This is a genomic window from Nocardia sp. NPDC050630 (genome assembly GCF_044457245.1).
Taxonomy (GTDB): Bacteria; Actinomycetota; Actinomycetes; order Mycobacteriales; family Mycobacteriaceae; genus Nocardia.
The window spans coordinates 223231-334685 of record NZ_JBITGN010000007.1 but is presented as its reverse complement, the minus strand read 5'-3'; the positions used below and the strand labels follow the sequence as shown (position 1 = coordinate 334685).

Annotated in this window: 106 protein-coding genes and 6 pseudogenes (2 of these 112 only partly in view); 63 read left to right on the top strand and 49 right to left on the bottom strand. The window is 65.0% G+C overall.

What is annotated here, in order from left to right:
* Nucleotides 1-238, top strand: a pseudogene (locus ACIBG0_RS20820) (cupin domain-containing protein); its annotated part reaches 2 nt to the left of the window's first position; the annotation flags it as partial.
* Nucleotides 239-460: 222 nt separating this feature from the next.
* Here the strand turns inward: ACIBG0_RS20820 and ACIBG0_RS20815 are convergent.
* Nucleotides 461-1015, bottom strand: a complete 555-nt coding sequence (locus ACIBG0_RS20815; RefSeq protein WP_397034645.1) for a hypothetical protein — start codon at nt 1013-1015, stop codon at nt 461-463.
* 467 nt (nt 1016-1482) lie between these two features.
* Between ACIBG0_RS20815 and ACIBG0_RS20810 the strand changes: the two genes are divergently transcribed.
* The gene (locus ACIBG0_RS20810; protein WP_397034581.1) at nt 1483-2823 is read left to right on the top strand and encodes a lipase family protein; all 1341 of its coding nucleotides are present in this window, start codon (nt 1483-1485) and stop codon (nt 2821-2823) included.
* A 343-nt stretch (nt 2824-3166) separates the two neighbouring features.
* Nucleotides 3167-4147, top strand: a complete 981-nt coding sequence (locus ACIBG0_RS20805) for a hypothetical protein (RefSeq protein WP_397034580.1) — start codon at nt 3167-3169, stop codon at nt 4145-4147.
* A 145-nt stretch (nt 4148-4292) separates the two neighbouring features.
* On the opposite strand, the pseudogene ACIBG0_RS20800 reads toward ACIBG0_RS20805, so the two are convergent.
* Nucleotides 4293-4625 (bottom strand): annotated as a pseudogene (locus ACIBG0_RS20800) (ATP-binding protein); the annotation flags it as partial.
* On the opposite strand from ACIBG0_RS20800, the gene ACIBG0_RS20795 reads away from it, so the two are divergent.
* Nucleotides 4591-5265 carry a M14 family zinc carboxypeptidase gene (locus ACIBG0_RS20795; protein WP_397034643.1) on the top strand — a complete coding sequence of 225 codons (675 nt, stop codon included), beginning with the start codon at nt 4591-4593 and terminating at the stop codon, nt 5263-5265. The pseudogene ACIBG0_RS20800 and the gene ACIBG0_RS20795 overlap by 35 nt on opposite strands.
* Here the strand turns inward: ACIBG0_RS20795 and ACIBG0_RS20790 are convergent.
* Entirely contained in the window at nt 5219-5797 is a 579-nt protein-coding gene (locus ACIBG0_RS20790; RefSeq protein ID WP_397034579.1) for a TetR/AcrR family transcriptional regulator, read from the bottom strand. The genes ACIBG0_RS20795 and ACIBG0_RS20790 overlap by 47 nt on opposite strands.
* A gap of 247 nt (nt 5798-6044) precedes the next feature.
* On the opposite strand from ACIBG0_RS20790, the gene ACIBG0_RS20785 reads away from it, so the two are divergent.
* From ACIBG0_RS20785 to ACIBG0_RS20770, 4 genes are read left to right on the top strand one after another with little or no spacing between them, the layout of a single operon-like run.
* Nucleotides 6045-6788 (top strand): hypothetical protein, encoded by a 744-nt coding sequence (locus ACIBG0_RS20785; protein ID WP_397034578.1) that lies wholly within the window; start codon nt 6045-6047, stop codon nt 6786-6788.
* Between the two features lie 5 nt (nt 6789-6793).
* Nucleotides 6794-7555 (top strand): hypothetical protein, encoded by a 762-nt coding sequence (locus tag ACIBG0_RS20780; RefSeq protein WP_397034642.1) that lies wholly within the window; start codon nt 6794-6796, stop codon nt 7553-7555.
* Nucleotides 7552-8160 (top strand): cytochrome c oxidase subunit 3, encoded by a 609-nt coding sequence (locus ACIBG0_RS20775; RefSeq protein WP_397034577.1) that lies wholly within the window; start codon nt 7552-7554, stop codon nt 8158-8160. Before ACIBG0_RS20780 ends, ACIBG0_RS20775 begins: the two co-directional genes overlap by 4 nt.
* Before the next feature lie 4 nt (nt 8161-8164).
* On the top strand, nt 8165-8467 hold the full coding sequence (locus ACIBG0_RS20770) for a cytochrome C oxidase subunit IV family protein (protein WP_397034576.1): 303 nt from the start codon (nt 8165-8167) through the stop codon (nt 8465-8467).
* A 106-nt stretch (nt 8468-8573) separates the two neighbouring features.
* On the opposite strand, the gene ACIBG0_RS20765 is transcribed toward ACIBG0_RS20770, so the two are convergent.
* Entirely contained in the window at nt 8574-9188 is a 615-nt protein-coding gene (locus tag ACIBG0_RS20765) for a TetR family transcriptional regulator (protein ID WP_397034575.1), read from the bottom strand.
* A gap of 97 nt (nt 9189-9285) precedes the next feature.
* On the opposite strand from ACIBG0_RS20765, the gene ACIBG0_RS20760 reads away from it, so the two are divergent.
* The 4 genes from ACIBG0_RS20760 (at nt 9286) to ACIBG0_RS20745 (ending at nt 12369) form a co-directional block, all read left to right on the top strand.
* Nucleotides 9286-10107 carry an SDR family NAD(P)-dependent oxidoreductase gene (locus ACIBG0_RS20760; protein ID WP_397034574.1) on the top strand — a complete coding sequence of 274 codons (822 nt, stop codon included), beginning with the start codon at nt 9286-9288 and terminating at the stop codon, nt 10105-10107.
* 250 nt (nt 10108-10357) lie between these two features.
* Complete coding sequence (locus ACIBG0_RS20755; RefSeq protein WP_397034573.1) at nt 10358-11074, top strand: NADPH-dependent F420 reductase; 717 nt, start codon at nt 10358-10360, stop codon at nt 11072-11074.
* A 360-nt stretch (nt 11075-11434) separates the two neighbouring features.
* A complete protein-coding gene (locus ACIBG0_RS20750; RefSeq protein ID WP_397034572.1) occupies nt 11435-11725 on the top strand; it encodes a CocE/NonD family hydrolase in 291 nt (96 codons plus the stop codon).
* On the top strand, nt 11701-12369 hold the full coding sequence (locus tag ACIBG0_RS20745) for a CocE/NonD family hydrolase (protein ID WP_397034571.1): 669 nt from the start codon (nt 11701-11703) through the stop codon (nt 12367-12369). Before ACIBG0_RS20750 ends, ACIBG0_RS20745 begins: the two co-directional genes overlap by 25 nt.
* 186 nt (nt 12370-12555) lie before the next feature.
* Here the strand turns inward: ACIBG0_RS20745 and ACIBG0_RS20740 are convergent, their stop codons facing one another.
* The gene (locus ACIBG0_RS20740; protein ID WP_397034570.1) at nt 12556-13182 is read right to left on the bottom strand and encodes a TetR/AcrR family transcriptional regulator; all 627 of its coding nucleotides are present in this window, start codon (nt 13180-13182) and stop codon (nt 12556-12558) included.
* A 121-nt stretch (nt 13183-13303) separates the two neighbouring features.
* On the opposite strand from ACIBG0_RS20740, the gene ACIBG0_RS20735 reads away from it, so the two are divergent.
* The 3 genes from ACIBG0_RS20735 to ACIBG0_RS20725 are packed head-to-tail and all read left to right on the top strand — an operon-like array spanning nt 13304 to nt 16489.
* Nucleotides 13304-14923, top strand: coding sequence for an AMP-binding protein (locus ACIBG0_RS20735; protein ID WP_397034569.1), 1620 nt, complete (start codon nt 13304-13306; stop codon nt 14921-14923).
* Complete coding sequence (locus ACIBG0_RS20730; RefSeq protein ID WP_397034568.1) at nt 14920-15693, top strand: enoyl-CoA hydratase/isomerase family protein; 774 nt, start codon at nt 14920-14922, stop codon at nt 15691-15693. Before ACIBG0_RS20735 ends, ACIBG0_RS20730 begins: the two co-directional genes overlap by 4 nt.
* Before the next feature lie 37 nt (nt 15694-15730).
* Nucleotides 15731-16489: an SDR family NAD(P)-dependent oxidoreductase gene (locus ACIBG0_RS20725; RefSeq protein WP_397034567.1), complete on the top strand. Its 759-nt coding sequence runs from the start codon at nt 15731-15733 to the stop codon at nt 16487-16489.
* A gap of 180 nt (nt 16490-16669) precedes the next feature.
* Here ACIBG0_RS20725 and ACIBG0_RS20720 read toward each other — a convergent pair whose 3' ends face one another.
* Nucleotides 16670-17272, bottom strand: coding sequence for a TetR/AcrR family transcriptional regulator (locus ACIBG0_RS20720; protein WP_397034566.1), 603 nt, complete (start codon nt 17270-17272; stop codon nt 16670-16672).
* 213 nt (nt 17273-17485) lie between these two features.
* Between ACIBG0_RS20720 and ACIBG0_RS20715 the strand changes: the two genes are divergently transcribed.
* The 3 genes from ACIBG0_RS20715 to ACIBG0_RS20705 are packed head-to-tail and all read left to right on the top strand — an operon-like array spanning nt 17486 to nt 21169.
* Nucleotides 17486-18658 carry a spirocyclase AveC family protein gene (locus tag ACIBG0_RS20715; protein ID WP_397034641.1) on the top strand — a complete coding sequence of 391 codons (1173 nt, stop codon included), beginning with the start codon at nt 17486-17488 and terminating at the stop codon, nt 18656-18658.
* Nucleotide 18659: 1 nt separating this feature from the next.
* The gene (locus ACIBG0_RS20710; RefSeq protein ID WP_397034565.1) at nt 18660-19478 is read left to right on the top strand and encodes an AAA family ATPase; all 819 of its coding nucleotides are present in this window, start codon (nt 18660-18662) and stop codon (nt 19476-19478) included.
* Nucleotides 19475-21169, top strand: coding sequence for a nitric oxide reductase activation protein NorD (locus ACIBG0_RS20705; protein ID WP_397034564.1), 1695 nt, complete (start codon nt 19475-19477; stop codon nt 21167-21169). Before ACIBG0_RS20710 ends, ACIBG0_RS20705 begins: the two co-directional genes overlap by 4 nt.
* A 190-nt stretch (nt 21170-21359) precedes the next feature.
* On the opposite strand, the gene ACIBG0_RS20700 is transcribed toward ACIBG0_RS20705, so the two are convergent.
* A complete protein-coding gene (locus ACIBG0_RS20700; RefSeq protein ID WP_397034563.1) occupies nt 21360-21962 on the bottom strand; it encodes a TetR/AcrR family transcriptional regulator in 603 nt (200 codons plus the stop codon).
* Nucleotides 21963-22568: 606 nt separating this feature from the next.
* Here ACIBG0_RS20700 and ACIBG0_RS20695 point away from each other — a divergent pair.
* The 11 genes from ACIBG0_RS20695 (at nt 22569) to ACIBG0_RS20645 (ending at nt 32096) form a co-directional block, all read left to right on the top strand.
* Complete coding sequence (locus ACIBG0_RS20695; protein WP_397034562.1) at nt 22569-23369, top strand: SDR family NAD(P)-dependent oxidoreductase; 801 nt, start codon at nt 22569-22571, stop codon at nt 23367-23369.
* The gene (locus ACIBG0_RS20690; RefSeq protein WP_327097623.1) at nt 23366-23986 is read left to right on the top strand and encodes a carboxymuconolactone decarboxylase family protein; all 621 of its coding nucleotides are present in this window, start codon (nt 23366-23368) and stop codon (nt 23984-23986) included. The genes ACIBG0_RS20695 and ACIBG0_RS20690 overlap by 4 nt, the downstream gene beginning before the upstream one ends.
* On the top strand, nt 23983-25278 hold the full coding sequence (locus ACIBG0_RS20685) for an SRPBCC family protein (protein ID WP_397034561.1): 1296 nt from the start codon (nt 23983-23985) through the stop codon (nt 25276-25278). Before ACIBG0_RS20690 ends, ACIBG0_RS20685 begins: the two co-directional genes overlap by 4 nt.
* The gene (locus tag ACIBG0_RS20680) at nt 25275-25610 is read left to right on the top strand and encodes a hypothetical protein (RefSeq protein ID WP_329407074.1); all 336 of its coding nucleotides are present in this window, start codon (nt 25275-25277) and stop codon (nt 25608-25610) included. Before ACIBG0_RS20685 ends, ACIBG0_RS20680 begins: the two co-directional genes overlap by 4 nt.
* Before the next feature lie 59 nt (nt 25611-25669).
* Nucleotides 25670-26512, top strand: coding sequence for a TauD/TfdA dioxygenase family protein (locus ACIBG0_RS20675; RefSeq protein ID WP_397034640.1), 843 nt, complete (start codon nt 25670-25672; stop codon nt 26510-26512).
* 34 nt (nt 26513-26546) lie between these two features.
* The gene (locus tag ACIBG0_RS20670; RefSeq protein WP_397034560.1) at nt 26547-27818 is read left to right on the top strand and encodes an aromatic ring-hydroxylating dioxygenase subunit alpha; all 1272 of its coding nucleotides are present in this window, start codon (nt 26547-26549) and stop codon (nt 27816-27818) included.
* Nucleotides 27815-28150, top strand: coding sequence for a hypothetical protein (locus tag ACIBG0_RS20665; protein ID WP_397034559.1), 336 nt, complete (start codon nt 27815-27817; stop codon nt 28148-28150). Before ACIBG0_RS20670 ends, ACIBG0_RS20665 begins: the two co-directional genes overlap by 4 nt.
* Entirely contained in the window at nt 28147-29391 is a 1245-nt protein-coding gene (locus ACIBG0_RS20660; protein WP_397034558.1) for an amidohydrolase family protein, read from the top strand. Before ACIBG0_RS20665 ends, ACIBG0_RS20660 begins: the two co-directional genes overlap by 4 nt.
* A gap of 27 nt (nt 29392-29418) precedes the next feature.
* Nucleotides 29419-29736, top strand: a complete 318-nt coding sequence (locus ACIBG0_RS20655; RefSeq protein WP_397034557.1) for a hypothetical protein — start codon at nt 29419-29421, stop codon at nt 29734-29736.
* Nucleotides 29737-29768: 32 nt separating this feature from the next.
* The gene (locus tag ACIBG0_RS20650; RefSeq protein ID WP_397034556.1) at nt 29769-31214 is read left to right on the top strand and encodes an aldehyde dehydrogenase; all 1446 of its coding nucleotides are present in this window, start codon (nt 29769-29771) and stop codon (nt 31212-31214) included.
* 444 nt (nt 31215-31658) lie between these two features.
* Entirely contained in the window at nt 31659-32096 is a 438-nt protein-coding gene (locus ACIBG0_RS20645; protein ID WP_397034555.1) for a DoxX family protein, read from the top strand.
* Between the two features lie 160 nt (nt 32097-32256).
* Here ACIBG0_RS20645 and ACIBG0_RS20640 read toward each other — a convergent pair whose 3' ends face one another.
* Complete coding sequence (locus ACIBG0_RS20640; protein WP_397034554.1) at nt 32257-32808, bottom strand: dihydrofolate reductase family protein; 552 nt, start codon at nt 32806-32808, stop codon at nt 32257-32259.
* Between the two features lie 169 nt (nt 32809-32977).
* Nucleotides 32978-33664, bottom strand: coding sequence for a TetR/AcrR family transcriptional regulator (locus ACIBG0_RS20635; RefSeq protein WP_397034553.1), 687 nt, complete (start codon nt 33662-33664; stop codon nt 32978-32980).
* 35 nt (nt 33665-33699) lie between these two features.
* Between ACIBG0_RS20635 and ACIBG0_RS20630 the strand changes: the two genes are divergently transcribed.
* The 5 genes and pseudogenes from ACIBG0_RS20630 to ACIBG0_RS20610 all read left to right on the top strand — a co-directional run bounded on the left by ACIBG0_RS20630 (nt 33700) and on the right by ACIBG0_RS20610 (nt 39237).
* A complete protein-coding gene (locus ACIBG0_RS20630) occupies nt 33700-35085 on the top strand; it encodes an FAD-dependent monooxygenase (protein WP_397034552.1) in 1386 nt (461 codons plus the stop codon).
* A gap of 249 nt (nt 35086-35334) precedes the next feature.
* Nucleotides 35335-35832, top strand: a complete 498-nt coding sequence (locus ACIBG0_RS20625) for a MarR family winged helix-turn-helix transcriptional regulator (protein WP_397034551.1) — start codon at nt 35335-35337, stop codon at nt 35830-35832.
* A gap of 37 nt (nt 35833-35869) precedes the next feature.
* Nucleotides 35870-37381, top strand: a pseudogene (locus ACIBG0_RS20620) (MDR family MFS transporter); the annotation flags it as partial.
* A gap of 48 nt (nt 37382-37429) precedes the next feature.
* Nucleotides 37430-38416, top strand: a complete 987-nt coding sequence (locus ACIBG0_RS20615; RefSeq protein WP_397034639.1) for a collagen binding domain-containing protein — start codon at nt 37430-37432, stop codon at nt 38414-38416.
* Complete coding sequence (locus ACIBG0_RS20610; protein ID WP_397034550.1) at nt 38416-39237, top strand: YceI family protein; 822 nt, start codon at nt 38416-38418, stop codon at nt 39235-39237. The genes ACIBG0_RS20615 and ACIBG0_RS20610 overlap by 1 nt, the downstream gene beginning before the upstream one ends.
* Nucleotides 39238-39270: 33 nt before the next feature.
* Here the strand turns inward: ACIBG0_RS20610 and ACIBG0_RS20605 are convergent, their stop codons facing one another.
* Nucleotides 39271-40221 carry a TIGR03564 family F420-dependent LLM class oxidoreductase gene (locus ACIBG0_RS20605; protein WP_397034549.1) on the bottom strand — a complete coding sequence of 317 codons (951 nt, stop codon included), beginning with the start codon at nt 40219-40221 and terminating at the stop codon, nt 39271-39273.
* A 133-nt stretch (nt 40222-40354) separates the two neighbouring features.
* Between ACIBG0_RS20605 and ACIBG0_RS20600 the strand changes: the two are divergent.
* Nucleotides 40355-40562 (top strand): annotated as a pseudogene (locus ACIBG0_RS20600) (class II aldolase/adducin family protein); the annotation flags it as partial.
* Nucleotides 40563-40598: 36 nt separating this feature from the next.
* On the opposite strand, the pseudogene ACIBG0_RS20595 reads toward ACIBG0_RS20600, so the two are convergent.
* A pseudogene (locus tag ACIBG0_RS20595) lies at nt 40599-40679 on the bottom strand (short-chain dehydrogenase); the annotation flags it as partial.
* An 11-nt stretch (nt 40680-40690) separates the two neighbouring features.
* On the opposite strand from ACIBG0_RS20595, the gene ACIBG0_RS20590 reads away from it, so the two are divergent.
* Together ACIBG0_RS20590 and ACIBG0_RS20585 are read left to right on the top strand one after the other, a co-directional pair.
* Nucleotides 40691-41863 carry a Vms1/Ankzf1 family peptidyl-tRNA hydrolase gene (locus ACIBG0_RS20590; protein ID WP_397034548.1) on the top strand — a complete coding sequence of 391 codons (1173 nt, stop codon included), beginning with the start codon at nt 40691-40693 and terminating at the stop codon, nt 41861-41863.
* Nucleotides 41864-41897: 34 nt separating this feature from the next.
* Complete coding sequence (locus tag ACIBG0_RS20585) at nt 41898-42107, top strand: hypothetical protein (protein WP_397034547.1); 210 nt, start codon at nt 41898-41900, stop codon at nt 42105-42107.
* Between the two features lie 105 nt (nt 42108-42212).
* Here ACIBG0_RS20585 and ACIBG0_RS20580 read toward each other — a convergent pair whose 3' ends face one another.
* Nucleotides 42213-42398, bottom strand: a complete 186-nt coding sequence (locus ACIBG0_RS20580; protein WP_397034546.1) for a DUF2795 domain-containing protein — start codon at nt 42396-42398, stop codon at nt 42213-42215.
* 241 nt (nt 42399-42639) lie between these two features.
* Here ACIBG0_RS20580 and ACIBG0_RS20575 point away from each other — a divergent pair, with 241 nt between their 5' ends.
* Entirely contained in the window at nt 42640-43326 is a 687-nt protein-coding gene (locus ACIBG0_RS20575; RefSeq protein ID WP_397034545.1) for a PAS and ANTAR domain-containing protein, read from the top strand.
* Nucleotides 43327-43328: 2 nt separating this feature from the next.
* On the opposite strand, the gene ACIBG0_RS20570 is transcribed toward ACIBG0_RS20575, so the two are convergent.
* The 17 genes from ACIBG0_RS20570 to ACIBG0_RS20490 all read right to left on the bottom strand — a co-directional run bounded on the left by ACIBG0_RS20570 (nt 43329) and on the right by ACIBG0_RS20490 (nt 67999).
* Nucleotides 43329-44111, bottom strand: coding sequence for a GAF domain-containing protein (locus ACIBG0_RS20570; protein WP_397034544.1), 783 nt, complete (start codon nt 44109-44111; stop codon nt 43329-43331).
* Between the two features lie 4 nt (nt 44112-44115).
* The gene (locus tag ACIBG0_RS20565; protein WP_397034638.1) at nt 44116-44898 is read right to left on the bottom strand and encodes a GAF domain-containing protein; all 783 of its coding nucleotides are present in this window, start codon (nt 44896-44898) and stop codon (nt 44116-44118) included.
* Nucleotides 44899-45145: 247 nt separating this feature from the next.
* Nucleotides 45146-45535 carry a DUF2267 domain-containing protein gene (locus tag ACIBG0_RS20560; RefSeq protein ID WP_397034543.1) on the bottom strand — a complete coding sequence of 130 codons (390 nt, stop codon included), beginning with the start codon at nt 45533-45535 and terminating at the stop codon, nt 45146-45148.
* 617 nt (nt 45536-46152) lie between these two features.
* Entirely contained in the window at nt 46153-46443 is a 291-nt protein-coding gene (locus tag ACIBG0_RS20555; protein WP_397034542.1) for a hypothetical protein, read from the bottom strand.
* A gap of 286 nt (nt 46444-46729) precedes the next feature.
* Nucleotides 46730-47305 (bottom strand): AAA family ATPase, encoded by a 576-nt coding sequence (locus ACIBG0_RS20550; protein WP_397034541.1) that lies wholly within the window; start codon nt 47303-47305, stop codon nt 46730-46732.
* 297 nt (nt 47306-47602) lie between these two features.
* Complete coding sequence (locus tag ACIBG0_RS20545; protein ID WP_397034540.1) at nt 47603-47881, bottom strand: hypothetical protein; 279 nt, start codon at nt 47879-47881, stop codon at nt 47603-47605.
* Nucleotides 47882-48187: 306 nt separating this feature from the next.
* The gene (locus ACIBG0_RS20540) at nt 48188-48421 is read right to left on the bottom strand and encodes a hypothetical protein (protein ID WP_397034539.1); all 234 of its coding nucleotides are present in this window, start codon (nt 48419-48421) and stop codon (nt 48188-48190) included.
* Between the two features lie 515 nt (nt 48422-48936).
* A complete protein-coding gene (locus ACIBG0_RS20535) occupies nt 48937-49167 on the bottom strand; it encodes a hypothetical protein (protein ID WP_397034538.1) in 231 nt (76 codons plus the stop codon).
* Nucleotides 49168-49346: 179 nt separating this feature from the next.
* Nucleotides 49347-50306, bottom strand: coding sequence for a fused (3R)-hydroxyacyl-ACP dehydratase subunits HadA/HadB (locus ACIBG0_RS20530; RefSeq protein WP_397034537.1), 960 nt, complete (start codon nt 50304-50306; stop codon nt 49347-49349).
* A gap of 12 nt (nt 50307-50318) precedes the next feature.
* A complete protein-coding gene (locus ACIBG0_RS20525) occupies nt 50319-51449 on the bottom strand; it encodes a class I SAM-dependent methyltransferase (protein ID WP_397034536.1) in 1131 nt (376 codons plus the stop codon).
* Entirely contained in the window at nt 51446-52849 is a 1404-nt protein-coding gene (locus ACIBG0_RS20520) for an FAD-binding oxidoreductase (protein ID WP_397034535.1), read from the bottom strand. Before ACIBG0_RS20520 ends, ACIBG0_RS20525 begins: the two co-directional genes overlap by 4 nt.
* Nucleotides 52846-54180, bottom strand: a complete 1335-nt coding sequence (locus ACIBG0_RS20515) for a class I SAM-dependent methyltransferase (RefSeq protein ID WP_397034534.1) — start codon at nt 54178-54180, stop codon at nt 52846-52848. Before ACIBG0_RS20515 ends, ACIBG0_RS20520 begins: the two co-directional genes overlap by 4 nt.
* 274 nt (nt 54181-54454) lie before the next feature.
* Nucleotides 54455-55699 carry a 3-hydroxy-9,10-secoandrosta-1,3,5(10)-triene-9,17-dione monooxygenase oxygenase subunit gene (hsaA, locus tag ACIBG0_RS20510; protein WP_397034533.1) on the bottom strand — a complete coding sequence of 415 codons (1245 nt, stop codon included), beginning with the start codon at nt 55697-55699 and terminating at the stop codon, nt 54455-54457.
* Nucleotides 55696-56445 carry a class I SAM-dependent methyltransferase gene (locus tag ACIBG0_RS20505; RefSeq protein WP_397034532.1) on the bottom strand — a complete coding sequence of 250 codons (750 nt, stop codon included), beginning with the start codon at nt 56443-56445 and terminating at the stop codon, nt 55696-55698. Before ACIBG0_RS20505 ends, hsaA begins: the two co-directional genes overlap by 4 nt.
* Nucleotides 56438-63706 (bottom strand): condensation domain-containing protein, encoded by a 7269-nt coding sequence (locus ACIBG0_RS20500; RefSeq protein ID WP_397034531.1) that lies wholly within the window; start codon nt 63704-63706, stop codon nt 56438-56440. Before ACIBG0_RS20500 ends, ACIBG0_RS20505 begins: the two co-directional genes overlap by 8 nt.
* Nucleotides 63706-64200: an OsmC family protein gene (locus tag ACIBG0_RS20495; protein ID WP_397034530.1), complete on the bottom strand. Its 495-nt coding sequence runs from the start codon at nt 64198-64200 to the stop codon at nt 63706-63708. Before ACIBG0_RS20495 ends, ACIBG0_RS20500 begins: the two co-directional genes overlap by 1 nt.
* On the bottom strand, nt 64187-67999 hold the full coding sequence (locus ACIBG0_RS20490; RefSeq protein WP_397034529.1) for an amino acid adenylation domain-containing protein: 3813 nt from the start codon (nt 67997-67999) through the stop codon (nt 64187-64189). The genes ACIBG0_RS20495 and ACIBG0_RS20490 overlap by 14 nt, the downstream gene beginning before the upstream one ends.
* Before the next feature lie 204 nt (nt 68000-68203).
* Here ACIBG0_RS20490 and ACIBG0_RS20485 point away from each other — a divergent pair, with 204 nt between their 5' ends.
* Entirely contained in the window at nt 68204-69271 is a 1068-nt protein-coding gene (locus tag ACIBG0_RS20485; protein WP_397034528.1) for an aldo/keto reductase, read from the top strand.
* Nucleotides 69272-69333: 62 nt separating this feature from the next.
* A complete protein-coding gene (locus ACIBG0_RS20480) occupies nt 69334-69945 on the top strand; it encodes a class I SAM-dependent methyltransferase (RefSeq protein ID WP_397034527.1) in 612 nt (203 codons plus the stop codon).
* 55 nt (nt 69946-70000) lie between these two features.
* Here the strand turns inward: ACIBG0_RS20480 and ACIBG0_RS20475 are convergent.
* Nucleotides 70001-70194: pseudogene (locus ACIBG0_RS20475) on the bottom strand (sodium:proton antiporter); the annotation flags it as partial.
* Nucleotides 70195-70209: 15 nt separating this feature from the next.
* A complete protein-coding gene (locus ACIBG0_RS20470) occupies nt 70210-71109 on the bottom strand; it encodes a formylglycine-generating enzyme family protein (RefSeq protein WP_397034637.1) in 900 nt (299 codons plus the stop codon).
* Between the two features lie 356 nt (nt 71110-71465).
* On the opposite strand from ACIBG0_RS20470, the gene ACIBG0_RS20465 reads away from it, so the two are divergent.
* Nucleotides 71466-72446 (top strand): HAD family hydrolase, encoded by a 981-nt coding sequence (locus ACIBG0_RS20465; protein ID WP_397034526.1) that lies wholly within the window; start codon nt 71466-71468, stop codon nt 72444-72446.
* 149 nt (nt 72447-72595) lie between these two features.
* Complete coding sequence (locus tag ACIBG0_RS20460) at nt 72596-74953, top strand: arylsulfatase (protein WP_397034525.1); 2358 nt, start codon at nt 72596-72598, stop codon at nt 74951-74953.
* Between the two features lie 116 nt (nt 74954-75069).
* On the opposite strand, the gene ACIBG0_RS20455 is transcribed toward ACIBG0_RS20460, so the two are convergent.
* The 3 genes from ACIBG0_RS20455 to ACIBG0_RS20445 all read right to left on the bottom strand — a co-directional run bounded on the left by ACIBG0_RS20455 (nt 75070) and on the right by ACIBG0_RS20445 (nt 77212).
* The gene (locus ACIBG0_RS20455) at nt 75070-75300 is read right to left on the bottom strand and encodes a zinc-binding dehydrogenase (RefSeq protein ID WP_397034524.1); all 231 of its coding nucleotides are present in this window, start codon (nt 75298-75300) and stop codon (nt 75070-75072) included.
* A gap of 72 nt (nt 75301-75372) precedes the next feature.
* Nucleotides 75373-76197, bottom strand: a complete 825-nt coding sequence (locus tag ACIBG0_RS20450; protein ID WP_397034523.1) for an SDR family oxidoreductase — start codon at nt 76195-76197, stop codon at nt 75373-75375.
* A 112-nt stretch (nt 76198-76309) separates the two neighbouring features.
* On the bottom strand, nt 76310-77212 hold the full coding sequence (locus ACIBG0_RS20445; RefSeq protein ID WP_397034522.1) for an alpha/beta fold hydrolase: 903 nt from the start codon (nt 77210-77212) through the stop codon (nt 76310-76312).
* 94 nt (nt 77213-77306) lie between these two features.
* On the opposite strand from ACIBG0_RS20445, the gene ACIBG0_RS20440 reads away from it, so the two are divergent.
* The 4 genes from ACIBG0_RS20440 to ACIBG0_RS20425 all read left to right on the top strand — a co-directional run bounded on the left by ACIBG0_RS20440 (nt 77307) and on the right by ACIBG0_RS20425 (nt 80941).
* Nucleotides 77307-77906 (top strand): TetR/AcrR family transcriptional regulator, encoded by a 600-nt coding sequence (locus tag ACIBG0_RS20440; protein ID WP_397034521.1) that lies wholly within the window; start codon nt 77307-77309, stop codon nt 77904-77906.
* Nucleotides 77907-78238: 332 nt separating this feature from the next.
* Nucleotides 78239-79270 carry a peroxiredoxin family protein gene (locus tag ACIBG0_RS20435; RefSeq protein WP_397034520.1) on the top strand — a complete coding sequence of 344 codons (1032 nt, stop codon included), beginning with the start codon at nt 78239-78241 and terminating at the stop codon, nt 79268-79270.
* A 163-nt stretch (nt 79271-79433) separates the two neighbouring features.
* Entirely contained in the window at nt 79434-79769 is a 336-nt protein-coding gene (locus ACIBG0_RS20430; protein ID WP_397034519.1) for a calmodulin, read from the top strand.
* 221 nt (nt 79770-79990) lie between these two features.
* Nucleotides 79991-80941 carry a DUF5996 family protein gene (locus tag ACIBG0_RS20425; RefSeq protein ID WP_397034518.1) on the top strand — a complete coding sequence of 317 codons (951 nt, stop codon included), beginning with the start codon at nt 79991-79993 and terminating at the stop codon, nt 80939-80941.
* 228 nt (nt 80942-81169) lie between these two features.
* Here the strand turns inward: ACIBG0_RS20425 and ACIBG0_RS20420 are convergent, their stop codons facing one another.
* The 5 genes from ACIBG0_RS20420 to ACIBG0_RS20400 form a co-directional block, all read right to left on the bottom strand.
* Nucleotides 81170-81676: a flavin reductase family protein gene (locus ACIBG0_RS20420; protein WP_397034517.1), complete on the bottom strand. Its 507-nt coding sequence runs from the start codon at nt 81674-81676 to the stop codon at nt 81170-81172.
* Nucleotides 81677-82033: 357 nt separating this feature from the next.
* A complete protein-coding gene (locus ACIBG0_RS20415; protein ID WP_397034516.1) occupies nt 82034-82192 on the bottom strand; it encodes a hypothetical protein in 159 nt (52 codons plus the stop codon).
* 18 nt (nt 82193-82210) lie between these two features.
* Nucleotides 82211-82522: a DUF3467 domain-containing protein gene (locus ACIBG0_RS20410; protein ID WP_397034515.1), complete on the bottom strand. Its 312-nt coding sequence runs from the start codon at nt 82520-82522 to the stop codon at nt 82211-82213.
* 93 nt (nt 82523-82615) lie between these two features.
* Nucleotides 82616-83128: a hypothetical protein gene (locus tag ACIBG0_RS20405; RefSeq protein ID WP_397034514.1), complete on the bottom strand. Its 513-nt coding sequence runs from the start codon at nt 83126-83128 to the stop codon at nt 82616-82618.
* A 445-nt stretch (nt 83129-83573) separates the two neighbouring features.
* Complete coding sequence (locus tag ACIBG0_RS20400; protein ID WP_397034513.1) at nt 83574-85007, bottom strand: aminobutyraldehyde dehydrogenase; 1434 nt, start codon at nt 85005-85007, stop codon at nt 83574-83576.
* 283 nt (nt 85008-85290) lie between these two features.
* Here ACIBG0_RS20400 and ACIBG0_RS20395 point away from each other — a divergent pair, with 283 nt between their 5' ends.
* Entirely contained in the window at nt 85291-85941 is a 651-nt protein-coding gene (locus ACIBG0_RS20395) for a hypothetical protein (protein ID WP_397034512.1), read from the top strand.
* Nucleotides 85942-86241: 300 nt separating this feature from the next.
* Here ACIBG0_RS20395 and ACIBG0_RS20390 read toward each other — a convergent pair whose 3' ends face one another.
* Entirely contained in the window at nt 86242-87060 is an 819-nt protein-coding gene (locus tag ACIBG0_RS20390; RefSeq protein ID WP_397034511.1) for an amidohydrolase family protein, read from the bottom strand.
* The gene (locus ACIBG0_RS20385; RefSeq protein ID WP_397034510.1) at nt 87050-87316 is read right to left on the bottom strand and encodes a hypothetical protein; all 267 of its coding nucleotides are present in this window, start codon (nt 87314-87316) and stop codon (nt 87050-87052) included. Before ACIBG0_RS20385 ends, ACIBG0_RS20390 begins: the two co-directional genes overlap by 11 nt.
* A 25-nt stretch (nt 87317-87341) precedes the next feature.
* Between ACIBG0_RS20385 and ACIBG0_RS20380 the strand changes: the two genes are divergently transcribed.
* From ACIBG0_RS20380 to ACIBG0_RS20365, 4 genes are all read left to right on the top strand, one after another.
* Complete coding sequence (locus tag ACIBG0_RS20380) at nt 87342-87545, top strand: cold-shock protein (RefSeq protein ID WP_397034509.1); 204 nt, start codon at nt 87342-87344, stop codon at nt 87543-87545.
* 303 nt (nt 87546-87848) lie between these two features.
* Nucleotides 87849-88037, top strand: a complete 189-nt coding sequence (locus ACIBG0_RS20375; protein ID WP_397034508.1) for a ferredoxin — start codon at nt 87849-87851, stop codon at nt 88035-88037.
* Between the two features lie 91 nt (nt 88038-88128).
* Entirely contained in the window at nt 88129-88560 is a 432-nt protein-coding gene (locus ACIBG0_RS20370; RefSeq protein WP_397034507.1) for a nuclear transport factor 2 family protein, read from the top strand.
* Nucleotides 88561-88640: 80 nt separating this feature from the next.
* On the top strand, nt 88641-89267 hold the full coding sequence (locus tag ACIBG0_RS20365; protein ID WP_397034506.1) for a TetR/AcrR family transcriptional regulator: 627 nt from the start codon (nt 88641-88643) through the stop codon (nt 89265-89267).
* On the opposite strand, the gene ACIBG0_RS20360 is transcribed toward ACIBG0_RS20365, so the two are convergent.
* Nucleotides 89231-90307, bottom strand: a complete 1077-nt coding sequence (locus tag ACIBG0_RS20360; RefSeq protein WP_397034505.1) for an XdhC family protein — start codon at nt 90305-90307, stop codon at nt 89231-89233. The genes ACIBG0_RS20365 and ACIBG0_RS20360 overlap by 37 nt on opposite strands.
* Nucleotides 90308-90657: 350 nt before the next feature.
* Here ACIBG0_RS20360 and ACIBG0_RS20355 point away from each other — a divergent pair, with 350 nt between their 5' ends.
* The 6 genes from ACIBG0_RS20355 (at nt 90658) to ACIBG0_RS20330 (ending at nt 96860) form a co-directional block, all read left to right on the top strand.
* The gene (locus ACIBG0_RS20355) at nt 90658-93003 is read left to right on the top strand and encodes a xanthine dehydrogenase family protein molybdopterin-binding subunit (protein ID WP_397034504.1); all 2346 of its coding nucleotides are present in this window, start codon (nt 90658-90660) and stop codon (nt 93001-93003) included.
* The gene (locus ACIBG0_RS20350; RefSeq protein ID WP_397034503.1) at nt 93000-93875 is read left to right on the top strand and encodes an FAD binding domain-containing protein; all 876 of its coding nucleotides are present in this window, start codon (nt 93000-93002) and stop codon (nt 93873-93875) included. The genes ACIBG0_RS20355 and ACIBG0_RS20350 overlap by 4 nt, the downstream gene beginning before the upstream one ends.
* Nucleotides 93868-94359, top strand: a complete 492-nt coding sequence (locus ACIBG0_RS20345) for a (2Fe-2S)-binding protein (protein WP_397034502.1) — start codon at nt 93868-93870, stop codon at nt 94357-94359. Before ACIBG0_RS20350 ends, ACIBG0_RS20345 begins: the two co-directional genes overlap by 8 nt.
* Nucleotides 94356-95036, top strand: a complete 681-nt coding sequence (locus tag ACIBG0_RS20340) for an SRPBCC family protein (RefSeq protein WP_397034501.1) — start codon at nt 94356-94358, stop codon at nt 95034-95036. The genes ACIBG0_RS20345 and ACIBG0_RS20340 overlap by 4 nt, the downstream gene beginning before the upstream one ends.
* Nucleotides 95037-95041: 5 nt before the next feature.
* On the top strand, nt 95042-95878 hold the full coding sequence (locus ACIBG0_RS20335) for a mycofactocin-coupled SDR family oxidoreductase (protein ID WP_397034500.1): 837 nt from the start codon (nt 95042-95044) through the stop codon (nt 95876-95878).
* 163 nt (nt 95879-96041) lie between these two features.
* The gene (locus tag ACIBG0_RS20330) at nt 96042-96860 is read left to right on the top strand and encodes an NAD(P)-dependent oxidoreductase (RefSeq protein ID WP_397034499.1); all 819 of its coding nucleotides are present in this window, start codon (nt 96042-96044) and stop codon (nt 96858-96860) included.
* A 65-nt stretch (nt 96861-96925) separates the two neighbouring features.
* Here ACIBG0_RS20330 and ACIBG0_RS20325 read toward each other — a convergent pair whose 3' ends face one another.
* Together ACIBG0_RS20325 and ACIBG0_RS20320 are read right to left on the bottom strand one after the other, a co-directional pair.
* Nucleotides 96926-97408 carry a hypothetical protein gene (locus tag ACIBG0_RS20325; RefSeq protein ID WP_397034636.1) on the bottom strand — a complete coding sequence of 161 codons (483 nt, stop codon included), beginning with the start codon at nt 97406-97408 and terminating at the stop codon, nt 96926-96928.
* A gap of 590 nt (nt 97409-97998) precedes the next feature.
* A complete protein-coding gene (locus tag ACIBG0_RS20320) occupies nt 97999-99885 on the bottom strand; it encodes a hypothetical protein (protein WP_397034498.1) in 1887 nt (628 codons plus the stop codon).
* Nucleotides 99886-100046: 161 nt separating this feature from the next.
* Between ACIBG0_RS20320 and ACIBG0_RS20315 the strand changes: the two genes are divergently transcribed.
* On the top strand, nt 100047-100466 hold the full coding sequence (locus ACIBG0_RS20315; RefSeq protein WP_397034497.1) for a winged helix DNA-binding protein: 420 nt from the start codon (nt 100047-100049) through the stop codon (nt 100464-100466).
* Between the two features lie 212 nt (nt 100467-100678).
* Here the strand turns inward: ACIBG0_RS20315 and ACIBG0_RS20310 are convergent, their stop codons facing one another.
* The 4 genes from ACIBG0_RS20310 to ACIBG0_RS20295 form a co-directional block, all read right to left on the bottom strand.
* Nucleotides 100679-102157: an aldehyde dehydrogenase family protein gene (locus ACIBG0_RS20310; RefSeq protein WP_397034496.1), complete on the bottom strand. Its 1479-nt coding sequence runs from the start codon at nt 102155-102157 to the stop codon at nt 100679-100681.
* Between the two features lie 8 nt (nt 102158-102165).
* On the bottom strand, nt 102166-102996 hold the full coding sequence (locus tag ACIBG0_RS20305; protein WP_397034495.1) for a carboxymuconolactone decarboxylase family protein: 831 nt from the start codon (nt 102994-102996) through the stop codon (nt 102166-102168).
* 70 nt (nt 102997-103066) lie between these two features.
* A complete protein-coding gene (locus ACIBG0_RS20300) occupies nt 103067-103891 on the bottom strand; it encodes a mycofactocin-coupled SDR family oxidoreductase (protein ID WP_397034494.1) in 825 nt (274 codons plus the stop codon).
* An 11-nt stretch (nt 103892-103902) separates the two neighbouring features.
* Nucleotides 103903-104736 carry a mycofactocin-coupled SDR family oxidoreductase gene (locus ACIBG0_RS20295; protein ID WP_397034493.1) on the bottom strand — a complete coding sequence of 278 codons (834 nt, stop codon included), beginning with the start codon at nt 104734-104736 and terminating at the stop codon, nt 103903-103905.
* 163 nt (nt 104737-104899) lie between these two features.
* Between ACIBG0_RS20295 and ACIBG0_RS20290 the strand changes: the two genes are divergently transcribed.
* The 3 genes from ACIBG0_RS20290 (at nt 104900) to ACIBG0_RS20280 (ending at nt 107615) form a co-directional block, all read left to right on the top strand.
* Nucleotides 104900-105502: a TetR family transcriptional regulator gene (locus ACIBG0_RS20290; protein WP_397034635.1), complete on the top strand. Its 603-nt coding sequence runs from the start codon at nt 104900-104902 to the stop codon at nt 105500-105502.
* A gap of 205 nt (nt 105503-105707) precedes the next feature.
* Nucleotides 105708-106784, top strand: coding sequence for a dihydrodipicolinate reductase (locus ACIBG0_RS20285; protein ID WP_397034492.1), 1077 nt, complete (start codon nt 105708-105710; stop codon nt 106782-106784).
* A 21-nt stretch (nt 106785-106805) separates the two neighbouring features.
* Nucleotides 106806-107615, top strand: a complete 810-nt coding sequence (locus ACIBG0_RS20280; RefSeq protein WP_397034491.1) for a sugar phosphate isomerase/epimerase family protein — start codon at nt 106806-106808, stop codon at nt 107613-107615.
* A 92-nt stretch (nt 107616-107707) separates the two neighbouring features.
* Here ACIBG0_RS20280 and ACIBG0_RS20275 read toward each other — a convergent pair whose 3' ends face one another.
* Entirely contained in the window at nt 107708-108649 is a 942-nt protein-coding gene (locus tag ACIBG0_RS20275; RefSeq protein ID WP_397034490.1) for a LysR family transcriptional regulator, read from the bottom strand.
* A 365-nt stretch (nt 108650-109014) separates the two neighbouring features.
* On the opposite strand from ACIBG0_RS20275, the gene ACIBG0_RS20270 reads away from it, so the two are divergent.
* Both ACIBG0_RS20270 and ACIBG0_RS20265 read left to right on the top strand, forming a co-directional pair.
* On the top strand, nt 109015-110667 hold the full coding sequence (locus ACIBG0_RS20270) for an MFS transporter (RefSeq protein WP_397034489.1): 1653 nt from the start codon (nt 109015-109017) through the stop codon (nt 110665-110667).
* 116 nt (nt 110668-110783) lie between these two features.
* Nucleotides 110784-111455, top strand: the 5' portion of a protein-coding gene (locus ACIBG0_RS20265; protein ID WP_397034488.1) for a carboxylesterase/lipase family protein. Its footprint extends 873 nt past the window's final position; only the first 672 of its 1545 coding nucleotides appear in the window; its start codon is at nt 110784-110786; its stop codon lies beyond the right edge, outside the window.

The window sequence follows — 111455 nt, the reverse complement described above, 5'->3', positions numbered from 1 at the left end:
GGAACTCGTCCCCCGCACACCCACCACCCACGGACCAGCGCAGATGTTCACCGGCCAGGTGTGGTTCGACACGCTCTTCCGCGGCGAGAACCCCCGCCGTGCCCGGCTCAATACGGTCCGCTTCGCCCCCTGCGCACGCACCGCATGGCACAGCCACGGTCTCGGCCAAACCCTGCACGTCACCGAAGGCACCGGCTTGGTCGTCACCCGCGACGGACACGCCATCCCCATGCGCCCCGGCGACACGGTCTGGACCCCACCGGGCGAGGAACACTGGCACGGCGCAATCTCCGACACCTTCATGACTCACCTCGCCCTCTGGGAGGGCGACGACGTGCCTGGCTCGAACACGTCACCGACGAGGACTACCTCACCGCTCAACAGCACCGGTAAACAGAGCCCCGTTGCGCTACGGCTCCCACAACCGGCCGCTGACGAACGAAACCGGCCGAATCGGCGGTCAGCAAAAGCCGACCTCGGCGAAGGTGCACCCACCCCGTTCTGCGTGAGAGAGCGCATGTCGAGAAGCGAGTGTCGGGGCCTTTCGGAAGTATTGGTGGTAACCGGTTGCGCGGAACTTCAGATCGAACGCATGACCTTCGATGTGCCAGAGCGGAAGGTCCTCGCGTCGATCGTCGGGTACCAGTCGGTGCAGGTCATCGATCTCCAGGTCCGGGGTCGTGCCCTTGAAATCGAGGTCCCCCTCGAGGTCCCAAACGTCTTCGAAGACGAGCGTGGCCGGGGCCATCCAGAAGGAGAAATATGTCGCCGGTGGGACCGGATGGACCCAGCGGACGATGTAGTCGAGATCGAGGAGAAGCCGCGGCAGGACGCCGTCGGTCGGCTGTACACACAGGCCGTGGATGGTGGCGTCGTGCCAGCCCATCTCCGAGAAGTCGGCGTCGGTCCAGACGCTTTTGGAAAGACCCGATTCCAGGTGGCCGCCGTCCATCCCCGTATCCAACCATTTCAACCAAGGTCGAGCGGGCTGCTCGGTCTCGGCGACGCCGCGCATTCACCGATCGGAATAAGTTTGGCCGCGAGCAGTTTGGTGATCATGCCGGTGCTGTCCTGGGCGCAACGCCGCGCCGGACGCGAACTCGGCTCCGCCTCCGCAGTCGCCGACTCCAAACATCGGGCAGCAACCCGACTGACGCCGCGACCGCTCGGACGCCGCCCAGCAGTGAAACACAGTGCCGGTCACCACCTTGCAGCGATCGGCACCACCAGACAGCGCACTCGACAGTCGATTCCGCGCACGCCGCAATACCTTTGACGCAGAGACCGGTGGCGTAGCCGAACGGCAGCAGTCGGGACGTGTTGGACTACGGCCGCCTCGCCGATCTGGCGTGCTGTGGAGTGTTCGGTAACTATGTTACTGTCCCGTAGCGCGCAGCTGTGGCGGGTCTCATTCCGTCGAGTGTTATGCGGCCTAGGGCACTCTGGCGACGGCGCCAGGGTGGGAGTTGAAGAGGGTTATTGATGCAGCAGCACGGTTGGCGGCGTCCCGCGCTGGGATTGTCTACACACATCGGACGGCTGGCGCTGGTGGCGGCGGTGGTCTGCGGGACTGTGGTGGCAGGGGCGGAAACGAGCGCGCCGCAGGCGGTGGCAGCGCCGGTGAGCGCGTTCTACACTCCGCCCGAGCAGTTCTCGTCGGAGCCGGGCGCGGTGATCAAGACAGAGCCGATGGCCGTGTTCGCGGCTCCTCCCGGTGCTACAGGGTGGCTGGTTCGGGCCCAGCGCGTCATGTACACCACGCGATACCAGGATGGTTCCCCGGCCGCGGTGACCGGCACCTATGTGGAGCCGACCAACCCGTGGCGCGGCTCGGGTCCGCGCCCGACCGTGGTGATCGGTCCCGGGACTGCCGGTCAGGCCGATCACTGCGCGATGTCGGTGGCGTTCTCGACCGGCGTGACCATCACCGCCGATCCGTCGGTGTCGCTGTCGGCGAATCAGGAAGCGCCGTCGGCCGCGGTGTGGAGTTCTCTCGGCGCACGTGTCCTGGTGACCGACTACATCGGACTCGGGACACCGGGTATGCACACGTTCGCCAACCGGATCGAAGGCGCTCACGCCATCCTCGACGGCGCCCGCGCTGCGCAGCACCTGGGCGGTGTCGGACCGGAGACCCCGGTGGTGTTTTGGGGTTACTCCCAGGGCGGGGGCGCGACAGCGGGGGCGGCGGAGATGCAACCGGACTATGCGCCGGAGCTGAACCTCAAGGGCACCTGGGCAGGTGGGCCGGTCGCCGACCTGGCCGCGATCCTGCAGCGCATCGACGGCGCACTTATCGGTGGCGCCATCGGCTTCGCGATCAACGGACTGCTCGCTCGCTATCCCGAACTGCACAAAGCGGTCGACCGAGTGACCAGCCCCGCTGGACGCGCCATGCTCGAGACGCTGAGCACCGAATGCATCGGGGATGTCATCACCGGTCAGCCCTTCCTGAAAACGAGCACGCTGACTATCGATGGCCGTTCGCTGACAGAGCATCTCGACGCGATTCCGGAAGCGGCGCCCGCGTTGGCCGACATGCATGTCGGCAGTCTGACCCCGAGGACGCCGGTTCTGATCACCAGCGGCCTCAATGACGACACGGTGCCGTACGGGCAGGCTCGTCGGCTGGCCGAGGAATGGTGCGCGAAGGGGGCGGCGGTCACCTTCCGCACCAACGATCTGCCGCCGATCTTCTCCGGCGCAACAATCCCCAACCATTTCGGACCCGAGATCATCGACGGATTCGGACCCGATAACGCGATCACGTACCTGCTCGATCGGCTCGCCGACAAACCGGTCGCCGGCTGCACTATCGACTGACTCGGTGTGTGCGTGTGTTCTGACTCGGCGCAGGCGCCGGATCAGAGCACACGCCTTCCGGTGCAGCGGGCATGGCCGGATGCCTCGACACCAGCCCGACTTGGATGCGGCGCTTCGTGTGCGCAGTGGGATCAGTTGCCCGTGGACGTCCAGATCGCCGCTCGCCACGCCGCACCGCCATGCACTACGACCACCCCCGCACCAGCCTGGACCGGCGTCTGAACTTACGTTCTCGTCGCGCGTGGGCAGCCTTCTGAGTGCATGACAACTCGACATGCGCTCATAGCCGATTATCGTGAATTGCCTTGTGCTGGTGTGGCATAGATCCCATATCATCAGATGGGTGAGAGACCCCGCCGACTTCGTGATTGTCGACGGACCTACAGCGACGATGTACTGCGGGTCGCACGCTGCCGGGCATATAGGTCAGATCCTGCTTGTGGGGCCGGACAACACAATTCAGTGGGCTCGGGCAGAGGAGTCGGTCGAGGACTTCGACCCCTGGTGCGAAGCCGTGGTGCTGATCGATGTGCGGCATCGGGTGCTCGCGCTGTACGGGGAGTTGGGCATGTCGTGGTTCGAGGGCGTGCTGACTCCGAGTACATTCGAGCTGCAGTATGCCTACCGCGCCGCATACTATGCGTTGCTTGCACAAGCATGGCCGGGATGGGAGCTCCAATGGGCCTACGAAGGTATGGACGACATTGTGCGGTATCTCGGAGATCGGTACCGCGGTGACAACTACGGTCCAGGGCCAACATTAAGCGAGCCTTGGTACGACAGGTCACCGGTCTACGTCGACCCTGAATCGGACAATCCGGGTGACTCCCTGCTCGTTACGCATGCTGTCGAGCCTGGTGCGCCGTTGCGGGCGTACCACCTGTACAACGACGAAAACTCCGCCTTCGGGATCGGTGCGACGCTGGCGACCGCACTGCCCCCCACCGGTCTGGTGACCGAGCTGCCATATCCACCCACCAGTGGACTGCACTTGGACTTGGGTGCGCGGCATGCGATGGTGTGGACCATTCGCGAACTTGCCGGTCTGCGCTCCGACTGGCCGCGGCTGTGGCCGGGTTGGCAGCTGGAGTTCCACAACGACCGATACGAAACGCAACTCGCCCGCTGCGATGGCCGGCTGTTCATCCTGGAACCCGACATGGCCTCGGCATGGGACCACCTCACCCGATGGGCGACACCCGGCATGACTGCCACGGCGCGCTCGCAAGTGCGCCACACGCCACGCTGGCCAGCCCTGGTGTGCCCGCCTAGACGCGACGGCCGCCGGCGGGCTGCACCGAGACAGCACTCCCGCGATGCTTGACCACCTCCACTCGCGCCTGCCGACCGTCTGTTCATCCGTCACCCCGAGGGCAGACCTGAGCGTCGGACTGCACCGTCGCTCATTGCGGCCTAGCATGCACGCTCATAGCCGCTTATCGAGCGGTCGCAGGCAATTCCGCGCTGCACAGTTCCGCACCGCGCTTGTCGAGTTCCATACAGCCGAGTTCGTCGAGACAGATCAGATCCACCCGCTCATAGCGGGCGATGGTCTTGGACAGCTGTCGGTCGTCGGCGGCTTCGACGAGTTCGTTGACCAGTTTCGATGCCAGGATGTATTTCACCCGGAATCCCTGCATGGCCGCTTCGGTGCCCAGCGCGATCAGCAGATGCGATTTGCCGGTACCGGAGTCGCCGATCAAGCACAGCGGCATCCCTTTGCGGATCCAGTCGCACTTGGCGAGGGTGGAGATCACTGCTGGGTCGATGTTGGTGTTGGCGTCGAAATCGAATCCCGCAACGACTTACAGCCCGGCCTTTTTGGCCACCGGCAAACTCTCCGGGTCGAAGAATCCCGCCGATGTCACGTTTATCGGCAAACCGAAACCTACGCCGGATCAGCATCATCCGCTGAACGAGCCGGAGGTGAAGAACCTGATCTGGCTGCTCGACCACCGGCCGGTCACCTTCAGCGTGGACCTGCACTCAGCCCTACTGAAGATCATGCATCCCTGGGGTATCGAGCGAAGCGGCAGCAACTCCGCCCAGACATTTCAGAAGACGGCGTTCGACGGCAAAGGCGACGGCACCCTGGGTGACACCTACTCCGAGTTCTTCCCCAATACGTCGCCGGCGCGCCTGCTGGGCAAGCATGACCAGATCGCAAAGTCCATGCAGGGCAAAATCGCGGCCGCAACCGGCCGCACCTACGGCGTCGGCGGCATCGCCGCTGCCGTTTACCCGGCGACCGGCTCGTTCACCGACTTCGTGTTCAGCCGACAGTTCACCATTCCCAACTCGCCGCCGCAGCACGCGTTCGCCGCCGTCGCCCGCTGGCATCCGGGGTTACTCCCAAGGCGGTGGAGCGCGCCGCGGCTGCGGAGCTGCAGCCCGGCTATGCGCCCGAGCTCAACACGCGAATGGTGGTGGGGGCCGCCGTGAGCAGGGTGCTGATTTCGGCGGCGAGGGTTTCGGTGAGCGCGGGGTCATCGAAGCCTGCGGCCGCCCAGCAGCGGATACCGTCGGCCACCAGCATCTGCGCGATGCGGGCCGTGCGCACGACATCGACCTCGGCGGCGATGCGGCCATCGCGGTGGGCTTGTCGGAAGGGTTCGAGAAACAGGTAGGCGATGTCGGCCTGGGTGGCGCCCTCGGCGAGGGCCTGTCGTTCGAGTCGGTAGGTTTCCAAGACCGCTTCGAAGACCAACTCTGGAGGGTAGTGGCGGGCACGCTGTTCGAGGGTGCCGATGACCGCGGTGATCACGTCGACCAGTTCGTAAGGGCCCGAGAAGACAGCTTCGGCGGCCAGATGCGCGTCGCGCATGGTGAACACCTCCACTGCGAGGAGTACGTCCTCTCGGCGTGAGAAGTACACGTAAAACAGCGCTTTCGACACACCGGCGGCTTTGCAGATGTCGGTGACCGTGGTCTCGGCGAAACCTTTGGTGCGCCACAACGCCATGGCCGCTTGCATGATCGCTTCCCGGCTGGCATGGGATCGAGCCCGCAGCGGCGTCGCCCTTTTCTGACGATCGTCACTTCTTGGGCTGCGTGAATCTGTCGCCATAGCAAGGATTCTAGCGAACGACAATTATTGACCATAGTCAGAAAACTTGCGATGCTGCTGCCCATGAGCCCCAGCGGCGCAATCGTCGGCCAGCGTCGCCGCACGGTGGCCGGTCCGATCTCGACAACCCATTCATCCGACGGGAGTCAACGACATGCAGACACTCACCGAGGACGAGGAGCAATCGACTGCCACGAATCTGAGAGCCCAACAGGTGATCCTGTGGTCGACCCCGGTGGTCGCCCTGGTGCTGCTCGCGCTGTTCGTCGCGTTTCCCGGCTTTTTCCCACCGATGTCGCCGAACATGACAGCGACGGAGGTAGCGCAGTTCTACGCCGACAACACACCGCTGATCCGATTCAGCATGGTCGGTTTCAACCTGTGCGGGGTCATGATCGTGCCGTTCTTCGTGCTGATCATGGGTCAGATGCTGCGCATGAGGGGCCAGAGCCACATCTTCGCCTTCTCCTACCTCACCGCGATCGTCGCCGGAGTGACCTTGTTCGCGTTGTCGAACATCTTCTTCGCCGTCGCCGCTTTCCGCCCCGACCGGGGCGCGGAACTGGTTCAGGTACTCAACGACCTCGCCTGGATCATCTTCATCGCGCCGATCGGCATGCTGGTCGCCCAGTTCGTATTGCTCGCTCTGGCAGTGTATTTCGATGAACAACCGCAACCGGTCTTCCCGAAATGGGTCTCGCCCTACTCGCTGCTGACAGCGCTTGCCATGGCCCCTTCGGCCGGTGCCGCGGTGTTCCGGGACGGGCCGCTGGCGTGGGACGGCTTCGTGTCGTTCTGGCTCCGCAACGGCGCCTTGGCTCTGTTCGTCGCGGTGATGTTCTTCCTCGTGCGATCCGCGCTCCGACGCCAGAGCCAGCAGGAGGGGATCGCGTCGTGACCGCCGTGACCAACACCGCTGGTGCAGCGAGAAGCGCCACCTCGAAAAGCGGAGCGGGGCTCGATGTCTGGATCACCTACTGGCTGTTCGCCGCCTTCTACACCGCCCTGTCGGTAGGGGTCGTATTCTTCGGCAGGGCAACACCACCACCGCGCCCGGACGTGACCGATCTGCAAGTGGCGCAGTGGTTCGACAAGCATCAGTGGGGAATCCAGGCCGGTTTCGCGGTGCTACTGGTCCTCGCGGGCGGAGCGGCGGTCTCCAACGGCATCATCGGCTACTTCATGAAACGCATGTCCTCGGGATCGCTGCTGGCCTACGCCTACATCGCTGGAATGGGAGTCGGCGCAATCCCTGGGTTCCATGTGCTGCTCATCTGCTGGCTCACCGCGACTTTCCGCCCCGACCGCGATCCCGGGATCCAACACCTGCTCTACGACCTGGGCATGCTGTCCTACAACGGATCCCTGGGCTGCTTCACCGCTGCCTACACCGTGCTGGCGATCGCGATCCTCTACGACCGGAACCACATCTTCCCCAAATGGTTCGCCTACATCTCCATCTGGCAGATCGTCACCGAAGTCCTCGCCACCCAGATGTGGGTCTTCCGCTCCGGGGCGTTCTCCTGGAACGGAATGATCACCTTCTACATCGCGGTAGTCGTCTTCGGACTGTGGGTCGTGTGCCTGCTACCAATCCTGCGCAACGCCACAAAAGCCGAGAGAACACATACTCCACCCCTCTACCCCGTCGAGGCCACGCGATGACCATCTCCGATCGAGGCATCTCCCCGGAGACCGAACCACTCTCGGCCGAAGCCGAACGCGCACGACACATACCGGGCGATATCGACATGTGGGTGATGATCCTGGGCGACCTGTTCTTCTTCGGCTGCTACTTCGTCGTCTACATGGTCTTCCGCGCGAGATCGGCCCAAGAGTTCTCCACCGCCCAGCGACACCTCGACATCGGCATCGGTGTCACCAACACCGTCGTGCTGCTCACCAGCTCCATGTTCGTCGCCCTGGCCGTCATCTCGACCAGACAGGGAGCAATCCGGACAGCACGACGACTTGTATTCGCCGCAGGCGCATGCGGACTGGTATTCATCGCCCTGAAAATCTATGAATGGCACCACGAGCTAACCAACGGCTATACCGTCGCCAACGAATTCTTCAGCTTCTACTACGTCCTCACCGGCATCCACCTCGCACACCTACTACTCGGCATGCTCATCCTCGGAATCGTCGTCCAAGAGCTACGCAACCCCCGCAGACAACGCGTGAGCATCGTCGAACAAGGCGCCCTGTTCTGGCACATGATCGATCTGGTCTGGGTCGTCATCTTCGCCATCATCTACCTCATGAGGTAACCCAATGACGACCCGAACCGCCACCGACAAAACACGAATCCGACACAGCAAACGCATCATCATCTACGCATGGATCGCACTCACCGCGATCACCCTTCTCGCCTGGCAACTCGCCCCCGGCCACGCCGACACCACCAGGCTCGACACCGGACTCATCATCGCTGTCGTTGTCCTCGGACTGATCAAATGCCGCCTGATCATCCGCTACTTCATGGAAATACGACACGCCGCGACCTGGCTGAAAATCGCCACCGACACTTGGCTGGCCGTCATCTGGACAACCATGCTCGCCATATACCTCTACTGAATAGTGGCTGCCCGTCTCGGCGATTCCACGGAACAGCCCACAGCCGCCGTTGGATGAAGCGACAACGCGCCGCATGCGGGTCGGTCAAGGGGGCCTCGCCCTGTGGCTATGCCGTCGGCTCGACCAGTACGCCCATGGCTTGGTCGAGGAGTTCGGACAACGGAGTGGTCCCGTCGGCTGCCTTCCAGGCGTCGGTTGCGGCGTCGAGGCATGAAATCGCCGACGCCACAAGGGCCTGGGCGCGCAGGTCATTCGTGGAATCCGGGTCACCGCCGAGCCGGCGGGAGATTTCCGGCACAAGGAGGCTCTGCCAGCCCTGCGTCTTTTCCCACTGACGGGTCATCAGGCCGCAGGCGTCGTCGAGCAACCGCATCAGGTTCAGAAATGGCTGAGGCTCGTCGGTATTCGACTCGGTGATCACGTCGAACGAGCGGCGCAATGCTTCCCACGACCGCTCGTCGGCGGGCCGGGCGGCGAGCGCGGCGGCCATCTTATGGCCGAACGCACCCATCCTGCCGAGGACGAGCTCCTCCTTGGTGCCGAAGTACCGGAAGAAGGTGGTGCGCGACAAGCCCGCCTCGGCGGCGATCTGTTCGACCGTCGTGTTGTCGAAGCCCTGCTCGGAGAACAGCCGGAACGCGACCTCGCTGACCTCATCGCGCATCGCGGCTCGTGTCCGCTCCCGCAGCGTGGAGGCCATGGTCCTGGATGTCTCAGCCATGCCATGAGTGTAGTACACAGACCCTATATGGTACTCAGTCCCATATTGGTATATGGTCTCTTATGTTGTCTTCGTTTCCCTTTGAGGAGTGCTTTCTATGAGCAAGATCTGGTTCATCACTGGTTCCTCGCGCGGCCTTGGCCGCCGGTTCACCGAGGCCGCGCTATCGCGCGGCGACAAGGTCGCAGCGACCGCCCGCAATACCGACGCACTGGCAGACCTGGTCGCCGCCCATGGCGACGCGATACTGCCGCTGCCCCTGGACGTCACGGACAAAACCGCCGTGACGGAGTCCGTCCAGCGTGCCCACGAGCACTTCGGACGCCTGGACGTCGTCGTCAACAACGCCGGCTACGGGCTGTTCGGCATGGTCGAAGAACTGACCGAGCACGACGTCCGCGCCCAGTTCGAGACGAACCTGTTCGGCACCCTGTGGGTCGTCCAGGCGGCACTGCCCTACCTTCGCGCGCAGGGCAGCGGCCACATCATCAACGTCTCCAGCCTGATCGGCCTCGCCGCCTACCCCACCACGGGCGGCTACAGCGCCACCAAGGCAGCCGTCGAGGTACTCTCCGACTCCCTCGCCCAGGAAGTCGCGGCCTTCGGCATCAAGGTCACTGTCATCGAGCCCGGCCCCTTCGGCACCGAGTTCAACACGTCCTCCGCCTATTCCGCACCGCTGTCCGCCTACGACGACTTCCGGCAGGCGGTCAACGCCAGCTTCGCCACCCTCCCGAATCCCGACCCGGCGGGCGTCGGCCCCGCGCTGCTGAAGGTCGTCGACGCCGACAACCCACCGTCCCGGATCTTCTTCGGCACCTTCCCTCTCCAGGTGGTCCCGCAGCTCTACGCCGACCGGGTCAAGGGCTGGCAGGAGTGGGCCGAGGTGTCCGCCGCGGCCGAGGTCGGCCCAGCCTGACCGGCCTCCGTCCGACGCTTCCGGTGCCGGGCGGGCCGTCCACCTCGAGCACTGCCCGCTAGACCTGCAACTCGACCGGCAGCAAGGACAAAAGGATGATGAAACTCTTAGGCGGTCGACGAGTTCGTCTGCCTTGACGCACCTCACGCGTCAATGACTTGCCCCTGGCAGTGATGTCACGTCTTAGCGTCTGCCCGGTGGCCTATCCGCCCACGAGCGTATGGCTCTGAATGAAGGAAGAGGAAATGCGATGCCGACACTGGGAATCATCGGAAGCGGAAATATTGGGTCCGCGGTCGCGCGGCTGGCGGTCGCGGCGGACATCGATGTCGTGATCGCCAATTCGCGGGGGCCGCAGAGTCTGGCCGATCTCGTCGAGGAACTGGGTTCGCGAGCCACGGCAGGCACCGTGGAGCAGGCTGCCAAAGCCGGGGAGACAATCCTGCTCAGCATCCCGCTGACCGCGTACAGTTCTCTGCCTGCTGAACTACTGCGGGGCAGGACCGTGCTGGATACCGGCAACTACTATCCTCACCGCGACGGTCGGATCGACGAACTCGACGCCGAAAAGATGACCACGGCTGAATTGGCCCAGCAGCTCTTGCCGGGCGCCCTGCTGGTCAAGGCATTCAACAACATCCTGGCCCACCATATCCCGCAGCTCGCCCGCCCAGCCGGGGCGCCGGACCGCAGCGCTCTACCCATCGCGGGCGTGGACCAAGGGGCGAAGACTCGGGCGGCAGAACTGATCGACCGGCTCGGATTCGATACCGTCGACGCCGGAACACCAAGTGAGACTTGGCGTTTCGAGCCCGTGGCCGGTGCGTACACCAGGATCTACCTTGCCGACCCCAGCGTGCCGGTCGATCGCATACTCGAAGCTCCGGCCGCACCGCTGTCGGCCGACGAACTGCGCGCCGCGTTGCAGGCGAGCGAACGGGTGAAGGTAGCCGAGCGCACCTTCTGAAGTTCGCAACGAGCCGTCCGCCGGAGAACCCGACGGAGGAGTGTCACCCCAAACGCGCGATGACCCTCATGTGGACCGGTAGCTGAACCCTCGCACTCGTAGGCTCATGGCGCAATGACCCCCGCTACTCATGATGAGTTGCGTAAGGGTGTGGGTCTGGTCACGATGGGTACTATATCGAATACGCTGGTACCCAGTTAAGTTTCTTTCGGGCTGTCGTGATGGAGCGTCCGAGTGATCAGTGAGGATCCAATGAGTCAAGTGGCTATCGAGTTCGACGTGTCCGTACCCATGCGTGACGGGGTGATTCTGCGGGCCGACGTCTACCGGCCCGTCGGTGCGGGGCCGTGACCGGTTCTCGTGCAGCGCACCCCCTACGACAAGGCTTCGCCGCAGGGGACCGCCCAGCTCGACACGCTCAAAGCTGTTCGGCGCGGTTACATCGTGGTGCAGCAGGACACGCGAGGAAGGTTCGCTTCCGACGGCGAGTGGCTGCCGTGGGCGTATGAGCACCAAGACGGTTACGACACCATCGAGTGGGCCGCTGCGCTGCCCGGTAGCAACGGCAATGTGGGAATGTTCGGTGCAAGCTACACCGGCAACACCCAATGGGCCGCGGCCATCGCGTGGACATCTTCGTCATGGGCCTGAATCAGTGGCGACACGAGCCGCAATGGCCCCGCGCCCGTGCCCGCGACACCGAGTTCTTCCTTCATCCCGGCGGTCATCTGTCGACTTCTGCCCCGGCGGAGAACGAGGCGCCTTCGTCCTACGTCTACGATCCCGCCGACCCTGTGCCGACCACGGGCGGCGCGCTCATCATGGCGAGCGATTTCCGCCCCGGAGCCCTCGACCAGCAGGCAGTGGAGTCCCGTGCGGATGTGCTGGTGTTCACCAGCTACCCGCTCTCCGAGAACCTCGAGATCACCGGCCGGGTCACCGCGACCCTGTTCGCCGCGACCGACGGGCCCGCTACGGACTGGGTCGTGCGGCTGTGCGAGGTCGACGAACGAGGAATCTCGCTCAACATCGTCGACGGCATCACCCGCGTCACCACCGAGCCCGGACGCGCCGACGAGCACGAGATCGACCTGTGGTCGACCAGCATCGTGATCAAGGCAGGGCATCGGCTCCGGGTCCAGGTCACCTCCAGCAACTTCCCGCGCTGGGACCGCAACCTCAACACCGGAGAGGATCCGACCGTGGCCATCGAGCACCGTGTCGCCCGCCAGAAGATCTTCCACGACTCCGCGCGGCCCTCCCGGCTGATCCTGCCGGTGATCCCGGCCACCTAGAATGCCGCCGCGAAGGTCTGCGGTCAGCCCAGACCTTCGCGGCACACGGGACCGAGTCGGCGTGGCTACGGTCTCGTGTTGCGACTCGGCCGCTATCGCGCCCGCTATCGCGCCGCTCACGACCCCGCCAGCGCCGGGGTTGATCGGCGAGAGCACCCACGCCGGCAGACCGTGCACGGCAACGGGTCAGTCAGGGCTGTGGAGTAACCCGTTCAACAGTAGGGACGCCAGTTCGTTGAAGGCGTCCCCGGCCGACAGGCCGGTGCGCTCGAGCAGGACGCCGGACTGGACTCCCTCGATGGCGAGTGCGACGAGTTGGGAGGCGAACCGGCCGTCGGTGGCGCGGAAACGACCTGTCCGTATCCCATCGTCGATCAGTTCATGGACGCGTTCGGCCGCGCGGGCGGTGTTGCGCGCGTAGATCTCGGCGGTGGGAGCGAAAGCGACCATGTCCTGGTAGAAGGCATTCGAGTTGCGTCGCATGGCATTCGCGATACCGCCGAGGTACGCGAGGATCTTGGCCTGCGGGTCGGTCCGGGTGGCCACATGGGCTTCGATGAGTTCGGCCGATTCGCCGAAGAACTGTTTGGTCGCCAGTACCACCAGCTGTTCTTTGGTCGCGGCGACGCTGTAGAGGGTGGCCTTGGAGCAATGCAGGCGCTCGGTGAGCTCGCCGATGGTGATGGTGGTGAAACCCTCGCTGAGAAAGATCTCCTGGACCTGACGCAGCAGGTCGTCACGCCGCGCCACATCAACGCGTCGCTTACGGGGAGTGTTGACCGTCGTTTGACGCGCCGAGGCCGTACGAGGCATGAGATCAAGTGTTTCACACCCATCCTCGGGCAGCTGCGAGCAGCGGGCTTTATCCGTCACCATTCCTACAGTACTCTTTTGGGTACTATTGAACTGCTTAACGTACCCAACTGGAGCGGTAGTGAGTCCTGACTATGCAATACGTGTCGGTGAGTTCCTCGAACAATACGGGACGCCGGATGCGGATGTGGCCTGGTTGCTGTGCGACCGTCATCCGGCATCGGCTCGAGCGCTGATGATCGTCGACGAGCACTTGGCCGCGATCGAATACACCTACGGCGAGCTCGCCGAAGCGTCACGACGAGCGGCCGCGGTTCTGTCCGCGGCCGGTGTGGGGCGCGGGGATCGAGTCGCGACCGTGATGGGCAAGAGCGCCGAATTGGTCGCGGTCGTGCTCGGTATTTGGCGCTTGGGCGCGGTCTACGTGCCGTTGTTCACCGCGTTCGCCGAGGATGCGATCCGGTCGCGCCTCACCGACGCCGAGGTCAGGCTCGTCGTGGTCGATGAGGATCACCGGGCGAAAGTGCCCGCAGGTGACTGGACGCTGATCGTCGCTGGTACCGATTCCCCCGACAGGTTGAGCGCCCGCCTTGTCGCGGCCTCGTGGCAAGGCATCGGCTCAACGCCGGTCGGTGGAGACGGTGCGCTGGTGCACATGTTCACCTCCGGTACCACCGGCAAACCCAAGGGGGTGGTGCATCCGGTGCGCTATGCCGCCGGGTGGCGGAGCTACCTCGAGTTCGGTCTTGGCGTCGGGCCCGACAGCGTGTTCTGGTGCGGCGCCGACCCGGGATGGGCGTATGGGCTCTATACCGCGATCGTGGCTCCCCTGGCGGCCGGTGTGCCGACGCTGCTGCTGCGCGGCGGATTCTCGGCCGCCGACACCTGGACGGTGTTGAAGGATCGCGCGGTCACCGATTATGCCGCTGCGCCCACGGTCTACCGCGGCCTGCGCGCTTCCGGCCTGCCAGTTCCCCAGGGGCTCGCGCTGCGCCGGTTGTCGAGCGCGGGGGAGCCGCTGACCCCGGAGGTCAACGACTGGGCCCGCGACGCGCTCGGGCTCGAGGTGCACGATCACTACGGCCAGACCGAACTCGGCATGCCGATCGGTTTCCCACACCACCCCAGCCTGCGACGGCCGGTGCTGGCCGGTGCGATGGGAACTTCGCTGCCGGGCTGGGAGATCACCGTCCTGGGCGAGGACGACGACGCACCGGTCGAGTCAGGTCAGACCGGGCGGCTGGCGATCGTGGTCGCGGGCAGTCCGTTGATGACCTTCCGCGGCTATGTCGGAGGGCACGGCAGCGACCGATTCCGCGCCGGGGGCGCCTATTTCCTGACCGGTGACATCGCCTCGATCGACGCCGACGGAATCGTCCGGTTCTCCGCGCGCGACGACGACGTCATCATCATGGCCGGCTACCGCATCGACCCGTTCGATATCGAATACACGCTCCTGCGGCACCCCGCTATCAGCGAAGCCGCAGTGGTCGCTGCTCCCGATGAGGTGCGCGGCGAGGTCGTGGAGGCGTTCGTGGTCCTCGCGCCCGGCGCCGCCGTCTCCGACGATCTCGTCCAGCAGCTACAGCAATGGGTCAAGAAGAACTACGCCGCGCATGCCTACCCGCGGCGTATCCATTTCGTGCCGAGCCTGCCCAAGACGCCGAGCGGCAAGATCCAGCGCGCACAGCTGCGGCAGCGGCGCCGCGAGGACGCCGGCCTGGGCGCGGGTGCCCGATGAACCTGCCCGCACCGGTCCTGGTCACCCGTACCGGTTCGATCCGCACCCTGACACTCAACCGCCCCCACCACCGCAACGCATTGGACCCCGAGCTGATCGATGCTCTGGCTGCCGCGGTGACCGAGGCCGAACAAGATCCGCACACCCGGTGCCTTGTCCTCGCCGGAGCGGGCAAGAGCTTCTGCGCTGGCGCCGACCTGCGGTACTTTCTGAGCCTGGCCGATACCCCGGGTGGGCCGACGCAGTTTCTGCGCCGGGTCTCGGCCGTGGTCACTCGGCTCGAGACCAGCCGCCTACCGGTGGTGGCCGCCTTGCACGGCCACGCTGTGGCCGGTGGTCTGGAGCTGGCACTGGCCTGTGACGTGGTCGTCGCCGCCGACACGACACTGATCGGCGACGGGCACATCCGCAACAACCTGCTCCCGGCCGCGGGCTCGAGCGTGCGACTGCCCCGCAAAATCGGCGACTCCACGGCACGGTGGCTGGCCCTGACTGGACAACTGGTCCCCGCCCAGCGGCTTGCCACCACCGGCTGGCTGCACGCGGTGGTGCCCGCCGAGGAAGTGCAGGCCTGCGCACGAGCCGCCGCGATGGAACTGGCCGAAGCCGGCGGCCCGGCCCAAACCGCGTTCAAGGCCCTCCTGCACACCCTGACCACCATGGACGAAAGCCAAGGACTGGCCCGAGAACTCGCCGACTTCGAACAGCACTGGAACACCAACGACGTACCGGCCTCGCTGACCGCATTCCTGCAACGCCGATCGGCCTGAAGGCATGCCGAGCCACTATCACATTCCTGGGAGTGCAATGAACCGCTACACCGATCAAGTCGTCCTCGTGACCGGCGGAGCCCAAGGGCTCGGCGCGGGTATGGCCGAGCGATTCGCGGCCGAAGGGGCGGTCGTAGCCATCGGCGACGTCAACGACGTCGCTGCCCGCGACCTCGCTGACCGCCTGGAAAAGGAATTCGGACGCACCTGCCTGGCCCATCCGGTCGACGTCACCTCCTCGGAAGATGTCAACGCCTGGATCGAAGCCGTCGTCCGTGCGCACGGCCGTATCGATGTCCTGGTCAACAACGCCGGAATCATCCGCGACAACCGGATCGAGGACATCGACGACACCGACTGGCACTCGGTATTGGATGTCTCCCTTTCGGGCGCGTTCTTCTGCGCCCGAGCGGTGTTGCCGCACATGCGATCACGCAACTACGGCCGGATCGTCTCGTTCTCCTCGATGAGCTGGCGCGGCAACTTCGGCCAAGCCAACTACGTCGCCGCCAAGGCGGGCATCGTCGGACTCACCCGCACCCTCGCACTCGAAACCGCCCGCCAGGGCATTACCGCCAATGCCATCGCCCCCGGCCTCATCGAAACACCCATGCTCGCTTCGATGAACACCGCGGCCCGCGAAAAGCTGATCGCCAAAGTGCCCCAACGCAAGACCGGACAGCCCCAAGACATCGCCGAGGCCGCCGCCTACCTGTGCTCACCGGCCGCCGGATACGTCAGCGGAGTAGTACTCGACATCGACGGAGGCTTGGGTATCGGCTCATCGATCCGCTAGCGGAAACCGACCGCAGCGGCGTTTCACACTCCGATTGCCTGGCCGATGATGACCTTCATGACCCGGCTGCTGGCAGACCGGTGGAGCTGCCGCGGCTTCCTGCCGGAACCGGTCTCGCGAGACCATCACGCGGGTTCTCGATCTGGCTCGTCGGTCGCCGTCATGGTGTATGTCGGAGGGTCAGGGCAGTTTGATTGCCGACATGTACATTTCGAGGGTAGGTCTGTAGAGGTCGACGTCATCGAGTTGGGTTCCCAGCGCGACCGAGTCGGTGGTGGCGATGAGCACGCGGGCGAACGTCAGTGGGGGAATCAGCAGGGTCGCGCCGATTCGATCGAGGCCCTCGACGATGAATCGTGCCAGGGCTTCGGCGACCTCGACTCGTTTGGTTGCGACCCGCTCCCGGGCCTCGGGGTTGCGCAACAGGTACAGAGTGAATTCGTAGCCCAGCGCGGCGGACTCGGCACCGCGGTCTTCAGCGAGTTGGCGCCACCGCTGGGCGACTTGGTCGAGTTCGTGCGCTCCCACCTGGCTTGCTGCCGATAGCAGGTCGGTGAATGTATCGAAGTAGCGCTGCCAGTACCGGTCGCTCACCGCTAGGAAGAGTTCTTCCTTCGTGGGGAAGTGCTTGTATATGGCGCCTTTGGTGTAGCCCGCCGCATGAGCGATGTCATCGAGGGTTGCCGCCGTGAACCCTTTTTCGGCAAACACCTCTTGCGCGGCATCCAGCAGGAGCGACCGGGTGCGCTCGAGTCGTCGCTCCCTCGTCCATCGCTCAGCCATGTCAGCGAGTATGCCATGAATCTAAGAAACTATTCCGACGCTTAGATTCTTACTGGTATATTTTCGGACGACAAGCTACTGATGGAGGGCGACGATGACTGCCTCATCGACGACAGACAGATACGCCGACACCGAGGTGATAGCTGAAAGGTGTCCGCTCTTCGAGCGGATCCGCATGGGTTGGACAACGGCGATCCCGAAGGAGGCTGCGCGATGAGGGGGCCGTTGGACAGGAAGAAGGCGGCCACCGTCACCGAGGAGATCGGCGGAGTCGCATCATTGGGTGCCAAAACTCAGTCCACGAGCAAGCCCGTCCAGATCTGGGCGATCGTCGGGGGCTTGATCCTGGCGTTCCAGGTGTATGTGTGGATCCGCTGGGTGTCGGGACCATTTTTCGTCCGGGTGCCCACAGGGCCCAGTGACCCGCCGACGTGGATGAAGACGATCCTCATCACGTGGACGGCCGTGATCCTGGTCGGCTGGCCGATCGGCGTCTACTACTTCATCATCAGGCCCTGGCGGCGTGAGCGGCGGATCACGCTCGACGGCATGCTCCTGGTCGCCTGCGGTCTGCTGTTCTTCCAGGATCCGCTCCTGAACTACTTCAACACGTGGAGTACCTACAACACCTGGATGTTCAATCGGGGGTCGTGGGTGGCCCACATTCCGGGTTGGCGCTCGTATGCCGAACCGGGCCAGATGATGGCCGAACCATTGTTGATGAATGCGGCGGGTTATTCCTACGGAGTTCTGCTGTGCACGATCCTCGGATGTTGGATCATGCGCCGTGCGAAGTCGAAGTGGCCGAATATCAGCAACTTCGGATTGATCGGCGTTCTGATCGTGTGGACGTTCTTCTTCGATCTCGTCATCGAGGGCCTCTTCCTGATGCCGATGGGACTTTTCACCTACCCCGGCGCAATTCGATCCCTGTCGATCAATGCCGGCACCTACTACCAATGGCCGATCTATGAAGGACTCATGTGGGGAGGTGTCCAGGCAGGTCTGTGCGCGCTGCGTTATTACACCGACGATCGTGGCCGGACCTTCGTCGAACGAGGACTGGAACGGATCCAGGGCGGGGCCGTGAAGCAGCAGGCTACGCGTTTCCTGGCCATTTTCGCGGCGTGCAGTCTGTTCTTCTTCGTGTTCTACAACCTGCCCGCGCAGTGGTTCGCCATGCACGCCGATCCCTGGCCCGAGGACGTCCAGAAGCGTTCGTACTTCGACATGGGCATCTGCGGTGAAGGGACAGGGCGGCTCTGTCCTGATCCTGTTCTGCCGATCCCCGGCAAGAACACCGGCTACATCAATCCGGAAGGCCGGCTCGTTCTCCCTGATGGCGCAGAGCTTCCGGAAGTCGTTCCATTCGAGCGAGGAAATTAGTATGTCGACCAGTCAATCCACCGCTGTACTCCCGGTTTTGGAAGCACCGTTCTACCGGCCGGTCGGCGACGAGGTAGCAGTCTTTCGGGCCGCGGCCCGACGCGGTTCGCCAGTACTGTTGAAGGGCCCCACAGGATGCGGGAAGACGCGCTTCGTGGAGGCCATGGCCCACGAACTCGGCCGCGAGCTGATCACCGCCGCGGGCCACGAGGACATGACCTCGGCGGACCTGGTTGGCCGTTTCCTGCTCGAGGGTGGGGAAACGGTCTGGGTGGACGGGCCATTGACCCGGGCCGTGCGCGAGGGCGCCATCTTCTATCTGGACGAGGTGGTCGAGGCGCGTCAGGACACCACCGTGGTCATTCATCCGCTCGCCGATCACCGCCGTGAACTGCCGATCGATCGACTCGGCACGACACTGCGGGCGGCCCCCGATTTCCAGCTGGTCATCTCCTACAATCCCGGCTACCAGAGCGTCCTGAAAAGCCTCAAAGAGTCGACCCGCCAGCGTTTCGTTGCCATCGAACTCGACTTCCCGCCCGCCGAGGTCGAGACCGAAGTGGTCGCCGTCGAAGCCGGGATCGGATCGGAGACCGCGACAGCGCTGGTCGAACTCGGTCACGCCATTCGAAACTTGGATGGCTCACCGCTGCGTGAAGTGGCCTCAACCCGGTTGTTGATCCTCGCGGGCGGTCTGGTCGCTGAAGGGCTGAGCCTGCGCAGTGCGGTGCGGTCGGCCGTTGTCCAAGTGCTCTCGGACGATCAGGATGTCGTCCGTGCCCTCGGCGAACTCATCGACGCCGTCCTGCCGCGACCATGAACGGTTCCAATCCGAACAGCCACGACCGGTTTCGCCTCCTCGCCACCTTCATCGCCGGCCGGGCTGTCGAAGTTGCGGAGGCGCCGGCTGGTCAGCCTGCTCACACCAACGGCCAGATCATCTTCGTCTCAGCGGGCCGCTCGGTCGCCGAGCAGCGCCGCGAGATGCTGCTCCAGACCGCGCTGCTCGGTGCGGGGAGTCTGGATCAGCGATTGGTGAAGGCGCTTCGGGCCCGTCCGGCGGTGGCGCGGCGCTACCTGGCGCTGGAAGGTCGGCGAGTGATCGTCGACCTCGCCGAGCGGATTCCACTCGCAGCTGGGCTCGGTCCGCACGAGCCTGCGGCCACCTCGAGCGCCCAGGAGTCGCTCGAGGTGGCCGCAGGCCGAGTACCGGTGGCCGACCCACCGGAGTGGTTCGGTGCCATCAAGCCCTCCCGATTGCTGGCACGCAGTCCCGCACCGGGCGCGCGGGCCACGAACAAAGAGCTGCGCTTGGAATTCGATCCGATCGACTTACCCGAGGCCGACGACGACGGTGACGATGGAGGTGAGCAGTCCGGAAGGAGCAAGATTCTCGCACTGTTCGAAAATCCGCTGTTCAACTCGCGGGCTCTGTCGGACCAACTCCGCAAGCTGTTCGGCAACTCCCGGGCACCCGGGGACGGCTCCGCTGGTGCGGAGATGCAGGTTCGCGCCGTTCGACGGGTGCACCAGGTGGGAGTCGATGCCCGGCCGCTGCCCACACGGATCCAGTTCACCGATGACGGCAAGCCCGGCGCCGCGCTGGGCGTAGGTGGAGCGCTTTATCCGGAGTGGGATGTCCACAACCACCGGTATCGGCCCGAGTGGTGCCGGGTCATCGACTTCCCGCTGACAGTCGCCGCCGACATCTCCGCGGCCGGTGTCCCGCTGGACGACGTGCTTCGGCGACGCTTGTCGCGAATCGGCCTGGGCCCCAAGGTGCTGCGTGGCCGTCCCGATGGCGACGAGCTCGACATCGAGGCGCTCATCGATATGTTCGTCGATCTGCGTTCGGGCTACTCGTCACCGGAAAACATCTATCTGGAACGCCGCAAACTCGGGCGTAATCTCGGCGTCCTCATCCTGCTCGATGCCTCCGGGTCTGCCACCGATACCGATACCGAAGGCCTTGCTGTACACGACCACCAGCGGCGGGCAGCCGCGACATTGGCCGTTACGCTCGAAGAACTCGGCGACCGCGTCGCGGTCTATGCGTTTCGTTCACAGGGGCGCCACGCTGTTCATCTACCGGCGATCAAGACGTTCGGACAGCGTTTCGGCGCCGTCGGGCGAGCCCGGCTCAACCAGCTCCAACCATCGAATTACACGCGCCTGGGCGCAGGCATCCGCGGTGCGGGCGAAATCCTCAAAACCGAAGCAGGCACCGAAAACCGGCTGCTGGTGGTCCTTTCGGACGGCATTCCCTATGACGATGGCTACGAGGGCCGCTACGCCGAAGCCGATGCCCGCAAGGCGCTCGAAGAACTCCGCGCCGACGGTATTGCCTGCCTGTGCCTTTCGATGGGCGCGAGCACCGGCACCGATGCCCTCGAACGGGTTTTCGGTTCCGCCAGCCATGCCAGCGCCGCGACCCTGAGCGACCTGAGCCCGCGGATGGATGAGTTCTTTCTGTCTTCCCTTCGGGAACTCGCCGCACCGAAACCGCGGTAGCGATGAGAGGAGTTCGAGCCAGAGATTCACCGCGCGAATTCGCAACGGGCGATTGATTATTGACGCACCATATCCGGAAGTGCCACGCGCGGGGCAGGAGTTTGTAAACAACCTTCGAGTGCGGTAGTGGGTGCGGCTCTTGCCTCCGATGCGATGCGGCGTCGACTCGACGCCGTGACGGTTGGCGACCCTACTGCGACGTGGGGTGGCGTCGTTCGCCTTCGACATCACGCAGGAAGGATTCGATCAGCTCGATTGCCTCGTCGTGTGCGGTATCGACGTCGAACGCTTCCTCCATACGCAGGAAGCGCGACACGCTGGACATGAGCAGGACCAGTGCTCCCGGGGTGTAGGTTTCGGCGGCGGGGCCGTAGTCGCCGAGAACCTTGGTGACGGCGTCGAGTTGCATGGCGCGGAAGCGTCGGGAGGAGTTGGCGATCTCGGTGCGGATGGCCTTGCGGTGGTTGGCCAGCGCGACGAATTCCATGGTCAACGCGGTGTGGGATTGGTCGTGGATGGCTTCCCACAAGGCCCACAGTGGCTGAGGTGAGGCCAGTGCCTCGAGTTGGCGTTGGTAGCTGCGGTCGGCTCCGCGGCGGAACAGTTCGATGAACAGATTGTCCATATTGCCGAAGTAGTAGTGATACAGGGCGGAATTCGCGTCCGCGCGTGCGGCCACGCGCCGAGTGCTGACGGCGGCGTAGCCCTCCTCCCGCATGATCTGCTCGGCGGCGTCGAGCAGGGCGCTTCGTGTCGGTGAGTCCTCGGCGTCGGATGCGCGAGCGGGCTTCATGGTGTTGGCCTCCCAGGTGTGTGAGGCACGAAGCCTTCGGTGTCGTTGCGATCGTGTGGTTCGTGGTTGCGCGAATAGAAGGTAACCCGCGCTCTTGCCCGTTCGGTCTCCGGCCGCGATCGAGTCGGCCGATGAGTCGGTGACCGTGCTTTCGCAAGTCGCTTGACAGCGGTGAACCAGGTCACGTATATCTTAATCACCTGATTGAATTAATCAGTCGCTTAAGGCCCCTGATGTGGGTCTTCGCGGTCATTCGATGTCCCCGGCGCAACCTCGATCGCTGTCGGGCCGAACGAAGAACGTGGTGTCGCGCGTGGCATATCTCCCTACTCTCATCTCGGCGGTACGACGGCCTCCGCTGTGGATCCGCACCGCCCGCGCTGGCGCGGGAGATATTCGTGGTGTGCCAGCCGGAGGACTCGGGTACCGCAACTCGATCGGCGAGAGGTGTGAACGAGGCACTGGAGAGATCCGCCTTTCGAGCGCTGTCGTTGCCCGTGCAGAGCTGAGGTGTATCGCGCAGGAAAATGAAAGTCGTTGTGTTGCAGTAATCGACCGCCGTGATCCTTGCGTTCTCGCTGATCCTCGTATCCACGTTGGTGCCCGATGACGGGCACCGTCGCCGATACCGACCGCGAGGGTGTCGAGCGGCATCCGGCGAAGCGCCCCAGGGTCGCGGTGGTGACCGGCGGAGCCTCGGGGATGGGGTTGTCGATCTGTGCGGCGTTCGCTGCCGACGGATATCGGGTCGCGGTTCTCGACATCGATGATGGCGCCGCGCAGCGGGCTGCCGAACAGTTGCGTGCCAGCGGTGGCGCGGCGATCGCCTGTGCGGTCGATGTCACCGATCGCGAGGCGGTCGGTGCGGCGATGCGCAAGGTGCGCGCCGAATTCGGTGCGATCGAAATCCTGGTCACCAGTGCGGGGTTGGTCGGTTTCTCGCCGTTCACCGAGATTTCGCCCGAGGCATGGAACCGGGTCGTCGACGTGAATCTCAACGGCGTCTTCCACTGCGCGCAAGCCGTCATCCCGGATATGGTCGCCGCGGGGTGGGGCAGGATCGTGACCATTTCCTCGTCGAGTGCGCAACGCGGATCGCCAGGGATGGTGCACTACACCGCAGCCAAGGGTGCTGTGGTGGCGATGACCAAGGGCCTTGCGCGCGAGTACGCCGCGAGTGGGATCACCGTCAACACCATCCCGCCGTCGGGAATCGACACGCCCATGCAACGGCAGTCGCAGGCAGCCGGAAACCTGCCGGATAACTCCGTGATGGCAAAAGCAATCCCAGTCGGACATCTGGGCACCGGAGACGATATCGCCGCTGCCTGCCTGTTCTTGTGCTCCGACCAGGCCGGCTACATCACCGGCCAGATACTCGGCGTGAACGGCGGGTCGGTGATATGACCGAAGCCACGGCCCCGCGTCTGGTGCCGCTACCGGTGCACGAATGGGACGAACGCACGATCGCGATGCTGTGCGGGCATGTCGGAGCGGCGGACCGGTATCTGTCGGGCGAACCGGACGCGCCACGGATGCCCAATATTCTGGGGGTTTTCGCACATCACACCGAATTGGCTTCGGCGTGGCTGGCCTTCAACGGTCTGCTGCTCGAGCGTCCCGCGCTGGATCCGTTGGACCGGGAACTGGTGATCCTGCGTGTGGCGTGGCGCAGCGGCTCGGACTACGAGTGGAGCCAGCACGCTCGGATGGCCGCCGGTCTGGGGCTCGACGAGCACCAGATCAGGGCAGTGCGTCACGGCCCGGCCGCACCGGGGTGGTCACCCGTGCAACGGCTGCTGCTGACCACGACCGACGAGCTGTTGGAACGCCACTGCGTCACCGACCGCACCTGGACCGAGCTGGCCCGCCATTTCGATGAACGTCAGCTGATCGAATTGCTGTTCGTCGCCGGCTCGTACCTGTGTCTGGCGATGGTGTTCAACAGCGTTGCCCTGCAACCGGACCCGGAAATCGACCGGCCGCGACCGTCCGAACTCCCGGAAATGGAGGAACAACCGTGAGCGAACTAGCGCCCCAGCGCCTTTGGCCCAAGCCTGCTGAAGGCAGTTGGACTCAGCACTATCCGGAGCTGGGGACCGGCATGATGTCGTTCGAGGACTCGGTCTCGCCCGAATTCTTCGAACTCGAGCGCGAGGCGATCTTCAAACGTGCCTGGCTCAATGTCGGCCGGATCGAGCAATTGCCCCGAACCGGTAGCTATTTCACCAAGGAACTCGATGTCGCCCGCACGTCGATCATCGTCGTGCGCGACCGCGACGGGAGTATCCGTGCGCTGCACAATGTGTGCCGCCATCGCGGCAACAAACTCGTGTGGAACGAATTCCCCTGGGAAGAAACGTCGGGCACGTGTCGGCAGTTCACCTGTAAATATCACGGCTGGCGCTACGGACTCGACGGGTCGCTCGCCTTCGTGCAGCAGGAGGGCGAGTTCTTCGACCTGGACAAGAAGGATCTCGGGCTCGCGCCGGTGCATTGCGAGGTGTGGGCGGGGTTCATCTTCATCAACCTCGATGCCGAACCGCGACAGACGCTGCGGGAATTCCTCGGCCCGATGATCACCGATCTAGATGGTTACCCGTTCGACAAGATGACCGAATGGTACGAATTCAAGGCGGACAATCAGAGTAACTGGAAACTGTTCGCCGACGCGTTCCAGGAGTACTACCACGTTCCCGGCCTGCATTCCCAGCAGGTGCCCAGTGCGGTGCGGACCCCGGGAAAGGGTTTCGAGTGCGCGCATTTCCAAGTCGACGGCCCGCACCGGATGGTGTCGACCGGCGGCGCGCGACGTTGGACGATGCCCGCAGAGTTCATGTATCCGATCGAGCGGGTCACTCGAAGCGGCCTGGTGGGGCCGTGGGAATCCCCCGATCTGGGTCCGATGCCGAAGGGATTGAATCCCGGCCGGATCGATCCGTGGGGTATCGACAACTTTCAGATCTTCCCCAATATCGAGATTCTCATCTACCGCGGCTGGTATCTGCTGTACCGGTATTGGCCGACCTCCTACAACAGCCACCGCTTCGAGGGCGTGCTCTGCTTCCAGCCTGCGCGCACGGTTCGCGAGCGGGTCGAGCACGAGGTCGCCTCGGTGGTGTTCAAGGAATTCGCGCTCCAGGACGCGGGCATGCTCACCGGCACGCAGACAGCTTTGGAATCGGCCTACCGGACCGTGGGGATGACGCATTTCCCCGTCAACGACCAGGAGATCCTGGTGCGCCATTTCCACAAGGCGGTCGCCGACTGGGTCGATGAATACCGCACCGACTTGGCGCAGGTGAGTGCGCGATGACAACCACACTGCTGCCACCGGCCTTCGCCGATCTCGAGCCCTTCGCGCGAACCTGGTGTCTGCCAGTCGAATCCGAACGATACAAGCAGCGTCTGAACACGTCGATGGCCGAGATGCAGGCTTTCTACGACGCGTGTTTTCCCCGCGTGGACGACGCGATCACCTACTGCGACAAATTTCCGCTCGACGACCTGCCCGACGACGCGATCCAACTACTGCGGATGGTGTATTCGCTGGTGACCGTCGCGATGGCGATCGAGATCTTCAAGCAGCCCAAACCCGTCGACAGCGCAGACGCCGAACTCGAACGCGTCGCCGAACCCTGGCCCTGACTCGTTTCTCCAAATCGGCCACACCGCCGCGAGCGGGCAATGGCCGGAAGGAGCACACCATCATGACGATCACTATCGACGAACTCAGCCGCGATGTCGGCGCCGAAGTCCATGGCGTCGATCCCCGGACGTTACTCACCGACCCGTCCCTGCCTGACACAATCCTCAATATCCTGGAGCAGCACGGTGTCCTGGTATTCCGCGACCTGCACCTGGATCCCGAGACGCAGGTGGCGTTCTGCCGCAAACTGGGCGAGGTCGATACCTCACCCGGGCATCATCCGGTCGAGGGCATATACCGGGTCAGCCTCGACACGACAAAGAATTCCTCGGCGAGCTATCTGCGTGCGACCTTCGACTGGCATATCGACGGCTGCACTCCAGAGGACGATGCCTACCCCCAGAAGGCGACCATGCTCACCGCCAAGGCCGTCGCGGCCAGCGGTGGAGAAACCGAATTCGCCAGCACCTACGCGGCTTTCGACAATCTGAGTGCCGCGGAACAGAAGTACCTTGCGCCGTTTCGCGTCCTGCATTCGCTCGAGGCGTCTCAACGGGGTGTGACCGCAGATCCGACACCGGAACAACTCGCCGTGTGGCGACGCCGACCGACCAAGCAACACCCGTTGATCTGGACCCACAGATCCGGACGTCGCTCACTGGTACTCGGGGCGTCGACCGACCACGTCATAGGCTTGCCCCCGCGCGAGAGCCGCGCGTTGCTCGACGGTCTGCTGCGTCGCTGCACCGCACCCGAGCGCGTCTACCGGCACGAGTGGTCGGTCGGTGACACCGTGATCTGGGACAACCGGGGCGTCATCCACCGTGCGGCCCCGTATCCGCAGGACTCACCGCGAGAGATGCTGCGCACCACCGTACTCGGCGAAGAACCGATCGAATAACCCCCTTCCGCAGACCATTTCAGGAGTCAACCCAATGCCTCGTTGGCCCAAGCCCGCCGAGGGCAGCTGGACGCAGCACTATCCCGAGCTCGGCACGGAACCGATGTCCTACGAGGACTCGATCTCGCCGGAGTTCTTCGAACTCGAACGTGAGGCGATCTTCAAACGCGCATGGCTCAATATCGGTCGCGTCGAACAACTTCCGCGCACCGGAAGCTACTTCACCAAGGAGATCCACGCCGCGTACACCTCGGTGATCATCGTGCGCGACCGTGACGGCGGTATCAACGCCTTCCACAACATCTGCCGCCACCGCGGCAACAAACTCGTGTGGAACGAAATCCCGCGCGAGGAAACCTCCGGCACCTGTCGCCAGTTCACCTGCAAATACCACGGCTGGCGCTACGGACTCGACGGCGCACTGACCTTCGTGCAGCAGGAAGAGGAGTTCTTCGACCTCGACAAGGCGAATCTGGGCCTAGCGAAGCTGCACTGCGAGGTCTGGTCGGGATTCATCTTCGTCAACCTCGCCGCCGAGCCGCGTCAGAGTTTGCGAGAATTCCTGGGCCCGATGGTGACCGGTCTGGAAGGCTACCCGTTCGATCGACTCACCGAGCGCTATTCGTACCGATCCGAGGTCGGAGCGAACTGGAAGCTGTACATGGACGCTTTCCAGGAGTTCTATCACGCACCCGTTCTGCACGGAAAGCAGACTCCGGACAACTTCTCTGTCGCCGCGCAGCAGGCCGGATTCGAGGCGCCGCACTACCAACTCGACGGACCGCACCGGCTCGTCAGCACGTCCGGCGTCGTCACCTGGGAACTCGATCCCACCATGCGTAAACCCATGGAGGACATCACCCGCAGCGGTCTATTCGGGCCGTGGGACGTCCCGGATCTGGGTCCAATGCCCGAAGGGCTCAATCCGGCGGGCTGCGACCCGTGGGGCCTGGACTCCTTCCAGCTGTGGCCGAACTTCGTCATTCTCATCTGGTCCGGCGGCTGGTATCTGACTTACCAATACTGGCCGACCTCGTACAACACCCACATTTTCGAAGGCAACCTGTATTTCCCGCCCGCCCGCACCCCACGCGATCGGGTCGCGCACGAAATGGCCGCGGTCACCTTCAAAGAGTATGGGCTGCAAGATTCTTCGACGCTGGAGGCGACGCAGCTGATGCTCGAATCCCGCGCGGTCACCACATTCCAACTCAACGATCAGGAGATCCTGTTGCGGCACCTGCACAAGGTCGCCGCCGACTGGGTCGGCGATTACGAACGCGAGCGTGCGGAGGCCCGGCGATGAGCGAAACACTGTTGCCCGGCGAATTCGCCGACCTGGAATCGTATGCGGCAGTGTGGTGCCTGCCCACCGAAACCGAACGCTACCGCCGCCGCCTGGACAGTTCGATGGACGATATGCAGCGGTTCTACGACGCCATCACCCCGCGCGCCGAGGACGCGCTCGCCTACTGCGACAAATTCACGATCGACGATATACCCGAAGACGCCAAAAATCTGATGTACCTGCTGTATTCGATGATCCAGGTGTCCTTCCCCGTCGAAGTGTGGAGTCAGCCACGCATACCGGACACCGGGTCGGCATCGTTGACCTGTGTGATCGAGCCCGGCCTGTGAACGATCAGGTGATCGTGCTGCGGGCCGGGGCCTGGGTCGACGTCGAGACCGGGCAGCGGCACACCCCGGCGGTGATCGTCGTCGAGGGCAACCGCATCGTCGCGATCGACCCGCCCGAGCTGCCCGCCGGTGCGCAGGTCATCGACCTGGGTGAGCTCACCCTGCTGCCCGGGTTGATGGATATGGAGGTCAACCTGCTCATCGGCGGCCCGGACAATCCCTCGGGGCTGCCGAACCCGATGCACGGCGTGCAGGACGATCCGGTGTATCGCACCTTGCGGGCCACGGTGAACGCAGGCACCACCTTGCGCGCCGGATTCACCACGGTCCGCAACCTCGGTCTGATGGTCAAGACCGGTGGCTACCTGCTCGATGTGGACCTCGGCCGCGCCATCGAACAGGGCTGGATCGAGGGACCGCGCATCGTCGCCGCAGGACACGCGATCACCCCCACCGGAGGTCATCTCGACCCGACCATGTTCCAACGCCTCGCACCGCACATCATGCCGCTCAGTGTCGAGGAGGGGCGCGCCAACGGGGTTCCGCAGGTCCGCGAATCGGTCCGGTACCAGATCAAATACGGTGCGGAGGTCATCAAGATCTCCGCATCCGGCGGGGTGATGTCACACGGCACAGTCGCGGGAGCTCAGCAGTACTCGGACGAGGAACTGGTCGCGATCGTCGACGAAGCCCACCGTGCCGGGGTTCGGGTCGCCGCGCACGCGCACGGTGATGCCGGAATTCGTGCCTGCATCCGCGCCGGAGTCGACTGCATCGAACACGGCTCACTCGCCACCGACGACACCATCGCCATGATGGTCGAACACGGTACGTTCCTCGTACCGACGAGCTACCTGTCCGAAGGTCTCGATGTCTCCAAAGCCGCACCGGCACTGCAGAAGAAAGCCGCCGAGGTCTTCCCCCGCGCTCGCGAAACCCTACGCAGGGCCATCCACGCCGGGGTCAAGATCGCCTGCGGCACGGACGCTCCCGCTATCCCGCACGGCCACAACGCCAAAGAACTGTGGGCGCTGGTCGACCGCGGCATGACACCGGCGCAGGCATTGCGCGCGGCGACGATCACCAGCGCCGAACTCATCGGCGTCGAGGACCGTGGGCGTCTGGCACCAGGGCTGCTGGCCGACATCATCGCGGTACCCGGCGACCCGACCGCCGACATCTCCGTCATCGAAGACGTGCGATTCGTCATGAAAGACGGCCACATCCACAAGAACAGCTGAAACTACCCCTACTCAGGAGGCCAACACATGGTCAAGGGAATCCTCTACGTCGAATCCCGGCCCAACTCCCCTGAAGACGCTGCGGCATTCCACCGTTGGTACGACGAGACCCACATGAAGGAAATGCTGGGACTCGATGGGATCGTCTCCGCTCGACGGTTCGCCCCCGTTACCGAGGGCGCGTTCGTAGCGGTCTACGAGATCGAAGCCGACGACATCGCGGCCGTGCAGGCACGACTTACCGAGACCACCAAAGCAGGAGGCTTCTCGCCGCCCGTCGGTCTGTGTGTCGACCCGCCGCCGATTGTCCGCTTCTACCGCGACATCACCGCACCAACACTGTGAGTAGCCGAGACGATCCAGCACGAGGCATACGCGTGGCCACATACGAGCATTTGTTCATCGGCGGGCGGTGGGTGACGCCGGCCACCGCCGACACGATAGAGGTGATCTCGCCGCATTCGGAGCGGGTGGTCGCCCGTGTTCCCGCCGCGACGGCGGCGGATGTCGATCGGGCGGTATCCGCGGCCCGCACGGCCTTCGACGACGGCCCCTGGCCGCGCACCGATCCGAGCGAGCGGATCGCGCTGGTTCGGCGGCTTGCCGAGCGCTACACCACCCGTGAAGATGAACTCGCCCAGCTGATCACCACCGAGATGGGTGCGCCGATCACCTTCGCCCGATCGGCGCACGCCCGGCTTCCCGGCGTCATGATGCGCGCCTTCGCCGATATCGCCGAAAACTATCCGTGGCAGCAGACGCGATCCGGATTCCTCGGTGGCGATGTCCTCGTCGTCCACGAACCCGTCGGTGTGGTGGCCGCGATCATCCCCTGGAATATGCCGATGTTCCTCATCGTCGCCAAGTTGATCCCCGCCCTGCTCGCAGGCTGCACGATCGTGCTCAAACCCTCGCCGGAAACACCGCTGGACGCCTACCTCATGGCCGAATTACTCGACGAACTCGGGCTGCCACCGGGTGTCGTCAGCATTCTGCCCGGCGACCGGGACACCGGCCGTCACCTCGTAGCGCACCCGGGGGTGGACAAGGTGTCCTTCACCGGCTCCACCGCCGCCGGACGACAGGTGGCCGAAACATGCGGGTCCGCGCTGCGCAGGGTCAGCCTCGAACTCGGCGGCAAATCCGCCGCCGTGGTACTCGACGACGCCGATCCCGACGATGTCGCCGAAGGCATGCTCGTCGCCGGACTGATGAACAGCGGCCAGGCCTGCGTGGCTCAGACCCGGGTACTGCTGCCACGGCACCGCAGCTCCGAATTTCTCGACGCCCTGGTCGACAAGGTTGAAAACCTCACCGTCGGTGACCCTTTCGATCCGGCGACCCGGGTGGGCCCAATGGTCTCGCAACGGCAGCAACACCGTGTCCGCGGCTATATCGAAAACGCACAGCACCAGGGCGCGCGCCTACTCACCGGCGGCACCGCGCTGCCGGATACGGTCGATCGCGGCTGGTATATCCGGCCGACCGTCTTCGCCGATGTCGACAGTTCGATGCGGATCGCCAGGGAGGAAGTCTTCGGACCGGTGCTGAGTGTGCTGACCTACACCGACGACGACCACGCCGTGGAGATCGCCGATGCCACCGAGTACGGGCTGTCCGGCTCCGTGTGGACCGCCGATATCGATCGCGGTTCGGCCGTCGCCCTGCGCATCCGTTCCGGCACCCTTGGCATCAACCAGCCCTACGCCATGGACCCTGCCGCGCCCTTCGGCGGTGTGAAGAACAGCGGCATCGGCCGCGAATTCGGGCCGGAGGGTATCGGCGCCTACCTCGATACGAAGTCCATTTCCGTGCGGGCCTGAACCACAGATCGAAGCCTATTACGCATCTCCCTAGCTTCGCGGAACGAGGTCACCGACGTGATCGCCGTCGTCGTCCCGCCGCGCTTATGGGGAGTGTCTTATGGCGCGCCAGGGCTCAGCTGCGACGTAGCCAGTGCTCCGGCACGAATGAGGACGGGACAACAGTCCCGCCCTCATTCACTTCGCCCGGCCCTCAGCAATTCGGTTCAGAGGTCTCGCAGTGTCAGATGATGTTGGCGGGCGCGACCTTGTAGCGGTGACCACGAACACTGGTCGAAACTCGTTGGGTGACGGACTCGACCCCTCGGGCCAGTACAACGAAACCGGTGGTTCAGCAGCGGTTTGCGAAAAATCTTCGCGGACAGCGATGAGTCCTCGGACGGTGCTCCGTCCTATCTGTTGAACGCGCTACCAACCCGGCGCGACCGACCAGAAGGACCAGAAATGACCACCGCCAACCCCTCCGCCGACTTCTCCAGCGACGTCACCGACCGTCCCGGCAAGATCGGCAACCGCGTCCTGTGGACCCTGCAGATCCTGCTCGGCCTGTTCTTCATCATCGCCTCCGGTGGGCCGAAGCTCGTTATGCCGAACGCCTTGATGGACAACGCCCCCGAGAATCTGACCATCCCCCTCGGGCTGCTCATCTTCATCGGAGTTGCGGAGGTCGCGGGCGGTATCGGCCTGATGGTGCCACGGCTCAGTGCCCTGGCTGCCGCGGGTCTGTCGGTTCTCACCGTGCTCGCCGCCGGGACGCAGGCTTTCATCGCCGACAAGCCGTTGATGGGGATTTTCCCACTGGTGCTCGCCGCGATCTTCGCCTGGATCGCCTACGCGCGCCGCGCCACCATCACCGATCTGCGCAACTCGCTGTCGCGATGACAAATCCATACCTACGACCGGCGATCGGTGGCCGACCCACCGATCGCCGGTCGTGCGTTCTCATCATCGATCGCCCGTCGGGTTGGCGGCGATCGATCCAGCGGCCATCTGGTCCGCGCGGCGGTGCCGTCGCACATGAACGCGTGCGGTTGAAGGGGCGTTAGTCGGCCACGTAGCGCAACATCACCACCTTGTCGAAGTGCTTCGTCTCGACCAGCCGGAGCTGGATTCGCTTGTCCAGCAACGGGAACAGCGGCGTGCCGCCGCCGAGCACCACGGGCGAGACGAACAGCTGGTACTCGTCGATGAGCCCGTGTGGCATCAGCGAGGCCGCGAGGCTCGCGCCACCGACCTCCATCACGCCATCGCCTCCGGCCTTGAGCCTGCGGACCTCCTCGACCGCGTTCTCACTGACCAGGGTGCTGTTCCAATGGACCTCGGTGAGCGTCCGGGAGAAGACCACCTTGGGCTTGTCCGTCCAGAGGCGACCGAACTCACGCTCGATGCGCGGGGCGTCCTCGGGCACGTGCGGCCAGTACTCGGCCATCAGCTCGTACAGGCGACGACCGTGCAGCGAGACTTCGATGTCGCGGTAGCGGTCGTTGTGGAACTGGTGCAGCTCCTCGTCTGGGTTTGTCCAGTCGATGCTGCCGTCGCGGTCGTTGACGTAGCCGTCCAGGGACACGCCGAACGAGTAGAGAAGTTTCCTCATGACTGGGTAGACCTCCCGGACGCGGAGAACTCATCGGACTCGCATAGCATCCACCGGATCCGGTGGTGATGACGCCGGGGGTGCTTCTACACCGCCGACGTCCAGGCCGCGACGATCCCCGAGGGCACCGTCTGCGTCGACGGCACCATACAGCCGACCCACTTCCGCATCACTTTGCCGTCTGCCGAGAGTCCGCGATCCCGGTGAGGATGCGGCGCAACCCGTACGAGAACTGTTCGGCCGGGCTCAGGTCGGCGGATTTGGTCATGCGCGAAACTCGGGGATATGCGCCGCTTTCGATGACCTTGCGCATGTAGGGGGCGACGGCGGCGCGCCACTCGTCCTCGGTCTGACCGGTGCGCCGCTGGGTCTCTTTCTCGGCGAGCTCGCGCATGACCGCGCCGCGCACGTAGTCCCTGATCAGCCCGACGGCCGAGGCCGCGTCGGCGATGTCGGACGTCAGCGGGGCGGCTGCGGTGAGGGCGTGTTCCAGGCCGCGCAGCCAGTTGGGGCCGAGTGATGGCCGGGTGGCCAGCAGCGGGGCGAGCCAGGTGTGCCGTAGCCAGAGCTCGCGCTCGTGGTGGGCGTACGCCTCGAGGTCGGCGCGCCAGTCTCCCGTCAGCGGCACGTGGTCGTCCTGTACCGCATCGGCCATGAGGTCGAGTAGGTCGTCGCGGCTGTCCACGTAGCGGTAGAGCGAGGTCGTGCCGGTCGACAGCTCGGCGGCGACGCGGCGCATCGACAGCGCGTCGAGCCCCTCGGCGTCGGCGATGGCGATGGACGCGTCCACAATGCGCTCCACACTCAGGGCCTGTCTCTTCGACCGGTACGGCTCACGCTCCCAGATAAGTGACATGGACAGGAGTCTACCGAAGTGGATACAGTGTGCCCATGAACGGGCACACTGTATCCACTGATGTTTTGATCGCCGGCGGCGGATCCGTCGGGCTGATGCTCGCGGTGCTGCTGCGCCACCACGGCGTCAAGCCCCTCGTCGTCGAGGAGAAACCGGAGCTGTCGCCCCACCCCAGGGCCACCGGCATCGGGTCGCGGTCGGTGGAGATCCTGCGCGAGGTTGGCCTCGATCAAGCGGTCAACGAGGCCGCGGTCGACCTGCGGGCCGGGAAGATCAGAGGGCGCACGCTCGCAGAAGCCGACTTCACCGAAAGCGAGGGGTGGAAGACGAAAACCGCGGCCGAGCTCACCTACACGCCGGCCCGGATCCGCGGCACCTGCGCACAGAACCGGCTCGACCGCGTGCTGCTCACCAAGGCCGGCGACGTGGAGTTCGGCGTGGCACTCGACTCGTTCGAGCAGGACTCCGACGGCGTCACGGCGACCCTGTCCGACGGACGTGTCGTGCGGTCGCGCTATCTGGTGGCGGCCGACGGGGTGCGCAGCCGGATTCGGCAGATCCTCGGCATCGGCCTCACCGGTCCCGGTGTGATCGGTCAGGAGACGACGAGTGTTCTGTTCGGTGCTGATCTGCGTCCGCGCAAGCCGTTCGCAATGTGCAATATCGAGCATCCGGACGCGACCGGACTGCTGGTGACCGTCGACGGCGAACGCGAGTGGGTGTTCCTCACCCGCCTCGACACGGAGCCGACTCCCGACCTCATCCGCACCGCGCTCGGCGACCCATCGATCGAGGTGGAGATCCGCAGTGTGCTGCGGTTCCGGGGGCGCGGCCAGGTGGCCGATCGGCTCTCCGTCGGGCGGGCCTTCCTGGTGGGCGACGCGGCGCACGCCATCCCTCCACTGGGCGCGTTCGGGCTGAACGCCGGCATCGCCGACGCACACAATCTGGCGTGGAAGCTCGCGCATGCACTGCGCGGTGAGGCCGGACCCGAGCTGCTGGAGACGTATCACGCCGAACGCCATCCGGTGGCCCTCATGACAATGGAGCAGGCGCGCCTGCGGTTCAACGATCCATCACTGCACTGGGGCAAGGACATGGCAGAGGCGCGCAAGGCAGCGGGGGCGATCAACGCGCCGGTGGTGCACATGGGCTACCGATACAGCGGCGCGGAGCTCCCCTCCACCGAGGACGTCGCCCTCGACCTCGACGGATCACCGGGATCCCGCCTGCCACACATGTGGGTGGCCGACGGAGTGTCCACGCTAGATCTCGTCGGATCCCAGTGGTGCGTACTCACGGCCGATCCCGGCGTGGAGGCCGACGTTCCGGTGCACCTCGTGGATGGCTGGCCGTACGGGACGGTGCTGGTCCGCCCTGACGGTTTCGTGAGCCGTTCTTACGGCTCGGGCGCCCCGTAACGCGGCGGGCCGGCGCGCGCCGGTTGAAACTCCGGCAACATCTTCCAGGAACAGCACGCAGCGGACATCGACCTGCCGCGTTTCATGCGTGAGACCAGGCCGGGGATCACGGTGAAGGCGCTGAGCGACCTCATCGGTGGTGCACCCGAGTGGCTGCATCGCTTTACGCCATCAGGGTTAATTGCTTAGCACAAGTAACCTATGTATAGTTGTGTAGTACAAGCAACTAATCTCGTGCTGGGAGTGGGCATGGCAGTGTCACCCGATGCGGCTCAGAGCCTGATAAAGGAGCTCTACTTCATGGGCCGGGCGATCCGCGCTGTCCTGTCGCACCCGGAAGAAGGGCACCTGCTTCCGGGCGGCGTCGGTCTGCTGGGCTGCCTCGAGGTCAGGGGGCGGTGCCGACAGGTTGATCTAGCTGTGGACTTGTGCATCAGCCCTTCGACACTGAGCAGGCAGGTCGCCGAGCTGGTGAGCTCCGGCGATATCGCCCGCGATGCCGATCCCAGCGACGGCCGGGCCACTCTCATCCAGATCACCGACCAAGGACGCGATCTGCTGCGGCGCATCCGGGTCTCGCGGGCGCGGGGATTACAGGCTGCGCTCGCCGATTGGAGCGAGGACGAAGCCGAACAGGCCGCGATGGTTGTTCAGAAACTCAGGAATTCACTGGCCGCGGTTGCCCACCACACGACGGTGGGTGAGTGCGAGCCGGTTTCGATAGAGAGTCAGGAAGTGGATGTCTAATTCAGTCGATGCGGGGACGCGGCGCGATCCGGACGCGATGACCCATCGTCAGGTCCTGGAAGCCCTGACCGGGTTGCTGGCGGCGCTGTTCACGGCGTTGCTCAGCACCACGATCGTCTCGACCGCGCTGCCCACCATCATCGGCGATCTGCAGGGATCGCAGACCGCATACGCCTGGGTCATCACCACGGCGCTGCTGGCCAACGCCGCATCCACCCCGATCTGGGGCAAGTTCGCCGATCTGTTCAATAAGAAGCTGCTGGTCCAATCGGCCATCGTCATCTTCGTCGCCGGCTCGATCATCGCCGGACTCGCCCATAACGTGCCGGTGCTGTTGGTCGCGCGCGTCGTCCAAGGCATCGGCATGGGCGGCCTGACCGCCCTGGTCGTGGCAATCATCGGCTCGATCGTCGCGCCGCGCGAACGCGGTCGGTATTCGGGCTACATGGGCGCGGTAATGGCGGTGTCGATGTCGGGTGGCCCCATCCTCGGCGGCGTCATCGTCGACAGCCCGCTCGGCTGGCGCTGGTGCTTCTACGTGTGCGTGCCCATCGCGGTGATCGCGCTGATGCTGCTGCAGCGGACGCTGCGGCTGCCCACCGAGCGCAAGGCGGACGTGTCGATCGACTGGCTCGGTGCGGCGCTGCTGACCGCCGGTGTTTCGGTGCTGCTGATTTGGGTGTCGTTCGCCGGGAAGGCGAACTACTACGCCTGGCTCTCCACGGAATCGGCGTTCTACGTAGGGGCGGGTGTGCTGCTGCTGATCGCGACCGTGTGGGTCGAGTCCCGCGCCAAGTCGCCGATCATCCCGCTGCCCATCGTCACCGAACGCACCACGGGTTTGGCGATCATCGCCTCGATCGCCGTCGGTGTCGGCATGTTCGGTGCGACCACCTTCCTGGGTCAGTACTTCCAGACCGCGCGCGGCTACTCGCCGACGGTCGCGGGCGTCCTGACCATCCCGCTGGTGGCGGGCATGCTGACCGCTTCGGTCGGCTCCGGCCAGCTGATCACCCGGTTCGGCAAGTGGAAGGGCTTCGTGGTCAGCGGCGGTGCGCTGCTGGTGGTCGGGTTCGGGCTGCTGTCCACGATCGACCACGCGACCAACCTGTGGCTGGTCGGCATCTACATCGCCGTTGTCGGGCTGGGCGTCGGCATGATGATGCAGAACCTGGTGCTGGCTGTGCAGAACACCGTGAGCGTGCACAATATCGGCGCGGCATCCAGCAGCGTCGCCTTCTTCCGCACCTTCGGCGGCGCGATCGGCGTCTCGGTTCTGGGCTCGGTGCTGGCAACCCAGGTCAGCGATCTGTCCAAGCAAGGGTTTGCCAAGCTCGGTATTCAGACCACGTCCTCGGGTAGCGGCAATCTCGATCTCGATGCCCTCCCCGGACCCATCGCCACCATCGTGCGCGCTTCCTACGGCGACGCGACCGGACGGATCTTCCTGATCGCCGCCGCGGCGACGGTCGTCGCCCTCATCGCGACCGCGTTCCTGCCGAACCGCCCACTGCGCCGCACGGTCGACATCAATCCGGGCCTCGACCCGACCACGAAAGAGTCTGCGTCGCAGGACAATACGACCGCCGCGGACGACATGGCGGCACTGGATGCCGAACTGGCCGCCTTCGCGGAGTCGGGCTGGGACGAAAACCAACTCTGGGAGGGCGCCGAGCGGGTGTTGCCCGAGCCTGAACCGGTGCCGGCAGCGTCGGTCAATGGGCATGGGGCGGTAGAACAGAACGGTCGTGTGTACCGGGTCGTCGCATCGTCGCAGACCGGTCTGTCGGCGGACGGGTCGTCCGGGTCGGACTTCGGTGGTGCGGCGTTGGGTGGTCGAGTCCATCGTGAGGACGGTCGTCCGGTGTCGGGTGCGGTGTTGACGTTGATCGACCAGGGTGGCCGTCAGCTCGCGCGGGCGAGCAGTGCCGCTGATGGTGGTTATGCGATCACCGCGCCCCAGACGGGTGGCTATGTGTTGATCGTGTCGGCGATGGGCCACCAGCCGACCGCGGTCACTGTGTCGGTCGGTCAGCGGCCCCAGCGCCTGGACGTGACCTTGGTGGGTTCGGGGGGGTTGTCGGGTGTGGTCCGTACCGCCGGACACGGTGTGCCGTTATCGGGTGCGACCGTCACATTGGCCGACGTGCATGGTGAAGTGGTCGGGGCGGCTGTCACCGGCGACGACGGCACCTACGTGTGCCACGGTGTGGTGTCGGGTGTGTATACCTTGGTCGCGGTCGCGGAGCATATGCGTCCCATTGCGACCACCTTGACGGTGCCCGACAGTGGTGTGTTGCGTCATGACATCGAGTTGGCTGCGATGGCGGTGCTTGCCGGGTCCGCGTTGGCCGACGGCGGCCGTGCGGTGCAGGATGTGCTGGTCAGTGTGCTCGACGCGGCGGGGGAGGTGACCGCGACGGCACGCACCGACGAGAACGGCCGCTATGTCGTGACCGATCTGCGCGAAGGGCAGTACACCGTGGTTGCTCGTGGTTATCCGCCGGTGACCGGCCAGGTCACTGTGTCGGGTGGCGAGGTCGCCTATGACGTGCGACTCGGTTACGAGCTTGGGGGTCGTTGATGAGTGGATTGACCGGTCGTGTTTGCACCGTGCAGGGGTGGCCGGTGCCGGATGCGGTGTTGACGGTGACGGATATGCAGGGCCGCCAGCTCGCCCGTGCGGTCGTCGACGAGACCGGGGCGGTGGGCACCGAAGTGTTGCCTGCGGGTCTGCACACCGCGGTACTCACTGCTGTCGGGTTCGAGCCGGTGGCGCGGACCGTGCAGATCTCCCCGGTGGGGACCGGCGTGCTCGGTGAGGTGGTGTTGGTACCGGTCGAGGGCGCGGTGGCGTCGCCGCCGCCGGGGCCGTGGACGATCGATCCGGTGCATTCGACGGTGATCGCCACTGTGCGTCATCTGGGTATCGCGAGCATCAAGGCCCGATTCGCGGAGGTGAGTGGGCGGCTCGATATCGCCGAGCCGTTCGAGCGGTCCACCGGGCACGCGGAGATCAAGGCCGCGGGTATCGATACCGGTAACTCGATGCGTGACACTCACCTGCGCTCACCGGAATTCCTGGATGTCGACACTTATCCGACGATCATTTTCACTGGAAGGGGGTTGCGTCGTACCAGTGGTGACACGTGGGTGATGCCGGGTGAGCTGACCCTGCACGGGCAGTGTCGCGCGGTCGATCTCGACGTGACCTATGGCGGGTTCGGACCAGACCCGTGGGGTGGTGTGCGTGCCGCGTTCCACGCCGAAACACTCTTGCACCGCAATGATTTCGCGATCGATTACAACGCGGTCGTGCGCGCGGGAGTAGCCGCGGTCGGCACCAGCGTCAAACTCGACCTCGACATCGAAGTCGTACAAGGCGAGCAGCTACCCGCAATCTAGGCGCGCCGGGGCTGAGCTCGCGATCGCGCGATGCTACTTCGCGGGCAGGGCTGAGGCCGCCGAGGAGTCGGCCCGGTCGGCCGCGAGTGCCCCGGCCAGCGCCCAGGTGCGGTGCTGATCGTCTGGACCGGCCAGCTCCGTGGTGGTCAGCACGACCTCGGTGGCGCCTGCGTCGTAGTAGCGCTGGATTCCGGCGGCGATGGTTTCCTCGTCGCCGATGAGTGCCAGTTCCGCTGCCCGCGAGGCACCTTCGAGTTCGATGACCCGGCGATAGGACGGCACCTGCTCGTAGAACGCCAGCTGTTGCACCGCCGTGGCACGGGTGCCTTCGACATCGGCGGTGACGACTGCCGGGACGAAGGCGACGATGCGGGGTGCGGTTTCCGACGTCTTCGTGATCACCGGCACGATGTACTCGCTCAAGGTTTTCGGGCCTGCCAGATACGGCAGGGTGCCGTCGGTGAGTTCGCCGGTGACGCGTAGTGCTTGGGGGCCCATCGCGGCCACCAACACCGGTACGCGTGGTTCTGCCCCGGGAACCGCGGTCGGCAGTGGCGGTGTGACCGTCAGCAGTTCGCCGTGGAAGTCGGCGGTGCCCGTGTCGAGCAATTCCCGCAGCCCGGTGAGGAACTCGCGCAGCCGGGTGATGGGCCGATCGAAGGCTGTGCCGAACGCGCTGGCAGCGAGTGTCGAACCGACGGCCAGACCCAGGTGATAACGCCCGTGCGTCGCGGCTTGGGCGGTCTGCGCCTGAGCGGAAACCAGCAGCGGATGGCGGCCGACCACAGGGATGGCCGAGGTGCCGACCTGTAGGCCCGGCACCTCCCGGCCGACGATGGCGGCCAGGGCGGGGGAGTCGTAATCCATCCGCTGTCCGAACCACACCGACCCGATACCCAGCTCGGCGACCGAGCGGGCCTGCGCCACGATCTGGTCGACGTAGTTGCCCGAATTCGAGGCAGCGAGCGCAATTCCGAGAGTCATGTCATGGGAAACCCGTGTGCGTGCGCGCCTGTTCCCGAACCGCTAGATGAAATCAGCTTGATCACAAGGGTTTTCGTTGCCTCGGAGTCTGTGGGCCGATCCTCTGGGGAGGGGTCGGCACCGGCACCGTCAATTCGTCGAACGCGTACCGGGCACCGAAATCGCCGTCGCCCTCAATGAAACCGGGTCCGTGGGCCGACGACCGCACCGTCGTGCCGGTCGTGGCCGGCTTCGACGGAGCCGTGCTCTCCGGCCCCGGATCCGCCGCGTTCGTCACCGGCTATGCCAAGATGTTCCGCGCGCACCCGGAGATCACCTCCGTGGTGCATGTGCACACGCCCGTTTCCGCGACTAGCATCCGCCAATTTTGTGACTCGGTAATAGACCGGCCCGGGGACGCCGCCGCCCACCGCGATGGCGTCGCCGGTGATGGCGATGCTGCGTGGTGATGCGAGAAAGTGACCGATCCGTGAAGGTCAGGGCAATTGCGCTCCTCGGCTGGTATTCCGGGTTCGGTGACGCGGAAGCGGGTAAGCGCACGAATGTGTATGGCATAAATCTGAGAGAAATAGCGCAACGGCGGGGCCCGTTCGTCTCGCTCTGCATCGACGCCTCACACAACACTGAGGACGCCGAGGATCAGAGAAAGCTGCGGTGGCGTTCTATCCGCGAGCAACTGGTCGCGCAGGATGCCCCCGAAACAGCATTGGAGCTGTTGGACGAGGCAATCGCGGAAAAGAGGCCGAGTCGCGGACGGACAGGACGCGTGCTGATCGCTGACCCGGGCAGCGTTCTTGTCGATCATCTGCTCGCCGAACCGCCTGCACGTGAGATCGTCCGGGTGTCGCCACTGCCTTATCTTCTGCCGCTGATCGAGCAGCAATCTCACGAGGTGCCCCACGTTATCGCCGTAGTCGACCGGATCGGCTGTGATCTGTACGGCATCGATGAGGACGAGAACCTGATCGAAGAGGTCACGGAGGGCGCCGGGCATCCGGTGCACAAGGTCCACCATGGCGGAGGGTGGGCACATCGCTCGATGCATCGGCGGGTCGAGGAAACGGTCCGCCGGAATGTCGAGGAGGTCGCCACAGCGGTTCGGAATCTGGCGGACCGGATCAACGCGCAGATCATCGTGCTCGTCGGTGAGGTCGGCGCCCGCGCGGCGCTGTCCAAGGTGCTCGAGTCGCCTACCGCCCGGATCGTCGAAGTCGAGGCCGGGGCTCGCGCGGCGGGTTCGGACTCGGCTGCACTCGAAGCGCAGGTGGAGGAGGCGGTGCGGGCACAGGCATGGCAGCGGCAGCATCAGGCCGTCGAGCAATTGACCGCCGCGCGGGGCAAGGCTGACGGCTTGGCTGTGGAGGGGGTGCCTGAGACGGCTAGGGCGCTACTGGCGGCGAACGCCGATACATTACTGATCGATGCGGAGACCATAGGCGATCGACCCGTCGAACTCGATCCGGAATTACTTCGAGGCATCAGTGGGGCGGACTGGATCAATGAGAATGCGGCGAAGCCTGGTGTATATCGGGCCGACGAAGCGTTGCCGGTAGTCACGCTGCTGCAGGGCGGCTCCATAGTTCCAGTCGAAGGTGCTGTCGTACCAGAACAAGGCGTAGCGACCCTCTTGCGTCACCGCTAGGGCCTGCGCTGGGAGAAATCGAAGGAGTAAACCCATGGAAAGAGGAAGCAGCAAACACAGTCCTGTGCGCGACGACGAGCTGGCTCATGAGCTCGAGGGCACGTTGCGTGGCAATCGCTCCAGTCGGGCAGAGGAATGGCATGACCCCGAGCCCCCGGCTGACGATGACACGCTCATCAATGAACAGGTGCAACGGACCGAACGCCCCGTAGAGCAGAATCCCCCCACCCGGGAACAGGAATAGCCGCGTTGCGATCCGCCGCCGGTGTCGTCTTGTCCGTCGAACAGGACCGCATCGCGGCCCTGTTCGACGAATCCGGTAACCGACCCGTGGGACGCCTATCGAGGTCTAGGAGACGGCTTGACTGACCGCGTTCGGGCCGTTGTAAGTCCGGTCGGGTATCGCCTCTAGCGCATCGAGGATTTCCTTGTCCGCACCATTGTTCTTGGCGGCAGACAAAATCCCGCCACGATCGCACGGATAGTCGACCCCGGCCAAATACTTCTGCACCTGAATGGGACTGACCTGGCTCATCTTTGCTCCTCTCCGATGATCCGAGACAGCGGACATCGGGGCACTACCACCACCTGGGTAGTCCAAACCCTTTGATCGATCCTTTCCTATGGCTGGTCACGAGACCCGGGGTAGTCGGCCGCAGCTCGAGGACTTCGGGCTTCGAGAACCTGAATCAGCAGCGTTACGCCTTGACGCCGGATTCCACATCGAGGCGGCCGGCACACTCGCTGAGCCCCCGGTGGGGGTGAATACTCGGAGTATGACCGAGCGTGGTGAAGTGTCGCAGGTGGAGAAGGATCTGGTCGAGCGGGTGGTCGGGGTCGGGGATCCGCTGAAGGTCGGCAGGTTTCGGTACTGGTTCGGTACTCGGCGGTGGGAGTGGTCGGCGGAGGTCGCGCAAATGCACGGTCACCCTGCCGATATCGAGCCGACCACCACATTGTTGCTGTCGCACAAGCATCCCGAGGACCGCGACCGCGTCGAGGCGCTGATCGTCTCGGTCGAGGACGGGGGTGCATTTACCAGTCGTCACCGCATCATCGACACGGCCGGGCGAGTGCGTGAGGTGCTGGTGCTGTCCGAGCCCATGGTCGACGAGGACGGGGCCGTGACCGGGACTCAGGGTTACTACATCGACCTGTCGGACGCCGTGGACGATTACCGGCAAGGAGTTCTCGATGACGTCCTACCTCAGCTGGTCGACGCTCGGGCGGTCATCGAACAGGCCAAAGGCGCCCTGATGCTCGCCTACGGCATCAGCGCCGAGCAAGCGTTCCAGGTGCTGCGTTGGCGCTCGCAGGAAACCAACATCAAGCTGCGCACGGTCGCGCAACGAGTGGTCGCCGAGTTGTCGAACATGGGCGGAAACGACGTCAAACTGCGGTCCCGGCTCGACCATGTGCTGCTGACCTTGCACAATGGCATAGACCCCGACGCAGTCGAGTGAGTTCAGTGGATGTGTGTCGGCGGCGCGAGGTCAGGCGGAAGGTGCAACACCGCCGCGGCGCCCGGATCGGCGGGTGAGCTGTTCTGCGCGTCGACGATGGCAGCCGCATGCACGGTCGGAGTGACCTGGTGAGCGCGCGCCAGCCGCAGCAGTCGCGCCCGCGCGTTGTCGATATCCAGGTCGAAGTACTCGGCGAGGATACCGACCGCGGTCGCGATCACCGTCGATCCGTGCAGTACCGCTTCCACCGTTTCGTCGGTCGCGGCGAGTCTGCCGTTGAGCCTGCCCATCGACAAGGCGATCGCGGCGAGATCGGCCAGAACCTGTCCGAAATCGTTGGGCCGCTGCACTCCCCATGGCTCATCGGCGTGTACCACTACCGACCCCAACGGCACCGTCAAAGCCGTTACCGGAAACGCCCGCACCGAGCGCAGCCCTGATTCCCGCGCCCGGACGCGGTAGGACGGCCATCGCGAATCGAGGTCTTTCGCAGCTTCGATGTCTGCGATCATGGCCACCGCACCATCACGAGCACTCGACATACCCGGACCGGTGACATGCAGGCGCGGATCGGTGATGGTGCCCTCGCGCATCGCCTCGGCCACGATCCGAATCCCCGGCTCGGGCGCCTGACGTCGATCCAGCAGGATCACCACCGCCGATACCGCCTCGAAGCACTCCTGGGCATGACGAGCCACCGAATGCAACAACGTCGGCACATCGAAATCAGTAGTCAGGGCCGCGGTCAGCTCCGCGACCGCCAACCGGGTCTGCACGGTGTCCATCGCCCTACCCTTCGCCGCTATCACGCTGGTCGCGCAAAGAAAGCCTGCGCGCCACGATATCGGCGGCCACATCGCTGATCGCTCTGCCTTCGGCGTAGCAGTACGCGCGCAAGCGGGCCAATCCCTGGTCCGTCGGAACCGCCAGCTGCACCGCGACCATTCCCACAGCGTTGAACACCACCGCCCGCGAGAATTCATCGTCCACGCCGTCGATACCACCTTGCGCTACCACAGCATCCACGACTTCGTCGACGCCACCGAGGGCGTCGACGCGTCGATCCCAGTCGGCGCGCAGCGCACGCCCTATCGCTACCGCGCAGGCGTCGCCGGAATCCCGCTCGACCCCGCCCAGCCCGCCCGGCAGGCCGCGATACAACTCCAGCACCCCTACCGACTTGCGCACGCCGGGAACCGGAAACGCGAAGACGGCACGCACCCCCAATGCCAGCACCTCGCCGGTGAACGCCGGCCAGCGCCTGAGGGCGTCAGTACTGGTCAGGTCCGGCCAGATCTGGCGCTGATCACTGCGAAATGCCTCGACGCAGGGCCCTTCGCCCACTACGAACTGGAGTTCATCGACCTGTTGGGCAATGGCGTCGGTGGCATACACCAACTCCCTCGCCTGCGAATTACCGCCCAGAACCGCGACAGCGGCACCATCGGCTCCGGTCAACCGCACCGCCGCCGAGCAGACCGCGCTGATCCCACTGAACGACGACCGACCAGCACTCTGGGCACCGGCACGACGAGCGGTCTCGTTCGGGTCTCCGGGCCGGGCGCCGGACATATTTTCCACGGTGCCCTCCATTCGCTGCGCGAACTACGTTACGCCCACCCATCTGGATTGCACCGAGGCGCTCGGTGCGTGGCGATTGCCCATCTCGGCCCGTGGCGTGTTGCCGCAATGGCGCTGAGGCCGTGGTGAGCGAGCCGACTCAGCTATTCGACAATGGCCGACTCCGGGTGGTCGCTCGCAGGCCCCGGAGGGCGAACGCCGCACCTCGGCCTACCGGCCGGCGCCATCGGCGTCGGGGTCAGTGCTGGACGGGTTCGGTGCCGAGCAGGTCGTCGTAGTCAGCGGGCAATTGCGCTGCAATATGGTCGAATTCATGTGGCATCGCCACCTTCAGCGCGGCCATGACGGCACGAGAATCCCTGCGGGCTTGTTGCTCGGTGCGTTCTGCGCCTTCAGCGGCTGCCACCCGTCGATAGAATTCGTCGATCGCGAAGCGCTCGCCCGCGCCGGTCCGCGGCAAGGCTTCGGCGAAGGTCTTCGGTAGCTGCGATGCGAGGTCTTTGGTCTCACCGCCGGTGATGCGCTGACCGAGGACCTGCAGGGTGGCCCGGATCGCCCGAGCGCCCTCGTCGACACTATCGATCTGCGCAGTGCCGCGAACCGCGGATACCAACTGGTCTTCGTTCATGATTCCTCCCGTTCCGAATCGGATGCGTACAGATTTCGAACAGCGGCCCCCACGTCCACGGTGCGTCTGCGGTCGCCGTCGCGGTACGTGCGAAATTTGCGGAAACCTGGCCGCATATCTGGGCACTACCACCAGTAGGTACCGGCAAACGGCTTCCCATGTCGTTTGAGACCACCCGTTGCCAGTCGTGGGACCACCGACAGGAGTACAGAAGTGGAATAGGTTATCGCGCAGTCGATTAGCGAACGGCGCGTTCCCGATCGACCGACATGTGACCTTCCCGGTCGGGGCCGTTGCGTCGGTTCGCTTCTTATCTGACTCCCTCGCCAGGCTGATGATGTTTGCCCACAGGGAGTCGATCTCTAAGTCCGGAGCTCCCTGTCAGGTGTACAGCGAACGGTGACCACAGGGCTGCTTGCTGGTGCCGCCGGTGGGGCACCCCGGAGATCGAGCTGAATCGGAGCGAATACATGGCTATCGCTTCGTGTCGGCCGACATGGCCCCGAACTGAGCGAATGCCGGGCAAGAATCGAAGTGGTGGGTGAAGCCCGGGAGATGTTCCCGGGCTTCACCACTTCGATGCGGCCGTGTCGGCCGCGTCGGGCTTCGGAGTCGGTTCATCGACTCTGGTCCTGCTGGGTAAGGACGAAGCCGCCTTGGCCGTCCGAGTCCTGCCCGGTGTCGAGGATCTTGTCGTCCAGGAAAGCAGCGGCCTGCTCGTCCAGGAAGACCCGTGCTCCTTGGGCGGTCAAGACCTGATCTTGTTCGTCCGGACCCGCGGTGATTGCCATCCGCAGGGTTTCGGCGCCGTCGGTCGCGGAGATTCGCAGCCCGGCATCGGTGGGCGCGTTCTCGCCTGAGGTGATAGTGCGAACGGCCTCGATCGCGGTGGGGGTAAGCATCAACATCCGTCTGGTTCCTTCCGCTGTCGTGAAGCACCTTCATGGATGGGTAGAGGTCCTGGCCGAGATGCCCCTTTCAGCGTCCTCATAACTCGAGGTGGGGAATCTCAGGGGGAATCGTGGAGCGAACGTCCCCTGTAATAGTCGCAGATCCCGTGGTGCCCCACTCACCGATTCAACCTGGAACCGCTTCTGCTCGGAGTTGCTGGCCTTGCGATCAGCAAATCCCGCCGGAAATGATCAGCACCTGCGCGCCTGCGCTTCTGGCTGACCATCGGGCACGGTTGAGCGTTCAGGTCTCGAGGGCTTCGCTGGGGTCTGGCCGGGTCGCGAAGCGGGTGATGGCCACGAGTCCGGGCTGGTAGCCGTGCGTGGTGTCCACGGTCAGCGTGGGCAGTTCACCGACGGCAGGGTCGAATACCGCTTCGGATGTGCTGTCGGTGTCGACCGACCCCAGGAGTTCGTCGCTTCGGGCGCGCCGGTTCGGGTTGGTTTCTATACGCTGTTTGATCCGCTCCCGGATGATCGAAGTCGGTGCAGTGCAGCGCAATACGCGAACCTCGGCGTCCTCCATGATCGCCTCGAGGCGGGGGTGCCACAGCTCGCCCGGCAGCGCCGCCTCGGCCACGGCGGTGACTCCAGCTTGCGCCAAGACGGTGATGATGTCGAAGAAAGTGGTCAGTGCGGGCCGTTCGAAGGCTGGTCCGAGGCCTGCGGTCCGGGTTGGTGAGTCGGCAAGGGCCATGCCCTGGGTGACTTCGTCGTGGATGATCGCCGGGCAGCCGAGCTCGCGTGCGAGGCTGTGCGCCAGGGTCGTTTTCCCGGTACCCGGTCGACCGGTCACTACGGTCAGGACTGGCGAGGCCATACCCCATTGTCCCCCCGGCGCCTGCAAGCGCACCCCGCAGTAAGGCACGAAGGGCGCGCCATCAGTAGATCACCGCGCTGACTGCGGGTGATCATGGGGACGACCGGCTGGTCGTTCACCAGCGCACCCAGAGCCTGATCTGACGATCTGACGATCGGGCAGCGGTGCCGCCGTCGGTGATCAGTCCGTGCCGATGGTCAAGTGGCTCCTCGCCGTCGAATTCGTCGACGACATCAGCGATATCGGCATGGGCCAGGGCGGATACCGCGAAGACCAGCTCTACTACGTCTTGTCGGCCTAGTCGTCGCGGAATTGGTCGGCCCGGTGGTGCAGACGCTGGGAGAAGCTCTCGGTCCACGCAGCGGTTTCGGTGTCGTCGTCCTGCGAGGAGGCCCGCGGTGGGCCGTCACGGGGTACTCGCAGCGGCCGCGCCGCGCGGGGCTGAAGCGCGACCAATCGTGCGCTGTGGGCGAGGTAGTCGGGCACGCTCATGCCCGCGCACACGGCCGCATCACACAACTCGGCCCACTCGGTCTCTTCCACGCTCACCGTTACGGTGACCTCCCTGGTGGCCATACACGGACACAGTAGACCCCGCGCTCCCGATACGGGTTCATCTCGGAACTCCTGACCCCTAACCACAGCTAGAGCGCTGGTGGTTCGGCCGACAGTGACACGGCGGTGACCGCCCTGGCGAAGCGCGACGGTGGTTTGCGATTCGGTGCGGGGGTGGGTGATAGCCGCAGTTCCCAGGGCAAGCCGCGGTTGGTGATTCAGCACTATGCGGCGAGTACCGATCACTATGACGTCCGGTTCGAGATCGAGGGACAAGCGTTTCAACGACCCCCGACGAGACCCTGATGCCACCGGGCCGCTTGTCTCCTAGCCAGGAGTGTATGGCTCGACGTCCAAGACGTATCCGAGGTCTCGGATCTGGTCGGCGACCTCGTCTGAGCAGGAAATAACGACGCGGTCGGCGCCTTTGAGCTGGACGACTTCGGCGTCCGTGGTTTCCAGGCGGTCGAAGAACTGCTCCCGAACCCTGTGCGGAGTCGCGCTGTCGTCGAGGATGAGTGGATCGAGCCGGACCAGGTAGGTGTGACGATGCGCTGGCACAGCGCTCTCCTTCAGTTGGGGAGTGTGAGTGGTGCATGCGCAGTTGTCAGTCGTGTGCCGCGCACCGGCACCCGTCGGGTCGTGGCGCTCCTCGGCGGAAGCGCGCCGCCACGAGTGGCACATACGGCTATCTGCCCGCAGCGGCGCCTGGGTGCCGGCGATGCCAGATCTCGGCTTGCTGCGCCGTAACGAGTTCGGCGTCCCAGCGCGCAGCACTCCGATGGGCGTCATCGGGTCGGGATCCCATGGTGTGCCTGCGCGGTGTTTTCGTCTCGTTCGGCCTGGACATGGGCACTCATGCTCGCAGCCCGAGCGTCCTGGCCTCGGCAGACACGCTCGATATGCATCTCCTTCAGTGCGGAAAACGCTGATTTCGATTAGCGACAGTGTCAGCGGTTCGCGATCGCCCGGGCGCAGCTCGCCGACGCGACCGGACGATCTCGAATGCTCGGACTACCCGACGAATGCCGCCGGGTAGTCCGCGACCGGACCGATCTCGGTCCCCGGTGATGAGTTCATGGACGAGAGACCAACTCCACCGGACGTCCGGACGCCGCATCGGGTCGGGGGACGAAGTCGGGATCGATCTGGGCGACCAGATCCTCGCCCGCCCACGCCTTGGCGTCGCGGATGTGGAACTCGACGGCTTGGCGCTGGTAGGCGCCCCAGTCGCGGGTGACCGCGTCGAGGGACGACTCGATCGCCGCCAGAGCCCGGCGATTGTCCGAACGGGTTCCAGCCGACACGCACGCGACTAGCGCCCGGTGTCCAGCGCGCCGGTTTCGGTATCCGGCAATAGCGGAGCCTGGCCCGGGTGACCCGCATGGCAACACCACCCCACCGCATTTCGAGATCAAGCGTTGCGTTGACTGACTCGGCGGTCGGACCCCGGTACTTCACGGCCTCGTGGTCGACGGCAACGGCTTCACATCAGGCGTATTTCGGCCCTCGCGTGGCCGAAGATGTCATGGCCGCCAGCGCGTGCGGTGAGCGCGATGACAGCGGTGCGGTCGCGCTGGTTGATGGATCGCACCATGCCGCTGAACTCGAGCTCGGTGGGGTGTCGGGAGTTGATGGTGACAGGTCGGGCGAACCGCACGGTGTATTCGCTGACGCAGCTCGGATCGTCGAGCCAGCTGGTGAGATATCCGGCACCGAGGCCCATGGTCAGCATGCCGTGTGCTACGACGTCATCCAGGCCTGCGGCGTGGGAGACCGTGTCGTTCCAGTGGATCGGGTTGTTGTCACCGGAGACTCCGGCGTAGTTGACGAGGTCGCCGCGGCCCAATCGGTAGGTTCGTCGCGGAAACCGGTGCCCGGCAGTGATTTCCAGGCGGTGTGGCGATGCGGCATCCGGCTGTTTCGGAAAAGTCAACGGGCCTGGAACCTGCCGCGCACTCTGGATCGGCGGGGAGATCTCCTGTATCGAAACCCGTCGTGCGGCATCGATGATGTCTGTGACATCGTTGCCGGCGCGTCCGCTGAGCGTGGTGTGCACAGTCTGTACCGGGCCGGTGTCTGGATCGCTGATGACAGTGGTGACGACGATGAGGTCGCCGCCGTCGACCGCGCGGTGGCTGTCGACAGCGAGGTCCCAGCTCAATCGGGCGCCCGCGCGGATCGGCCGGTAGAACAGCAGTTCCTGTTCGACGTGCAGCAGGCGGCTTGGCTCATAGCCTCCCGTCGCTTCGCGGAACATCGCCCGCTGTGCGAAGGTCGCGACCGAGGAGGCAAAGGTCAAGGGGGCCAGCAGGGTTGGATGGCCGAGTGCCGCGGCCGCCGCATCGTCCCAATGTGCCGGATGAACGTCCTGGACAGCGCGGGCGAACTCGCGGATCTTTTCCCGGCCGACCTCGTAGTAGTCGTCGCAACGGTATTGCTCCACGATGTCCTTCGGTCAGGGGAGTGTGCGGGCGACGAAGACACGTTGGCCGAGCGCGGCCAGTGGATGGTCCGCGTCTGGCAACACCAGGTGCGGTCGCAGACCGGCGAGGGTGAGCTGGTCGAGCCATTGGTGCTCGCTGAGGAAAATGCGATCGGTTCCAGCGCGGATATCGGTGTCGCCAGGCGGGGTTCCGCCCGGTTTCGGCGACATCAGGAAATGCATCGACGTGAGCAATTGGCAATGCTCGCGACAGGATTCCACGAAGATCAGGAATCCGCCCGGTGCCAGGAGCTTACGCAACTCGTGCAGCGTCCGGCCGCAGTGCTTTGCGTTGTGCAGGACGTTGGCGGCCAGCACGATGTCACACGCGGGCTGCTGTGGCAGGTCGGCATTGAGATCGACAATGCCGTAGCGCATCCAGGGGTAGGCGGCGAACTGTTCGTGCGCGGTGTCGAGGAAGAATTTCGACAGATCGGTGAAGTGATAGTCGACCCGCGAACTACTCAGCGCCGTAACAAGATCGGCTGTCGTTCCGCCGACTCCCGCGCCCAGTTCCAGGATTCGGACCGGTGCACGCACGGGTTCGAGTTCGCGAACGGCCCAGGTGATGATCTCGCGGGTCGCGGCGTTGAGGTAGTGGTTGATCGGGTTGGTCCGGTAGGCCGCTTCGGCGGTGCGGAAGTCCCCGTTGGGAAACAGGAGTTCTTGCGCGAGCACGCGATCGCGCAGTAGGTCGGGCAGCGCTCGGTTGGCGCGCGCGAAGAACTGCGCGAGTTCGGGTGCGAAGCCGAGGTCGGCGCAGACCTGGCGTAGTTCGGCGCGGGCCGGGATGTGCTGCTCGCGTGGTGTTCCGTAGCCTCGAGGTTGCCGGGTGATCCATTGGCGCGCGGTCAGTTCGGCCAACCATCGGCGCAGCAGCCAGCGATGCCGCGGCGCGACCCGCAGGTGGGCGGCGATCTCATCCTCGCCGCGAACCACATTGTCGGGCAGTGCTCCTCGCAGCACGCGAGTCATGGCACGCAGACCGAATGTGTCGAGGTCGTCGACGGCCGAAATGTAGTGCTGTGGATCGGATGTGCTGCTCGGTAGCGCAATCGCGGCGTCGGCGGCACGGCGGGCGCTGTCGGCGAGTTCGGCGATCATCGCGACTCGCTGTCGGGTCGGGCACCGGCCGGTGCGATGTTGTGGTTGCAGCGGAAGACGTTGTTCGGATCGTATTCGGCTTTGACGCGCTGTAGCCGCTGGTAGGCGTGGGGGTGGAAGGCACTGCGGACCCGCGCGGGCGAACTGGATCCGTCCAGGATGCCGATGTATGGACCTCCGGCCGAACAGCTTTGGGCGGTGTCGATGATGTCGGCGATCCAGCGTTGCGATGCCACCAGCTGCCGACCGCCCGGTGCGCCGGAAAAGACGACGAGGTGATAGTTCGCCTCATGGAAGCTGAATGCCGTTGCCTCGTTGGATGTCCGGCGGATCGCGCCGCCGAGCTGATGGATCGAGATCAGGGTGTGCGGTGTGGGCATCATGGCACCGAGCTCGATCAGCGCGTCGATGGTGCGGTCGTCGAGGGCGCGTAGCCATTCGGTTCCGGTCGCCGTGCCGTGCCCTTCGGTAAAGGCCTGCTCGGTATTGCTTTGCAGTTCGGGATAACTCAGCGGCCGCATCAGATCGAGCTCGGGTTCGCCGATCCGCCGCAATGGCCGCAGCGCAGCGCGGGCGTCCTCGGCCGAACCGAGAAAGGAGGCGGTGATCGCCGCCATCGGTGGTCCCTTGGGCGCGGTGGGTGGCCAGTTGATCAGGGTGGCTCGCAGGGACAGCTCGGCGGGCGCGGTGAGGCACAATTCGCGGAAGGCGCTGAGCACCGCGCGCGCCTTGTCGTATCGGTACAGCAGGGTGCCCGCGTAGACGGTGCTGATCGGGTGTAGCTGGAGTTCCAGGCTGGTGACAACGCCGAAGTTGCCGCCACCACCGCGCAATGCCCACAGTAGGTCCGGATGATTGTCGGCATCCGCGCGCACCTGTCGGCCATCGGCGAGCACGATATCCGCGGCGAGGACATTGTCGCAGGTGAAGCCCAAGGCTCGTTGTAGCCAACCGGTTCCCCCCGACATCGCGGTGCCGATCACCCCGACCGTCGAGACATCGGCGCCGGTGACCGCCAGTCCGTGTGCTTGGGCGGCGCTATCGAACTCGGCCCAGGTGACGCCAGGCGCGACGGTTCCGTGACGGTTGATCGGATCGATGGTGATCGCCTTCAGTGGTGACAGGTCGAGCATGACCGAGCGCTCGACTTCGGCGTGGTCGGCGACATCGTGTCCGCCCGCGCGCATCGATACGGGCAGGCCGCGGCGCCGCGCGAAGTCCACGGCGGCACGGATATCCGCGGTATCGGCGCAGCGCACGATCACCGCGGGCCGGTGGTCGACGGCGGTGTTCCAGGTACGGCGGGACGAGTCGTAGCCGGTGTCGGCGGGGAGCAGTATCGTGCCGCGGCAGGCGCTGCGCAGGTCGTCGAGTTGGTCGAGGAATGGTGTTGTCGTCATGGGACGGTTGGCTCCTGTGCTACCGCGATAAGCGGTGTGGCTGCGGTGGGGAGTTCGCGCTCGAGGTAATCGGTCAGGATCTCCGGCAGTCGCCGCTGCACGAAGGTGGTGTTGGGGTTGTTGCAGCCGGCTGTCGAGTCGTTGCCGCGCACGGCATCTCGATCGTGATAGTGCTCCGGTGGACCGGCTGCGAGCAGGCGGCCGTCGGCGGAGTCGAGCAGCACTGCCCATGATGGCGGGACGGCGGCGGCGAGTTCGGCGGGGCGGACGGCGTCGGGTGCGTGCGGATCCAACAATGCATTCGGAATCCCGGTGATAAGGGTGGGTTCGCGCGTCAGATCGACGGCACGAAGCCGGTAGCCGGACAACGTGGACCATTCGATGGTGCGAGCCGGTTCCGGTGCGGGGCGGTCGACCGTGTACACGATGTCGTAGCGGTATCGGGTGAGTTCGGTGTCGTCGTGGAACGGTTTGGCGTAGCAGGTGGTTCGGATATCGCGGTGATGTCGTGCGGCGATGCGGGCGAATAACCGTGGATCGCAGAGCAATTCCTCATCGGCGGCGAGCCGATCGGCAATGCGCGCGGTGAGTTGCGGCTCGGTCGAGTCGGGGTAGCGTGCCGTTTCCAGCCAGCGCGCGAAACTCGAGGCGTTGGCGAGATTGCGGATATCGCCGACGACCACGGTCCCGCCCGCAGCGACGAGATCGAGCGCGTCATCGAGTACGGCCGTCAAATACTGTTCGTTGGGGAAGCATTGTGTGACGCTGTTGAGCACCACACAATCCGGTGCCGCTGTATCGTCACCGGTTGCTTCGCGCAGCGCCGAGGTGACCGATGCCGAGGTGAGTTCGTGCGCGGCTCCTTGCAGCACCCGCACACCCGGTAATGCTTGGGCGCGCAACCGTTCGACGGCGGGTTCGGCGACATCGATGCCGACGTAGGCGCGGGTGCTGCGGTGCACGCGGTGGGCGAGGAGGCCGCTGCCGCAACCCAACTCGAGCACTACACGTGGTTTGTCGCGCAGGACGAGTCCGACCGCGTGCTGCACCCACTCGATCATGTGGTCGCGCGAAAAGGGCTTGCCGGTATCGGATGCGCGCCATCCGGACAGGTCCAGATCGTCGCCGTGTCGCCCCTCGGTGGTCGAGTACACGTACTCGTACACGTGCCGCCAATGCTCCAGATGTTCGATGAGCAATGGTCCGGGAACCGGCCGGACGGCTACAGCCGACGCTGATGGGCGCACCAGGATCGCGCGTTTGCCTTGGTCCCACCATGCGGTGTCGACCCAAGGATGCGTGGCCAGGATCGACACCGCCTGCTCGCTCACTAGGGCACCATCCTTTCTACGGGGTTCATGGACGCGAGGTACGGGCCTGGTGCAGTCGCTCGTGCAGGGCCACTGCGACACTGCGGCCTCTGGTTCCCGCGCGGCCGCCGACTGTCCACAGGGAGACGCGCCGCAGAGCGCCGGTCGGTGGCCGTCCGACGGTCGGTCTGGCCGCCGCCGGGTCGTCGCTGCCGTGTCACAGCTGCTCCTCGCTGAGGATCGGCTCCATCGTGACCGGCCCGCGCCGCGTCTACGGTTCCCGCGCTGTGCTCGGTCACGACTCCTGTCCCCGCGTGTCCGAAGGGACCGAATCCGTTGTCGGCGGTGTCAACTCGGCTGCCCCGAACATCCGGTAGGCGCGTTCGGGATCATTGGCGGCATGCGCTCGTCCGGCGTGCGCATCACGCCAGAACCGTTGGATGGCGGTTCCGGCTCGCAGTGCGCGACCGCCGGAATTCTCGAAGAGCCGGTCTACCGCGAAGATCGCGCGTTCGGTGCCGCGGACCTGATCGCGGCGCACCCGCATCCGGTCGAGCGCGGTGATCGGGGCACCTGTCGTGGCGCGGTCGTAGAGGGTGCCGATGTTGTGGGTCAGTTGCAGCCATGCGGCATCGATCTCGCTGGCGGCCTCGGCGATGCGCACCAGCGCGGCCGGGTCGTCCTGGAAGGGTGTTCCGGTGAAGCCGCTCTCCTTGGTCGCGTCACCGGGCAGCGCTACGCGAACTCTCCCGCGTTGATGTTCGATGTGCGCCGCGTATGCTCCCCGCGCCATTCCGATGATGGGTGCGGTGATCGCGCTGGTGTGGATCGAGCCGAACGGAATCCGGTACAGCGGGCTGTCATTGACGGCATGGCCGGGGGCCACGCACTTGCCCACCGCGGCTGAACTCAGGACACGGTGCGTGGGCACGAAGGTGTCCTCGACGATGAGGTCATTGCTTCCGGTGCCGCGCAAACCGATCGCATCCCAGACATCCTCGATCGCGTAATCGCCGAGCGGCACCAAGACCGTACAAGTATCGACAGCAGTACCGTCCTCGACGATGCGGGCGCCCAGCAGCGCCCAGGTCGCGTGATCACAGCCCGAGGCGAAACCCCAACGGCCACTGAGCCGATAACCGCCCTCGACCGGAATTGCCGTGCCGGTGAGAGCATAGGACGAGCAGATGCGCGTGTCGGTGCTGTCACCCCACACCTCGTCCTGCGCGCTCACGTCGAAAAGCGCCACATTCCACGGCGGTACGCCGAGTACCGATGCCACCCAGCCGGTGGAGCCGCAGGCGCTGGCCAGCCGTGCCACCGCGGTGTAGAAGGTGACCGGATCGGTTTCGCAGCCGCCGTAGCGCTTGGGTTGCAGCAACGTGAAGAATCCCGATTCCTGCAGCTCCGCAATGGATTTCGCGGGAATGCGGCGTGTGTCCTCGGCTTCGGCGGCGCGTTCGCGTAGCGCGGGCAGCAGGTCTTGGATGGCGGCGAGTACCGCCTCGGCCGGGCTGTGGACGCCATTGTGCACGGTCATCGGTGCGGCCTTTCCTTGATGAATCGCAGTAGTCCGGACTCGCTGTCGGCGCGGGTGAGCCGAAGGCCCGCGGCATCGGCTTCGTCGGTAAGCCGATCCGGGTCGGCGGGCCAGACGAGATGTTCGGCGACGGTCTCCTGCAGCAGGAGTTGGTCGCGGTAGACGCGGTAGGTCATGCGCCAGAGCAGGGATTCGGTGTCGATCACCTGCGCCGCACTCCAGCCTTCGTAGCGCAGCTCACCGGCGTGGGTTCGGGTGTAGCGGCGTTCGGGCACCTCGGCCACGCGCCCCGGCCGCTGCACCTCCACCACCGCGCTGGCATCGGGGGCGAGGGCGGAGGCGATCGTCGACCACACCTTCGGTCGCGCGGTGGCATCGAAGTGCCCGATCACGCCGAGCGCTACGACCGCCGCGCATTTGTTCGGCATTCCGGTGTCGAGGAAACCGTGCGGTAGCACCGTGATCCGCTCGCGCAGATCTTTGCGCGCGGCCAGTCGCGACATCAGCACCGCACGCATCGCGGACGCAGGTTCGACCGCGACGAGTTTTGCCTCGGGTAGTGCGTCGGCGATCATGACGGTCGACAGTCCGGTGCCCGCGCCGATATCGACGATCGGGCCGAGCACGGTATCGACATCATCGAGCAGTGCGTTGAGTGCCGGTTCGACCTGTGCCACATAGGGTGTCGCCATCAGGTCGTAGAACTCCGCGGCTGCCGCGTAGGAGTCGTGACCCGGGTCAGCCATGATGCTCCCCGACCTTGGCTCCTGCGCGGTCCAATGCCTGCGATACCAGCCGCGCGACGGTATCGACGGCGGGCTCGTGCAGTAGCGAATAGTGGTGGGCCGCAACCATATGTGTGGTGATCGTGCCGTCGGTGTAGGCCCGCCAACCCAGGTCGGGCAGGTCCCGGCAGTCGTCGACACCCATCCCGACCCCGGAATTGCGTGGTGCGGGCAGATCCGCACGCACGATGAGGGTTTCGCATCCGCCGTCGTCGTCGAGGAATCCGGTGCTGTGCACGCCGAGCGCGCGCAGGTGCCGCTCGAAGGTCGTCTCGCGCAATTGCTGGGTCGCGGGATCGCGGCCGAGCAACCCTGCCGATGCCAATCGACGCGCGATCTCTTCGCGCTGTTCCCCCTCGGGCAACTGTGCATCGAGCGAGTCCGAACCGAGATCGATATCCAGGAAGGCCTCCAGCGATCCGAGATATCGCGGCCAGAATTCACCGCCGTCGGTGTGCCGGATGCGGTCGGCGATATTGGCGTCGATCAAAACCAGCACGGCGACGGTTTCGCCGGAATCCCGCAGGCGTCGTGCGACTTCGTGGGCGACGATGCCTCCCATCGACCAGCCGCCGAGGCTGTAGGGCCCGGTGGGCTGCTGGGCGCGCAGCACACCTTCGTAGATCCGCGCCAGCTCCGCGACGCTATCCGGTCCCGGCGCACCGGCCAACGCCGGATCCTGGATGCCGACAACAGGCCGATCGGTGCTGAGCTTGCGCGCCAATTCGGTATAGCACAGCACATCACCCCCGGTGGGATGCAGCAGGAACAGCGGATTCCCGGTGCCGTCGCGCAGGGTGACCGCGCAATCGTCATATATGGCGGCGGACTGCTGCGGCTCGGCTGCCGCCGCGGTCGCCGCCAGCGTGGGATCGGCCAGGAATACCCGGGGTGTGACGACCAATCCGAGTTCACCGCGCAGCCGGTTCAGCATGCGGATGGCCAGCACCGAATCCCCGCCGATATCGAAGAAATCCGTCGCCCTATCGAAGTGGGCTTCATCGAGTTCGAGTATCCGTGCCCAGAGCGCGGCGACCGCGTGTTCGGCGTCGGTGCCGAGCGGACCGCTGACGGCTGCTCGTCCGGTGGCCGGGACGGTCGTCGCACCGCGTTCGGCGGTGGGCAATTCGACGGTGGCCGTCCAGGTTTCGGGCTCTTGGATGAGCGCGGCGACCTGGGTGCGAATATCGGTGAACAACGCGTCGAGCACACCGGGGGAAAACAACTCGGCCACGGCGTCCAGATTCACCACCACCGAGTCGTCCCAATCCCATTGGAAGACCTGCATATCCAAGGCCACCTGCGGGGTGCGCACGCGCTGGTAGAACTCGCTGACCCGCACGGTTTCCGGTGTGCCGCCGGGCGGATGCAGGCCGAGGGTGCTGTGGAAGACCACCGGCGCCTGCGGTGCGGTATCGCGGCGCCGGCGACCGAGTTCGCGCACGACCTCCACGCCACTGACCTGGCCGTGGTCGAGCATGCGGGCGGTGGCGTCCTGCATGCTCCGGGCCGCGTCGATGAACGGCGCCGGTGCGGGCAGGTCGACATCGAGCAGCACTGTCCCGGCGTATGGGCCGATGGCGTGATCGAGATCCGCGGGTAGGTGCAGGCGGTTGAGGTAGAGCACGTTGAGCAGGAATCGGCGGTGCCCGGCCAGCCGGGCCAGCGCGATCGCATAGCAGGTGGCGAAGGCCGTGGTGGGGGTGATGCCGTACTCGGTGCAGCGGGTACGCAGGGTCGCCATCTGCGGGCCGGACACCCGCAGCTCACGCCGGACCAAGGTGTCGGGGCGCACCTGATCGAATGGAACCGCCATCGGAAGGTTGGGCGCCGTTGGCAATTCGTCGAGCCGGTCCCACCACCAATCGCGTTGGGCCTGCCATTCCGGTTCTTGCCGTTGCCGATTGATGGTTTCGACGTAATCGCCGAAGTGCGCGGTCAGCGGTGGCAGTACGGTATTCGGTTCGTCGAGATAGGTGAACAGCTCGGTGAACATCAGCTGCACCGACCAGCCGTCGGCGACCAGCAGGCTGCACACGATATGCAGGCTGAGTTCGTCGCCGGGCAGCCGGATCGCGGTGATCCGAAACGGCCACGGATTCATCGCGGGCCCGCTGCGCTGCATCTCGGCACGGGTCCGGGCGAGCAGCGCGTCGATTTCCCCGACATCGGCGCCGCGCCGATCCAATGCGGTGATCGGCAGGGCGGCCAGGCGCGGATCGGTCTCCGCGAGCACCTGCTGGGTGCCGTCGGGCAGGAAAATCGCGCGCAGCATCGGCTGGCGGCGGATCTGGCTGCGGATCGCGGATTCGACCTCGGTCGGGTCGATACCGGTGAGCCGGAAGTCGACATAGTTGTGGGCGGAGTCGTAGCTGAGCGCCCAACCATGCTGCTGCCCAACCCAATACGCCTGCTGCAAAGGCGTCAGCGGGAACGGCGCGGTGGGGTCGTCCTGGTGCACCAGTTGCACGCTTGCCGAGGCCGGGGTGTCGGCTCGGCGGTCGGCGATGAAGGCGACCAACTTCTCGAAGGTCAGATCGCCGACAAGATCGACCACCGGGACCGCGACGCCGAGCCGTCCACGCACCATGGTTGCCATCCGCACCGCGAGCACCGAATCGCCACCGAGTCCGACGAAGGTGGAATCCGCACGGACAGCACCGGTTTCGAGGCCCAGCACCTGGATCCAGATCGCCTCGATGGTGGCGGCCACATCCGCGCCCGGACTGGTCAACCGCGGTCCGCTCTCGGCTGCGGTCCAGGTGCTCGGATCCGCGACGAGCAGGCGCAGCCAGGCCAGGTAGGCGGCGAAGGCGGTATCCGCGGCGTCCGGATCGAGCACGGTTTCCAGGACGTCCCACTGCACTTGCAATGCACCCGCGTGCACGAACGCCTGATGGTCGAGCCAAACCTGGGGCGTCTGGGTCACGCCGTGCACCATCCGCCCGGCCCATTCCAGGTCCGGATCCGCGCCGACCAACTCGGCGGCATCGAGAGCGCTGGTGAAGACCACCGGAAGCAATTGCCGCTCACCGAATTTGGTGGACATCTCGGCGAGCAATTCGAGTGCGGAATAGTCGCGGTGATCGATATCGTCGAACAGCCGCTGCTGGGTGCTTGTGACCCGTTCGGCGAATGATTCGGCACCGGCGCGGTCCACTTCATGGGCGAGCAGCGTGGTGAAATCGCCGATCGTGTCTTCGATTCCGGGTAGCGCTAGCGGCCGGTCGATCAGCGTCAGCATGATCGCGAACCGCTCGTCGCCGGACCAGGCGGCGAGTACGTCGGCGTAGGCGGTGAGCAGGACCGCCGACGGTGTCACGCCGTGCTCGGCGGAAATCCGGCGCAGCGCGGTCCATTCGGTGGCGTCGAGTTGTCCGGCGCGGCGGGCGAACCAGGGCCGGGTCTGGGTGCGGGTGCGGGTCGGGAGTGCGGGCGGTCCCGGGATCAGGTCCATGCGCTGCTGCCAGTAGTCCACCGCGCGGCGGCGCGCGGGTGTGTCGAGGCGGGTCGCGGTGTGGGCGACGTAATCGGCGAATCGGGTCCGCACCGGCGGCAGGGGTATCGCGGGGTTGTCGTAGAAGTGCCGCAGATCGCGATCCAGGACCAGGAAGCTGCCCGCATCGCAGATCAGGGCATCGATCCCCAGAAAAACCCGGGTCGTGGTCTCGTCGATTGCTGCGGCACGCACGTCGAACAGCGGCCAGCGATCCGGACGGTGCACCCGGTGCGACAGCTGCCTGCGCAGGTCGGCGAGGGTTTCCTCGCGCTCGGTGGCGCGCAGGTCGGTGAGGTCGTGGCGGCGGATCCGGTAGTCGGGGACCGTGTCCAACACCTGGTTGCGGCCGTCGTCGGTGACGAAGGCGCGCAACATGTCGTGGCGGGCGATCAGCTGATGCCATGCCTGCTGGTAGCGATCGAGATCGAGGTCGGTGCAGTCGTATTCGAGATAGATGTGACAGGACACGTCGCTGAGGCCGAAGGCGCCCGATCTGCCGACCCAATAGGCATGCTGGACCCGAGTGAGGGGGAACGGCTCGGCGGCAACCGGTGTCGTCGTCTCGCCATCATCGCGGCGGATGCCGGGATCGGTCGCTGGCATATGGTCGCGCCGTTCGCCGGAATGAGGGGAGGCGGTCGTCGCGACCGGATCCGCCCGCCGCGAGGACAGGAGTCTCGCGAAGGTCGCGACCGTCGGCTGCGCCAGTAGTTCGCGCAGTCTGATGTCGGCGTGCTCTTGGTCGTTGAGCTGTTCGAGCATGCGGGTCGCCAGCATCGAGGTTCCGCCGAGGGCGAAGAAGTCGGCGTCGGTGGTAGTCACCGGGGTGCCGAGAAGTTGACCCCACAGCGCCGCGACGAGCTGCTCGTCGGAGGTGGTGAAATCGGTTGGGTCATCTCGATGGCCGCCGACTGTGCCTGCGCGGTCGTATCCGGACTCGTCAGCGCAGCGAATAGGGTTGTCTGCCTGGGGATCCCGGAACTCGCGGGGGCGGTCGGGTTCGCTGTCGGCCTGCGCGGTATCGCGACCGGGAAGTGCAGGGATGCTGGTGTGTTCGGCGAGTGCGGCCGAATGTCCGTTGCCCGTGGCGAGACTCGCGATCGCTTCGGGTTCGTCGAGCGGGTCGATCCACACTCTTCGCCGTTGGAACGGGAACCCGGGCAGGCGGACCCGCCGACGACGGCCGTGCAGCCCTTCGGGCCGTAGATCGGCTCCGGCGCACCACAACTGACCGACAGCGGCTAATAGCGCGACTCGATCATTCTCGACGGTGTCGTCGGCATCGGGCAACGTACTCATTGCCGCGACCAAACCGGTCGGAGCGTTGCGCCGCGCCAACGACGTCAACGCACTCCCGGGGCCTACTTGGACGAGCACGGTGGGTTGTGCACCGGCGGCAGCCCGCACGGCCGTGGCAAAGCGCACGGGTTCACGTAGGTGCCGCGCCCAGTGCTCCGCGTCGACGGTGCGCGTCGCCTGTCCGGTGAGCGTGCTGAAGAGCGGCATCGCCGCGGGCACCATCAGCACCGTTGTCGCCGCCTCGCGCACCGCTGTGACGGCGTCCGCCACGGCGGGGGCGTGCAGTGCCGCAGCGATCCGGAGCTCGGCGCACCGAATCCCGCTGCGGTTCAGCACGGTGGTGAGGTCCCCGAGCGCGGCAGCGGGGCCGGAGACGACACATGCGTCGGGCGCGTTGATCGCGGCGATGGTGAGATCCGGATGATTGGTGAGCAGGTCGCTGAGCGCGGTTTCGCTGAGCTCCACCGCGAGCATCCCGCCCGGCGCGGCCTCGGCCAGCGCGAGGGAACGCACCGCGACCAGTCGTGCCGCGTCGGCGAGATCCATCATCCCGGCCATGACCGCGGCCGTGTATTCGCCCAGGCTGTGGCCGAGCACCCCGTCCGGTGCAATGCCGAACTCGCGCAACGTCATCGCGGTCGCCAGCGATACGCCGAACAATGCGGGCTGGCCGAAACGCACGTCATCCACGACACTCTGGGGCGCCCGCCCGCTGACGATGTCGCCGATATCGAAGTCGAGCAGCGGGCGCAGCGCCTGCGCGCATTTGTCGATCGTGTCGGCGAATACCGGTTCGTCGCGATAGAGCCCGGATCCCATGCCCGAAAACTGAGCGCCCGCACCGGGAAACGCGAAAACGATACGTGGCCGCTGTGCTGGTCGCAGTCGGGAGGCGACCTGCCGCGGTCTCGGGCCATGCTCCGGCAGAATCGCCGCTGTCCGCCAGCCGCCGTCGGTGTGGCGGCCCTGATGCAGGGTGTAGGCGTAGTCGGCGCGGCTGTCGGCCTCGATATGCGCTGCGGCGAGGTCGAGTTGGGCACGGCAGCTCTGTTCACTATGCCCGGAGACCAGCAGCAACTGGGCCCGCTCGTCCGGATGCGAATCCAGTGCATCGGCCGGTGCTTGCTCCAACACGATGTGACAGTTCGTCCCGCCGATCCCGAACGAACTCACTCCGGCGATTCTGGTGCCGTGGTGTTGTGGCCAGTCTCTGGTGCGGTTCGCGACCTCGAAAAGCCCGCCGTGGCGGCTCAGTTCGGGATGAGCTGGGTCGGCGTGCAGTGTCGCCGGTATCCGACCGTGGTGTAGCGCGAGTGTGGTCTTGATGAGCGCGGCTATGCCCGCGGCCGTATTGGTGTGCCCGATATTGCTTTTCACCGACCCGATCGCGATCGGGTCCGACGCGGTGCGGTCGCCGAATACCGCGGCGAGCGCGGCCAATTCGATGTGATCGCCCAATGCGGTCGCGGTGCCGTGGGCTTCGATGAGGCCGACCTCGTCGGTTTCGACATCGGCGGCGGCCAGCGCCTCCGCCACGACCCGAGCCTGTCCGGTCGCCGAGGGCGCGGTGAATCCCGCCTTCCCGGAGCCGTCGTGGTTCACGGCGCTGCCGCGCAGTACCGCGTAGATCGGATCACCGTCGGCCACTGCGTCTTCGAGCCGCCGCAGCAGCACAATGCCGATGCCTTGGCTGTGCACCATGCCCGACGCATGGGCCCCGAAGGCGCGGGTGTGTCCGTCAGCGGCGAAGATGGCATCCGGTACATGCAGGTAGCCGCGACCCTGCGGCACGATGAGCGAAACGCCGCCTGCGAGTGCGGCATCGCATTCACCGTTCACCAGCGACTGGGCGGCGATGTGCACGGCGACCAGCGAGGTGGCGCAGGTGGCCTGCACCGCCATCGCCGGTCCGGTCAGATCGAGCCGATAGGCGATCTGTTGCGGGAAGTAGTCGGTGATCGAGCCCATCGTCGCCTGCAGATACCCCAGCGGGTCACGATCGGCGGCGCGTCGATAGCGAGCGAGGTTCTCGGCGAGGTAATCACTGTGCGAGGCACCGGTGAAGACGCCGACCGCGCCGAGCCCCGCACCACCGGCGTGGCCCGCGTCGCCGAGGGCGTTCCAGGAACACTCCAACAGCAGGCGCAGCTGCGGATCGAGCAGTTCCGCCTCACCGGCGGTGAAACCGAAGTGGTCGGGGTCGAAGCGATCCTGGTCATCGATGATGCCACCGACCGGCACGTAGTTGCGGTGCGCGCGCAGTTCGGCCGGTACGCCGCGCGCGGCCAGTTCGTCATCGCTGAAGCGGCTCAATCCTTCCCGGCCGGAGGCGAGCAGATCCCAGTACGCCGCGAGATCGGGAGCACCGGGAAAGCGGCAGGCCATGCCGACGATCGCGATGGAGTTGGGGTCGTTGTTGGTCATCAGGCGAGCTCCAATTCCGAATGCACCGGGGTCTTCCCGCGCGCGATCGCCAGGACCGGGCAGGATTGATCGACGAGTTGTTGCAGTTCCCGGTAGCGTTCCGGTGTGCTCGGGCCGCTGACCCGTGCCCGCATCTGGATTGCGCCGACCTGCGGTGCGGTATCGATGCCGAATACCGGGCCCATGTCTAGCTCGGCGCTGACTTCGACGGTCAGCGAGTCGATTTCGACACCGAGGCGGGCCGCGTGGAAGCGATAGGTGACGATCTGACAGGTTCCCAGGGCGGCGAGCGCGAGTCCGATCGGGTCCGGCCCCGCATTGCCGCCGCCCGCCGCGACCGGTTCGTCGACCACCAGCGTGTGTCCGTTGATCCGGACGCTCACCTCGGTGGCCGTGCCCGGCCGGTGCTCGGTGTGGGCGGTGAAGCGCTGCCTGCGGTCGCCCCGGCGACGTAGCGCGGTTTGCAGCTGCTGTACGACATCAGTGAGCGGCATGCGATGCCTGCCTCGCTTTCGATCGGTGGGCCCGCCGTCGCCTGCCGCGTTCGGCGGCGTCGGTGAGATTCGGTGCGGCCCGGAGTGGTTCGTCGATGTGCTCGGTGTCCGAGTCGTCGGTCTGCGCGGCGATCCAGGCGGCGAGGCGTCGGACCGAACCGTGCCGGAACAGATCCGGCACAGTCAGCTCCGATGCCAGTCGCCGCAACCTGCGGTGCGCCCGGACCAGGGTCAACGACGTCGCGCCCAGGTCGTAGAAGGGTGTCGTCGCCGAGACGCCCGGGCCGAGGAGTTCGGTGAAGACCGCGGTGACGGCCTGTTCGATATCGGCGGGCACTACTGGGCCGCCGCCGGGATCGTCGAAGGCGAGCGTCAATTCGACGAGAGTGTCTGTGGTATCGGCTGTTTCGGAGATCAACAGGTTATGAGTGACGGTTGCGTCGCGTAGTTGGCGCGTCCACAGAGTGGCTGCCGAGCGCGCCGCGACCGCGTCGAGCTTGTCCGGTCCCAGTCGTATCGTGAGCGTCAAGCCGCGGCTGTGCGCCTGGTTCACGGCTTCGACCAGCCAGCCTGCGTCGACCGCGGGCGGCAGATCATCGACGGACCCATTGGTCTGCGACGCAGCGATACCGGTGCGGCGAAACGGGTTCGGCAGTCGCGAGGTATCCACTTTGCCGTTCGGAGTCAGCGGGATCGAGTCGAGCGACACCCACCGCGACGGCACCATGTACTGCGGCAGATGCCGGGCAGCGTAGGCGGACAGTTCCTCCGACGCCGGAAGTGCCGCTGCGGCAACAAGATAGCCGACCAGTCGCGGCCGATCATCCGCGCCCGGCAGCACCGCGGCGACGCAGCGGCGCACGTCGGGATGTCGGGTGAGCACCGATTCGATCTCGCCCAGTTCGATCCGGTGGCCGCGAATCTTGACCTGACGGTCCACCCGGCCGAGGAATTCGATCGCACCATCTGCTCGCCAGCGGCCCATATCGCCGGTGCGATACAGGCGTTCACCGAGGAGCTCATTGCGCACGAATCGACGCTCGGTCTGTTCGGTGTCACCGATATAGCCGCGGGCCAGACCGGCGCCCCCGATGTTCAGTTCGCCGGGCACGCCGACCGGACACGGCCGACCATCCTCGTCCAAGATGAGGAAGAACTGATCGCGCAGCGCGCGACCGTACGGAATGCTGGTCCACTGCGGCGATACCTGGTCGATGGGGTAGTGGATCGACCAGATCGCGGCCTCGGTCGCGCCGCCGAGACTGATCACCCGCAGGTCGGGGACGAGCGCACGCAGACGGTCCGGTAACGAGATCGGTATCCAGTCGCCGGAGAGCAGCATCAGTCGCAGCGACCGCAACCGGGCGGCCGCCGCCGGATCGGCCTCGGCGTATTCGACCAGCATTTCCGCGACGGCGGGCGCGGTATTCCACACCGTCACTCGATGTTCGGCGATCAGGTCACACCAGTGCCCGGGATCGCGCTGTCGGGCAGCCTCGGGCATGACGAGTGCGCCGCCGACGCCGAGCACGCCGAAAATGTCGTAGATGGATAGGTCGAAACTCAATGCCGACAACGCCAGCACCCGATCCTCCGGGCCGATGTCGAATCGGTGATTGATGTCGTCGATGGTTACTCGTGCGGCGCGATGTTCGATCGCCACGCCCTTCGGTGTACCGGTCGAACCCGAGGTGAAAATGATGTAGGCCAGCTCGTCCGGTTCACCACGACCCGCGACGGCGGCCACGGTACAGTCGGCATCCTTATCGATGAGATGCGCGATAACAGTGTGCGGCAATCGATCCTGTGTCTCCGCAGTTACCACGGCGTGAGCGATTCCGGCGCGCTCGCACACCGATGCGATGCGGGCCGCGGGCCACTCCGGCTCGATCGGTACGAAGGTCGCACCGGCCCACAGCACCGCGTACACCGCGACGATCTGGTCGGGCGATTTCGGCAGCACCACTGCCACCCGGTCACCGGACCCGACACCGGCGGTAGTCAAACCGGCGGCGAGGGCCTGGGATTTCGCCAGCAATTCGGCATGGCTCGTGACACCCGTCGGACCCAGGATCGCCGGTGCGTCCGGTCGGGTCAGCGTGGCTGCCTGCTGGGGGTCCATGAGCAACTGCTCCACGGCAGGGCGAGGCCCGGACTCCATCGTCTCGAAGTACGGATTCCACCCGAGATCGACACTGTCCCAAGCACTGTCGTCCTCGACCAGCCTGTGCAGCAAGCGCACGTATGCCGCCAGCATCTGCCCGACGAACTCGCCAGGGAACACCTCCGTCACCGCATCCCAGGCGATGCGCAAACCACCGGCCTCGTCCCAAACGATATGGTCGAGTACCACCTGCGGGGTCTGCGAGACGCCGAATGCTTCGGCGCCGAGCCAGCCCGCCGCCGCGCCGTGCGCGCCACCGAGTCCGACACCGCTGGTGAACACGACCGGATAGCGCGGGGTGAGGTCACCGGCTTGGGTGCGCTGTACTTCGACGCCGCTATAGGAGCGATGCGCCAGATCAGCCCAGAACCTGGCGTTCACGTGCGCGGCGAATTCGGCGAAGCCCTGCCAGGAGCGCAGTTCGGTCGTGGGTAGTTCGACCAGCGCGGTGGTGGTGAAGTCGCCGACCACATCGAGTTGGTCGGCGGCGTCGGGGCGATCGAAGAGCGTGGCGTTGAGACAGAACGGATCCGTTGCGCCCCAACGCGATAGCGTCAAGCCGAACGCCGCCAGCAGCACCGCCGTCGGGCTCAACCCCCGCGCCGCCGCCCGCGCGGTCAGCGCCGACCATTGCCGCGCATCGAGTTCGGCACCATGGCGTTGGAATCTCGGGGTGCGGACCTGCTCCGGTGCCACGAGATACGGCAGTCGAGGGCCCGGTGGCAGAGCCGCTGCCCGCGCCTGCCAGTATTCGCGGTCCCGTTCGCGGCGTGGGGCATCGGCCTGCTTGCGTTCGCGTAGCAACTGCAGAAATGAAGCCGCCGGGGCGAGCGTGGCGGCGGGTTCGGCGACGAGTTCGCCCCACTGACGCATCAGCAGATTCCAACTCGCCATATCCAGGACGATGATGTCGAACCCGACCAAGAGTCTCAGGTGTCCCTCGGGCAGCACGACGGCATGGATATCGAACAGCGGCCACACCGTGGTGTCTCGAACCTGATGCGACCGCTCCTGGCGCAACGCATCCAGCGTCGACTCGACCTCTTCGGGACGGCTGCGCAGATCGGTCACCTCGATGCGGTGCCTCAGCCCCGGCGGTGCTACGCGCTGGGTGCCCTCGTCGGTGATGGTCGCGCGCAGCATCTCATGGTGATCGACCAGCCGATTCCACGCGATCTCGAGTGCGCGCACCTCCGCCAGCGGATCCGCGGTGACGAATCGCGCTGCGGCACGGTCGAATTCGAAGTAGTAGTAGGTGGCCACCCCGCCCAACGGCATACCGGCTTCCCGGCCGACCCAATACGAGGCCTGGATCGGTGTCAGCTCCTCTTCATCGGCCCGGCTCGATGTGGGCACGACTTCCACTGTTCCACTTGATAATTCGACCGCGGTCTCGGCGTTCGCCGTTGACACGCTGCGCTGCTCGACCTCCGCGGTCAACGATTCGAGGGTGGCGCCGACGAACAACTCCAACGGAACCCGCACCCCTGTCCGCTCCGCGAGCCGCAGATGCAGGCGGACCGCCAGGAACGAGTCCATCCCCAGTTCCTGCAACTTGCGCGTCGAAACCACTTCCCGCGGTTCCACTTTGAGCACCGTGCCGACACACCGTCGGACCTCGTCTGCTGCTGTCACAATCTCCAGCCCTTGCTCGACCAACCCGACGCAGCTACATTAACGACAACGATTGTCGTTATCAACAAGGTGGCTGATAGGTAGCTGTCGCCGCCCAGCCGCGCCGGGTGTACCGCGCACGGCGGGTGTCGTCGGCGACTGTCGGATGGGTGGAAGATGTTGGCGGGCAACGAGTCCTGGCATAGATTCGGAACGGCGGAGCGTGTGCTGGAGCTGGACGGCTATCGGCTGCTCGGCCGTTCCGGCCTGCGGGTATCACCGCTGGCACTCGGCACGATGACCTTCGGCACCGATTGGGGCTGGGGTGCGGACAAAGACGAGGCGCGCCAGATCTTCAACGCCTACGTCGCGCGCGGCGGCAACTTCATCGATACCGCGAACCAGTACACCAACGGCACCGCCGAGGAATGGTTGGGCGAGTTTACCGCCACCGATCGCGAAAGCCTGGTGCTGGCAACGAAATACAGTGCGATTCGACGGCTGACCGATCCGAATTCCGGTGGCAATCACCGCAAGAGCATGGTGGCCTCGGTCGAGGCGAGTTTGCGCCGACTGCGCACCGACTACCTCGACCTGCTGTACCTGCACCTATGGGACGGGTTCACGCCGATAGCCGAAATCATGCGCGCCATGGACGATCTCGTCCGCGCGGGCAAGGTGCTCTACCTCGGCATCTCCGATACTCCCGCCTGGCAGATCGCACGCATGCAAACACTGGCTGAGCTACGCGGATGGTCGCCACTGATCGCACTGCAAATCGAATACAACCTCATCGAGCGGACCGTCGAACGTGAACTGATTCCGATGGCGCGCGAGCTCGGCCTCGGCGTAATTCCCTGGTCCCCTTTGGCCAGCGGCGTCCTGACCGGCAAATACACCCGTGCCGATCTCACCGACGCCACAGCGGTCGGCGGCTCACGCAAGAGCATCGCAGTGGCCAACGACTCACTGACCGAGCGCGGACTGGCCATTGCCGATGTCGTCGATCAGATCGCCCACGAACTCGGGCGCACACCCGCGCAGATCGCACTGGCGTGGACCCTGCGCAACTCCGCCGTCGCGGCACCTATTGTCGGCGCGCGCACCACACGCCAACTCGACGACAACCTCGGCGCACTGGGGGTGACCTTCGATGACCACCACCTGAATCGGTTGCATCAGGTCTCCGCGGTGAAACTCGGCTTCCCTCATGACTTCCTCGCTCGGCCGCTTGCCCGCAGCACCGTATTCGGTGATCTGCGCATCCGCGCCAACCTGCCCACTGAGCCGTAAACAGACACGCACCCACGAATGCTGGCGAATCCGCCCTTAACAGAAAGGATCGGTGCTCGCCGATGCCGAACATCGCCGACCTACTGACAGACCGAATGCTGTCTCGTCCCCGGGGGCCGATCGCGCGCTTGTGGTGGCGCGATATGAAGGCCCACCATGAGATCTTCCACGACACCTTGCACGCACTGGAGCTCGAACCATCGGACAACCTGCTCGAAATCGGCTGCGGCGGAGGCACCTTCGTAGGATGGGCGCTCGAGTCCGGCTGCCGCGCGACCGCCGTCGACCACAGTGCGGATATGGTCGCGCTGACCGCACGCAACAATGCCGCCGCAGTGCGCGACGGTCGCCTCGAGGTAGTCGAGGCGGCAGCCGAGGCGCTACCCCTGCCCGATGAGCAATTCACTTGCGCGGCAATGGCAAACGTCTTCTGTTTCCTCGATGCCGCACGCGCGCTCACCGAACTGCGGCGGGTACTCGCCCCGGGTGGGCGGATCGTCGTGCACACCATCGCACCGAATCCACCGGCATCGGTCGTCCCGCCGCCGGCGGCGCGACGCATGCGCCTGTACGCCGACGACGACCTACGCGCACTATTCGAGGACGCGGGGTTCACCGAGCCCAGCGTCGCGCGGCTCGGCGTGGCATTCCAACTCGTCACAGCAAGTCGCTGAGGAGCGTACTCAACAATCGCTACCGGATTCACGCCCTTGATGTGGGCGGCAACCAGCCGGTCGCGCCCGTTTCGATTTGGGCGAGTGCCAGCACGATCAAGAACAAGGGCACCCAGATTCCGTCGTTGAGGCCGCTTTCGACATTCAAGCCTCGCCGTACGCGCGAGGGTAGGACCGGGAACGTGACCACGGCCTGTCCGAGGGCGGCGTCGGTGGGGCGAGCATCACTACGAGCAGTAGCGCTTCGGGTCAGGCGCGGTCGATTCACTGTCGAGCGATCAACCGGAATCCCAGATGTGAGGTCGATGTGTCGACAGCCTGGGCCATTCGGGCCGCAGGGCGGTACCGCTGGCAATAGTTCGGGGCGCACAGGTGCGAGCCCCCCTTGATGACGCGGCGTCCGATGTGTGGCTGGGCGTGGTCGCGGCTACCTTCTTCCGTCCCGCCCCGCGGATCGACGGCGACGCAGCAGGCATGCTCTTGGCCCTGGTGGGCGGTGTACCAGTCCTGGGTCCACTCCCACACGTTGCCGACCATGTCCGATAGGCCGTATCCGTTCGGCGGAAAGGATCCGACAGGCGAGGTTCCTTCGTATCCGTCATCCCCTGTGTTGTGGTGTGGGAAAACACCACGCCAAGTGTTCGCCATCGCCGTATTGCCCGGCTCGAATTCGTCACCCCAGGCGAATTCGGCGCCGTCGAGGCCACCACGGCAGGCATATTCCCACTCGGCTTCCGTCGGTACCTCTTTACCTGCCCAGTCGGCGTATGCCGCGACGTCGTCCCAGGCTATGTGCACCACCGGGTGGTCGGGCCGCTTCCGTATGGAGGTGCCCGGGCCTTGTGGATGACGCCAATCCGCGCCGGGAACCCAATGCCACCACTGATAGGGCCGATCGAGGCGCACCGGACGATCCGGCTTGATGAACACCGATGACCCGGCGACCAGCCGGGTCGGATCGGCATCGGGATAATCGGCGGCAGTCGGTATGCGCTCGGCGACAGTGCGGTAGCGGGTGCGGGAGACGAACAGAGCGAATTCCCTATTCGTCACCGGATGCGGGTCGATCCAGAATCCGGCGACCGTCACCCGGTGCGCCGGTGCCTCCTCGGGATAGTGGCTATCCGAACCCATGGTGAAAGTGCCGCCCTCGATCCAGACCATCTGCTCTTGCCCGCCCGGTGCCGATGGCCTGGGAGGACTGAACGGCGATTTGCCGACGCAGGGATCGGCTCCGCGGTTGGAATCCGGATGCTCATCCCCGTGCTGTAGCTGGTTCGCCGATCCACTCATACCGTCCCACTTTCCAGCGCTGACGAAAGTCCAGGTCTGCGATTCGAGTGTGACCACCGCAACGGCATTCCTCATCCGCCGGGGGTGAACTCTCGGTCATTGTCGCGGTTTTCGCCACGCCGGCGGCGTATTGTGGCCGCGTGTCCCTCACGAGCGGGTGATGCCCCTTCCGCGATTCCTGGTCAGTCACAGGCAGAATTCCGACAGCCCGAGCGAGGAGTCGGTCCATGGCGGCGCCACATCATCCGGAGGAGGTCTCGCGCGGCTCCGAGACCGCGCTCCCGGCCGATCCGCTCCCGAGTTGGCGGGAGGGTGCGGCCAAGCAGGCCATCCTGGACTTCGTGAAGTGGGTGGCGTCCGCGGCCGTCCCGCCCGAGGAGAGGGTGGCGGTCTTCGATAACGACGGCACGCTGTGGTGTGAGAAGCCGATGCCCATCCAGCTCGACTTCATCCTGCGCCGATTGGTCGTCATGGCCGAGCAGGACCCGGCGCTGCGCACCCGCCAGCCCTGGCAGGCGGCCTGGACAAGGAACTACGACTGGCTCAATGACGTCATCACCCAGCACTACCGTGGCGATGACAGCCAAGTGGGGGCGCTGGTTTCCGGGGTGCTGGCGGCGTTCGCGGAGGTCACCGTGGACGATTTCGAGGCCGACGCCGACCGGTTCCTGCACACGGCCGAGCACCCAACTCTCGGCCGCACCTACCTGGCGTGCGGTTATGTACCGATGGTCGAGCTGCTCGACTTGTTGGCGGCCAGTGGTTTCGCCAATTACATCGTTTCTGGTGGTGGTCGCGATTTCATGCGGCCGATCAGCATGCGGATGTACCGTGTTCCACGGGAGCGTGTCATCGGCAGTAGCGTCACGCTCGCCTGGAAGGACGGTGCGATCGTCCACAGCGCCGAGATGGATGTCCTCGACGACGGGCCGGAGAAGCCGGTGCGTATCTGGAGCCGGATCGGGCGCAGGCCCCTGCTTGCGGTAGGAAACACCAACGGGGACATACCGATGCTGCAATTCATCGAACGGCAGGACCGGCCATCGCTGCGGATGCTGATTCTCCACGACGACTCCGCCCGTGAGTTCGACTACGTGACAGGTGCCGAGCGAGCGCTCGAGCTGGCGGGCACCAATGGCTGGACCGTGGTCAGTATGAAGAACGACTGGACGACTGTATTCGAAGCGCTGCAAGGGAACTCGTTTTGATTTCCGTGTGATCGACAGCGATGCGGTTCGACCGAGCGCCGAACGCCCGACGCCGTTCTCACCCGCGGTGGGTGAGGTAGGCGAATCCGCGGCCGCTCAGGTTCGGACGGGGGTCTATCCATCGGGGGCTATCTGTGAGGAGAACGCCCATGGCAATCCCATTCCGCGGTGTGGTCAACCTCGATATCCGCGATTCGGTCCCTGACTGGGGCCCTTACGAGCAGCCGAAGGCGCCACCGGGATCGCCCAATGTTGTGTACATCGTGCTCGATGACGTCGGGTTCGGTGCCATGAGCTGCTACGGCGGTCCGATCGAGACGCCGAATATCGATCGGATCGCCGCGAAAGGTCTGCGCTACACCCAGTGGCACACCACTGCGCTGTGTTCCCCGACCCGTTCCTGTCTGCTCACCGGCCGCAACCACACCACCAATGGCATGGCCTGCATCAGCGAGTGCGCGGTCGGCTTCCCGGGAGCCAACGGCCACATCCCGCCGGAGTGCGCCACCCTCGCTGAGGTCCTGGTCGAGCAGGGCTTCAGTACGGCGATGGTCGGCAAATGGCATCTGTGTGCCGAGGACGAGATGAATCTGGCGTCCACCAAACGAAACTGGCCGCTCGGCCGTGGTTTCGACCGCTTCTACGGTTTCCTCGGGGCGGAGACCAACCAGTGGTATCCGGATCTGGTGCACGACAACCATCTCGTCGAGCAGCCCGCCACACCCGAGCAGGGCTACCACTTCAGCGTCGACATCACCGACCGAGCCCTTGAATACATCGATGACGTCAAGGCGATCGCCCCCGACCGTCCGGTCTTCCTGTACTACGCGCCCGGCTGCGCACACGCTCCGCACCACGTGCCGCGCGAATGGATCGAACGCTATCGCGGCCGGTTCGACGCGGGCTACGAGGTGATCCGCGCGGAGGTCCTGGAGCGGCAGAAACAGATGGGCCTGGTCCCGCAGAACACCGAGCTGCCGCCGCTCAACCCGATCGGCACCCCGGAGACTCGCAGCGGGCCCGAAGGTGAGCCGTTCCCGCCGCTGGACTACACCCGTCCCTGGGACACCCTCGATGATGACGAGAAGCGACTGTTCGCCCGCATGGCCGAGGTGTATGCGGGGTTCCTCTCGCACTGCGACGACCAGATCGGCCGGTTGCTCGACTACCTGGAGACCATCGAGGAACTCGACAACACCATCATTGTGCTGGTCTCCGACAATGGGGCCAGCGGCGAGGGCGGACCGGACGGCTCGGTCAACGAGAACAAGATCGCCAACAGCGTCCCCGACGACCTGGCCGAGAACCTGGCCAAACTGGACGAGCTGGGCAGCCCCAAGACCTACAACCACTATCCGAACGGGTGGGCGGTGGCGTTCAACTCCCCGTTCAAGATGTGGAAACGGTACTCGTTCAACGGCGGTACCTGCGATCCGTGCGTGATCTCCTGGCCTGCCGGGATCAACGCCCACGGCGAGATCCGGGACCAGTACCACCATGCCGTCGACGTGGTGCCGACTCTGCTGGACTGCCTCGGAATCGAACTTCCCGACATGGTGAAGGGCCATGCTCAGGTGCCGCTGCAGGGGGTGAGCATGCGCTACAGCTTCGACGCGGCCAACATTCCATCCGCCAAGCACTCGCAGTTCTACTCGATGCTCGGCGGACGGGGGATATGGCACGACGGCTGGAAAGCCGTCACCACCCACCCCACCCTCAGCGGCTGGAGCCACTTCCCCGACGACACCTGGGAGCTGTACCACACCGAGGTGGACCGTTCCGAGATGCACGACCTGGCCGCCGAGGAACCGGGCAGGCTCGCCGAACTCATCGGCCTGTGGTTCTACGAAGCGGGGGTCAACCAGGCGTTCCCGCTCGATGACCGTTCGGCCGTCGAAATTTTGACTACCTCCCGTCCTCAGCTCGCACCGCCGCGCAACCGTTACGTATACCGACCGGGCGGCGCGGAGGTACCCGAGTCGGTCGCGGTCAACATCCGCAACCGCTCCTACTCGATCGAAGCGCTCGTCGACCTGCCCGGCCCGGACGCCTCCGGTGTGCTGTTCTCCCACGGCGGCCGGTTCGGCGGGCACGCCCTCTATATCAAGGACAACCGGCTGCACTACGTCTACAACTTCCTCGGCAGCGAGGAGCAGCGGATCATCGCGACCGAAGATCTACCGACCGGCCGGAACCTGATCCTGGCCGCCTCCTTCGACAAGGACAGCGAAGATCCGCCCGGCACCGCTCGCGGACTGCTGAGCCTCTACTACGGCGACCGCAAAGTCGGTGAAGGCCGAATCCGCACCCAGCCCGGCAAATTCAGCATCGCCGGGGAGGGGCTCCACGCCGGCCGGGACAGCGCCGAAGCCGTCACCGGCGACTACCCCGGAACACGACCATGGTCGTTTACCGGCGGGACGCTGCACCGGGTCGCCGTCGATGTCAGCGGTGAACCGTTCGTCGACCTCGAACGCGAAGCCGCCGCCATGCTGTCGCGCGAGTAGCAGCAGGGTCGCACCGATGCGACCTTTCTCGAAGATCCCGGTAGCCCCACTTCGGCGGGTCCGGGGCACACCGTGGACCGACGCGGATTTCGCGCGTAGCTATTTCGGGCGTCCGTTCATCGGGTGATGACGATTTTGCTGTTGGCGCGGCCTTGTTCGACGTAGGCCATGGCGTCGAGGGTTTGATCCAAGGGGAAGGTGCGGTCGAGCACCGGCTGTAGGGTGCCGTTGTCGTATAGCGTGGCCAGTTTCTCGAGTTGGGCGCCGTTGGCCTTCATGAAGAAGAATGAGTACCGCACTCGCTGCTTTTTGGCTTGTTTGCGGATCTTGCGGCTCCACAGGGCCATGACGGGTGCGAGCAGCGGTTGGCCGATCCCCGTGCTCGGGCGGCTCGGAGGTTCCGGGCAACCGGCAAGGATTCACTTCGACGTGGTGGCCGCTGACAGGGTCGCGTCGTTGACGGCCGTAGGAGTTATCGCGACAACGAACTTCTGCACCCGACTGACGTTGTCGCACAGGTAGCGACGCTTCGGGTGTTTCGATGTCAGCGCGTGGTCGACGGCCTTGACGACCTTCTGCGGATCGCCCGCGAGCTTTTGCATGCGACCCAATAGCTTCCGAGTCCCGGCAAGGTGTGATGCGTACAGTTCGCGATGCTCGTCGCTCAGTTTCGCGGTCATGCGGTCGTGCTCGTCGAGCATGCTGCCCCACATGTCGGTACGGGTGGGCCCGGGCTCGATCAGCGAGACGGGGATCCGCCACGGGCGCAACTCGATTCGGAGTGCATCGGCCAAGGACTCGACTGCATACTTCGATGCGCTGTAGGCGCCGGTACCCGGCGTGGTGATCAACCCGCTGACCGATGACATGAACACCACCCGTCCATGTGCTTCACGTATTTTCGGCAGCACCGCCTGCGTCACTGCGATCTGGGCTGTCACGTTGACCTCGAGTTGGCGTGACAACTCATCGAGAGACAACCCCTCCACCGGTCCGTTCACGATGATGCCGGCATTGTTGACAACGCCGTTCAGTTCAGCGGGGAGTCGAGCGGCGAGCGTAGCGATGGCGGACCGGTCGGTGATGTCGAGACCGATGGCGTGCACATTGGGTAAGCGATCGAGACTTTCGATGGCGGCATCGGATCGAGCCGTGGCATACACCTGCCAACCTCGTCGGCTCATGTGTTCGGTGATCGCCAGCCCGATCCCCCTGCTGGCGCCGGTAATCAATACAGAAGGCATGCTTTTCCTACTCTCGTCGTCGAAGGTCGAATGGGCAGGCCGCTCGGGCCCGGTGATCGACGCACCATCGATCACTGACGTGTACCGATTGCGATACCGATGCTGCCGAGCCTCATGACCCCAGGAAGTCGAGCGCCTCTGCGACGACCCTTTGGTGATGCTGAAAGATCCCGCCATGTCCGGCGTCCACGTAGATGCGGAGCTTCGCGTTCGGCAGACGACGTTGCAAGTCGAACGAATTGCTCGTCGGGACCATCCGATCGTCCTCACCGTTGGCTACGAGAACGGGGTGCTGGATACGGCTGAGGTCGAATGGCTCCTGCGCGCCCCACGCGTGGATCGCCTTCAGCTGAGTGCGGAATGCGCGCAGTGCGATTGCCTTGTCGCGGTCGACGCTGCGTTCCTTGAGCCGTTTCACGAACGCACGAGCCTCCGACTTGCCGTGTGCGGTTCTGGTGAAGAACAGATTCTCTTTCGGATCCTTGAAAGTGGCCAACGCCTTCAACGTGTCACGGTAGGTCACCGAGGTCACGTTCACGATGCCTTCGCCTCCCGCCGGACCCGTCCCCGCGAGGATCAGCTTTCGCACGAGTTCGGGCTCATCGCGAGCGATCACCTGCGCTACGAAGCCTCCTAGCGAGAACCCCAGAATATCGACCCGGTCGAAGCCGAGCGCGTGGATGAACTCGACAGCATCTCGTGCCATCGCCTCGACCGAGTCCGGTGTTGTGCCTTCTGACGCGCCGACCCCGCGGTTGTCGAAGGTGATCACGCGATGCTTGGATGCGATGCCGTCGACCACCCTGGGGTCCCAGTTGTCCAGATTCGCACCCAAGTGATTCAAGAAGATCACTGGTACGCCGGTACCGGGGCCCAGCTCGCGATAGGCGAACCGCGTTGCGCCGACCTGCACGGATTTGGTCGGCGCATCCGCATACGACGTGCCGCCCACACGAATACTCTGCCCCTGCTGATGACGGTCGGGAACGCGCTGAGTGGCTCGCCGGTCTGTCATGACTTCCTCCTGATGTAAACCGATTGGTGTACCTTGCGAAGGCAACGGTACTCCCATATCGCCTCACTTGTAAACAGATCGGTATACTTGCTTCATGACTACGCTGACCGATACTCAGGAACCGACCCGTCGGGGAGGGCGTGGCGCACGTCAGCGCATCCTGCGGGCAGCTGCCGACCTGTTCTACAACGAGGGCATCAACGCCACCGGTGTCGAACTGATCGCGACCAAAGCATCCGTTTCGAAAAGAACTCTCTACCAACACTTTCCGAGCAAGGCCGCGTTGGTGGAGGAGTATCTGCGCATGCTGCGGGAAGCGGTGGGTGACATCACGGACATGCCGTCGGGGAAGTCCGATTCGGATCCGCGTTCGCGGCTGCTCGCACTGTTCGACAGTCCAGATGCCGCCGATGCGCCGATGCGTGGCTGCCCGTTCCACAACGCGGCGGTTGAGGCAGCCGAGACCATGCCTGGTGTTCAAGCCATCGTCCACGCGCACAAGCGGAACTACATCGACGGCCTCACCGAGTTGGCCCGACAAGCCGGCGCGGCAGACCCCCAACTGCTGGGCGAGCAGCTCGCTGTCCTGTACGAGGGTGCCGCCGCATTGTCCACCTCTCTGGACGATCCGGCGCCCTGGGCACATGCCCGCGGAGCAGCGCAAGCTCTCATCAACCAAGCAACAAACCGCTGAGCTCAGCTGCTCCGCTCCCGATCCTGATAGCGCCACGACCCGTGTCCACCGACCGGAGTCGAGGCAGGAGATGTCGGCGCTCCTCGAAAAGGAGGCCACCCATCGACGGATCGGAAGGGTGATCTCAGTGCAGGATTGGGCGCGGATCAGGTATCGCCACCGGCCAACGCGGACGGCAGCTGGCTCGACGATCGTCAGCGGCCCGCGATCGGTTGTACAGCCTGGCGTGCATCCCCCGACCGGCCCGGAAAAGAGTAGACCTTCACAACACCTCGAATACTCTTCCGGCGAGTCCGAATTCGAATAACCGCGGATGTGGGAGGGTGCGGCCCATGCTGATCGAATACGGGGTGTGGGTTACGCGGTTGGCGCTCGCCGTGGTGTTCGGGCTGTCGGCCTGGGGGAAACTGGCCGATCGCGCTGGTACGCGGCGGGCGGTGGGGGAGTTCGAGGTGCCGGTGCGGTGGGTGCCCGCCGTGGCATGGGGGCTGCCGGTCGCCGAGGCGGTGGTGGCGGTCGGCGTCGTTCTGTCGTGGACGGCCGTCGCGGCGGCGGTCGGTGCGCTGCTCCTGCTGATGGTCTTCACAGTGGTCATGGTCGGCTTGTTGCGGCGCGGCAAGCGCCCCTCCTGCTCATGCTTCGGCGCGGCGAGTACGACGCCGATCGGCGCGCGCAGTCTCGTGCGCAACGGTGTGCTGATGGTGCTCGCGGCGTTGGTCCTGTGGGGCGCGCTGGCCCGTCCCGCGGTGCCCGCCGGACTGGCTGCCGATGCCGCGACCGGGCTCGCGCTCGGTGCGCTGCTGTGCGGGATCCTCGGGTGGGTGATCGGCCAGGTCGGTGTGCTGCGGCGTCGGCTGGACGAGCAGGCGCTCTCGACGCTGGGGGCCGAGGGCTTGCCGGTCGGCTCGGTCGCGCCGGAGTTCGAGTTGCTCGACGTCGCGGGCGCCCGCACGAACCTGGCGGACCTGCTCTCGGAGGGCCGGGCAGTATTGCTGGTGTTCGTGCACCCGGGCTGTGAGATGTGCGCCGCGCTGGCCCGTGAGCTGCCGCGGTGGCGGGCGCGCACGGCCATGACCATGGTCGTCGTCGGGAACGGCGATGCCGATGAGCAGGCCATTTGGGGTGCCGAACAGGGTCTGGGCGAGATCCCGTCGCTGGTGCAGCAGGGCAACGAGGCGGCACTGCGATATCGCGTCCGCGGTACACCGTCGGCTGTGCTGATCGACGCGGAGGGCCGGGTCGCCGCGCCTGTCGCACGGGGCGCTATCGCGATCCGTGAGTTGATTCTCGCCGGGAAATCGAGCCGAGCCCAGCTTTCCTCTCGAAGCAACGGCCACCACGCCGCTAACCAGGCTCGGAACTGACCCCTCGATCAGGCTACCTACGTCGAAAACCGGCTGCCAGTCGAAATTGTTTGTCGCACAGAGATTTTCGTATACAGCAGTGCTCTCCCGCCGATACGATGCTGAGTGCATCGATGCAGAACCGCGCGCGACCCCCATCCACCACTTTTGGCAGGGAGATGTCATGGCGGACTTCGCATTCACCGATTACTCCGGCAAGGAATTCATCATCCGGCTCAATAACGAGCAGCGCATCGAGGAAGCGCGTCGGATCCTGTCCGGCGAGGAGCAGATGTCGATCCATGTCATGGGACGCATCAGGAAACAGGAAGTCGACTACAACCCGGGTTGGAGCTTCCACCTAGACCCGGACACGATCACCTTCTTCACCATGGCGATCGAGGTCTGTGACTCGTCTATCTCCTACCTCGAGGACCATCTGGACGAGGCTTGCGGCGCTTTCCTGCCGGGTTGCTTCTGGTGTCCGTGGTCCTCTCGACTCACCCGAGAGATCCGCTGATCGCGACGCCATCGGCGGCGGACCCCGGCCGAGCGCTCTCGGCCGGGGTCCGCTGGTTTCCGTAGCTCGTGTCCCCATCCGGTCCGGCCCGCTCGTCGAACGCCACATGCGAGCGCGAAAGGATCGTGCAGAGTTCGAAATCGTTTCCGATGTGGAGGCTGCGATCGTCTGAGCCTTACTCAGGACCGCACCGAAACCGACGGACGGACCGAGGAGGTCGGATGGCCGAGACCACTCGCGCGGAGACGGCGTCGTCGCGACGCTGGCCGCGGTTGCGGGTCGATGAGTGGACCGCTACTCGCGACACGCTGCACCTGTGGACCCAGATCATCGGCAAGATTCGGCTCGCTCATGCGCCGATGATCAACCACTGGTGGCAGGTCACCCTCTACGTCAGCCCGCGTGGTTTGACCACCTCCGCGATACCGTACGAGGCCGGTGTTTTCGACATCGAGTTCGACTTCGATGAGCACCGGTTGCACATACGAGCCAGTGATGGCGACGCCCGTCAGATCGCGCTCGAACCCAAGTCGGTCGCGGATTTCTATGCCGAAACGATGGGGGCGCTCGACGAGCTCGGCATTGCGGTACAGATTCAAGCGAAGCCCAACGAGATCGATCCTGCGATCCCGTTCGCCGAGGATTACGAGCATGCTTCTTATGATCGCGACGCCGTGCATCTGTTCTGGCGTCAACTCGTCGCGGCCCAACGAGTAATGAGCGAGTTTCGCTCGTATTTCATCGGCAAGGTGAGCCCGGTGCACTTCTTCTGGGGCGCCATGGATCTGGCCTGTACCAGGTTTTCCGGCCGCACCGCGCCGAAGCATCCTGGCGGCGCACCCAACTGCGGTGATTGGGTGATGGTAGAGGGCTACTCCCACGAGTTGAGTAGCTGCGGCTTCTGGCCGGGTGGTGGTGAAGAAGGTGCCTTCTACGCCTACGCCTATCCAGAACCCGACGGCTTCGCCGACTATCCGGTCGGTCCTCGGCACGCTTTCTACAGCGCCGATAACGGCCAGTTTCTACTGCCCTATGAGGCGGTACGCACCGCCGCAGATCCGGAACGAACTCTTCTGGAATTCCTGCACACTACCTATCAAGCGGCCGCCGAACGCGGCAAATGGGATCGGGCAGCACTCGAATGCGATCCGCACCGGTGGGCCCAGAAATAGCGGACACCGATTCCAGGAGTCGGGCAACCGCGCCTCGATGGCGTTACGCCAGCCACGTCAGTGGCAGAACGGACCGCGATGTAGCCGTGGCGGAAGCAGGGCCGTTCTTGTGCCGACGCACATGCGCACAGCCGCCAGGAACGGTCGTGCCGTCCTCGCGCATCAGCTCGAACCAACGCGGGACCACCGGTGGGCGAAACCCTGGTAAGCCGACGCTGTACATGGGTGTTAAGCCGGGTGTCCCGGCTCCAGGTCGGCGACAGAGCTCCATCGCACCGCATCAACCGTTCGCCCGGCTGCGTATCCAGCTTCGGGGGCCAAGACCAAACCCACATGGTCACCGAAGTCGTTGCGAGCCTGGATCGTTCCGGAAAACCAGGCGACCGCGTCCACCAACACAGGCACTCCGTTCGGGCCGACCCGCCATCGGCACCGGCTGAATTTATCGATATCGTCGCCGGTCTCCGCACCGAACAGTTGCGCAAGCGCAAGGTTGTCTCGATCGACCAGGTGCACCGACACATAGGCGGCTGCCATCGCGGTCCGGTATGTGCGGTTGTTCTTCGACAAACAGACCAGAAACCGTGCCGGATCGATACTGACCTGTGACGCGAACCCCACCAGACAACCGCTGCGCTCATCCCCGACCGCGACCGTCACGATGAACACCGGCGCATCGGCCAAGGCCACCATCGACTTGAACGCGCTGGGACCGTGTACCGCAGCATCCGACATCGTTTGTGTATATCAGACCGCTATCGACTTCGACCGCAACTGTCTACCCGCGCCCGACATGAAGGGTGGAGGCTCCGACCGCGGGTTCCCATCCGTGCTGGAAAGCGCGTTGTGGCAGCTCAATGCCGATGGTGTGCGACTGCCCGGGTTCGAGGGTGCCGGTGGTGAAGCCAGCGAACCGCGCCACCGATCCGGATACGGCGAATGCGCTGCGGGAAATGTCGCGAAGGCCTGTCGGACCTGAACATCACCGGCTTCTGCGCCACCCGAATCGAGCAGCTGCTGTCCTGATCCGCGGACCGGCTCTCATGGAGTAATGACGAGTACGTCGCCGCATACCGGCCGCTCTCGGCGCGCTCATTCGAAGGTGGGTTGGTCTGCCCGTTCTGGCGTAATGGCGGTGATGCGGTAGCGGTGGCCCTCGATCTTGTCCGGCCGGTAGCGGATGGCGGAATCGATCATGACCGCCCGGTCGCGCGGGCTCGCGAGGATGATGATGGGACTGGATAGGAGCATCGTGTTCGTCCTGTCCGGTTATTCTCCGAGGTGGGTAATCGGGCCGAACTGGTGTTCATAGTTGCTCATGCTGTCGTTCAGGATCTGCATCAGCCGGAAGATCATCGCCGGCGGGAACTTCACCCTCGACACCACTCGAGCCGGTTGACGCATCACCGGCCGACCATCGTCGTCGACGCCCTGATCGGTCGGCAGATATACGAGGAAGTCCAGGGTGAAGTCGGTGCGGTTGTACCAGCAGGTGAACCCGTTGGAGTAGACACCGGCGCTCATCACCTCCGGCACGATCACCTCGACGTCGTTCGGGGGCGGCAGAGTCGGTTCATTCATCCGCGGTCACCTTTCACCGGTCGACGAAAGGAGCTCCTTGCTGGGCGGTGGCCCCTTTCGTCGACACGTCATTCGTCGACAGCAGATCGGTGGCTAGCGGAACTGTGCCTGGCGTGCCTGCTCGCGAAGGTGATGCAGCTGCATTTCCCACTGCCCGGACCGGTCCTGGGTACGGGTGGCCTGATCCTCGGCCTGCTGGGCCAACTGGCTGGCCTGCTCGGCCTGATCCTGTGCCGACTGGGCACGCTGGTTGGACTGGTTGGCCTCGCCCTGTGCTTGCTGGGCCTGGCTCTGCGCCCGATCGGCCTCGCCTTGGGCCTGCTGAGCCTGGTTCTGCGCCTGCTGGGCTTGTTGGCGGGCCTGTTGGGCCTGCTGGTTGGCCTGGTTGGCCTCGTGCTGGGCGATCTGCGCCTGGTGCTGGACTTGACGGGTCTGGTGTTGCGCCTGCCGAGCAAGGTTCTGTGCCTGCTGGGCGTACTGACGAGCGCTTTGAGCTTCCTGCCGCGCCTCATCGATCTGGAGCCGCAGCACCATCTCGATGTCCCGAAGGTTCTGCATATCCATGATGTCGCCACGCTTGGTGTCAGTGCTGGTTTCCTGAGCCATATGAGCTTCCCTCCAAGAGTTGGTTGAGTGGACGGACTCGATTGACCGAACTCATTGTGTCTGAAGACCAACCCCTTGTCAGCAACTTCATCGCAACCATTCGGAAACGGCGGTGAAACTTACGTGGCGATCCGGCCGCGGTTACATTCATGGCTTCGCTACCGGGCAACTGTCGCCGATGAAGGCATGACTTCACTGCTGATCGACGCGACCAGCCAGGGTGACTGGCCTCATTCTGAGCAAGCATTCCTCCGTCAGCGACCATGCAGTTATCTGTCCGCTGTGTCGATGCGTCGCATCGCTGAACCGCATTCGGGACAGTCGGTCACTGGCACTCGGCGGTAGCAAAAAGGAGCTGTCGATGCCCGCCGGTGCGTCATCCGGCCCGTCCCACTTTTCGTGATCGAGTCATCGCTCGAATTGCGAAGGGGGACTTGGTACTTAGCTAGTCGATCTTGGCCATCACATGCTTGACTCGGGTGTAGTCCTCCAGCCCGTACATCGACAGGTCCTTGCCGTGTCCGGAGGACTTGAACCCGCCGTGCGGCATCTCGGCGATCAGCGCGGTGTGGGTGTTGATCCACACGCAACCGAAGTCGAGTGCGGCCGACACGCGGAGCGCCCGCGACAGATCCTTGGTCCACACCGAGGACGCCAGCCCGTACTCGACGCCGTTGGCCCACCGGATCGCATCGTCTTCGTCAGTGAACGACTGCACGGTGATCACCGGTCCGAATATCTCGTTCTGGCTCAGCCGGTCGGCCTGCCGCAGCCCGCCGATGACCGTCGGCTCGACGTAATACCCGCGGTCGCCCTGCCGGTGCCCACCGGTCACGACCGAAGCGTGATCGGGCACCTCATCGAGGAAGCCGAGCACCCGCTGTAGTTGGTTGGCGTTATTGACCGGTGGCACCCAGGCATTCTCGTCACCGGTGGCCTTGCCGAACGTCGTTGTGGCATTGTCGGCCTGCTCGGCCAGCGCCGCGGTCAGATCTTCGGCCACCGACGCGTGGCCGAGGACCCGGGTGGCCGCCGTGCAATCCTGCCCGGCGTTGAAATAGCCCGAGGCCGTGATGCCCGCGGCGGTAGCGGCTATATCAGCGTCGGGGAACACGATTACCGGCGCTTTGCCGCCCAACTCCAGATGCGTGCGCTTGAGGTGGGCTCCGGCCGACTCGGCGACCGCACGGCCTGCGGCCAACGAACCGGTGATCGATACCATCTGTGGGGTCGGATGCGCGACCACCGCCGCACCCGTCACCCGGTCACCGGTTACCACATTGAGCACGCCTTGTGGCAGGTGCTCGGCGGCCAGTTCGGCCAGCATCACCGTGGTCACCGGGGTGGTGTCGCTCGGTTTGATCACCACGGTGTTTCCCGCCGCGATCGCGGGAACGAACTTCCAGATTGCCATCATCATCGGGTAGTTCCACGGCGTCACCTGTCCGATAACGCCGATCGGCTCCCGACGGATCCACGATGTATGGCCCGCCAGGTACTCGCAGGCCGACTTGCCCTCGAGCACTCGCGACGCCCCCGCGAAGAACCGGATCTGGTCCAGCATCTGCGGGATCTCTACGGCCAACGTGACATGCTTCGGCTTGCCGGTGTTGCGTCCCTCGGCGGCAACGAGCGCGTCGGCCGCGTTCTCCACCTCGTCGGCGAAAGCCAACAGCGCCTTCTGGCGGTCCGACGGCGTTGTGCGCTTCCAGTCGCAGAACGCCCTGGCCGCCGCTGCGTACGCGTTGTCGATGTCCTGTTCGGTGGACACCGGGGCGGTGCCGTACTGATCGCCGGTGGCAGGGTCGACGAGGGCCATCGTCGCACCGCCGACCGAGTCGACGAGCTTACCGTCGATGAAGTTCTGGACCACAACCATGACGCCTCCTCGATTGCTCTGTTCAGTCGACAACTCTCTGACGTGGAAGGTTCACCCGCCTTGTCTATGCTGTCGTAGCGTCCCGACAAGATCCGCTCGTTCGGTCACGATGCGGCCGCTATTCAGCTCGAGCCCTTCGAGCGTTTTCGACTGATCTCGCGTCACATGACGGCTCCAACGGTGATTCGGGCAGGCGGGTTTCGGCATCACTTCGGAGCTGTATGGGCTGGGTTTCGTCGCCTGGTCCAGGGATTGAAACCGGCTTGGCGGCTACGCTTCCGGCATGAGCACGGCGCACTCCGACAGCCTTCCCGGTCGACAGAAGAAGCGACGACTACGGTCACAACTCGCCTGGTACCTGTTGCTCGCCGGCACGGTTGCGTCTTGCCTCGGCGCACTCCTGCGGGCGAGTGCCCCTGATGGCGCCGAGTCGTTGCTGTTGTGGTTTTTCTTGATCAGCGCGTCGTTCGGGTTGTTCTGCGTGATCCTCGGCTACCTGACCCGGGTTGTGGTAACCCGGCGGCTTCGGGTACCCGAACTCAGTCCTCTGCTTGCGCCTGCGCTAGTGGTGGCGTTCACGGTGACGGCGTGGAGCGCAGACCTACCGATCGTCGTGCGCTGGCAGTTCTCGGCCCACAGCTTCGATGAAGCCGCACGGCAGGTACGCGACGGCGGCGATCCGCGGACGTTCGAAGGTCACCGGCTCGGGCTCTACCGCATCGACAGTGCGGACAGCTACGCCTGGGGTATCTACTTCAGAACCAGCCCCATGACGGGCAACTGCTCGAGCGGGGGCGGAGGATTTGCCAAGCTTACCGGCGCCTCTCGCGCGTCAGACGCGTTCCATCACCTGAATGGTGACTGGCATTGGTTCTGCCTCGACAGTGCTGGCGAAGTGACAGTGCCAGACCACCCCATCGGGGGATCGCGCTAGCCAACAACCGGAGAACGGCGAACCGCTTCACTTATCCGGACCACGCGTGGACCTATGGCATCACCGGCCGGCTGGTGGGCATGCCCGGCAAGGAAGAATTCACCGGGATCGACCCGGGCCACTTACGGTCTGGTCGAACCCCGCGACGACGTCCGCGCGATCACCGCCGCTGGAATCGGGCCGTGGTGATGACTGCGGCGCAACATCTTTCGCTCTCATCGAGGAGAAGGTCGAAGTTGTTGCCGTGAACGGGTGTCGCGCCGAGGAGCGTTCCCGGCGGGACGGTGGACCGTGCCGTGATCAGTCGAGGTGGAAGACGCGGGCGGCGTTGCTGTGTAGGTACAGCTGGCGGGTGGGTTCGTCCAGATCGAGCTCGTCGAGCCCATCGAGGGCGGTGGAATGGGCGATCATGGGGTAGTTGGTGCCGAAGAGGACCTTGCGGCTGCCGGAGTTGGTTCTCATGTAGGAGACCAGTTCGGTGGGGATGCGGCGGCTGGTGTAGGCGGAGGTGTCGATGTAGACGTTTTCGTGTTTGCGGGCGACGGCGATCATTTCCTCGGTCCACGGGTAGCCGATGTGCCCGGCGACGATGGTGAGTTCCGGGAAGTCCAAGGCCACTTGGTCGACGTAGGGGATCGGACGCCCGGTTTCCGAGGGGCGCAACGGTCCGGTATGCCCGACCTGGGTGCAGAAGGGGACACCGAGTTCGACGCACGTGGCGTAGAGGGGGTAGTAGCGGCGGTCGGTGGGGGCGGCTTCCCACAGCCATGGGACGACTCGCAGCCCCTTGAATCCGAGTTCGCTGACGCACCTGCGTAGTTCACGCACGGCCTGCATCGGTTTGGCCAGATCGACCGCGGCAAGTCCGGCGAACCGGTCCGGGTGTGCGGCCACCCAGGTGGCGACCTCGTCGTTGGAGATCAGCGCGCCTTCGCGTGGGGCGTGCCAGGCGCTGAGGAGGCCGAATCCGACGTTGCCCTGGTCCATGGCGGCGAGGGTGAACTCGATCGGCAACTCGTCGGTGAGCGCTTGCTGTCCGGTCCAGCGGCGCAGCGAATCGAACATATCGTGGGCGGAGAATCGGACGGTGGGGTGCTGCATCCAGACATCAATGGTCATGGGGCATCGGTTCTTTCATTGCATGGGGACAGTCCCAGGCGGCTTCGCCGAGCGCCTTGCGAGCAGAGTTGCAGCACGTCCAGCGCTCGGTTGGGGTGCCGATGCTCAGGCCCATCGCCGGCGCGCCACAGGGGGCCGCGTCAGTGACCGTACCGGCGCTGAGGGTCGGCTGGATCACATTATCCGTTTCTGCCGTGAATCCATGGGACGATTGTCGGGTGAGATCAGGCTTATCGACGTGATCCGCTTGGCTCATCTACAGAAAAGAATGAAGTAAAGCAATGACTCAAGGCAGTGTGAAGTGGTTCAACGCCGAAAAGGGCTTCGGTTTTATCGCGCAGGACGGTGGCGGCCCTGACGTCTTCGTGCACTACTCCGCCGTATCCGGCTCGGGATTCAAGTCCCTCGAAGAAGGACAGCGCGTGGAGTTCGAGGTCGGACAAGGACAGAAGGGCCCGCAGGCCCAGGAAGTCCGCGCTATCTGATCGACGCGGCTCGGTACAGCAGCCCCGCACCCTAAGGGTGCGGGGCTGCTGCGTGTTCCGGGGCAATGAACATGGCACTGCTGGCCACCTGACCGTTTGACGTTCCTACCTTACGAGAATATTGTTGCCATCAATTGAGAGTGAGATTCTCTCGGTTCGCGAAGTGACGGAACTGAGTGGACTGCGAAGTCCGCGGACCTGACAACCGCAGTGTGTAAGGGAGCGACGAAGCGGCGCGCCGACCTTCGTCCCCGCACGGCCGAATCCAGTTGCCCAGCAGTTATGTAGTGAAGGGAGGGCCTGATGAAGGTCTTCGTCGACTCGGATCGTTGCCGGGGCCATGGCGTCTGCACCGGTCTGTGCCCGCAGGTGTTCGCCATCAACGACGACGGCTATGCCCAGGTCCAGATGTCCGATGTGCCAGACGAGTTCAGCGAGGCGGTCGAATCCGCTGCCCAGGCCTGCCCCGAGCACGCAATCGAAACGAGCTGAGTCACAGCATGGTGTCGAGGATGTCGAACGAATACGCTCGCTGCGACCCCGGTCTCGACATCCCTATCACCATTACCGATCAGGAACGCAGATGACCACCGCCATAGAGCTGCTCGCCGACCGGATCGCGGTCGTCGACACCGTGACCGCATACTCCACCGCCCTCGATAATCGCGACTGGCCGCTTTTCGAGAGTCTGTTCACGCCAGACGCCGTCTGGGATTATTCGTCGGCCGAACAGCGGTGCACCGGCCCTGCCCAGATCCTCGCACGAGTGCGGGCGGGGATCGAAAGGCTCGATGTCACTCAACATTTCGTCACCAACCATGTCGTGACGATCACCGGAGACGAGGCCCACCACAGTTGCTACTACCTGGCCCAGCACCTGCGCGGCGGTGAACGCTTCCTCGCGGCCGGTCGCTATCAGGATCTGCTGCGTCGCACCGAGTCCGGCTGGCGGATCGCATTCCGGTTATTGTTGAGCACCTGGACTGACGGTAATCCCAGCGTCGTGCTGCCGTAAATTCCCTGAGTGTCCGATCAGCAGCGAGCGGGGCTTGATCCGGCCGCTGCTATCCGACTGCCCAGTGATAGCCTCGCATCATGTCCACCCGCAGGCGAGGCGCGAAGGACTCGGCGACGCGGCGCACTCTTCTGGAAGCCACTGCCCGGGTCATGACCGAGGAGGGTTACGCCGCCGCGACGACCCGCCGGGTGGCCGCCGAGGCGGGTGTCAAGCCCGCGTTGGTGCATTATTACTTCCCGACCATGGAGGATTTATTCCTCGCGGTTTTCAGTGAGGGGACCGAGGCCAACTTCGAACGCCAAATGCAAGCGTTGACCTCGGACCGGCCGCTGCATGCCCTGTGGGAACTGTCCCGGGATCCGCGCGGCAACGCGCTGATGCAGGAGTTCATCGCGCTGGCCAACCATCGCAAGGCAATTCGTAGCGAGCTGATGGCTTATGCGCGGCGGTACCGGGAAATCCAGGTCACCGCTTTCACATTCATCCTGCGGGAGCGCCGTACCGATGCCGCGCAGATCACGCCGGTGACGCTGTCGATGCTGCTCTCGGGCCTGCCGCGAATCATGGTGACAGAAGCCAACTTCGGTTTCACCATGGGCCATGACGAGATGCTCGCTCTGGTCGAGCATTACCTCGACATCTTGGAGCCACCGGAAGTTGCGACAGGTCAGGTCGGTGACGGCTGCAAATCCGACACGGCATGAATAGGCCGGTTCGTCGCGGACAACGGCAGGGTCGACCCACCGCGCCGCACGGCGACGATCTCCGCGGCGATCGCCACCGCGATCTCCTCGGGAGTCCGTCCGCCCAGTTCCAAACCGATCGGTGAGTGCAGACGACGCAGCTCGGACTCGGTGAGACCTGCTGCCCGCAAACGTGCACGACGATCTGCGTCGGCGCGGCGTGAGCCCATCGCACCGAGGTATCCGATCGGTAGCCGCAATGCCAGCTGCAGGACCGGAATATCGAACTTCGGATCGTGTGTCAGCACGCACACCGCTGTGCGCGAATCAACGTGGGTGCGGCCGAGGTACCGATGCGGCCAGTCCACCACCACCTCGTCGGCGTCGGGGAATCGCGCCTGCGTGGTGAACACTGAACGCGCATCGCAAACGGTGACCCGGTAACCGAGCAATCGCCCGACCCGGCACAGTGCGGCGCTGAAATCGGTTGCCCCGCAAACGATCAGACGTGGTTGCGAGCCGAAGGACTCGATGAATACCGCGCGTTGGGCATCGTCGCATCCGGTTATCCGCACGCCGGACGCGTCGGCGTCGAGCATGCCCAAAGCTTGCCGCACCACTGTCGGATCGACCTTCGCACCGGTAGTTTCTTCTGGTCCGACGGCGCTGATCTCACCGGTTCTCAGATCGCGAACCAGAGATATCGGGCGCTCGGCTCGCAGGACGGCTTCGATGGCCGGATACTGCTGATCGGTGACTCGATGGACGAGAACCGAGACCTCGCCACCACAGGTGAGCCCGACCGCGAAGGCGTCGGAATCGCTGTAGCCGAACGTCTCCCGCGTCGGCGTACCCGACCGCAGTACCTGACGGCACAGGTCGTAGACGGCCGCTTCCACGCAGCCGCCCGAGATGCTGCCGATGACGGCGCCGGCGTCGTTCACGGCCATGGTTGCGCCGGGCAGCCGTGGCGCGCTTCCGGTTACGTCGACAACCGTGGCTACGGCATACGAAGCGCGCTGTGCATGCCATCGCAACAGCTGTGCCGACAATTCGCGCATGATCATCCTCTCGAGCCGTGCCACGGACGAGAATATCATTCTCATATACGACATACACGTCTATTGACAGGTATTCGAGTCCGATGCTAGACAGTTGATCAGCACAATATCGATGCCGAGACCGCAGACAGAACCGTCGCGGATGACGGATCCGGGTGGCTCGATTCGGTCGAGCCGCGCAACGCCATCCATCTAGTGGCGGGGCTGGAGCAGCGCAAAAGCGGTATGCGCCGATGTCGTGTGATGCCATCGGGCGTACATGGAGGCCAAATGCACGAACCGAAGTACCGGCGTAGTCGAGCACCTGGGTGTTGGTCGATCGCACGGCATACCGAGGAAAAGGGTGAGCGGTGACTACCGCACAAACGACGTCCGATACCTATGCCGGTACACGCGTCCTGCGGATCGAGGATCCGAGGCTGCTCACGGGCGCCGGATCATTCGTCGATGATGTGTCGCGGCCGGGGATGCTGCACGCCTGCTTTGTGCGCAGTCCGTTACCCCGCGCCAGGATCGTCGGCATCGATACCACGCAAGCCGTTGCGCTCGACGGGGTTTACGCCGTCTTTCTGGCCGCGGACCTCAATCTCGGCGTGCACGATCAGTCGTACCGGATCGATGGGCCGCACCTGCCCGCGTTGAATTGGCCGCCGCTGGCCGAGGACGAGGTGCGGTTCGTTGGGGATCCGGTCGCGCTGGTCGTCGCCTCCGACCGATATCTAGCCGAAGACGCGGCGGAGTTGGTCGTCGTCGACTACGAGCCCCTGCCCGCCGTGGTCGATTACACGACCGCAGAAGGTTCGCAGGCCCTCGTGCACGCCCGTTTTCCGGGGAACATTGCGGGACAGCTGTCCGGCCGGCCAGCCGAAGAGCTGGCGCCGCTGTTCGATGCGGCACCGAATGTGGTGCGGCAGAGTGTCTTTCAGCAGGCGTATACGCCGGTGCCGATGGAGACCCGCGGAGTGGTCGCGCAGTGGTCGGCATCGGCCGGTGAGATGACGATCTGGACCTCGACCCAGGCGCCGCACGAGGTGCGCGGCTTCTGCGCCCGGCTGCTAGGCGTCGACGAGCATCGGGTGCGAGTCATAGTGGGCGACACCGGAGGCGGCTTCGGGCAGAAGGTGGTGGTCCAGCGTGAGGACATCTGTGTCATGTTGGCGGCGACGAAGGTACCGGTCGCGCTGAAGTGGATCGAGGACCGGCAGGAACACCTGATCTCGGCGGGGCTGGCACGCCAGGACCATGGCGAGGCCAGCATGGCCTTCGACCGGGACGGCACGATTCTGGCCGCCTCGCTCGACTACGTGCAGAACGTCGGGGCCTATCCGGTGCCGTCGCCGATGACGGCCGCGGCAGTTGTCGGGATGCTGTTCCCCGGGCCGTATCGGGTGCCCGCGGCGACGTTCACAATGAAGATGCTGTACTCCAACACCGTTGGGCGAGTGGCGTATCGCGGACCGTGGCAGTTCGAATCGATGGCGCGGGAGGTGTTGCTCGACACCGCCGCACGGCGACTGGGCATCGACCCGGCCGAGTTGCGCCGCCGGAACATGCTGCGCCGCGAGGACTTGCCGCTACTCAACCCGAGCGGCATGCGCTACAGCGATGTCACGCCGCTGGAGACGTTCGAGCAGGCGCTCGGGATGCTCGATTATCCGGCCTTCCGCCGTGAGCAGGAACTGGCTCGCGCGCAGGGCCGCTTCCTCGGCGTCGGCACCTGTACATATCTGGAGCCGACCGCAGCGTCGACCCCCTACCACGGTACCGAGGGCGCGACGATCCGCATCGAGCCCTCGGGCAAGGTCAACGTGTATCTCGCCGGTGGATCCTCGGGAAACAGCCTGGAGACAACCGCGATTCAACTGACCGCCGACGCGCTCGGTGTGGACATCGCAGATGTCCACACCATCCAGGGGGATACAGCTGTGACACCATTCGGCGCCGGCACCGGCGGCAGCCGTTCCGGCTCGATGGTGGCAGGGGCGATCGCCGAGACGGCATCGGTACTGCGGGAACGGATTCTGGCCATCGCAGCCCATCGCTTGGGTGTGGCGGTCGGCGAGGTGGAGTTCACACACGGGCGGGCCACGGTGCGCATGGCGTCCGATGCCGAGTTGTCGTTGTCCGAGATTGCCGCGATTGCCTATTTTCAGCCGGATGCGCTGCCCTCCGGTGTGCCCGCGGGGTTGGAATGTAGCGGGCGCTATCGCGCACAGAGCCCGATGATCTGGGCCAACGCGACCCACCTGTGCACATGCGAGGTCGATATCGAGACCGGCGAGGTCACACTGTTGCGCTACATCGTCAGCGAGGACTGCGGCCCCATGATCAACCCCAGTGTGGTGGAGGGCCAGATCTACGGCGGCACGGTGCAGGGCATCGGCGGGGCGCTCTACGAGAACCTCGCCTACGACGAGAGCGGAAACCCCGTCGCCACCACCTTCATGGATTACTTGATCCCGACGGCCACGGAGGTGCCGGTCATCGAGCTCGGTCACGTCGAAACCCCCGGACCCGGGCCCGGCGGCTACAAGGGGGTCGGGGAGGGCGGCGCGATCGGTTCCTCGCCAGCGGTGGTCAACGCCGTCGCGGATGCGCTGGCTCCGTTCGGCGTGGAAGTCTCCCGGCTGCCGCTGACTCCCGCCGCGATCCTCGCGCTGATCGATGCGGCCGACGCCAAGGCGGTGACCGCGTGAAGCCGGCAGCGTTCGAGTACCACGCGCCGGCGACTGCGCAGGAAGCGGTCGAACTCTTGGCCGAACTCGGCGATGGAGCCAAGGCGATCGCCGGTGGGCAGAGCTTGATGCCGATGCTCATCCTTCGCCTCGCGGTCTTCGACCACCTCGTCGACTTGCGCCGCCTGAAAGAATTGCGCGGCATCGACAGTCGCGATGATTCAGTGTGGATCGGTGCCGGAACAACGCATTCCGCGGTCGGCAAGTCCGCGGAAATCCGCGGATCCGTCCCACTGTTGTCGCGCGCGACCCCGCTGATCGGCCATTTCCAGATCCGCAACCGTGGCACCATCGGTGGGTCGATCGCCCATGCCGATGCGGCGGCCGAATATCCCGCGGTGGCCCTGACACTCGATGCGGAACTCGAAGCGCTGTCACCGCGCGGACGGCGGACGATCGCCGCAGCCGATTTCTTCACCGGGATGTGGAGCACCGAACTGGCCGAAGATGAACTGCTGACCGGCATCGTATTTCCGGTGCGCCACGGGCGGTGCGGTTTCGCGATCGAGGAATTCGCCCGTCGCAGTGGCGATTTCGCTATCGCGGGGGCCACGGTCGCGGTGCGTCTGGATGCGGATTCGCGCATCTACCGGTGCGCGATCGGATTGTTCGGACTCGGACCGATGGCGGTACGAGCGGGTGCGGCCGAAGTCGAGTTGATCGGTCGTGCCGCAAGCGAGGTGGACCCCGGGGATGTAGGACGTACCGCGGTGTCCGGGCTGGATTCGGTGCCATCGGATCTACATGGATCAGCCGACTATCGCCGCCGCGTCGGTGCGGCCATGGTGGGGCGTGCGTGGCGGCGTGCGGTGCAGGAGGCTAGTGATGACTGATGTCGAAATTCAGCTGCGGGTCAATGGGATCGCGTGGCGTAAGGTCGTGCCACCCCGGCGTACCCTCGCCGATTTTCTGCGGATCGACTGCGGGCTGACCGGTACCCATCTCGGCTGCGAGCACGGGGTGTGCGGGGCCTGCACGATACTGCTGGATGGGGAGGCGGTGCGGGCCTGCCTGGTTTTCGCTGTACAGGCCGACGGCGCCGAGATCACAACCGTCGAGGGGATGGCCGCGGCCGACGGTGAGCTATCGCCCGTGCAAGCCGCGTTGCGGGAGCACCACGGCCTGCAATGTGGTTTCTGCACACCGGGTTTCGTCGTCACCGCGACCGCATTCCTGCGCGACAATCCGCATCCAACGGACGAGGAGATTCGTGCAGCCATATCCGGAAACCTGTGCCGCTGCACGGGATACCAGGGGATCATCAAGGCCGTCCGGGCGGCGGCGGAAAAGAGCGGCATTGTGAAGGACTCCGCATGAAGCTCGAGAACACCTTCAGCATTCCCGTCCCGGTGTCGGACGCGTGGAACGTGCTGCTCGACATCGAGCGGATCGCGCCCTGTGTGCCCGGGGCCGTGCTCACGGGTAAGGACGACGACGGCTACACCGGCAAGATCAAAGTCAAACTCGGCCCCGTCGGTCTGACCTATACCGGCGTTATCAAATTTCGGTCGACCGACGAGGCGACCAAGGTCGCCGTGCTCGAGGGCGGCGGACGAGAAACTCGCGGCAACGGCACCGCGCACGCTGTCATCACCTGTCGACTGGCGGAAGCCGATGGTGCTACCGATGTTGTCGTCGAGACCGACCTGGCTATCACCGGCAAGCCCGCGCAGTTCGGTCGCGGCACCCTGGCCGAGGTGGCGGGCACGCTCATTGGTCGATTCGCCGCGAACCTCGCCCAGGAGATCACCGCCGCCAAGGACCGGGATTCGACGGAAGTCGTTGCACTGGAGTCGGATTCCGAAGACGACGGCAATGCGGTCGGCGCCGGGGTGACGGCGTCGGCTACCGCGCCGCGCGGAGCGGCCGAACCCATCGACCTGCTCGAAGCGGCCGGTTTAGGCCGCTTGAAGCGTTTCGGTCCGCCGGCGGTGGCATTGCTATTGGCGCTGAACATTGTGGTGTTGCTTCGCCGCCGCCACCGTGAAAGGTGAGACAGATGGCTGGAAGAGTTGAGGGCAAGGTCGCCTTCATTACCGGTGCCGCCCGTGGGCAGGGTCGTGCCCACGCGGTGCGCCTCGCCCAAGAGGGCGCCGACATTATCTGCGTCGATGTCTGCAAGCAGCTCGATGGCGTCATCATTCCAATGTCGACGCCGGCGGATCTAGCCGAGACTGTCGACCAGGTGCAGGCGCTCGGCCGACGAATCATCGCCGCCGAGGTGGATGTGCGCGACTACGACGCGATGAAAGCGGTCGTCGACGAGGGCGTCGAGCGGTTCGGACGGCTCGATATCGTGGTGGCGAACGCCGGCCTGGGAAGCGAAGGCAAGCGGCTCGACCGCATGAGCGAGAAGGTCTGGCGCGACATGATCGACGTCAACCTGACCGGGGTGTGGCTCACTGCGAAGGCAGGCATCCCGCATCTCGTCGCGGGTGGTCGCGGCGGTTCCATCGTGATCACCAGCTCCAGCGGTGGTCTGCGCGCGCACCCGAATATCGGACATTACATCGCCGCCAAGCATGGCGTCATCGGTGTGATGCGAACGCTGGCAATAGAGCTGGGTGACAAGAATATTCGCGTCAATGCGATCTGCCCGACCCAGGTCAGCACACCGCTGCTGCTCAATGACGCGACTTTCCAGATGTTTCGGCCCGACTTGGAGAACCCGACCAAGGAGGACTTCGCTCCGGCATCGCAGAGCATGCACGTGCTGCCCACCCCCTGGGTCGATGCCGAAGACATCGCCAACGCGGCACTGTTCCTGGTCTCCGACGAGGCCAGGTTCATTACCGGTGTCGCCCTGCCGGTCGACGCCGGCATGCTGCTGAAGTAAGCCGAAGACCAAAGGAATTCGCGCTGCTGGTCGAGACGATCGTCCGCAACCCGTTCGTCAACGGTCGGGAATCCGGCTCGACGGTGCGTTGCCACCCCGCTGCCGCGTGGATCTACCGGAGGCCATCGACGTGAGTATCTCGAATTCACCTGAAGGACTGACTATGCGCATAGGCTTTATCGGACTGGGCAGCCAGGGCGGACCCATGGCGCGCCGCATCATCGAGGCGGGCTACCAGACCACACTGTGGGCGCGCAGACCAGAGACGCTGGCGGCGTTCGCGGACACCGGCGCGACGGTGGCGACTTCTCCCGCCGCGCTCGCCGCGGCCAGCGATCTGGTGTGCGTGTGTGTGGTCGGCGACGCCGATGTCGTCGAAGTTGTCGACGGGGCGGATGGGGTCCTGGCCGGACTGGCGAGTGGCGGCGTACTCGCGGTACACAGCACCGTGCATCCCGACACTTGTCGCGAGTTGGCGAAAAAGGCTGCAGCCCAGGGGGTTTCGGTGGTAGACGCACCCGTGAGCGGCGGCGGACAGGCCGCCGCCGAGCGCAGATTGCTGGTGATGGCCGGCGGCGATACCGAGGTGGTCGAGCGGTGCCGGCCGGTGTTCGACACCTACGCTGGACATGTCGTCCATCTTGGTGAACTGGGCGCCGGACAGGTCGCCAAGCTGCTCAACAATCTGCTGTTCACGGCGAACCTCGCGACCGCCGCCACGACGTTCGACCTCGGACGCGAACTCGGTGTCGACACCGTGCGACTCGGTGAGGTCATCGGCCATGGCAGCGGAAACAGCGTTGCGCTCGGCACTATCGCGCCGCTGGGTGGAAGCCTTCAGCAGCTGGCAATCTATGCCGCCGACCTGTTGCGCAAGGACGTCGGCCTGGTAACCGATCTCGCCGTGCGAGCCGATGCGCCGAAGGGCCCGGTGCTCACGGCGGCCGAGACCACCCTTGCCCTGATGGACGAGTTCCGCTGAGCGATATCGGATTCGCCAACGCCTGGTGCGTCCTTCTCGGCACCCGACGGCTGCTTCCAGTCCGGCTACCGTACGGCCGGAACGAGATCTCCGAAACCGCCACCTCCCGGATAGAGGGCGCAGCCGCGAAATCGCTCGGTCGGCTCGGCCGTATCCACCGCGGCGACAATGGCCGAGAGGGCACGCAGCTTGAACGCCCGCGCGGCCACGCTGAGCCGGTGCTGTACCGAGTCGACCCGACGGTCGATCTCGGTGGGACACTCATCACCCCAGAGGATCACCTGATCGATCAGCATGTGATCGAAGACATCGAGCATCCCGTCCCGCACCCGGGCATCCGCGGCGTATAGCCCGGCATCGATGGCGATGGTCTGCGGCAGCGGGCTTCGCACCCGTGAGCTCAATGCCTCGTCGAGGCCGACCACCTGCACACCGAGAATGTCGAGCGGACGGGTATCCGTGTGATCCGCGACCATCGCCGTGACATCCCATCCGGCCATGACCCGATCGAAGAGCCAGCCGCCGGCGTATCGGACGACATCGGCAATTCCCGGCGCGACCACTACCAGCTGATATCGCTGACGATGGTTGCGGGCCTCTGCTGCCGCACGGGCGAGCGGGTGCACTCGCCGGAGTTTGTGGGAGGTGAGATCAACGGGTCGAGCAGCCATCGGGGTTTCCATCTCGTCGAGCAAAGCGGTGATCGTCACGGCCCTGTGCCGCGCCGACTCGAGAGCGGCGTCATCCCGCACCGTTTCGTCGACGGTCTTCGGAACGACATTGCTCCATAGCCGATCGGGGTAGTGCGATGTCCGCTTACACGTATTCGGTTGGCAGCAGGGCAATACTGAATTCGGCGGGCATTCGAATTCGTCGCCTCCGTTCGAATTCATCGAACAGGCTACCGAAAGAGCGTGCCATTGGATATCGGGACTCTACGTTCGATCGCTACAACGACACCGTAAGGATATTTGCCGACGGCGGCAAGGCCTCAGCGAAGCTTTTGTCGCGGAGTCTCATAGCGCAGATGGCGTGACGCTTTTCGAATTGCACAACTAATCGACGATTGCGAATCGCAATCGTCGGCACTAATTCGCCCCGGTCGATATCGCCTGCGGGCGATTCGGTCGGACTTCGGCTAGGCCCCGTTGGCCGGCTGCGTGTGGGTCGTCCCATCGATGGTTGTTGTCATGGTGCCCGTGGCTTGGAAGTTGTTTTCCAGCACTGCCGGTGACAGGGTGAATCCACCGGGCTCACTGGTGACCTTGGTTCCCTGATGTTTGCCGGTCACCTTCAGATTTTCGTGCCAGGTGATCGCGGCGATCTGGGCGTCGGACCCGCGTTCCACGCTCTCGGTGCCGTTGATCGTGGCGTCGGTGTCGTTCTGGAAATCGGTGTAGGTGACTTCGATCTTCGAGATCAGTGCCTTCGACGAGTCCTCGGTGATCACCACCTCCGCCCGGCCGCCCTTGGCACCCTCGAGCGCGTAGGTCCCGCCCGGCAGGTGTGGGAATGCGGGCAGTGTGTCGCCGGGGTGGTACGGCAGACCCCACGCCACATCCGGCGCCGGGGCCACGGTCGGCGGTGGGGTCGGCCGGAGGCCATCGAAACGCGCGATCATCACCCGGCTGTGGCGGCCGCCAGGCTCGTCGGATGTCGGGCAGGGCAGCGGGTTGCCGCCACCGCAAGCCGGTGTTGTCACCAGGTTCTCCGCCCATATCGCTGCGGTACTGTCGGCCAGCCAGGCGGGGTCCGCGGCGGCGTTCCAATTCGGTTCGCCCGGGGTGTCGATGTGCTCGCCGCGTCCGGAGTCGGCGTCGACCAGATACGGCAGGAAGAACCGGCGTTGCCCGTTATTGCGTATGCCGGAGATGTGTGCGGTGGTCGGCATCTGGTCGGTGATCGGCGGAATACCCCGCAGACCGGAGATGAAGTCCAGCCTGCCGGAACCGATCACCTGCTCCGACAGCAGGTATCTCCCGTCGGGCGAGGCGGAGTTCGGGTCGGTGTACATCGCGTGCCGGGTGAGTGGCCGCGACTTTCCGGTGGCGTTGTCGGTTGCCCACAGATCGATGCCGCCGGACTCGTAGCTCTGGATGCCGAGAGCGGATGTGCCGTCGGCGCTCCAGCCGCGGAACTCGCCGATCATCCCGGCCGGGTTGAACTTCAGCTGGTTGCCGTCGACCGTGTACGGCTGGAACTCGGGATTCGGGTTGTACATGGTCCGCACGTTGTCGATGTCGTAGCGGCCGTTCGCCTGGTCGAATCTCAGTGTGCCCGCGAAGGCATACTCCGCGAGGACTTCCTTCGACGGCGGTATGTAGCTGAATCCGATGTGCTTGTCGTCCGGATTCAGGCGCGGTTCTCGCAGCGTGCCGGGTTTACCGGAGCCATCGTCCCAGTACAGCGGATAGGCGTGCAGTTGCGCCGGTGTGCATTGCTCATCGGCGAACTGGTATTGGCCGCAGTCGATGATGGCCGAGCCGGCAAGCGCCCGTTTACCGTCATGGAAACTGTTGAGCGCATAGGTGAAATTGTTGTTGTCGCTCCAACTCGCCGGGTAGGCAACACCGCAGGTCAGGCACTTCCAGCCGTCGCCGTTGGGGAAGGTCTTGCCGTCGGTGTGCACCAACAGCACCTGCGGGCCGTTGAAACTGCTGGCGGGCCCTGCCGCCGGTGCGCCGGCGAGGACCGCGCCAACCAGCGCGTAATCGCTCGAGGGGTAGTAGGTACCCACCGCACCCAGCGCGCCCCAGGCAGGGCTGACGCAGCCGGTGGTGTGCGGATTGACGGCCTCAGTGCACGAGCCCGCGTCGGTGGACGGTGCCGTCGGCAGTACCGGCAACTCGCTGACGTCGGCCTTGATGTGCAGCTGATCGGATGGATCCACCGTCACCACGCTTGCCGATGGTTCCGACCACGCCGGCTGCCAGGACAGACTTGCCAATACCGACAGCATCACGACGGCGATGCGCCACCGGTGCCGGGTCCGTCCAGACCAACGAACGTGAGTCACATCGCCCATGGAGCACCTACCTGCAGTTATGCTTGCTATCTTTTTGGTAACGCTGTTATCGGCCAACCGTAATGTGGATACCACAAGTGTGTATGCGATTCCGGAATAGTATCGGTGCCGATACATTCATGATAATGTATCGGCACCAATGGATGTCGTATGCTTGTCCCATGGATGGCAGACGGCTGCACCGGCTGGGTAGATATCTGATCGAGCTCGCGCGCCAGGCCGGTCTCGAATCCGCTGACGAACTCCCCCCGGAGGGGGAGATCGCCGTGCTGACCGATGTGATCGACAATCCGGGCAGTTCGGTCGGCGAGATAACGGAGCGGATCGCATTCTCCCAAGGCCACGTATCCGACTGCGTCGCGCGGCTGGTCGACGAGGCGCTGCTGGCCACCGACGTCGACCCGGCCGATCGGCGGCGCACCCTTGTCTATCCAACCGATGTCCTGTTCAAGGCCATCGCACGACGAACCGCCCCGCGCGTCGACGATGCATTGGTCGCCGCGCTGGGCGATCCGGTCGCGGCTCGCCGGGCGAAGGAACTGCTTGCCGAGCTCGCTGACGTGCTGCTGCCGGATCGGTGATGGTGCCATCGTCGGCACCGCCGTCGGACGCATGCGCGCGGAGCAACCTGCGAAGGGCCTAACCGATGGCCGCGGCGATCAGCTCCATACGTCGAGGCGGTCGGTCCGCCGTGGATGTGGTTCGACTCCGGGCATATCGACGGGCGTGGTGCGGGCCCAGCGACCGTTTCGGTCACTGGGCCCGCATCGTCGGTCTACCTGCTTAGGTCGCCTCAGGTCATTCCGATCCGGATGTTTTTGATCTGTAGGAATTCGTACAGGCCATCGAGGCCGCCGGTGCGGCCGTAGCCGCTTTGCTTGTAGCCGCCGTAAGGTCCCTGTGGCGAGATGTCGCTGATCTGGTTGATCCAGATCGAACCCGCCTCCAGTTGCCGCGCCACCCGATGTGCCCGGGTGAGATTGGTGGTCTGGATGAAGGCGTTCAACCCGTACGGCGAATCGTTGGCGATCCGGATCGCTTCCGCCTCGTCGGCGAACTTGATCACCGACACGACCGGGCCGAAGGTCTCGATCTGCGCCAGCGCCGAGGAGTTGTCGACGTTGCCGAACACCGTGGGCTGGATGTAGTAGCCATCGGCCAGATCGCCGCCGATGCGTTTGCCGCCGGTGATCAGCTCTCCGGACTTGTCGGCGACCGCTTGGTCGATCACACCGAGGATTCGTTCGGCGTCGCCCGCGCTGATCACGGGGCCGAACGTGACGGTCGGATCGAATGGATCGCCGATCTTCGCAGCCTCGACGACTGCGACGAACTTCTCGAGGAAGCCGTCGTAGACGGACTCGTGCACGAGGATGCGGCTCGCGCAGGCACAGCTCTGCCCCGACTGCACAATCGGCCCCTGGTACGCCGCCAGCTGCGCCGCCGCATCCAGGTTCGCGTCCTCGAAGACAAGGTTGGCCGACTTGCCGCCCAATTCGGCCACCACTGGCGTCAGATTGACCGCCGCACTCGCCAGGATCTTGCGCGCGGTGTCGCCGCCACCGGTGAAATGGATCTTGCGAATGCCAGGGTGCCGCACGAGGGCGTCACCGCCCTCCGCCCGCGCGGGCACCACGTTGACCAGCCCGGTCGGCAGCCCGACCTCCGTGCACAGCTCTCCGAAGCGCAGGGCGGCGAAGGGCGCCAGCACCGACGGCTTCAACACCACGGCATTGCCCGCGGCCAGCGCCGGCGCTACGCACGACGCGGCCACGACCATGGCGCCGTTCCACGGCGCGATTACACCGACCACACCGTAGGGTTCGCGCTCGATCAAGTCGAGGTCGAGGGAGCCGGCCACCGGTGTGCTGAGGCCGTGCGGTTTGTCGACATATCCGGCGAAATGGCGCAGGAAACGTTCGAGCAGCACGGTATTGATGGCCAGCGACACCGGTACCGCGTAGTCCTGCACGTTGAGCCGCGAGAAGTCGCCCATGCCCTGTCCGACCGCGTCCGCCAGATCGATGAGCAGATCTCGGCGGCGGTCGGCGGTGAACGACATCCATTCCCGGTGCGCCTCCCGCCCGGAATCGACCGCCTGGTCTATCTCGGCGGGGCCTGCCAGATGGAGCGTCGCGTTGGGTCGTCCGGTGGCAGGGTAGATGTGCTCCTGGCTGCCTCCGGAGGTCCGTTCGAGCCGGTCGCCGCCGATGACCAATCCACCCCGCAATGGTGGTTCGGGCGGTTGCAGAGTTTCCGTTGTCGTAGACATGAGTGCTCCTACGGTGTCTTTCCGTCTTCGGCGTGCCATTCCTCCAGCACCCGCGGCTTCTGCTCGGCGATCATTTGGTTGAGCTGGGATGCCTTCGGCCAACCGGAATAGGCGGCGAAATGCAAGGCGAATTCGTCCATTTCGGCGAAGGACAGGTCCTTGCTCTTCAGCGCGGCATAGACGTGGGACATGATCGGGTACGGCGCGTCCTGGAATGCCACACAAGCGACCGTGATCAGACGCCGCTCCTTCATCCCCAGCCCCGGCCGCAGCCACATCTCGCCGAAGACGAAGTTGAGAATTCCCGCGCCCTGGTACGGGTTGTTGCGGTCGGGGAAGTAGGGCAGGCAGTTGACGTCCATGAAGGATTGTTCGCCGCGGGCCAGCCGGGCTTCTGGGTCGCTGGGTGTGACCAGCGGCAGCAGCGGTTCCTGCGGCGGAACCTCCTGTCCGCGTTCGCGATTGATGCGTTCCCACTGCTGATCGACGATCATGTTGAACCGGGAGGCCTTGGGCCAGCCGGCGTAGACCGCGAAATGTAGGACCGCTTCGCGCATTTCGGTGATGGTGATGTCACCGCTGTTCAGCGCCGCGTAGACGTGGTCGAGGATCGGCTGCTCGGCGTCGGCGTCGGCGACGCAGGACAGCGTGATGAAGCGCCGTTCCCGCCGGGTCAGTCCGGGACGGGTCCAGATCTCGGCGAACACGAAGTCGACCAGGCCATTGGCGATGGTCGGGCTCGAATCGTCTGGGGCCGGGAACGTCATCACTTCGGCGAACTCGCGCTTGCCGCGTTCCGAGCGAGCCAGGTCCGGGGCATCCACCGTGTTTGTTGTCATGAATTGTGTGCCTTCTGTGTCGGTGCTCCGGTCGCTGCGGTGATCGGGTCTCGCGTGCGGGAGCGGAGTGCTACTTGAGGGTGACGCCGGCGTCGACCTTGAACTCCATGCCGGTGACGTAGCGCGCCTCGTCGGAGACCAGGTACAACACGGCATTACTGATGTCGAGGGCCTCCACCATCGGGACCGGGAGTGCGTTGCCGAACAGCGGAGCCAGATCCGGCCGCTCTTCGGTGAGCAGTTTGAACAGTGACGCCGGAGTCATTCCGGTCGGGACTCCGGTCGGATGCACCGTGTTGACGCGAACATTCTGTGCCGCAAGCTCATTGGCGAGTGCCTTGCTCATTCCTACGACGCCGAGCTTCGAGGCGGTGTAGGGGATGTGCAGCGGCGTGCCCTTGATAGCCGCCGCCGAGCTGATGTTGACGATGCTGCCGCCGCGCTCGACGAGATGCGGAAGCGCTGCGGCGCAGGTGTTCCACGTACCGATCAGGTTGACATCCACCACGGTCCGCCACTGCTCGGGTGTCGTCGTATCCCAAGTGCCCGCGGTCAGTACACCGGCATTGGCCACGACGGCGTCGAGGCCGCCCAGCTGTGCAACGCCGTCCGCGACGGCCGCAGCCAGTGCCGCAGCGTCCCGGATGTCTATTGTTTTGGTGATCGCGCGGCGGTTGTGCTTATCGACCAGGCGCGCCGTCTCCGCCAGATCCGCGGGCGTGGACAGTGGGTATTCGATCTCCGGCAGCGGTCCGCAGACATCTATCAGGATCAGGTCGGCGCCCTCTTCTGCCAGCCGGACCGCATGGCTGCGACCCATACCTCGGGCAGCGCCGGTGATGAGCACGCGCTTGCCGGCTACGCGTCCGATACGTTGCGTGTTTTCGGTGGTCATCTCGGCCCTGCTCACAACTTGTTGCAGAAGCCGGCGTCGACGGGCAGTGCCACACCGGTGATGTACTTGGCCTCGTCGGAGGCCAGGAAGGCGATCGCCGCGCTGATGTCCTCGGGTTCGAGCATCGCGACCGGCATGGGGTTCATCAGGTGCGGACCCCCGGATTCGGGATGGTTCTGCACCCACTCCATCATCGCCGGATTGATGGCCATCATGGTGTTCACCGCGGTCGGGTGCACGGTGTTGACCCGAATGCTATGCGGTGCAAGAACATTCGCCAGTACTCGCATGATGCCGACGAGGCCGGACTTGGCGGCCGCGTAGCCGAGGCCACCACCCTCCATGCCGCCGAGTCCGACCAGACCGGCGGTGGAACTGGTCAAGGTGATGACGCCCCCGCGCTGGCCGGCGATCAGGTGCGGGATCGCGGCGCGGGTGACATGGAAAACACCGGAGAGATTGACTCCGATCACGGCGTTCCACATTTCGAGTTCGGTCTCGATCGGAACCTCTTCGAACGATGTCGGGGCGATCCCGGCGTTGGCGCAAACGATGTCGAGACGGCCCAATTCGGCGACACCGGAGTCCAAGGCGGCGCGTATCTGATGAAAGTCACGTACGTCGGCGACCGAGCCGAGCATGCGACGGCCCTTGGCCTCCACGAGTGCGACGGTCTCGTCGAGCTCCTCGCGCGTGGCCAACGGGTACGGGTTGGCGGGGATGTCGGCACAGATGTCCACACCGATGATGTCGGCACCTTCGGTAGCCAATCGCACGGCGTGGCTTCGGCCCTGCCCACGCGCTACACCGGTGATGAAGGCGACTTTGCCATCTAACGAACCCATTTGATCCTCACTTCAATGCCGAGCCGATCCGTGCCGCCCCGGCCGAGTCGGGCGAGAACACGGTTATCATCGAGCGCGAAAGTATGCGCTGTACTGCGGTAATCTCATTACCAGAATTGGAGAGTAGCACGCTCGCTGGCGTGCGGGAAGGAATCGGATTTTGATCGCGAGGGCGGGTGTGGAGTCGGGCGAGGTGCCGGAGGAGGCGAGTGACCGGATCCGGCGGGCGGTCGTGGAACTGCTCGAGACCGAGGGTTACGACGCATTGCTGTTGCGCGAGGTCGCCCGGCGCGCCCGGGTATCGCTGACCAAGATCTACAAGCTGTATGGCACCCGGGATGAACTGATCCTGGCGGCGCTGGACTTGTGGATGGCGGAGAACCGGTACGCCGGACTGGACACGCAGGTCTCCGGTGCCGACGAGAGCCTCTACGTCGGTCTGATGCGAGTGTTGCGCAGCATTTTCGAACCGTGGGAGCGCCACCCCGCCCTGCTTGCCGCCTATTTCCGGGCTCGCTCTACGCCCGGTGGTGAGAAGTTGATCCGACGGGGGTTCGACGCCGTCGTTCCCGCTGCCATGGCGGTGCTGGCCGACGTCGACGCCGATTTCGTGCGAGATCTCGAGACGATCCTGTCGAGCCTGGTCTACGGCCTGCTGGGGCGCTTCGCGTGCGGCGAGATCGATGTGACCGCGATCGTGCCCGCGGTCGACCGCACGGTGTACTGGCTGACATCGGGGTACGCGGCTGCGCACGAGAGCCGGTAGCGCTGGGCTTTTCTCGGAGTCGGCCGTGCCCGGGAACCTTCGAGTCTCGGCGCCGCGGAAATCGGGCCACCTGGTTGCTGACTTGTGGTAATACTGTTATCAAAATATGAGATTATCATTCTCGCCGGGTGTATGCGAACCACGCTGCTTCATGCGGAACCCACCGCCCCAGCTCGTCGAGGAAGACCGACCGAACGAGGCAGGCATGAAATCGGTTTCGTTGTCCCACCCTGTCATCGACCCGCCGACCACTTCTTCCTATCGGGTGGTCCAATGGGCTACCGGCGATGTCGGAGCACGGGCTCTGCGAGCGGTGATCGAGCATCCGAACCTGGCCCTGGCCGGTGTCTACGCCTACTCGGCTGACAAGGTCGGGCGCGACGCGGGGGAGTTGTGTGGGCTGGGCGCCACCGGTGTCACGGCTACCGGCAGTCTCGATCAGATCCTCGCCCTCGGCGCCGATTGTGTGCTCTACATGCCGCTGCGCTGCGATATCGATACCGTGTGTCGGTTGCTGGAATCGGGGGCCAATATCGTCACCACCTGCGGCGAATTCCACCGTCCCGCGAGTATGGATCCGGCCGTCCGCGCGCGCGTCGAGTCCGCCTGTCGGGCCGGGAACACCTCGATCCACAGCACCGGAAGCAGTCCCGGCTTCATCACCGAAGCGGTTCCGCTCGTGCTGTCCTCGATTCAGCGCGAGTTGCGTGGCCTCACGATCGAGGAATACGCCGATATGTCGCAACGGGATTCACCGGCGATCCCGTTCGAGATCATGGGGTTCGGCCGTCCGCCCGCGCAGTTCGACACCCGGCGGGCGGATAATCTGCGGCACGCGTTCGGTCCGTCGCTGCAGCTGGTCGCCGACGCCATCGGCAGGCCGTTGGATACCGTCGACGCCACCGCCGAAGTCGCACTCGCCCGGCGTCGGACGGAGATCGTCGCGGGCACACTGGAGGCGGGAACGGTTGCGGCGCAGCGAATCACGATTTCCGGGCGACACAAGGGGACAGTGCTGCTGCAGTTTCGCGCCAACTGGTACTGCACCACCGACCTCGACGCCGCCTGGGATCTTCGCCCTACCGGGTGGCGTGTGCGGGTCGACGGTGACGCGCCGTTGGACATCGATATGCGCTTTCCGTTCCCGCTGACGCAGATGAACGAGATCTCACCGGCCTATACCGCCAATCGGCCGGTGAACGCGATTCCATTCGTCTGCGCAGCCGCGCCCGGGATCCGCACCGCGGTCGATCTCCCCACTATTACAGCGTCGCTGGCATGATCGGACCGTAGGAGTACCGCCATGTCCGGCACGCTCAGTGTGCAGCTCTACAGCGTCCGCGATGCGCTCGCGGTCGATCGTTCCGCAACCCTTGCCCGGCTGGCGCAGATCGGTTACCGGTACGTCGAGCCATTTGCGCTCGGCTTCTGGAATACGCCGACCGAGCAACTGCTCGCCAACGCCCGCGTCTTACGGGCGGACCTCGACGCTGCCGGGCTCGCCGTGAGCTCTGTGCATGCAGCCATTCCCGCGGGCAGCCAGGATGCCGTTGCCGAAGTGTGCCGCATCCTGGAGACGGACACCGTCATCGTGGCGATTCCGCTGCTTGTCGAGGGATTCGGCGGTGCGGTGTTCGGGGAACGGGAGGCGCTGGAGAGATTCGCAGGCCGCATGAACGGGGTCGCGCACCTGCTCGGTGATCGTGGTATCCGGCTCGGCTATCACAACCATCAATTCGAATGGGCCGAATTGGATGGCGGTGAACTCGGTTTCGACGTGTTGTGGGAATTGCTCGACCCGATCGTCGTGGCGGAGTTCGACGTCTATTGGGCGGAATCGGCCGGGCAGGACCCCGTCGAGATTCTGGCCCGGCTCGGTGCGCGAGTGGCAGCCCTGCATCTGAAGGACGGCCCGGGCGGGCTTGACGACCCGATGCGGCCCAAGCCTCAGGTTCCGATCGGTGCCGGAGTCGTCGATGTGCCCGCTGCCGTCAGTGCGGCCCCCGATGGCTGTTGGCACATCACCGAGATCGACATCACGGAGGCCGATCCGTTCGAGCTTCTCGCCATCAACCGCCGTATCCTGATCGATGCTGGCCGCACCATTCCGTGATCACGAATGACATTGCCGTGCGTCGGTTTTCGGCTTCCGCAGTGGTTCTGCCGCGGTCGGTGATAGCCGAGGTCAGCGCATACCGGTACCAGTCAACGGCAGAGCCGGCTGTCGTCCCCGCGATAGCCGATCAGCCGGGCCGACGGCCAGCGGCCGTCGCGGATCTCCGAGCGCACCAGCCGCGCAAGTAGCCGGGCGACATCTTCCGCCGCCGGGGTGCGAGGAGCGGTTGGGGCGATGGTCAGGACGATCCGGCGCCGCAGTTGCGGTCCGTGCAGTGGCGCAGCGCTGATCGAGTGCGCCTCGAGCTCTTCCGCGAAAGCGATCGGTGGCAGGACTGCCCACCCTCGCCCTCCGGCAACCAACTGCTTCTGTATCCGCAGCGAAGCGGTGACCACAACCCGGAAACGCACGTCCATGCTGTCGAGCAAATTTCGCAACGCGCTGCCGACGGGCGGCAGCACCATCGGGTGTTCGGCGACCTCGCGCAGCGCGACCGGCGCATCGGCACGCAATAGCGCATCCGCCGGGGCGATCGCCCACAACTGCTCGGTCGCCAACGGGGTCGGCGACAGTGTCGTGATGCCGGGGCGCTCCGCGGTGAGGCAGACGTCCAGCTCGCCCGCGTCCATCCTGCGCTGAAGGTGGCCGGAATCGCCGACGACCACACGCAGGTCCAGCCCGGGATATTCGTGCAGCACGGTGGTTGCCAGTGGTAGGCCGATCGTCTCGGCGATGCTCTCGAGCAGTCCCACGGTTACCGTGCCGGTGGCGGCTGGCATCGGCGTTATTTCCGCCCGTGCGCGGCCGAGTTCGAGCAGGGCGGATCGGCTACGTTCGGCCATCACCTGCCCGGCGCCGGTCAGCGTCATGCCGTGACGGTTCCGCTCGAACAGCATGACGCCGAGTTCCTGCTCGAGGGCCTGGATCTGCCGGGTGACCGAGGACTGGGTCGAATGCAACGAGTCGGCCGCCCTGGTCACACTGCCCAATTCGGCGACCGTTACGAAGGCGGTCAACTGCTTGATGTCCATGGCAATTCGGACGCCCTCTGGCTCGGTTCCGAAATTGTTCGGGTTCGCCCAAGATGCTAGACGTGTGCCCAAACGACGGGTTCGGCTATGGATAGCACTCAGTGAGCTGTCTGGTCAATAGGTAGATCGAGCTGGTGAGATGTGGCGGGGCAGCGAGGGGCCGATGTGGACCCGGGCGTTCAACAATTTGTCCAGTCGCCCTACATCTGGTGGCGCGGCTGGCGCGAATGCTGAACCTGCATCGAGATATGTGATGTGTACATTCTACGTAAATGTGATTCTCCTTTTTGGATAATGATGATCCGTAGTTCTGGAGGGGATACAGCAGTCCGCGCTGGATGCGGACGAAGGGAGAAAGCAAGCCCATGGCAACACCGTCTGTGGATGTCGCTCGTCCTGACGAGGTCGACACCGGACGACTCGAAGGCGCCTCGCGACTGCGGGTGATCCTGATAATTGTGGCGATCGTCTTGGCCACCGAGGTCGGTACGTACTACTTCACCTTCGTCTCGATGGCCACGCCCTACATCGGTGCGGACTTCCCGCACCAAAGCGCGGGTCAGCTGACCTGGATGTCGACCCTGTATGCGATCGTCGGCGGGGTGCTGGTTCCGGTGGCCGGCAAACTGTCCGATCGCCTCGGTAAGAAGAAGGTCATCCTGGCCTGTCTGGGGACATCCCTGATCGGAAGTGTCCTGGTCGCGGTCACCTCGACGTGGCCACTGATGTTGTTGGGCCGCGGTTTGCAGGCGGTGGCTTTCCCGGCGATATTCGTCTCCTACGGCTTGATTCGCGATCTGATGCCGCGACAGCACATCAATATGGCCATCGCCCTGGCCGGTGGCGGTACCGGGGTCGGCGCCGTGCTCGGCCCGGTAGCCGGTGGTTTGTTGACCGATCACTTCAGTTGGCGGTCGCTGTTCTGGTTCTGCGTCGGCTGGACCGTGGTGACGATCATCCCGCTGGCGATCCTTGTGCCCGAGACGAAGTTGCGGGTGAAAAGCCGCATCGACTGGGTCGGCGCGGTCCTGCTGGGCGCCGGAATCGGCGGGGTACTGATATACCTCAGCCAAGGAGTCGTCTGGGGATGGGCCAGCCTTTCTGCGCTGGCTTGGCTGATCGGTGGTGTTGTCCTACTGATCGTCTTCTACGGCTGGGAACTGGTCACGCCCGAACCGATCATGGACCCGAAATTGCTGCGCACGCCCCGGTTCGTCACCATCATGGCGGCGGCATTCCTATCGGTGGGCATCATGCAGGGCCTCGGCTATCTGATGAGCTACCTTGCCGAGACGCCCGGTGGCGCCGCCGGCGAGGCGATCAAGCGGCAGGTCGTCGAGGGTGCTGCCCAGCAAGCGGCGGCGCAGGCGTCGCAGCAGACGCAAATGAACATCTCCCCATCGATGATGATGCAGTACTTCTCGGTCGAGGGAGAGCTGCCGGGCCTCAACCTGACGCTGCTGCAGTTCACAGTGCGGGCCCTGTTGGCGATGACGGTGGTGTACGTGATCGTGTCACCGCTGTGCGGCTGGTTGTCCACCCGCTTCGGGCTACGGCGTCCCTACATCATCTCGCCGGTCATGTTCATTCTTGCGTCGGTGCTGTTCGCGCTGTACCACGAGAATGCGTTGCAGCTGGCCCTGATCGCGATGATCGCCGGTATCGGCGCGGGCGCCTTCCTTGGCACGCTGCCGAACATGGTGGTGGAATCGGTACCGCAGGAACAGCAGGGGATCAGCGCCGGAATGTATGGGGCGTTCAACAGTTTCGGTACCGCCGCGGCCGCCGCGGCCACGGCGGCGATCTTCTCGGCACATCCGCTGATCCTGCATATCAACGCGCCGGGGCACGTCGAAGCCCGCAAGCTCGACACCGGGCCGATGGCGCAGTTGCCGAGCGAGTCCGGTTACGTCTACACCTTCTATATGTTCGCCATCGCGGCCGCGGTGGCGCTGGTGCTCGCCGTGGTGGCCATGCGCCAGTTCGACAAGCCGGCGAACGGCGGGTTCGAGGTCTGATCGCCGAGAATGCGGCGCCCACCCGGGCGCCGCATGTCGGCTCTGCTCGCCTCGTGTAGTTGGGCCCGAGGCGATTTCCCGCGCCGGTCATACGGCGCAGAAATGCGAGGTTGACTATGTCCGAAGCGTCGCTCCAAGAGCCGGTCGAACCCGTTGTCCGCACCAATGGTGGCGCGGTACGAGGCCGAATCGAGCACGGAGTAGCCGTCTTCCGTGGGATTCCGTTCGCGCAGCCACCAGTGGGCGATGCCCGATTTGCGCCGCCGCGCCCGGCCACCCCTTGGCCGGGCGTCCGCGACGCATTCGAGTTCGGTCCGCCGCCACCGCAGGAAGCGGGGATCGCCGGGCTGACAGGTATGTCGAAGATCCCGGAGGGCGACGACTGGCTGACAGTGAATGTCTGGACGCCGCAACCGGATTCGGCTGAACGCCGGCCGGTTATCGTGTGGATCTACGGCGGGGCATACAAACTCGGTTTTTCCGGTAGCCCCGGTTACAACGCATACCGGATCGCCCGCGAGGCAGACGTCGTCGTCGTGACGTTCAACTACCGGGTCGGTGTGGAGGGGTTCGCCCGGATATCCGGAGCCCCGGCGAATCGTGGCCTGCTCGATCAAGTCGCCGCTCTGCGGTGGGTGCGGGAGAACATCGCCGCATTCGGCGGCGACGCCGATCGGGTCACCGTGTGCGGTGAGTCCGCCGGTGCCGGATCGGTGGCAGCGTTGTTGGCGATGCCCAGTGCCGCGGGGCTTTTCCGGCGAGCCGTCATGCAGAGTATGCCCGGCAAG

What these genes read in the sequence shown, in the direction of transcription:
- ACIBG0_RS20815 (WP_397034645.1), bottom strand. Translation starts at nt 1,015, where the DNA reads ATGCGCGGCGTCGCCGAGACCGAGCAGCCCGCTCGACCTTGGTTGAAA.
- ACIBG0_RS20810 (WP_397034581.1), top strand. Translation starts at nt 1,483, where the DNA reads ATGCAGCAGCACGGTTGGCGGCGTCCCGCGCTGGGATTGTCTACACAC.
- ACIBG0_RS20795 (WP_397034643.1), top strand. Translation starts at nt 4,591, where the DNA reads ATGTTGGTGTTGGCGTCGAAATCGAATCCCGCAACGACTTACAGCCCG.
- ACIBG0_RS20790 (WP_397034579.1), bottom strand. Translation starts at nt 5,797, where the DNA reads ATGCAAGCGGCCATGGCGTTGTGGCGCACCAAAGGTTTCGCCGAGACC.
- ACIBG0_RS20785 (WP_397034578.1), top strand. Translation starts at nt 6,045, where the DNA reads ATGCAGACACTCACCGAGGACGAGGAGCAATCGACTGCCACGAATCTG.
- ACIBG0_RS20775 (WP_397034577.1), top strand. Translation starts at nt 7,552, where the DNA reads ATGACCATCTCCGATCGAGGCATCTCCCCGGAGACCGAACCACTCTCG.
- ACIBG0_RS20770 (WP_397034576.1), top strand. Translation starts at nt 8,165, where the DNA reads ATGACGACCCGAACCGCCACCGACAAAACACGAATCCGACACAGCAAA.
- ACIBG0_RS20765 (WP_397034575.1), bottom strand. Translation starts at nt 9,188, where the DNA reads ATGGCTGAGACATCCAGGACCATGGCCTCCACGCTGCGGGAGCGGACA.
- ACIBG0_RS20760 (WP_397034574.1), top strand. Translation starts at nt 9,286, where the DNA reads ATGAGCAAGATCTGGTTCATCACTGGTTCCTCGCGCGGCCTTGGCCGC.
- ACIBG0_RS20755 (WP_397034573.1), top strand. Translation starts at nt 10,358, where the DNA reads ATGCCGACACTGGGAATCATCGGAAGCGGAAATATTGGGTCCGCGGTC.
- ACIBG0_RS20740 (WP_397034570.1), bottom strand. Translation starts at nt 13,182, where the DNA reads ATGCCTCGTACGGCCTCGGCGCGTCAAACGACGGTCAACACTCCCCGT.
- ACIBG0_RS20730 (WP_397034568.1), top strand. Translation starts at nt 14,920, where the DNA reads ATGAACCTGCCCGCACCGGTCCTGGTCACCCGTACCGGTTCGATCCGC.
- ACIBG0_RS20725 (WP_397034567.1), top strand. Translation starts at nt 15,731, where the DNA reads ATGAACCGCTACACCGATCAAGTCGTCCTCGTGACCGGCGGAGCCCAA.
- ACIBG0_RS20720 (WP_397034566.1), bottom strand. Translation starts at nt 17,272, where the DNA reads ATGGCTGAGCGATGGACGAGGGAGCGACGACTCGAGCGCACCCGGTCG.
- ACIBG0_RS20715 (WP_397034641.1), top strand. Translation starts at nt 17,486, where the DNA reads ATGAGGGGGCCGTTGGACAGGAAGAAGGCGGCCACCGTCACCGAGGAG.
- ACIBG0_RS20710 (WP_397034565.1), top strand. Translation starts at nt 18,660, where the DNA reads ATGTCGACCAGTCAATCCACCGCTGTACTCCCGGTTTTGGAAGCACCG.
- ACIBG0_RS20705 (WP_397034564.1), top strand. Translation starts at nt 19,475, where the DNA reads ATGAACGGTTCCAATCCGAACAGCCACGACCGGTTTCGCCTCCTCGCC.
- ACIBG0_RS20700 (WP_397034563.1), bottom strand. Translation starts at nt 21,962, where the DNA reads ATGAAGCCCGCTCGCGCATCCGACGCCGAGGACTCACCGACACGAAGC.
- ACIBG0_RS20695 (WP_397034562.1), top strand. Translation starts at nt 22,569, where the DNA reads ATGACGGGCACCGTCGCCGATACCGACCGCGAGGGTGTCGAGCGGCAT.
- ACIBG0_RS20690 (WP_327097623.1), top strand. Translation starts at nt 23,366, where the DNA reads ATGACCGAAGCCACGGCCCCGCGTCTGGTGCCGCTACCGGTGCACGAA.
- ACIBG0_RS20680 (WP_329407074.1), top strand. Translation starts at nt 25,275, where the DNA reads ATGACAACCACACTGCTGCCACCGGCCTTCGCCGATCTCGAGCCCTTC.
- ACIBG0_RS20670 (WP_397034560.1), top strand. Translation starts at nt 26,547, where the DNA reads ATGCCTCGTTGGCCCAAGCCCGCCGAGGGCAGCTGGACGCAGCACTAT.
- ACIBG0_RS20665 (WP_397034559.1), top strand. Translation starts at nt 27,815, where the DNA reads ATGAGCGAAACACTGTTGCCCGGCGAATTCGCCGACCTGGAATCGTAT.
- ACIBG0_RS20655 (WP_397034557.1), top strand. Translation starts at nt 29,419, where the DNA reads ATGGTCAAGGGAATCCTCTACGTCGAATCCCGGCCCAACTCCCCTGAA.
- ACIBG0_RS20645 (WP_397034555.1), top strand. Translation starts at nt 31,659, where the DNA reads ATGACCACCGCCAACCCCTCCGCCGACTTCTCCAGCGACGTCACCGAC.
- ACIBG0_RS20640 (WP_397034554.1), bottom strand. Translation starts at nt 32,808, where the DNA reads ATGAGGAAACTTCTCTACTCGTTCGGCGTGTCCCTGGACGGCTACGTC.
- ACIBG0_RS20635 (WP_397034553.1), bottom strand. Translation starts at nt 33,664, where the DNA reads ATGTCACTTATCTGGGAGCGTGAGCCGTACCGGTCGAAGAGACAGGCC.
- ACIBG0_RS20630 (WP_397034552.1), top strand. Translation starts at nt 33,700, where the DNA reads ATGAACGGGCACACTGTATCCACTGATGTTTTGATCGCCGGCGGCGGA.
- ACIBG0_RS20625 (WP_397034551.1), top strand. Translation starts at nt 35,335, where the DNA reads ATGGCAGTGTCACCCGATGCGGCTCAGAGCCTGATAAAGGAGCTCTAC.
- ACIBG0_RS20615 (WP_397034639.1), top strand. Translation starts at nt 37,430, where the DNA reads ATGGCGGCACTGGATGCCGAACTGGCCGCCTTCGCGGAGTCGGGCTGG.
- ACIBG0_RS20610 (WP_397034550.1), top strand. Translation starts at nt 38,416, where the DNA reads ATGAGTGGATTGACCGGTCGTGTTTGCACCGTGCAGGGGTGGCCGGTG.
- ACIBG0_RS20605 (WP_397034549.1), bottom strand. Translation starts at nt 40,221, where the DNA reads ATGACTCTCGGAATTGCGCTCGCTGCCTCGAATTCGGGCAACTACGTC.
- ACIBG0_RS20585 (WP_397034547.1), top strand. Translation starts at nt 41,898, where the DNA reads ATGGAAAGAGGAAGCAGCAAACACAGTCCTGTGCGCGACGACGAGCTG.
- ACIBG0_RS20580 (WP_397034546.1), bottom strand. Translation starts at nt 42,398, where the DNA reads ATGAGCCAGGTCAGTCCCATTCAGGTGCAGAAGTATTTGGCCGGGGTC.
- ACIBG0_RS20575 (WP_397034545.1), top strand. Translation starts at nt 42,640, where the DNA reads ATGACCGAGCGTGGTGAAGTGTCGCAGGTGGAGAAGGATCTGGTCGAG.
- ACIBG0_RS20570 (WP_397034544.1), bottom strand. Translation starts at nt 44,111, where the DNA reads ATGGACACCGTGCAGACCCGGTTGGCGGTCGCGGAGCTGACCGCGGCC.
- ACIBG0_RS20565 (WP_397034638.1), bottom strand. Translation starts at nt 44,898, where the DNA reads ATGTCCGGCGCCCGGCCCGGAGACCCGAACGAGACCGCTCGTCGTGCC.
- ACIBG0_RS20560 (WP_397034543.1), bottom strand. Translation starts at nt 45,535, where the DNA reads ATGAACGAAGACCAGTTGGTATCCGCGGTTCGCGGCACTGCGCAGATC.
- ACIBG0_RS20555 (WP_397034542.1), bottom strand. Translation starts at nt 46,443, where the DNA reads ATGTTGATGCTTACCCCCACCGCGATCGAGGCCGTTCGCACTATCACC.
- ACIBG0_RS20550 (WP_397034541.1), bottom strand. Translation starts at nt 47,305, where the DNA reads ATGGCCTCGCCAGTCCTGACCGTAGTGACCGGTCGACCGGGTACCGGG.
- ACIBG0_RS20545 (WP_397034540.1), bottom strand. Translation starts at nt 47,881, where the DNA reads ATGGCCACCAGGGAGGTCACCGTAACGGTGAGCGTGGAAGAGACCGAG.
- ACIBG0_RS20525 (WP_397034536.1), bottom strand. Translation starts at nt 51,449, where the DNA reads ATGATCGCCGAACTCGCCGACAGCGCCCGCCGTGCCGCCGACGCCGCG.
- ACIBG0_RS20520 (WP_397034535.1), bottom strand. Translation starts at nt 52,849, where the DNA reads ATGACGACAACACCATTCCTCGACCAACTCGACGACCTGCGCAGCGCC.
- hsaA (WP_397034533.1), bottom strand. Translation starts at nt 55,699, where the DNA reads ATGACCGTGCACAATGGCGTCCACAGCCCGGCCGAGGCGGTACTCGCC.
- ACIBG0_RS20505 (WP_397034532.1), bottom strand. Translation starts at nt 56,445, where the DNA reads ATGGCTGACCCGGGTCACGACTCCTACGCGGCAGCCGCGGAGTTCTAC.
- ACIBG0_RS20500 (WP_397034531.1), bottom strand. Translation starts at nt 63,706, where the DNA reads ATGACCAACAACGACCCCAACTCCATCGCGATCGTCGGCATGGCCTGC.
- ACIBG0_RS20495 (WP_397034530.1), bottom strand. Translation starts at nt 64,200, where the DNA reads ATGCCGCTCACTGATGTCGTACAGCAGCTGCAAACCGCGCTACGTCGC.
- ACIBG0_RS20480 (WP_397034527.1), top strand. Translation starts at nt 69,334, where the DNA reads ATGCCGAACATCGCCGACCTACTGACAGACCGAATGCTGTCTCGTCCC.
- ACIBG0_RS20470 (WP_397034637.1), bottom strand. Translation starts at nt 71,109, where the DNA reads ATGGTCTGGATCGAGGGCGGCACTTTCACCATGGGTTCGGATAGCCAC.
- ACIBG0_RS20465 (WP_397034526.1), top strand. Translation starts at nt 71,466, where the DNA reads ATGGCGGCGCCACATCATCCGGAGGAGGTCTCGCGCGGCTCCGAGACC.
- ACIBG0_RS20460 (WP_397034525.1), top strand. Translation starts at nt 72,596, where the DNA reads ATGGCAATCCCATTCCGCGGTGTGGTCAACCTCGATATCCGCGATTCG.
- ACIBG0_RS20455 (WP_397034524.1), bottom strand. Translation starts at nt 75,300, where the DNA reads ATGGCCCTGTGGAGCCGCAAGATCCGCAAACAAGCCAAAAAGCAGCGA.
- ACIBG0_RS20450 (WP_397034523.1), bottom strand. Translation starts at nt 76,197, where the DNA reads ATGCCTTCTGTATTGATTACCGGCGCCAGCAGGGGGATCGGGCTGGCG.
- ACIBG0_RS20445 (WP_397034522.1), bottom strand. Translation starts at nt 77,212, where the DNA reads ATGACAGACCGGCGAGCCACTCAGCGCGTTCCCGACCGTCATCAGCAG.
- ACIBG0_RS20440 (WP_397034521.1), top strand. Translation starts at nt 77,307, where the DNA reads ATGACTACGCTGACCGATACTCAGGAACCGACCCGTCGGGGAGGGCGT.
- ACIBG0_RS20435 (WP_397034520.1), top strand. Translation starts at nt 78,239, where the DNA reads ATGCTGATCGAATACGGGGTGTGGGTTACGCGGTTGGCGCTCGCCGTG.
- ACIBG0_RS20430 (WP_397034519.1), top strand. Translation starts at nt 79,434, where the DNA reads ATGGCGGACTTCGCATTCACCGATTACTCCGGCAAGGAATTCATCATC.
- ACIBG0_RS20425 (WP_397034518.1), top strand. Translation starts at nt 79,991, where the DNA reads ATGGCCGAGACCACTCGCGCGGAGACGGCGTCGTCGCGACGCTGGCCG.
- ACIBG0_RS20420 (WP_397034517.1), bottom strand. Translation starts at nt 81,676, where the DNA reads ATGTCGGATGCTGCGGTACACGGTCCCAGCGCGTTCAAGTCGATGGTG.
- ACIBG0_RS20415 (WP_397034516.1), bottom strand. Translation starts at nt 82,192, where the DNA reads ATGCTCCTATCCAGTCCCATCATCATCCTCGCGAGCCCGCGCGACCGG.
- ACIBG0_RS20410 (WP_397034515.1), bottom strand. Translation starts at nt 82,522, where the DNA reads ATGAATGAACCGACTCTGCCGCCCCCGAACGACGTCGAGGTGATCGTG.
- ACIBG0_RS20405 (WP_397034514.1), bottom strand. Translation starts at nt 83,128, where the DNA reads ATGGCTCAGGAAACCAGCACTGACACCAAGCGTGGCGACATCATGGAT.
- ACIBG0_RS20400 (WP_397034513.1), bottom strand. Translation starts at nt 85,007, where the DNA reads ATGGTTGTGGTCCAGAACTTCATCGACGGTAAGCTCGTCGACTCGGTC.
- ACIBG0_RS20395 (WP_397034512.1), top strand. Translation starts at nt 85,291, where the DNA reads ATGAGCACGGCGCACTCCGACAGCCTTCCCGGTCGACAGAAGAAGCGA.
- ACIBG0_RS20390 (WP_397034511.1), bottom strand. Translation starts at nt 87,060, where the DNA reads ATGACCATTGATGTCTGGATGCAGCACCCCACCGTCCGATTCTCCGCC.
- ACIBG0_RS20385 (WP_397034510.1), bottom strand. Translation starts at nt 87,316, where the DNA reads ATGAGCCAAGCGGATCACGTCGATAAGCCTGATCTCACCCGACAATCG.
- ACIBG0_RS20380 (WP_397034509.1), top strand. Translation starts at nt 87,342, where the DNA reads ATGACTCAAGGCAGTGTGAAGTGGTTCAACGCCGAAAAGGGCTTCGGT.
- ACIBG0_RS20375 (WP_397034508.1), top strand. Translation starts at nt 87,849, where the DNA reads ATGAAGGTCTTCGTCGACTCGGATCGTTGCCGGGGCCATGGCGTCTGC.
- ACIBG0_RS20370 (WP_397034507.1), top strand. Translation starts at nt 88,129, where the DNA reads ATGACCACCGCCATAGAGCTGCTCGCCGACCGGATCGCGGTCGTCGAC.
- ACIBG0_RS20365 (WP_397034506.1), top strand. Translation starts at nt 88,641, where the DNA reads ATGTCCACCCGCAGGCGAGGCGCGAAGGACTCGGCGACGCGGCGCACT.
- ACIBG0_RS20360 (WP_397034505.1), bottom strand. Translation starts at nt 90,307, where the DNA reads ATGCGCGAATTGTCGGCACAGCTGTTGCGATGGCATGCACAGCGCGCT.
- ACIBG0_RS20345 (WP_397034502.1), top strand. Translation starts at nt 93,868, where the DNA reads ATGACTGATGTCGAAATTCAGCTGCGGGTCAATGGGATCGCGTGGCGT.
- ACIBG0_RS20340 (WP_397034501.1), top strand. Translation starts at nt 94,356, where the DNA reads ATGAAGCTCGAGAACACCTTCAGCATTCCCGTCCCGGTGTCGGACGCG.
- ACIBG0_RS20335 (WP_397034500.1), top strand. Translation starts at nt 95,042, where the DNA reads ATGGCTGGAAGAGTTGAGGGCAAGGTCGCCTTCATTACCGGTGCCGCC.
- ACIBG0_RS20330 (WP_397034499.1), top strand. Translation starts at nt 96,042, where the DNA reads ATGCGCATAGGCTTTATCGGACTGGGCAGCCAGGGCGGACCCATGGCG.
- ACIBG0_RS20320 (WP_397034498.1), bottom strand. Translation starts at nt 99,885, where the DNA reads ATGGGCGATGTGACTCACGTTCGTTGGTCTGGACGGACCCGGCACCGG.
- ACIBG0_RS20315 (WP_397034497.1), top strand. Translation starts at nt 100,047, where the DNA reads ATGGATGGCAGACGGCTGCACCGGCTGGGTAGATATCTGATCGAGCTC.
- ACIBG0_RS20310 (WP_397034496.1), bottom strand. Translation starts at nt 102,157, where the DNA reads ATGTCTACGACAACGGAAACTCTGCAACCGCCCGAACCACCATTGCGG.
- ACIBG0_RS20305 (WP_397034495.1), bottom strand. Translation starts at nt 102,996, where the DNA reads ATGACAACAAACACGGTGGATGCCCCGGACCTGGCTCGCTCGGAACGC.
- ACIBG0_RS20300 (WP_397034494.1), bottom strand. Translation starts at nt 103,891, where the DNA reads ATGACCACCGAAAACACGCAACGTATCGGACGCGTAGCCGGCAAGCGC.
- ACIBG0_RS20295 (WP_397034493.1), bottom strand. Translation starts at nt 104,736, where the DNA reads ATGGGTTCGTTAGATGGCAAAGTCGCCTTCATCACCGGTGTAGCGCGT.
- ACIBG0_RS20285 (WP_397034492.1), top strand. Translation starts at nt 105,708, where the DNA reads ATGAAATCGGTTTCGTTGTCCCACCCTGTCATCGACCCGCCGACCACT.
- ACIBG0_RS20280 (WP_397034491.1), top strand. Translation starts at nt 106,806, where the DNA reads ATGTCCGGCACGCTCAGTGTGCAGCTCTACAGCGTCCGCGATGCGCTC.
- ACIBG0_RS20275 (WP_397034490.1), bottom strand. Translation starts at nt 108,649, where the DNA reads ATGGACATCAAGCAGTTGACCGCCTTCGTAACGGTCGCCGAATTGGGC.
- ACIBG0_RS20270 (WP_397034489.1), top strand. Translation starts at nt 109,015, where the DNA reads ATGGCAACACCGTCTGTGGATGTCGCTCGTCCTGACGAGGTCGACACC.